Origin of the sequence: Streptomyces sp. NPDC005402, assembly GCF_040606575.1 — a bacterium.
Classification (GTDB): Bacteria; Actinomycetota; Actinomycetes; order Streptomycetales; family Streptomycetaceae; genus Streptomyces.
This window is the reverse complement of sequence record NZ_JBEXFB010000022.1, coordinates 55,574-166,088: the sequence shown is the minus strand read 5'-3', so window position 1 is coordinate 166,088 and position 110,515 is coordinate 55,574. Positions and strand designations below refer to the sequence as shown.

At 69.6% G+C, this 110,515-nt stretch carries 115 protein-coding genes, 1 tRNA gene and 3 pseudogenes (2 of these 119 cut by a window edge); 35 read left to right on the top strand and 84 right to left on the bottom strand.

What is annotated here, in order from left to right; genetic code table 11:
* Together ABZT02_RS34770 and ABZT02_RS34765 are read left to right on the top strand one after the other, a co-directional pair.
* A protein-coding gene (locus ABZT02_RS34770) for a RidA family protein (protein WP_356024818.1) crosses the window boundary here: on the top strand, positions 1–200 show its 3' portion. Its footprint begins 214 nt before the window's first position; the window shows 200 of its 414 coding nt (coding positions 215–414); its start codon lies off the left edge, out of view; its stop codon occupies positions 198–200.
* Positions 197–652: a GNAT family N-acetyltransferase gene (locus ABZT02_RS34765; RefSeq protein ID WP_356024816.1), complete on the top strand. Its 456-nt coding sequence runs from the start codon at positions 197–199 to the stop codon at positions 650–652. The genes ABZT02_RS34770 and ABZT02_RS34765 overlap by 4 nt, the downstream gene beginning before the upstream one ends.
* A gap of 16 nt (positions 653–668) precedes the next feature.
* On the opposite strand, the gene ABZT02_RS34760 is transcribed toward ABZT02_RS34765, so the two are convergent.
* A complete protein-coding gene (locus ABZT02_RS34760) occupies positions 669–1,391 on the bottom strand; it encodes an aspartate/glutamate racemase family protein (protein WP_356024813.1) in 723 nt (240 codons plus the stop codon).
* 2 nt (positions 1,392–1,393) lie between these two features.
* Entirely contained in the window at positions 1,394–2,878 is a 1,485-nt protein-coding gene (locus ABZT02_RS34755) for an NCS1 family nucleobase:cation symporter-1 (RefSeq protein ID WP_356024811.1), read from the bottom strand.
* Between the two features lie 157 nt (positions 2,879–3,035).
* On the opposite strand from ABZT02_RS34755, the gene ABZT02_RS34750 reads away from it, so the two are divergent.
* Positions 3,036–3,704 (top strand): GntR family transcriptional regulator, encoded by a 669-nt coding sequence (locus ABZT02_RS34750; RefSeq protein ID WP_356024809.1) that lies wholly within the window; start codon positions 3,036–3,038, stop codon positions 3,702–3,704.
* 4 nt (positions 3,705–3,708) lie between these two features.
* Here the strand turns inward: ABZT02_RS34750 and pip are convergent, their stop codons facing one another.
* Together pip and ABZT02_RS34740 are read right to left on the bottom strand one after the other, a co-directional pair.
* On the bottom strand, positions 3,709–4,662 hold the full coding sequence (gene pip / locus ABZT02_RS34745; protein WP_356024806.1) for a prolyl aminopeptidase: 954 nt from the start codon (positions 4,660–4,662) through the stop codon (positions 3,709–3,711).
* Positions 4,663–4,671: 9 nt separating this feature from the next.
* The gene (locus tag ABZT02_RS34740) at positions 4,672–5,403 is read right to left on the bottom strand and encodes a uracil-DNA glycosylase (RefSeq protein ID WP_356024804.1); all 732 of its coding nucleotides are present in this window, start codon (positions 5,401–5,403) and stop codon (positions 4,672–4,674) included.
* Positions 5,404–5,532: 129 nt separating this feature from the next.
* Here ABZT02_RS34740 and ABZT02_RS34735 point away from each other — a divergent pair, with 129 nt between their 5' ends.
* Positions 5,533–6,282 carry an RNA-binding S4 domain-containing protein gene (locus tag ABZT02_RS34735; RefSeq protein ID WP_356024802.1) on the top strand — a complete coding sequence of 250 codons (750 nt, stop codon included), beginning with the start codon at positions 5,533–5,535 and terminating at the stop codon, positions 6,280–6,282.
* Positions 6,283–6,383: 101 nt separating this feature from the next.
* Here ABZT02_RS34735 and ABZT02_RS34730 read toward each other — a convergent pair whose 3' ends face one another.
* The gene (locus tag ABZT02_RS34730; protein WP_356024799.1) at positions 6,384–6,848 is read right to left on the bottom strand and encodes a DoxX family protein; all 465 of its coding nucleotides are present in this window, start codon (positions 6,846–6,848) and stop codon (positions 6,384–6,386) included.
* Between the two features lie 216 nt (positions 6,849–7,064).
* Positions 7,065–7,964: an acyltransferase domain-containing protein gene (locus tag ABZT02_RS34725; RefSeq protein ID WP_356024797.1), complete on the bottom strand. Its 900-nt coding sequence runs from the start codon at positions 7,962–7,964 to the stop codon at positions 7,065–7,067.
* Between the two features lie 76 nt (positions 7,965–8,040).
* Between ABZT02_RS34725 and ABZT02_RS34720 the strand changes: the two genes are divergently transcribed.
* Positions 8,041–8,307, top strand: coding sequence for a DUF6343 family protein (locus ABZT02_RS34720; protein WP_356024795.1), 267 nt, complete (start codon positions 8,041–8,043; stop codon positions 8,305–8,307).
* A 13-nt stretch (positions 8,308–8,320) separates the two neighbouring features.
* Here the strand turns inward: ABZT02_RS34720 and ABZT02_RS34715 are convergent, their stop codons facing one another.
* The 4 genes from ABZT02_RS34715 to rpsA form a co-directional block, all read right to left on the bottom strand.
* Complete coding sequence (locus ABZT02_RS34715; protein WP_356024793.1) at positions 8,321–8,701, bottom strand: tetratricopeptide repeat protein; 381 nt, start codon at positions 8,699–8,701, stop codon at positions 8,321–8,323.
* Between the two features lie 50 nt (positions 8,702–8,751).
* Positions 8,752–9,369: a dephospho-CoA kinase gene (gene coaE / locus ABZT02_RS34710; protein WP_356024791.1), complete on the bottom strand. Its 618-nt coding sequence runs from the start codon at positions 9,367–9,369 to the stop codon at positions 8,752–8,754.
* A gap of 28 nt (positions 9,370–9,397) precedes the next feature.
* Positions 9,398–10,336 carry a PAC2 family protein gene (locus ABZT02_RS34705; protein WP_356024789.1) on the bottom strand — a complete coding sequence of 313 codons (939 nt, stop codon included), beginning with the start codon at positions 10,334–10,336 and terminating at the stop codon, positions 9,398–9,400.
* A 257-nt stretch (positions 10,337–10,593) separates the two neighbouring features.
* Positions 10,594–12,102, bottom strand: coding sequence for a 30S ribosomal protein S1 (rpsA, locus tag ABZT02_RS34700; RefSeq protein ID WP_356024786.1), 1,509 nt, complete (start codon positions 12,100–12,102; stop codon positions 10,594–10,596).
* Positions 12,103–12,326: 224 nt separating this feature from the next.
* Between rpsA and ABZT02_RS34695 the strand changes: the two genes are divergently transcribed.
* On the top strand, positions 12,327–13,307 hold the full coding sequence (locus ABZT02_RS34695; RefSeq protein ID WP_356024784.1) for a class I SAM-dependent methyltransferase: 981 nt from the start codon (positions 12,327–12,329) through the stop codon (positions 13,305–13,307).
* 39 nt (positions 13,308–13,346) lie between these two features.
* Positions 13,347–15,821, top strand: coding sequence for an ATP-dependent helicase HrpB (gene hrpB, locus ABZT02_RS34690; RefSeq protein ID WP_356024782.1), 2,475 nt, complete (start codon positions 13,347–13,349; stop codon positions 15,819–15,821).
* Here the strand turns inward: hrpB and ABZT02_RS34685 are convergent.
* The 3 genes from ABZT02_RS34685 to ABZT02_RS34675 form a co-directional block, all read right to left on the bottom strand.
* Positions 15,811–16,794, bottom strand: coding sequence for a DUF3068 domain-containing protein (locus ABZT02_RS34685; protein WP_356024779.1), 984 nt, complete (start codon positions 16,792–16,794; stop codon positions 15,811–15,813). The two genes, hrpB and ABZT02_RS34685, sit on opposite strands and share 11 nt — an antisense overlap.
* A 21-nt stretch (positions 16,795–16,815) precedes the next feature.
* Positions 16,816–16,950 carry an SPW_0924 family protein gene (locus ABZT02_RS34680; RefSeq protein ID WP_107405601.1) on the bottom strand — a complete coding sequence of 45 codons (135 nt, stop codon included), beginning with the start codon at positions 16,948–16,950 and terminating at the stop codon, positions 16,816–16,818.
* A gap of 144 nt (positions 16,951–17,094) precedes the next feature.
* Complete coding sequence (locus ABZT02_RS34675; protein WP_356024777.1) at positions 17,095–18,828, bottom strand: lytic transglycosylase domain-containing protein; 1,734 nt, start codon at positions 18,826–18,828, stop codon at positions 17,095–17,097.
* A gap of 308 nt (positions 18,829–19,136) precedes the next feature.
* Here ABZT02_RS34675 and ABZT02_RS34670 point away from each other — a divergent pair, with 308 nt between their 5' ends.
* A complete protein-coding gene (locus ABZT02_RS34670) occupies positions 19,137–19,982 on the top strand; it encodes a DUF4184 family protein (RefSeq protein ID WP_356024774.1) in 846 nt (281 codons plus the stop codon).
* Here the strand turns inward: ABZT02_RS34670 and ABZT02_RS34665 are convergent.
* Positions 19,915–20,361: a hypothetical protein gene (locus ABZT02_RS34665; RefSeq protein ID WP_356024772.1), complete on the bottom strand. Its 447-nt coding sequence runs from the start codon at positions 20,359–20,361 to the stop codon at positions 19,915–19,917. The two genes, ABZT02_RS34670 and ABZT02_RS34665, sit on opposite strands and share 68 nt — an antisense overlap.
* 595 nt (positions 20,362–20,956) lie before the next feature.
* Here ABZT02_RS34665 and ABZT02_RS34660 point away from each other — a divergent pair.
* From ABZT02_RS34660 to ABZT02_RS34645, 4 genes are all read left to right on the top strand, one after another.
* The gene (locus tag ABZT02_RS34660; protein ID WP_356024841.1) at positions 20,957–21,589 is read left to right on the top strand and encodes an AIM24 family protein; all 633 of its coding nucleotides are present in this window, start codon (positions 20,957–20,959) and stop codon (positions 21,587–21,589) included.
* 1 nt (position 21,590) lies between these two features.
* Positions 21,591–22,241, top strand: a complete 651-nt coding sequence (locus tag ABZT02_RS34655; protein WP_356024769.1) for an AIM24 family protein — start codon at positions 21,591–21,593, stop codon at positions 22,239–22,241.
* Complete coding sequence (locus ABZT02_RS34650) at positions 22,238–23,035, top strand: AIM24 family protein (protein WP_356024766.1); 798 nt, start codon at positions 22,238–22,240, stop codon at positions 23,033–23,035. The genes ABZT02_RS34655 and ABZT02_RS34650 overlap by 4 nt, the downstream gene beginning before the upstream one ends.
* A 92-nt stretch (positions 23,036–23,127) precedes the next feature.
* Positions 23,128–23,604, top strand: coding sequence for a MarR family transcriptional regulator (locus tag ABZT02_RS34645; RefSeq protein WP_356024764.1), 477 nt, complete (start codon positions 23,128–23,130; stop codon positions 23,602–23,604).
* A 13-nt stretch (positions 23,605–23,617) separates the two neighbouring features.
* Here ABZT02_RS34645 and ABZT02_RS34640 read toward each other — a convergent pair whose 3' ends face one another.
* Complete coding sequence (locus tag ABZT02_RS34640; RefSeq protein ID WP_356024761.1) at positions 23,618–25,111, bottom strand: ATP-binding protein; 1,494 nt, start codon at positions 25,109–25,111, stop codon at positions 23,618–23,620.
* Complete coding sequence (locus tag ABZT02_RS34635; RefSeq protein WP_356024759.1) at positions 25,108–25,776, bottom strand: response regulator transcription factor; 669 nt, start codon at positions 25,774–25,776, stop codon at positions 25,108–25,110. The genes ABZT02_RS34640 and ABZT02_RS34635 overlap by 4 nt, the downstream gene beginning before the upstream one ends.
* 135 nt (positions 25,777–25,911) lie before the next feature.
* Between ABZT02_RS34635 and ABZT02_RS34630 the strand changes: the two genes are divergently transcribed.
* Positions 25,912–26,532: a PepSY domain-containing protein gene (locus ABZT02_RS34630; RefSeq protein ID WP_356024757.1), complete on the top strand. Its 621-nt coding sequence runs from the start codon at positions 25,912–25,914 to the stop codon at positions 26,530–26,532.
* A 9-nt stretch (positions 26,533–26,541) separates the two neighbouring features.
* On the opposite strand, the gene meaB is transcribed toward ABZT02_RS34630, so the two are convergent.
* Together meaB and ABZT02_RS34620 are read right to left on the bottom strand one after the other, a co-directional pair.
* Positions 26,542–27,498 carry a methylmalonyl Co-A mutase-associated GTPase MeaB gene (gene meaB, locus ABZT02_RS34625; RefSeq protein ID WP_356024754.1) on the bottom strand — a complete coding sequence of 319 codons (957 nt, stop codon included), beginning with the start codon at positions 27,496–27,498 and terminating at the stop codon, positions 26,542–26,544.
* Between the two features lie 25 nt (positions 27,499–27,523).
* Positions 27,524–28,726, bottom strand: a complete 1,203-nt coding sequence (locus ABZT02_RS34620; protein WP_356024752.1) for an acetyl-CoA C-acetyltransferase — start codon at positions 28,724–28,726, stop codon at positions 27,524–27,526.
* 178 nt (positions 28,727–28,904) lie between these two features.
* Between ABZT02_RS34620 and mce the strand changes: the two genes are divergently transcribed.
* The 7 genes from mce to ABZT02_RS34585 all read left to right on the top strand — a co-directional run bounded on the left by mce (position 28,905) and on the right by ABZT02_RS34585 (position 38,909).
* A complete protein-coding gene (gene mce, locus ABZT02_RS34615) occupies positions 28,905–29,345 on the top strand; it encodes a methylmalonyl-CoA epimerase (protein ID WP_007384751.1) in 441 nt (146 codons plus the stop codon).
* A 233-nt stretch (positions 29,346–29,578) separates the two neighbouring features.
* A complete protein-coding gene (gene scy / locus ABZT02_RS34610; RefSeq protein WP_356024749.1) occupies positions 29,579–33,490 on the top strand; it encodes a polarized growth protein Scy in 3,912 nt (1,303 codons plus the stop codon).
* A gap of 182 nt (positions 33,491–33,672) precedes the next feature.
* On the top strand, positions 33,673–34,608 hold the full coding sequence (locus tag ABZT02_RS34605; protein WP_356024748.1) for a cellulose-binding protein: 936 nt from the start codon (positions 33,673–33,675) through the stop codon (positions 34,606–34,608).
* 321 nt (positions 34,609–34,929) lie between these two features.
* Positions 34,930–35,889: an ABC transporter ATP-binding protein gene (locus tag ABZT02_RS34600; protein ID WP_356024747.1), complete on the top strand. Its 960-nt coding sequence runs from the start codon at positions 34,930–34,932 to the stop codon at positions 35,887–35,889.
* 2 nt (positions 35,890–35,891) lie between these two features.
* The gene (locus tag ABZT02_RS34595) at positions 35,892–36,662 is read left to right on the top strand and encodes an ABC transporter permease (RefSeq protein WP_356024745.1); all 771 of its coding nucleotides are present in this window, start codon (positions 35,892–35,894) and stop codon (positions 36,660–36,662) included.
* Between the two features lie 112 nt (positions 36,663–36,774).
* Complete coding sequence (locus ABZT02_RS34590) at positions 36,775–38,034, top strand: ABC transporter ATP-binding protein (RefSeq protein WP_356024742.1); 1,260 nt, start codon at positions 36,775–36,777, stop codon at positions 38,032–38,034.
* Positions 38,031–38,909 (top strand): ABC transporter permease subunit, encoded by an 879-nt coding sequence (locus ABZT02_RS34585; protein ID WP_356024740.1) that lies wholly within the window; start codon positions 38,031–38,033, stop codon positions 38,907–38,909. Before ABZT02_RS34590 ends, ABZT02_RS34585 begins: the two co-directional genes overlap by 4 nt.
* Before the next feature lie 18 nt (positions 38,910–38,927).
* Here the strand turns inward: ABZT02_RS34585 and ABZT02_RS34580 are convergent, their stop codons facing one another.
* On the bottom strand, positions 38,928–39,269 hold the full coding sequence (locus tag ABZT02_RS34580; RefSeq protein ID WP_007384743.1) for a hypothetical protein: 342 nt from the start codon (positions 39,267–39,269) through the stop codon (positions 38,928–38,930).
* A gap of 222 nt (positions 39,270–39,491) precedes the next feature.
* Between ABZT02_RS34580 and ABZT02_RS34575 the strand changes: the two genes are divergently transcribed.
* Positions 39,492–40,520 carry an LLM class flavin-dependent oxidoreductase gene (locus ABZT02_RS34575; protein WP_356024738.1) on the top strand — a complete coding sequence of 343 codons (1,029 nt, stop codon included), beginning with the start codon at positions 39,492–39,494 and terminating at the stop codon, positions 40,518–40,520.
* 86 nt (positions 40,521–40,606) lie between these two features.
* Here the strand turns inward: ABZT02_RS34575 and ABZT02_RS34570 are convergent, their stop codons facing one another.
* Positions 40,607–40,999 (bottom strand): SCO5389 family protein, encoded by a 393-nt coding sequence (locus ABZT02_RS34570; RefSeq protein ID WP_007384741.1) that lies wholly within the window; start codon positions 40,997–40,999, stop codon positions 40,607–40,609.
* Between the two features lie 255 nt (positions 41,000–41,254).
* Between ABZT02_RS34570 and nucS the strand changes: the two genes are divergently transcribed.
* Positions 41,255–41,926, top strand: coding sequence for an endonuclease NucS (gene nucS, locus ABZT02_RS34565; protein WP_356024734.1), 672 nt, complete (start codon positions 41,255–41,257; stop codon positions 41,924–41,926).
* An 86-nt stretch (positions 41,927–42,012) separates the two neighbouring features.
* On the opposite strand, the gene ABZT02_RS34560 is transcribed toward nucS, so the two are convergent.
* The 4 genes from ABZT02_RS34560 to ABZT02_RS34545 form a co-directional block, all read right to left on the bottom strand.
* On the bottom strand, positions 42,013–44,544 hold the full coding sequence (locus ABZT02_RS34560; protein WP_356024731.1) for an ATP-binding protein: 2,532 nt from the start codon (positions 44,542–44,544) through the stop codon (positions 42,013–42,015).
* Between the two features lie 231 nt (positions 44,545–44,775).
* On the bottom strand, positions 44,776–45,099 hold the full coding sequence (locus tag ABZT02_RS34555; RefSeq protein ID WP_020136551.1) for an STAS domain-containing protein: 324 nt from the start codon (positions 45,097–45,099) through the stop codon (positions 44,776–44,778).
* 169 nt (positions 45,100–45,268) lie between these two features.
* Positions 45,269–46,117 (bottom strand): 3-hydroxyacyl-CoA dehydrogenase family protein, encoded by an 849-nt coding sequence (locus ABZT02_RS34550; RefSeq protein WP_356024729.1) that lies wholly within the window; start codon positions 46,115–46,117, stop codon positions 45,269–45,271.
* A 140-nt stretch (positions 46,118–46,257) separates the two neighbouring features.
* Entirely contained in the window at positions 46,258–46,896 is a 639-nt protein-coding gene (locus ABZT02_RS34545) for a TetR/AcrR family transcriptional regulator (RefSeq protein ID WP_356024726.1), read from the bottom strand.
* Positions 46,897–46,978: 82 nt separating this feature from the next.
* On the opposite strand from ABZT02_RS34545, the gene ABZT02_RS34540 reads away from it, so the two are divergent.
* From ABZT02_RS34540 to ABZT02_RS34515, 6 genes and pseudogenes are all read left to right on the top strand, one after another.
* Positions 46,979–47,764, top strand: coding sequence for an ATP-binding cassette domain-containing protein (locus ABZT02_RS34540; RefSeq protein WP_356024724.1), 786 nt, complete (start codon positions 46,979–46,981; stop codon positions 47,762–47,764).
* Positions 47,765–47,771: 7 nt separating this feature from the next.
* Entirely contained in the window at positions 47,772–48,521 is a 750-nt protein-coding gene (locus tag ABZT02_RS34535; protein ID WP_356024721.1) for an ABC transporter permease, read from the top strand.
* 13 nt (positions 48,522–48,534) lie between these two features.
* Positions 48,535–49,107 (top strand): cob(I)yrinic acid a,c-diamide adenosyltransferase, encoded by a 573-nt coding sequence (locus ABZT02_RS34530; RefSeq protein WP_356024718.1) that lies wholly within the window; start codon positions 48,535–48,537, stop codon positions 49,105–49,107.
* Between the two features lie 53 nt (positions 49,108–49,160).
* A pseudogene (locus tag ABZT02_RS34525) lies at positions 49,161–49,226 on the top strand (cob(I)yrinic acid a c-diamide adenosyltransferase); the annotation flags it as partial.
* Positions 49,227–49,397: 171 nt separating this feature from the next.
* Positions 49,398–49,463, top strand: a pseudogene (locus tag ABZT02_RS34520) (cob(I)yrinic acid a c-diamide adenosyltransferase); the annotation flags it as partial.
* A 53-nt stretch (positions 49,464–49,516) separates the two neighbouring features.
* Positions 49,517–49,582, top strand: a pseudogene (locus tag ABZT02_RS34515) (cob(I)yrinic acid a c-diamide adenosyltransferase); the annotation flags it as partial.
* Here ABZT02_RS34515 and ABZT02_RS34510 read toward each other — a convergent pair.
* Positions 49,579–50,109: a hypothetical protein gene (locus ABZT02_RS34510; RefSeq protein WP_356024716.1), complete on the bottom strand. Its 531-nt coding sequence runs from the start codon at positions 50,107–50,109 to the stop codon at positions 49,579–49,581. The pseudogene ABZT02_RS34515 and the gene ABZT02_RS34510 overlap by 4 nt on opposite strands.
* A gap of 150 nt (positions 50,110–50,259) precedes the next feature.
* Here ABZT02_RS34510 and ABZT02_RS34505 point away from each other — a divergent pair, with 150 nt between their 5' ends.
* The 3 genes from ABZT02_RS34505 (at position 50,260) to ABZT02_RS34495 (ending at position 54,007) form a co-directional block, all read left to right on the top strand.
* A complete protein-coding gene (locus ABZT02_RS34505) occupies positions 50,260–51,423 on the top strand; it encodes a histidine kinase (RefSeq protein WP_356024713.1) in 1,164 nt (387 codons plus the stop codon).
* On the top strand, positions 51,420–52,061 hold the full coding sequence (locus ABZT02_RS34500; protein ID WP_356024711.1) for a response regulator transcription factor: 642 nt from the start codon (positions 51,420–51,422) through the stop codon (positions 52,059–52,061). Before ABZT02_RS34505 ends, ABZT02_RS34500 begins: the two co-directional genes overlap by 4 nt.
* Positions 52,062–52,180: 119 nt before the next feature.
* Positions 52,181–54,007: a glycoside hydrolase family 18 chitinase gene (locus ABZT02_RS34495; protein ID WP_356024707.1), complete on the top strand. Its 1,827-nt coding sequence runs from the start codon at positions 52,181–52,183 to the stop codon at positions 54,005–54,007.
* An 81-nt stretch (positions 54,008–54,088) separates the two neighbouring features.
* Here the strand turns inward: ABZT02_RS34495 and ABZT02_RS34490 are convergent, their stop codons facing one another.
* The 26 genes from ABZT02_RS34490 to ABZT02_RS34365 form a co-directional block, all read right to left on the bottom strand.
* On the bottom strand, positions 54,089–54,535 hold the full coding sequence (locus ABZT02_RS34490; protein ID WP_356024705.1) for a DUF2550 domain-containing protein: 447 nt from the start codon (positions 54,533–54,535) through the stop codon (positions 54,089–54,091).
* Positions 54,536–54,677: 142 nt separating this feature from the next.
* Positions 54,678–55,052 carry a F0F1 ATP synthase subunit epsilon gene (locus tag ABZT02_RS34485; RefSeq protein ID WP_007384727.1) on the bottom strand — a complete coding sequence of 125 codons (375 nt, stop codon included), beginning with the start codon at positions 55,050–55,052 and terminating at the stop codon, positions 54,678–54,680.
* Positions 55,053–55,162: 110 nt separating this feature from the next.
* Positions 55,163–56,599, bottom strand: a complete 1,437-nt coding sequence (gene atpD / locus ABZT02_RS34480) for a F0F1 ATP synthase subunit beta (protein ID WP_356024703.1) — start codon at positions 56,597–56,599, stop codon at positions 55,163–55,165.
* Positions 56,599–57,516, bottom strand: a complete 918-nt coding sequence (locus ABZT02_RS34475; protein ID WP_031040690.1) for a F0F1 ATP synthase subunit gamma — start codon at positions 57,514–57,516, stop codon at positions 56,599–56,601. Before ABZT02_RS34475 ends, atpD begins: the two co-directional genes overlap by 1 nt.
* A 21-nt stretch (positions 57,517–57,537) precedes the next feature.
* The gene (gene atpA, locus ABZT02_RS34470) at positions 57,538–59,127 is read right to left on the bottom strand and encodes a F0F1 ATP synthase subunit alpha (RefSeq protein WP_356024700.1); all 1,590 of its coding nucleotides are present in this window, start codon (positions 59,125–59,127) and stop codon (positions 57,538–57,540) included.
* Positions 59,128–59,252: 125 nt separating this feature from the next.
* A complete protein-coding gene (locus ABZT02_RS34465) occupies positions 59,253–60,068 on the bottom strand; it encodes a F0F1 ATP synthase subunit delta (RefSeq protein WP_356024698.1) in 816 nt (271 codons plus the stop codon).
* A complete protein-coding gene (locus tag ABZT02_RS34460) occupies positions 60,065–60,610 on the bottom strand; it encodes a F0F1 ATP synthase subunit B (RefSeq protein ID WP_356024695.1) in 546 nt (181 codons plus the stop codon). The genes ABZT02_RS34465 and ABZT02_RS34460 overlap by 4 nt, the downstream gene beginning before the upstream one ends.
* 41 nt (positions 60,611–60,651) lie before the next feature.
* Positions 60,652–60,882 carry an ATP synthase F0 subunit C gene (gene atpE, locus ABZT02_RS34455; RefSeq protein WP_009321656.1) on the bottom strand — a complete coding sequence of 77 codons (231 nt, stop codon included), beginning with the start codon at positions 60,880–60,882 and terminating at the stop codon, positions 60,652–60,654.
* Between the two features lie 75 nt (positions 60,883–60,957).
* Positions 60,958–61,779 carry a F0F1 ATP synthase subunit A gene (gene atpB, locus ABZT02_RS34450; protein ID WP_037901436.1) on the bottom strand — a complete coding sequence of 274 codons (822 nt, stop codon included), beginning with the start codon at positions 61,777–61,779 and terminating at the stop codon, positions 60,958–60,960.
* Between the two features lie 225 nt (positions 61,780–62,004).
* Positions 62,005–62,418, bottom strand: coding sequence for a hypothetical protein (locus tag ABZT02_RS34445; RefSeq protein ID WP_356024691.1), 414 nt, complete (start codon positions 62,416–62,418; stop codon positions 62,005–62,007).
* Positions 62,419–62,731: 313 nt separating this feature from the next.
* Positions 62,732–64,039 carry an MraY family glycosyltransferase gene (locus ABZT02_RS34440; protein WP_356024689.1) on the bottom strand — a complete coding sequence of 436 codons (1,308 nt, stop codon included), beginning with the start codon at positions 64,037–64,039 and terminating at the stop codon, positions 62,732–62,734.
* Positions 64,040–64,168: 129 nt separating this feature from the next.
* Complete coding sequence (glyA, locus tag ABZT02_RS34435; RefSeq protein WP_356024687.1) at positions 64,169–65,410, bottom strand: serine hydroxymethyltransferase; 1,242 nt, start codon at positions 65,408–65,410, stop codon at positions 64,169–64,171.
* Positions 65,411–65,479: 69 nt separating this feature from the next.
* Positions 65,480–66,151 (bottom strand): protein-tyrosine-phosphatase, encoded by a 672-nt coding sequence (locus ABZT02_RS34430; RefSeq protein WP_356024685.1) that lies wholly within the window; start codon positions 66,149–66,151, stop codon positions 65,480–65,482.
* Positions 66,148–66,795 carry an L-threonylcarbamoyladenylate synthase gene (locus tag ABZT02_RS34425; protein WP_037721443.1) on the bottom strand — a complete coding sequence of 216 codons (648 nt, stop codon included), beginning with the start codon at positions 66,793–66,795 and terminating at the stop codon, positions 66,148–66,150. The genes ABZT02_RS34430 and ABZT02_RS34425 overlap by 4 nt, the downstream gene beginning before the upstream one ends.
* Before the next feature lie 52 nt (positions 66,796–66,847).
* Positions 66,848–67,693: a peptide chain release factor N(5)-glutamine methyltransferase gene (gene prmC / locus ABZT02_RS34420; protein ID WP_356024682.1), complete on the bottom strand. Its 846-nt coding sequence runs from the start codon at positions 67,691–67,693 to the stop codon at positions 66,848–66,850.
* Between the two features lie 49 nt (positions 67,694–67,742).
* A complete protein-coding gene (gene prfA / locus ABZT02_RS34415) occupies positions 67,743–68,819 on the bottom strand; it encodes a peptide chain release factor 1 (protein WP_355751247.1) in 1,077 nt (358 codons plus the stop codon).
* A 103-nt stretch (positions 68,820–68,922) separates the two neighbouring features.
* Positions 68,923–69,141, bottom strand: coding sequence for a 50S ribosomal protein L31 (rpmE, locus tag ABZT02_RS34410; protein ID WP_020122779.1), 219 nt, complete (start codon positions 69,139–69,141; stop codon positions 68,923–68,925).
* Positions 69,142–69,270: 129 nt separating this feature from the next.
* Positions 69,271–70,377, bottom strand: a complete 1,107-nt coding sequence (locus ABZT02_RS34405; RefSeq protein WP_356024679.1) for an LCP family protein — start codon at positions 70,375–70,377, stop codon at positions 69,271–69,273.
* A gap of 244 nt (positions 70,378–70,621) precedes the next feature.
* A complete protein-coding gene (locus ABZT02_RS34400; protein ID WP_356024839.1) occupies positions 70,622–72,436 on the bottom strand; it encodes a trypsin-like serine protease in 1,815 nt (604 codons plus the stop codon).
* A 133-nt stretch (positions 72,437–72,569) separates the two neighbouring features.
* Positions 72,570–74,624: a transcription termination factor Rho gene (gene rho, locus ABZT02_RS34395; protein WP_356024677.1), complete on the bottom strand. Its 2,055-nt coding sequence runs from the start codon at positions 74,622–74,624 to the stop codon at positions 72,570–72,572.
* 408 nt (positions 74,625–75,032) lie between these two features.
* Positions 75,033–75,962, bottom strand: a complete 930-nt coding sequence (thrB, locus tag ABZT02_RS34390) for a homoserine kinase (RefSeq protein WP_356024675.1) — start codon at positions 75,960–75,962, stop codon at positions 75,033–75,035.
* A gap of 259 nt (positions 75,963–76,221) precedes the next feature.
* Positions 76,222–77,280, bottom strand: a complete 1,059-nt coding sequence (thrC, locus tag ABZT02_RS34385) for a threonine synthase (protein ID WP_356024672.1) — start codon at positions 77,278–77,280, stop codon at positions 76,222–76,224.
* Between the two features lie 6 nt (positions 77,281–77,286).
* The gene (locus ABZT02_RS34380; protein ID WP_356024670.1) at positions 77,287–78,579 is read right to left on the bottom strand and encodes a homoserine dehydrogenase; all 1,293 of its coding nucleotides are present in this window, start codon (positions 78,577–78,579) and stop codon (positions 77,287–77,289) included.
* Positions 78,580–78,734: 155 nt separating this feature from the next.
* On the bottom strand, positions 78,735–80,126 hold the full coding sequence (lysA, locus tag ABZT02_RS34375) for a diaminopimelate decarboxylase (RefSeq protein WP_356024668.1): 1,392 nt from the start codon (positions 80,124–80,126) through the stop codon (positions 78,735–78,737).
* A gap of 28 nt (positions 80,127–80,154) precedes the next feature.
* The gene (nrtL, locus tag ABZT02_RS34370) at positions 80,155–81,303 is read right to left on the bottom strand and encodes an ArgS-related anticodon-binding protein NrtL (RefSeq protein WP_356024665.1); all 1,149 of its coding nucleotides are present in this window, start codon (positions 81,301–81,303) and stop codon (positions 80,155–80,157) included.
* 269 nt (positions 81,304–81,572) lie between these two features.
* On the bottom strand, positions 81,573–82,103 hold the full coding sequence (locus ABZT02_RS34365) for a response regulator (protein WP_356024663.1): 531 nt from the start codon (positions 82,101–82,103) through the stop codon (positions 81,573–81,575).
* Positions 82,104–82,216: 113 nt separating this feature from the next.
* Between ABZT02_RS34365 and ABZT02_RS34360 the strand changes: the two genes are divergently transcribed.
* Together ABZT02_RS34360 and ABZT02_RS34355 are read left to right on the top strand one after the other, a co-directional pair.
* A tRNA-Arg gene (locus ABZT02_RS34360) sits at positions 82,217–82,288 on the top strand.
* Positions 82,289–82,719: 431 nt separating this feature from the next.
* Positions 82,720–83,031, top strand: a complete 312-nt coding sequence (locus tag ABZT02_RS34355; RefSeq protein WP_356024662.1) for a hypothetical protein — start codon at positions 82,720–82,722, stop codon at positions 83,029–83,031.
* 522 nt (positions 83,032–83,553) lie between these two features.
* Here the strand turns inward: ABZT02_RS34355 and ABZT02_RS34350 are convergent.
* From ABZT02_RS34350 to ABZT02_RS34255, 20 genes are all read right to left on the bottom strand, one after another.
* Complete coding sequence (locus tag ABZT02_RS34350; protein ID WP_356024660.1) at positions 83,554–85,017, bottom strand: site-specific integrase; 1,464 nt, start codon at positions 85,015–85,017, stop codon at positions 83,554–83,556.
* The gene (locus ABZT02_RS34345; RefSeq protein WP_356024836.1) at positions 85,014–85,184 is read right to left on the bottom strand and encodes a helix-turn-helix domain-containing protein; all 171 of its coding nucleotides are present in this window, start codon (positions 85,182–85,184) and stop codon (positions 85,014–85,016) included. The genes ABZT02_RS34350 and ABZT02_RS34345 overlap by 4 nt, the downstream gene beginning before the upstream one ends.
* Positions 85,185–85,188: 4 nt before the next feature.
* Positions 85,189–86,364, bottom strand: a complete 1,176-nt coding sequence (locus ABZT02_RS34340; RefSeq protein ID WP_356024658.1) for an AAA family ATPase — start codon at positions 86,362–86,364, stop codon at positions 85,189–85,191.
* On the bottom strand, positions 86,361–87,260 hold the full coding sequence (locus ABZT02_RS34335) for a bifunctional DNA primase/polymerase (protein WP_356024655.1): 900 nt from the start codon (positions 87,258–87,260) through the stop codon (positions 86,361–86,363). Before ABZT02_RS34335 ends, ABZT02_RS34340 begins: the two co-directional genes overlap by 4 nt.
* Before the next feature lie 87 nt (positions 87,261–87,347).
* A complete protein-coding gene (locus ABZT02_RS34330) occupies positions 87,348–87,848 on the bottom strand; it encodes a single-stranded DNA-binding protein (RefSeq protein WP_356024653.1) in 501 nt (166 codons plus the stop codon).
* A 5-nt stretch (positions 87,849–87,853) separates the two neighbouring features.
* Positions 87,854–88,195 carry a MazG-like family protein gene (locus ABZT02_RS34325; protein WP_356024651.1) on the bottom strand — a complete coding sequence of 114 codons (342 nt, stop codon included), beginning with the start codon at positions 88,193–88,195 and terminating at the stop codon, positions 87,854–87,856.
* Complete coding sequence (locus ABZT02_RS34320) at positions 88,192–88,503, bottom strand: hypothetical protein (RefSeq protein ID WP_356024648.1); 312 nt, start codon at positions 88,501–88,503, stop codon at positions 88,192–88,194. Before ABZT02_RS34320 ends, ABZT02_RS34325 begins: the two co-directional genes overlap by 4 nt.
* Positions 88,504–88,515: 12 nt before the next feature.
* A complete protein-coding gene (locus tag ABZT02_RS34315) occupies positions 88,516–89,115 on the bottom strand; it encodes a hypothetical protein (RefSeq protein WP_356024646.1) in 600 nt (199 codons plus the stop codon).
* An 11-nt stretch (positions 89,116–89,126) separates the two neighbouring features.
* Complete coding sequence (locus ABZT02_RS34310) at positions 89,127–89,315, bottom strand: hypothetical protein (RefSeq protein ID WP_018087415.1); 189 nt, start codon at positions 89,313–89,315, stop codon at positions 89,127–89,129.
* A gap of 34 nt (positions 89,316–89,349) precedes the next feature.
* Entirely contained in the window at positions 89,350–89,601 is a 252-nt protein-coding gene (locus tag ABZT02_RS34305) for a hypothetical protein (RefSeq protein ID WP_356024643.1), read from the bottom strand.
* A gap of 141 nt (positions 89,602–89,742) precedes the next feature.
* The gene (locus ABZT02_RS34300; protein WP_356024640.1) at positions 89,743–91,983 is read right to left on the bottom strand and encodes a cell division protein FtsK; all 2,241 of its coding nucleotides are present in this window, start codon (positions 91,981–91,983) and stop codon (positions 89,743–89,745) included.
* A gap of 153 nt (positions 91,984–92,136) precedes the next feature.
* Positions 92,137–92,439 carry a hypothetical protein gene (locus ABZT02_RS34295; RefSeq protein ID WP_356024638.1) on the bottom strand — a complete coding sequence of 101 codons (303 nt, stop codon included), beginning with the start codon at positions 92,437–92,439 and terminating at the stop codon, positions 92,137–92,139.
* Positions 92,440–92,441: 2 nt separating this feature from the next.
* On the bottom strand, positions 92,442–92,609 hold the full coding sequence (locus ABZT02_RS34290) for a pRL2-8 (RefSeq protein WP_356024636.1): 168 nt from the start codon (positions 92,607–92,609) through the stop codon (positions 92,442–92,444).
* A gap of 2 nt (positions 92,610–92,611) precedes the next feature.
* On the bottom strand, positions 92,612–92,929 hold the full coding sequence (locus ABZT02_RS34285; RefSeq protein ID WP_356024634.1) for a hypothetical protein: 318 nt from the start codon (positions 92,927–92,929) through the stop codon (positions 92,612–92,614).
* A gap of 2 nt (positions 92,930–92,931) precedes the next feature.
* On the bottom strand, positions 92,932–93,135 hold the full coding sequence (locus tag ABZT02_RS34280) for a hypothetical protein (RefSeq protein WP_356024631.1): 204 nt from the start codon (positions 93,133–93,135) through the stop codon (positions 92,932–92,934).
* Positions 93,132–93,536: an RRQRL motif-containing zinc-binding protein gene (locus ABZT02_RS34275; RefSeq protein ID WP_356024834.1), complete on the bottom strand. Its 405-nt coding sequence runs from the start codon at positions 93,534–93,536 to the stop codon at positions 93,132–93,134. Before ABZT02_RS34275 ends, ABZT02_RS34280 begins: the two co-directional genes overlap by 4 nt.
* Positions 93,536–94,186: a GGDEF domain-containing protein gene (locus tag ABZT02_RS34270; RefSeq protein ID WP_356024629.1), complete on the bottom strand. Its 651-nt coding sequence runs from the start codon at positions 94,184–94,186 to the stop codon at positions 93,536–93,538. The genes ABZT02_RS34275 and ABZT02_RS34270 overlap by 1 nt, the downstream gene beginning before the upstream one ends.
* Entirely contained in the window at positions 94,183–95,202 is a 1,020-nt protein-coding gene (locus ABZT02_RS34265; protein WP_356024627.1) for a DUF2637 domain-containing protein, read from the bottom strand. Before ABZT02_RS34265 ends, ABZT02_RS34270 begins: the two co-directional genes overlap by 4 nt.
* Entirely contained in the window at positions 95,199–95,387 is a 189-nt protein-coding gene (locus ABZT02_RS34260; RefSeq protein ID WP_356024624.1) for a hypothetical protein, read from the bottom strand. The genes ABZT02_RS34265 and ABZT02_RS34260 overlap by 4 nt, the downstream gene beginning before the upstream one ends.
* Positions 95,384–95,677 (bottom strand): hypothetical protein, encoded by a 294-nt coding sequence (locus tag ABZT02_RS34255; RefSeq protein ID WP_356024622.1) that lies wholly within the window; start codon positions 95,675–95,677, stop codon positions 95,384–95,386. Before ABZT02_RS34255 ends, ABZT02_RS34260 begins: the two co-directional genes overlap by 4 nt.
* 596 nt (positions 95,678–96,273) lie before the next feature.
* Between ABZT02_RS34255 and ABZT02_RS34250 the strand changes: the two genes are divergently transcribed.
* Positions 96,274–97,656 (top strand): hypothetical protein, encoded by a 1,383-nt coding sequence (locus tag ABZT02_RS34250; protein ID WP_356024620.1) that lies wholly within the window; start codon positions 96,274–96,276, stop codon positions 97,654–97,656.
* Here ABZT02_RS34250 and ABZT02_RS34245 read toward each other — a convergent pair.
* The 3 genes from ABZT02_RS34245 to ABZT02_RS34235 all read right to left on the bottom strand — a co-directional run bounded on the left by ABZT02_RS34245 (position 97,653) and on the right by ABZT02_RS34235 (position 100,012).
* Positions 97,653–98,555 (bottom strand): aminoglycoside phosphotransferase family protein, encoded by a 903-nt coding sequence (locus tag ABZT02_RS34245; RefSeq protein ID WP_356024617.1) that lies wholly within the window; start codon positions 98,553–98,555, stop codon positions 97,653–97,655. The genes ABZT02_RS34250 and ABZT02_RS34245 overlap by 4 nt on opposite strands.
* A complete protein-coding gene (locus ABZT02_RS34240; RefSeq protein ID WP_356024615.1) occupies positions 98,552–99,004 on the bottom strand; it encodes a GntR family transcriptional regulator in 453 nt (150 codons plus the stop codon). Before ABZT02_RS34240 ends, ABZT02_RS34245 begins: the two co-directional genes overlap by 4 nt.
* Before the next feature lie 228 nt (positions 99,005–99,232).
* Positions 99,233–100,012 (bottom strand): hypothetical protein, encoded by a 780-nt coding sequence (locus tag ABZT02_RS34235; RefSeq protein WP_356024612.1) that lies wholly within the window; start codon positions 100,010–100,012, stop codon positions 99,233–99,235.
* A gap of 534 nt (positions 100,013–100,546) precedes the next feature.
* Here ABZT02_RS34235 and ABZT02_RS34230 point away from each other — a divergent pair.
* Positions 100,547–101,653: an ATP-binding protein gene (locus tag ABZT02_RS34230; protein WP_356024610.1), complete on the top strand. Its 1,107-nt coding sequence runs from the start codon at positions 100,547–100,549 to the stop codon at positions 101,651–101,653.
* Between the two features lie 4 nt (positions 101,654–101,657).
* Here the strand turns inward: ABZT02_RS34230 and ABZT02_RS34225 are convergent, their stop codons facing one another.
* The 10 genes from ABZT02_RS34225 to ABZT02_RS34180 form a co-directional block, all read right to left on the bottom strand.
* On the bottom strand, positions 101,658–103,100 hold the full coding sequence (locus ABZT02_RS34225) for a tyrosine-type recombinase/integrase (protein ID WP_356024607.1): 1,443 nt from the start codon (positions 103,098–103,100) through the stop codon (positions 101,658–101,660).
* A complete protein-coding gene (locus ABZT02_RS34220; protein WP_101400676.1) occupies positions 103,097–103,288 on the bottom strand; it encodes a helix-turn-helix domain-containing protein in 192 nt (63 codons plus the stop codon). Before ABZT02_RS34220 ends, ABZT02_RS34225 begins: the two co-directional genes overlap by 4 nt.
* 315 nt (positions 103,289–103,603) lie before the next feature.
* Complete coding sequence (locus tag ABZT02_RS34215; RefSeq protein ID WP_356024604.1) at positions 103,604–105,148, bottom strand: YfjI family protein; 1,545 nt, start codon at positions 105,146–105,148, stop codon at positions 103,604–103,606.
* Positions 105,149–105,323: 175 nt separating this feature from the next.
* Positions 105,324–106,202: a bifunctional DNA primase/polymerase gene (locus tag ABZT02_RS34210; protein ID WP_356024602.1), complete on the bottom strand. Its 879-nt coding sequence runs from the start codon at positions 106,200–106,202 to the stop codon at positions 105,324–105,326.
* Positions 106,199–106,927, bottom strand: coding sequence for a DNA methylase (locus ABZT02_RS34205; RefSeq protein WP_356024599.1), 729 nt, complete (start codon positions 106,925–106,927; stop codon positions 106,199–106,201). Before ABZT02_RS34205 ends, ABZT02_RS34210 begins: the two co-directional genes overlap by 4 nt.
* An 84-nt stretch (positions 106,928–107,011) precedes the next feature.
* Positions 107,012–107,491: a hypothetical protein gene (locus ABZT02_RS34200; protein WP_356024597.1), complete on the bottom strand. Its 480-nt coding sequence runs from the start codon at positions 107,489–107,491 to the stop codon at positions 107,012–107,014.
* A gap of 19 nt (positions 107,492–107,510) precedes the next feature.
* Complete coding sequence (locus tag ABZT02_RS34195) at positions 107,511–107,978, bottom strand: hypothetical protein (protein WP_356024595.1); 468 nt, start codon at positions 107,976–107,978, stop codon at positions 107,511–107,513.
* Positions 107,979–107,989: 11 nt separating this feature from the next.
* Complete coding sequence (locus ABZT02_RS34190) at positions 107,990–108,184, bottom strand: hypothetical protein (protein WP_356024593.1); 195 nt, start codon at positions 108,182–108,184, stop codon at positions 107,990–107,992.
* A 152-nt stretch (positions 108,185–108,336) separates the two neighbouring features.
* A complete protein-coding gene (locus tag ABZT02_RS34185) occupies positions 108,337–108,588 on the bottom strand; it encodes a hypothetical protein (RefSeq protein WP_280911340.1) in 252 nt (83 codons plus the stop codon).
* Between the two features lie 141 nt (positions 108,589–108,729).
* A protein-coding gene (locus tag ABZT02_RS34180; RefSeq protein ID WP_356024590.1) for a cell division protein FtsK crosses the window boundary here: on the bottom strand, positions 108,730–110,515 show its 3' portion. The gene runs 440 nt beyond the window's last position; only the last 1,786 of its 2,226 coding nucleotides appear in the window; the start codon falls outside the window, past its right edge; its stop codon occupies positions 108,730–108,732.

Sequence of the window (110,515 nt, the reverse complement as noted above, 5' to 3'; positions counted from 1 at the left end):
AGCACGTCCTGTCGACCGATGTGCATGTCGTGAGCAGCGAGCCCGCGGTGCTGTCCACCGTGTGGGAGGTCGTCGAGGCGTCCGGGCTGAGCACCGGTCCGCATTCGTCGACGCTGATCGGAGTCGCCTGTCTCGGGTACACCGGCCAGTTGGTGGAGATCACTGCGACGGCAGTGGTGCCGGAGGTCGCAGCACCGTGAGCACGGTCGTCATCCGCCGGGCCACCGCCCCCGACGCCTCCGCAGCGGCCGACGTCTATCTGCGCTCCTTCACCGCCGCGTTGCCGACGGTGGTACGGCCCCGGTCCGACGACGAGGTGCGCGCGTACATCCGGGACGTCGTCGTGCCGCAGCGGGAGACCTGGGTCGCCGAGGACTCCGGGACCGGCGCGATCGTCGGGCTGATGGTGCTCGCCGGTGATCTGCTGTCCCAGCTGTATCTCGACCCCGACCGGCGGGGGCGCGGCATCGGCGACCGGTTCGTCGCGCTCGCCAAGGAACGCAGTCCGCGAGGGCTGAGCCTGTGGACCTTCCAGGTCAACAAGCCGGCCCACCGCTTCTACGAACGCCACGGCTTCGTCGAGGCCGAACGCACCGACGGCAGCGGCAACGAGGAGCGGGAGCCGGACGTGCGGTACGTGTGGCGGCCCTGAGCCCTAGCCCCGGAGGTCACGGAGCCACCGGCGATCCCCACACCCGTTTCTTCGGCACCGGCTTCGCATAACCGCCGGCCCGGCTGGTGCTCAGCCCCAATCCCACCAGCGACTCCGCGAGCTTCACCGCCGCGCCCACCCCGTCGACCACCGGAAGCCTCAGCTTCTCCCCCACCGTCCGCTGCAACCCGGTCATCCCCGCGCACCCCAGGACCAGGACCTCGGCGCCCGCCTCCCGCGCCCGCTCGGCTGCCGCCAGGAACGCGGCCTCCGTGCGGTCGGCGTCGCCCAGGTCCAGAACCCCCAGTCCCGTCCCGACGACGGCGGCGCAGTTGCGCCCCACCCCCGCCAGCTCCAGGCTGTCCTCGATCTGCCCGCAGGACCGCTCCAGGGTGGTCACCACGCCGTAGCGCCGGCCGAGCAGACAGGCCAGATGGGCGGCGGCCTCGGTGATGTCGACGACCGGCACGTCCACCAACTCCCGGACGCCCTCCCGTCCGTGCTCGCCGAAGCCCGCCATGACGACGGCGTCGTAGGAAGGACCCTCGTACGTGCGCAGCAGGTCGATGACCGCCGCCGCGGAGAGGTAGCTGTCGAGCCAGCCCTCCGCGGACTCGGGGCCCCACGCGGGGGTGAGCCCGAGCACGGTGGTGCCCGGGCCTGCGGCGGCCCGGGCACCTCGTACGATCTCCTCGGTCATCTCCTGCGTGGTGTTGCAGTTGGTGACGACGATCCGCACGTTTATCGGACCTCCACGGCCTCGGGGACCTCGGGGACCTCGGGAGCGGCCGCTCGCTCGCTCCGGCACAGCAGCGCGTACAGCCCGGCCGCGAGGGCCGTCCCGATGAACCAGGAGTATGGGGCCACGTCACTGAACGTCTTCACCAGGGCGAGGACACCCGCGACGGCCGCCGCCGGCAGGAACGCCCACAGGGCCCTCGGGTTGACGCCCTTGCGGTAGTAGTAGCGGGAGCCGGGCTCGGCCTTGAACAGCTCGTCGACGTCGATGCGGCCCTTCTTGACCCAGTAGTAGTCGAGCATGATCACGCCGAACAGCGGGCCGAGGAAGGCGCCGAGGCCGCCGAGGAAGTAGTTGACGACCGTCGGGTTGGAGAAGAGGTTCCAGGGGGTCACGACCAGTGCGGCGACCGTGCTGATCATGCCGCCGATCTTGAAGGTGATTTTCTGCGGCCAGACGTTGGCGAGGTCGTACGCCGGTGAGACGAAGTTGGCGACGATGTTGACGCCCATGGTGGCGACGGCGAAGGTGAGCGCGCCCAGGACCATCACCCAGGTGTTGCCGACCTTGGCGACGAGTTCCGCCGGGTCGGTGATGGCCTGGCCCCAGACCTCCAGCGAGCCGGCGGTGACGATCACGGAGACGACCACGAAGGCCGTGGAGTTGATGGGCAGGCCCCAGAAGTTGCCGCGGCGGACGGTCTTGTAGTCCGGCGCGAAGCGGGAGAAGTCGCAGAAGTTGAGCATCAGCGTGCCGTACGTGGCGAGAATCAGGCCGATCGCGCCGAACCACTGCCGCCACTGCTCGCCCACGGAGACCGGGTGCGGGGTGCTGGTGAGCGAGATGCTCCAGCCGGCCTTGGCCAGTACCCAGACCGCCAGCGCGATCATGACCAGCCAGATCGCCGGCCCGCAGAAGTCCTGGAACTTCCTGACCGACTCCATCCCCTGGCTGATGATCAGCGCCTGGACCAGCCACAGCGAGAGGAAGGAGACCCAGCCGAGCGCGTCGAGGCCGAGGAAGGAGCTGTGCGTCCAGGACTCCAGGCCCGGCCAGGCGGCCAGCAGCATCACGTTGACCGCGACGGAGGCGAGGTAGGTCTGGATGCCGTACCACATGATGGCGATCACGGCCCGGATCAGGGCCGGGATGTTGGCGCCCCACACACCGAAGCTGATGCGGCTGACCACGGGGAACGGCACGCCGTGGCGCTGGCCGATCCTCCCCATCCAGTTCATGCCGACGTAGATCAGCACGAAGCCGACGAGCAGGGACGTGAAGACCTGCCAGACGTTCATGCCGAGGACCAGCAGACCGGCCGCGAAGGTGTAGTTGCCCAGGTTGTGGACGTCGGACATCCACATGGCGAAGAGGTCGAAGACCTTCCAGTTGCGCTTGTCGGCGGGCGCCAGGTCTTCGTTGGTGAGCCGGGGATCGGGGACGAACGCTGGTGTGCCGGTGGCTTCGACACGATCGGCGAGGGACACAGGGCCTCCAAGGACGGGGGACAGGAGGATGGCGGCCGCCTGGCATCCGGTTTTGGTATACCAAACTGCCGACATGGTCGCGCCGTCAAGAGTCCTGACCGATGTCGCGTTCGTTAACGCTTCGTAAAACAGCTCCGGCGTCGGAGAAGATGACTTCATGAGCTCCACGACGAACATCGAGCCCCTCGGCGCCGTCCGCGAGCGGGTCCTGGCCACCCTGCGGCAGGAGATCATCGCGGGCGGGCTGCGACCGGGCGACCGGCTGGTCGAGCGGGAGCTCGCCGACCGCTTCGGGGTCTCCCGGGTGCCGGTCCGCGAGGCGATCCGCGCGCTGGTCGCCGAGGGCTTCGTCCACTTCGAGACACCCCGCCGCACGGTCGTACGGCGGCTGACCCCGAACGACGTCAAGGAACTCTTCGAGCTGCGCGAGGCGTTGGAGGTGTACGCCGCGGGACTTGCCGCGGCCCGAGCGACCCCGCAGGACCTCGCCGAGGTGGAGCGGCTCCTCGACCTGGCGGCGGCCGCGACCGAGGCGGGCGACGCGGAGACCATCACGGACGTCAACAGCCGTCTGCACGACAGCATCGTGGCCATGGCCCGCAACAGCCTGCTGGTCGAGGCGCTGGAACCGGTTGCCGGACGGCTCCGCTGGATGACCCGGCGCAACGAGGAATGGCCCCAACTCCTCCTCGAACACCGCGACTTGTACGAGGCGATCGCCTCCGGCGACCCGGACCGGGCCCGCGCGCACGCCCTGGCCCACGTGCGGACCAACTACGAGTCGACGGTTCGGCAGTTGTTCGGGGACGCGGGCGAGACGGGCTGACCGGCTAGCGGTGGGCGTACTTGTCCGTGGCCGCCACCATCGCCTCGACCACTCCGGGGGCCCCGGCGCTGTGGCCGACCTCGTCGATCACCGTCAACTCGCTGCCCGGCCAGGCGTGATGGAGCCGCCAGACGGTGCCGAGAAGATTGCCGAAGTCGAGGCTGCCCTGGACGAGGGTGCCGGGGATGTCCTTCAACCGGGGTGCCTCGCGCAGGACGAGGCCGTCCTCACCGAGGAAGTGGCCGTTGCTCCAGTAATGGGTGACGGTACGGGCGAAACCCAGGCGGAACACGGGGTCCTCGAAACGCTCGACCGACCTGGGCGGCGCGGGAATGGTCGCCGTCTCCCAGTCCGTCCAGGCCCGCGCCGCCCGCTCGCGCACCTCGGGGTCGGGTGATTCGAGCAACCGGTTGTAGGCGGCGGCGGGGTTCCCGTCCCGCTCGCCGACGGGCAACTCGCCGACGAACCGCTCGAAGGCTTCGGGGAAGATCTTCCCGACTCCCCTGGTGAGCAGGGCCACTTCGGCATCGGAACCGGTCGCGACACCCGTGAGGACGATCTCCGTCACCACGTCCGGATGCGTCTGCGCGTACCGCAGTCCCAGCACCGACCCGAACGACACGCCCCACACGAGCCACCGTTCGATCCCCAGATGCCGCCGCAGCAGCTCCAGGTCCGCGATGAGACGCGGGGTGGTGTTGACGCTCATGTCGGTGTCGTACGCGCTCGCGTGCGGCGTGGACCGCCCGGCGCCCCGCTGGTCGAGCAGCACGATCCGGTACGCCGCGGGGTCGAACAGCCGCCGCGCCCACGGCGTGCAGCCGGACCCCGGCCCACCGTGCAGCACGACCGCCGGCTTGCCTTCCGGATTCCCGCAGGTCTCCCAGTACACGCGGTTGCCATCGCCGACATCGAGCATGCCGTGGTCGTACGGTTCGATCTCCGGATACAGAGGCATCCGGGGACCCTAACCGTCGTACGGCGGTCTCGTCCCCTCCTTTTCCGCGGTTCGGCCACGCAGTCCCGCCGCCTCGGCCGCCGTGCGCAGTACGTCCCGCAGCATCTCGGGCGTGAGCTTGCCGGTGAAGGTGTTGCGCTGGCTGACGTGGAAGCAGCCGAAGAGTTCGAGTCCGTCGAGCCGGACGCGGGCGCCGTGTCCGAAGACGGGCCGCGGCCGGGGCACGCTCCAGCCCGCCGCGGTGAACGCGGGCAGCGCGGCCTGCCAGCCGAACGCGCCGAGCACGACCACGGTACGGAGCGTGGGCCGCAGCAGGTTCAGCTCCTGAACCAGCCAGGGCCGGCAGGTGTCGCGCTCGCCGGGGGTGGGTTTGTTGGCGGGCGGGGCGCAGTGCACGGGCGAGGTGACCCGCACGCCGGACAGCTCCAGTCCGTCGTCCGCGGTCACGGCGGTCGGCTGCGAGGCGAGCCCGACGTCGTACAGCGCCTGGTACAGCACGTCCCCGGAACGGTCGCCGGTGAACATCCGCCCGGTACGGTTCCCGCCGTGCGCGGCCGGGGCGAGTCCGACGATCAGCATCCGCGCGTCCGGGGGCCCGAAGCCGGGCACGGGGCGCCCCCAGTACGTCCAGTCGGCGAACGCGGCCCGCTTGGTCCGGGCCACCTCCTCCCGCCAGTCGACCAACCGCGGGCAGGCACGACAGCCCGAAATCCGGCGGTCGAGATCGGCCAGGGCGTCCATGGGTCCACCGTACGGGCAGGTCGCCGAGGTGGTGGTTGCAGAGGCGGGGGTGGTCGGGCCGCCGTGACGACGGGCACCGCCCGGAAAACCCGCCCGGGGTGCGCGGCCCCGGGTACTAAGGTCGGAGCCATGGGCGTGGAACGTACGGACGACAACGAGACCGGTGGGACGGGCCGGGCCGGCACGACGGCCGACGGTCCCGGCGCGAAGGTCGCCGACCAGGACCCCACGGCTTCCGAGGCCCTGGCCCCCGATGCCCGGGCCCCCGAGGCACCTGACCCGAAGATCGCCGCCGCCGTCGCCGCCGCGGAGGCCGCCGGGCCGCAGAACGGCGAGACCGTGCGGATCGACAGCTGGATCTGGTCCGTACGGCTGGTCAAGACCCGTTCCGCGGGAGCCACCGCCTGCCGGGGCGGGCATGTGCGTGTGAACGGCGAGCGGGTGAAGCCCGCCCACTCCCTGCGCGTCGGCGACGAGGTCCGCGTCCGTCAGGAAGGCCGGGAGCGGATCGTCGTCGTCAAGCGTCTGATCCGCAAGCGGGTCGGTGCCCCCGTGGCCGCCCAGTGCTACGTCGACAACTCTCCCCCGCCCCCGCCCCGCGCGGCCTTCGCCCCCGCCGGCATCCGCGACCGCGGCACGGGCCGTCCGACCAAGCGCGACCGCCGCGAACTGGAACGCCTCCGCGGCCTCGCGGAAGGCGACCGCCGCGGCCGCTTCGCCGGACCGAGCGGCTTGAGCGGACCCGCCGGCCCGGAGGGCTCAGGCGACGCCGAGACGACAGCCGACTCAGGCGCGACAGCTGGCAAGGCACGCCGCTCGGACCCGCCCCGCCGCTCGGACAGGGGCGGGAACACAGGCAGAAGCGGGCACTCGCGCTGAGCCGAACGCCCGAGCAACAGCCGGTACCCACGCTGAGGCCGGCCCCCTCCCCGAAGGGCAGGGCGCCGGCCTCAGCGCGGTGACCGTGACGGTCGTTCTCCTCACGCCCGTCGTCGTACCAGGCGCAGCAGGTCCGCATTGTGCTGTCGCCGGGCCCAGGCGATCAGGGCGAGCGGGATGATCAGGATGAGCGGAGTCGCCGCGTTCTCGCCGTCGAAGTAGGTGAGCTGGACGACGAATGCCCCGACCATCAGCCCGCTCAGCGCCACGGCCGCCACCGACTGCAGTACCGGGACCAACAGGGCGATCCCACCGGCCAGTTCGAGCACGCCGATGATGTACATCCCCGCGCTGCCCCAGCCCATCTTGTCGAAGCCCTCGGCGGCCGAGGGGTGCGCGATCAGCTTGGGGAGCGCGCTGGCGATCACGTAGAAGAGGGCGAGCACGACCTGCAGGGTGCGCAGGGCGATCCGGGCCCGGCGGCCACGGGCGGTCGAGGACTCGGCGATGACAGGGGAGGCGGCGGAAGCGGCGGTGCTGGTGACGGGGACGGTGGTCTCGGACATCGGGGTCTCCTGCGGTAAGCGGTCCGTGGTGCTGTCACAGAGGTAGACCCGCACCCGCACCCGAACTCATCGCCGCCGCACGACCGTTTTCCTCGTCCCCTGATGTCCCGCTCGCCGCTCAGCTCCATGCCCGTCCAACGGCCCGTATTCGCACGGCCGTTCCCCGAGTCGTACGGGTTCACCCGTCCGAGTTACAGCGGAACATCCTCACGCCGGTCACCAGGGAAACCAGCCGTGCCCGATGTACCAGTGCCCGCCGGCCCGCAGGTGATCCCCGACGGCACGTTCCAGCGCCGTCCGCCGCGGCAGACTCTCCACCGGCAGCTCGGGGTCCCCGAACACGAACTGCACCGGCTCGGTGTCCTCCGGCTCCCGGTCCTCGGGGGCCAGCCGGAAACGCTTCTGGAACCGGATGATGTTGGAGTCCGCGGGCAGGTACTCCTTCAACTGCGGGTCGAGCAGCCAGGAATGACACAGCGCGGCACGATACGGCTCCTCCGCGAAGTGCCGGGCGAAGAACTCGGCGGCCAGGGCCAGCGAGCGATCGCAGGCCTCCGGTGTCAGCGGGCCGAGGAAGTCGGGAATGTGCAGGCTCAGACAGGGCGTGCCGGGAGCGATGTCCGGTCCGGCCCCGGCGAGCGTCCGGCTGTGCCACGGCCCGTACCGCGCCCGCTCGAACTGGAGTCGACCCAGCTGGTACAGCTCGCCCCGCGAGTGCCGGGTCAGCCAGCGCGGTGACTGCACACCCGCCCTGCCGTACCGTCTGCGGTGCACGGCCATGTTCCGCCCGAGGTCGGCGAGGGTGCGCCGGGAGACCTCGGCCGGGATGCCGCGCGAGCGGTGGTACGCGCGCGTGTGGGGCAGCGCCGCCACGAACACGTAGGCGGGGAAGCAGCGTTGGAGGGCGCCGGCCGGCCAGTCGAGCTCGGGCAGGACGACCGGGTCGTCGGCCCTGCCCATGTCCCGGACCAGTTCGTCGACGGAGTGTTCCAGGAACCGCCGCAGCTCCGGGTCGTCCATCACCCGTCGGCCCATCCGTACGAGTTCGTTGACGTCCTCATGCGGTACGGCGAGTTCCACCAGCACCTCGGCCAGTTCGTCGGCATCCGGAAGCACGCGGCGACCCCCTCTTCGACCCTTTGGTCAACGTCCGTTCGAAGAGTACGTTGCAAGGGAGGAGTGGGTGATCCCGATGCGTACAGGCAGTGAGCCGAGGACAGCGCGCAGTGCGCTGCGGGCGCGGTTCTGGCTGAGCGTGTGGGGGCTGGTCTGGGCGATCTTCGGCACGGTCGCGTTCGCGCTGGCGGGCCGCCCCGGGTGGGCCATCGCCTGCGGAGTGCTCTGGCTGGTCATCACCGTCGACACGACGGTGATCCTCCGGCACATCCGTCAGGGCCCGCACTACCAGCCGGGCCCCGACATCCCGCCGTACCGGCCGCCCGAGAAGCGGCCCAGGTAGCGGGACGACGCGCTCAGGTGTCGAACCGCGCAGCCTTCAGGAACTCCGGGTTGGGGTCCAGCGCTGCCGCCAGCCGGAAGTGCCGCCTGGCCTGGTCGGGCCGCCCCTGCCGCTCATAGGTGCGGGCGAGCGCGAAGTGGGCGAAGGCGTTGTCCGGTTCGCGCTCCAGGACGATGGTGAACTCCAGCTCGGCGGGCCGCAGTTGCGCGGCGGCGAAGAAGGCCCGCGCGCGCAGCAGCCGGGCCGCGGTGTTCTCCGGGTGGGCGGCGATGACGGAGTCGAGCAGCTTCACCGCGCCCCGCGGGTCCCGCGCGGAGAGCAACTGCTCGGCTGCGCGGTAGTCGATGACATGCGTCTCCGGAGTACGTCCGGTCGATCCGCTGATCTCGGGCACGGCAGAGTCCTTCCCTCACTGGAAGGGTTCAACGCCCGGACCGGGGGACGCTATTCCGGAGAGGTCCGCGACGCGCGCGCCCGGCGCAGGAGATCGTCCCACACCTCCTGAACGCGTCGGCGCAGCTCGTCCAGGGGTACGTCGTTGTCGATCACGACGTCCGCGATCTCCAGGCGTCGCTCGCGCGTGGCCTGGGCGGCCATACGCGCGCGTGCGTCCTGTTCGGTCATGCCGCGCAGCCGGACGAGCCGGTCGAGCTGGGTGTCGGGGCTCGCGTCGACGACGACGACGAGGTCGTAGAGCGGCGCGAGGGCGTTCTCCGTGAGGAGCGGGACGTCGTGGACGACGACGGCGTCCTCGGCGGCGGCTGATTCGAGCTCGCGGGAGCGGGCGCCCACCAGGGGATGCACGATCGAGTTCAGTACGGCGAGCCGGTCCGGGTCGGCGAAGACGATGGAGCCCAGCTTGGGGCGGTCCAGGCCGCCGTCCTCGGCGAGTACGTCCTCGCCGAAGGCCTCCACGACCGCGGCGAGGCCGGGCGTGCCCGGTGCGACGACCTCGCGCGCGATGCGGTCCGCGTCGATCAGGACGGCTCCGTGCTCCACGAGGAGCCGCGACACCTCACTCTTGCCGGCGCCGATACCGCCGGTCAGGCCCACCTTCAGCATGACCGGAAGCCTAGACGCTCCGCGCGCGTCAGTTGTCGCCTTCCCGTTCCGCCAGGAAGCGCTCGAACTCCATCCCGATCTCGTCCGCCGACGGAATCTCCACGGGCTCGGCGAGCATGTTGCCCCTGGTCTCCGCTCCGGCCGCCGCGTCGTACTGGTGCTCGAGTCCCTGGACGAGGGCCACGAGGTCCTCGTCGCCCTCCTGGATCTGGCGGTCGATCTCGGTCTGGGTGCGGTGGGCGTCGGTGCGCAGGGCGTGGGCGATGCCTGGCAGGACCATGCCGGTGGCGGCCGTGATGGCCTCCAGGACGGTCAGGGCGGCGTCCGGGTAGGGCGAACGCGCGATGTAGTGCGGCACATGCGCCGCGACGCCCAGGACGTCGTGGCCGGCCTCCATGAGCCGGTACTCGACGAGGGCCTCGGCGCTGCCGGGCACCTGCGCCTCCTCGAAGGGGCTGCGGTGGCCGGGGACCAGGTCGTGGCGGTTGCCGTGCGGGGTGAGGCCCACGGGGCGGGTGTGCGGGACGCCCATGGGGATGCCGTGGAAGTTCACGGACAGCCGGACGCCGAGTCGTTCCACGATCTGCTGGACGGCCGCGGCGAAGCGCTCCCACTCGACATCCGGCTCCGGGCCGGACAGCAGCAGGAAGGGCGCCCCGGTGGCGTCCTGGACGAGCCGCACGTCGATCGTGGGCTCCTCGTACTCCGTCCAGCGGTCGCGCTTGAAGGTGAGCAGCGGACGGCGGGCGCGGTAGTCCACGAGCCGGTCGTGGTCGAAACTGGCCACGACCTGGTGGGGCAGCGAGTCGAGCAGCCGGTCGACGATCTGGTCGCCGGTCTCGCCCGCGTCGATGTATCCGTCGAAGTGGTAGAGCATGACCAGGCCGGCCGACTCCTGGGCGAGCGCCATGTCGACGACGGCGAGGCCCTTGGGCTCCCATGCGTACAAACCCTGCGGATCAAGCACAGTGACCGCTCCTCCTCGTGTTCACACAGCACAACACGCCCTGGAACAGCGGCATTCCCATCCACGGCCCTGATCAGCCCATCTCTTACGGCCTTTTCATGACAGGGGATGACGAGAGCGCCCCGTTTTAAGGGGCGCGGGGAACTGCGCGACAGGCCCCCACCGGCCGTCAGCCAAGAACAAGCCCGGACAGCACTGAAGGACCGCACCTCGAAAGGTACGGCCCTTCAGTTCAAGAGCTATTGCTCAGTGAGCGTTCAGCTCTGGCCACCGGCAAGCTTCTCGCGCAGCGCGGCAAGCGCCTCGTCCGACGCCAGCGCGCCGGAGGTGTCCGCACCCTCGGAGGAGTACGAACCGCCACCGCCACCGCCACTCGCGGCCGGAGCCGCACCCGCGGCGTCCCCGCCCTCGGCGGCGGCAGCCGCGTCGGCCTCGCGGGACTTGATGACCTGCTGCTGGTGCTGCTCGAAGCGGGTCTGCGCCTCGGCGTACTGGTTCTCCCACACCTCACGCTGGGATTCGAAGCCCTCGAGCCAGTCGTTGGTCTCGGGGTCGAAGCCCTCGGGGTAGATGTAGTTGCCCTGGTCGTCGTACGACGCGGCCATGCCGTACAGCGTCGGGTCGAACTCGACCGAGGCCGGGTCGGAGCCGAACGCCTCGTTGGCCTGCTTCAGCGAGAGGCTGATGCGACGGCGCTCGAGGTCGATGTCGATGACCTTGACGAAGATCTCGTCGTTGACCTGGACGACCTGCTCCGGGATCTCCACGTGGCGCTCGGCCAGCTCGGAGATGTGGACCAGACCCTCGATGCCCTCGTCCACGCGGACGAACGCACCGAACGGAACCAGCTTCGTGACCTTGCCGGGCACGACCTGGCCGATCTGGTGGGTCCGGGCGAACTGCTGCCACGGGTCTTCCTGGGTCGCCTTCAGCGACAGGGAGACACGCTCGCGGTCCATGTCCACGTCGAGGACCTCGACGGTGACTTCCTGGCCGACCTCGACAACCTCGGAGGGGTGGTCGATGTGCTTCCAGGAGAGCTCGGAGACGTGCACCAGACCGTCGACGCCACCCAGGTCCACGAAGGCACCGAAGTTGACGATCGAGGAGACGACGCCGGAACGGACCTGACCCTTCTGCAGGGTGGTGAGGAACGTCTGGCGGACCTCGGACTGGGTCTGCTCGAGCCAGGCGCGGCGGGACAGGACCACGTTGTTGCGGTTCTTGTCCAGCTCGATGATCTTCGCCTCGAGCTCCTTGCCCACGTAGGGCTGGAGGTCGCGGACACGGCGCATCTCGACGAGGGAGGCCGGCAGGAAGCCACGGAGGCCGATGTCGAGGATGAGACCACCCTTGACGACCTCGATGACGGTACCGGTGACGATGCCGTCCTCTTCCTTGATCTTCTCGATGGTGCCCCAGGCGCGCTCGTACTGGGCGCGCTTCTTCGAGAGGATCAGGCGGCCTTCCTTGTCCTCCTTCTGGAGAACAAGGGCTTCGATCTCGTCACCGACGGCGACGACCTCGTTGGGGTCGACGTCGTGCTTGATCGAGAGCTCGCGGCTCGGGATGACACCTTCGGTCTTGTAACCGATGTCGAGCAGGACCTCGTCCCGGTCGACCTTCACGATGACGCCGTCGACGATGTCGCCGTCGTTGAAGTACTTGATCGTCTCGTCGATCGCGGCGAGGAAGGCTTCCTCGTTACCGATGTCGTTGACCGCTACCTGCGGAGTGGTAGAGGTGGTCTCGGTGCTGCTCGTCATGTGGGAAAGGGCTCCGGTACGGACAGAGAGTCGTAGGTACTGCTTACGCCGGGAGCCCGTTTCGCTCTGAAGAAGCCGGACAGCCAAGGAAGCGCCACACAAACCACTGGTGGCGCCTCGACAACCGAGGGGACATACAACAGATGCGAGCGCGACCTGCTACGTCTGAGGTGCGCAGGCCCGCAGCGCAACTTGTAGCATACGGGGGCAGCCGGGCAGGGTCAATGCGCGAAGGCGCACACCCGGGGCGGATCGCCGCATACCCGGCACAAAACCTGTCTCACGAGGCCACGCGGGCCCGACGCCGTCCCATTCGTGACGTCGCGACGGGTCGGACGGAAGAGCCGCAGACTAGTACGAGGGAGCCGATCATCCAAGAGTCCGCAGCACACCCGCAGGAGTCCGGACCGGACGCGGAGTCGCAGGCCACGCGCCGCGACGCGGACGTCACCGAGAGCGCCCGCGCCAACCGGGGCTGGTGGGACCGCAACGCGGACGAGTACCAGGTCGAGCACGGCACGTTCCTCGGCGACGACCGCTTCGTCTGGTGCCCCGAGGGCCTCGACGAGGTGGAGGCCGAGCTGCTGGGCCCGGCCGAGGACCTCAAGGGCAGGGACGTCCTGGAGATCGGCGCCGGTGCCGCCCAGTGCGCACGCTGGCTGGCCGAGCAGGGTGCCCGTCCGGTCGCCCTCGACATCTCCCACCGCCAGCTCCAGCACGCCCTGCGCATCGGTACGTCCTTCCCCCTGGTGTGCGCCGACGCGGGCGCGCTGCCCTTCGCGGACGGCTCCTTCGACCTGGCGTGCTCGGCCTACGGGGCGCTGCCGTTCGTCGCCGACCCGGTACGGGTCCTCCAGGAGGTGCGCCGCGTCCTGCGCCCGGGCGGCCGCTTCGTCTTCTCGGTGACGCACCCGATCCGCTGGGCCTTCCCGGACGAGCCGGGCCCCGAGGGCCTCTCCGTCTCCGCCTCCTACTTCGACCGCACGCCCTACGTCGAACAGGACGAGGAGGGCCGCGCGGTCTACGTCGAGCACCACCGCACGATCGGCGACCGGGTGCGCGACGTGGTCGCCGGCGGCTTCCGCCTGGTCGACCTGGTCGAGCCGGAGTGGCCGGTCTGGAACACCTCGGAGTGGGGCGGCTGGTCCCCGCTGCGCGGCAACCTGATCCCGGGCACCGCGATCTTCGTGTGCGAACGGGACTGACGTGCGAGGGCGTCCGGGCGGCCGTACGACACTGGTGACGTGATCCGTTACGACGCCCTGGACGCCCTTCCCGTACGCAGTGCCCTGCCCAGGCTGGGCGACGCCCTGGAGGGGCACGGCACGGCGGTCCTCGTGGCACCGCCCGGCACCGGCAAGACGACCCTCGTCCCGCTGGTGCTCGCGGGTCTGCTGGATTCCGGCGCACCCGCGCGGAAGGTCGTGGTCGCCGAACCCCGCCGTATCGCCGCCCGCGCGGCCGCCCGGCGGATGGCGTGGCTGCTGGGCGAGAAGGTCGGCGCGAGCGTCGGCTACACCGTGCGCGGCGAACGGGTGGTCGGACGGCACACACGCGTGGAGGTCGTCACGACGGGCGTGCTGCTCCAGCGGCTCCAGCGCGACCAGGAGCTGACGGGCGTCGACGTGGTGGTGCTCGACGAGTGCCACGAGCGGCATCTGGACGCGGACACGACGGCGGCGTTCCTGTGGGACGTACGGCAGACGCTGCGCCCGGAGCTGCGGCTGGTGGCCGCGTCCGCGACGACCGACGCCCAGGGGTGGGCGCGGCTGCTGGGCGACGCGCCCGTGGTCGAGGCGGAGGGTGTCTCGCATCCGGTGGAGGTCGTGTGGACGCCGCCGACGCGTCCCGTACGGCCGCCGCACGGCATGCGGGTCGATCCCGTGCTGCTCACGCATTTGGCGTCGGTCGTCCGGCGGGCGCTGTCCGAGCGGGACGGGGACGTGCTGTGCTTCCTGCCGGGCGTGGGCGAGATCGCGCGTGTGGCCGGTCAGCTGGGCGGTCTCGGTGACGTGGAGGTGCTCCAGGTGCACGGGCGGGCGCCGGCGGCCGTGCAGGACGCGGTGCTGACGGGTGGGGAGCGGCGCCGGGTGGTGCTGGCGACCGCCGTGGCCGAGTCGTCCCTGACGGTTCCGGGGGTGCGTGTGGTCGTCGACTCGGGGCTCGCGCGGGAGCCGCGCGTCGACCACGCGCGCGGGTTGAGCGCGCTCGCGACCGTGCGGGCCTCGCAGGCTGCCGGGCGGCAGCGGGCGGGGCGGGCCGGGCGGGAGGCGCCGGGTGCGGTGTACCGGTGCTGGGCGGAGGCCGAGGACGCCCGGCTGCCGCGTTTCCCGTCGCCGGAGATCAAGGTGGCCGACCTGACGGCGTTCGCCCTGCAGGTGGCCTGCTGGGGTGATCCGGACGCGTCCGGCCTTGCCCTGCTGGATCCGCCGCCGGGCGGGGCGATGGCGGCCGCGCGGGACGTGCTGAGGGCCGTGGGAGCGGTGGACGCGGAGGGACGGGCGACCGAGCGGGGCGCGCGACTGGCCCGGCTGGGCCTGCATCCCCGGCTGGGGCGAGCGCTGCTGGACACCTTGGGCGCGGGCGCCGAGGCGGTCGCGCTGCTGTCCGAGGAGCCGCCGCGGGAGTACGGCGACGACCTGGCGGCCGCCGTCAGGACCGCGCGGCGAGGCGGTGACGCCTATGCGGCACGGTGGCGGACGGAGGTGCGGCGGCTGCGGTCCGCCTCGACGGAGTTCACCGAGGCGGCTGCCGGAAACGACGGTCTCGTCGCCGCGCTCGCCTTTCCCGAGCGGGTGGCCAGGGCCGACTCGGGCTCCTATCTCATGGCCTCCGGCACCCGCGCCGAACTCTCCGACGGCTCCCCGCTCCGGGGCTCGCCCTGGATCGCCGTGGCGGTGGCGGACCGGCCCGTCGGAAAAGGGCACGCGCGTGTGCAGCTCGCCGCCGTGATCGACGAGGACACGGCCCGGTCGGCGGCCACCTCCCTGTACTCCGAGCGCCAGGAGGTGCACTGGGCCGACGGGGACGTGGTGGCGCGGCGGGTGGAGCGGCTCGGGGCGATCGAGCTCGCGGTACGGCCGCTGCGGGACGCGGACCCCGCCCTCGTACGCGAGGCGCTCCTCGAAGGGCTCCGGCAGGAGGGGCTGCGGCTGCTGCGGTGGACGCCCGACGCCGAAATCCTGCGGCAGCGGCTGGCGTTCCTGCGCCACCACCTCGGCGACCCCTGGCCCGAGGTCTCCGGGGACGCGCTGCACGCGCGCGTGGACGAATGGCTGGAGCCCGAGCTGAGCCGCGCCCGGCGACGGGCCGACCTGGCACGCATCGACGCCGGACAGGCCCTGCAAAGGCTCCTCCCGTGGGCCTCCGGCGAGGCCACGCGGCTCGACGAACTGGCGCCCGAGCGGATCGCCGTACCGAGCGGGTCCAGGATCCGGATCGACTACGGCACCCCTGAACAGCCCGTCCTCGCGGTGAAGTTGCAGGAGATGTTCGGGCTGCAGGACTCGCCCCGGGTCGCCGGTGTGCCCCTCCTCGTCCATCTCCTCTCCCCCGCCGGGCGCCCTGTCGCGGTCACCGCCGACCTCGCCTCGTTCTGGAAGGACGGCTACAAGGGCGTGCGGGCGGAGCTGCGCGGCCGGTATCCGAAGCATCCGTGGCCCGAGGACCCGGCGGGCGCCGAGCCGACGCGGCACACCAACGCGCGGCTCAGGCGGTGACCGGTTCGGGTTCGTCGACCTTCGCCGGGGCCGGACGGCGGCCGCGGGCCTCCAGCAACAGGGCCAGCGCCAGCAGCAGGACGCCCAGGGCCAGGAAGCCCCACGGCAGGTACGAGGTCATGAGGAGGACGAGGGTGCGGTTCGACTTGACCAGGTCGACCGTGTGCCTGATGTAGTCCTCGCGCATCTTCACGTCGCCGGCGAAGACCGTCACCTTGTCGCGGCCGCCGAGCAGGGTGCCGCCGCGCAGTTCCTCCTTGTGGAGTTCCTCGCCGTAGACGGGGGCGCCGGTGAGGGGTTCGACCCAGAACTTTCGGACCGTGGTGTACCAGCGGGTGGTGCCGGTCTTGGCGATGGACTCGGGGGTGATGCCCTGGACCGGCATGGTCTTCGGGAAGGGCACCTTGGTCCAGGGGATGGTCTGCTCGAAGTAGTAGACGTCGACGCCGCGGAAGTTCTGGGTGCCCTTGTAGTGGATGGGCGCCGAGGTGCGGGCCTGGGCGTCGAAGTAGACGTAGTCCCGTTTCTCGGTGAGGAAGGGCCACTTGAACTCGATGCCCGCACGCTTCACGGGGTCGCCGTCGACCATCTCGCCGCTGGCGTGGACGGGGTCCTGGGTGTGGGCGTCGAAGATGTAGCGCTCGGGGATCCTGGAGACCATCTTGCCGTCGGGCCCGACGACGTAGGACAGGCCGTCCCAGACGACGACGTCCTTCCCGGCCGTCTTCTCGATCTTCTCCGAGGCCTCGACGTTGCCCTTGAGGGTCTGCACGATGGTGACCTTGGAGACCTTCTTCGCGGTCATCGAGCCGTAGTCGATGAGGGTCGCGTCCTTGGCCTCCAGGACCATGTCCTGGTACTGGTTCGCGGGGATCTTGGCCAGGCGCGGGAAGGCGTACCAGCGCAGCAGCGGGGACAGCGCCGCGAAGAACACGGCGAGGGCGAGCAGGACCAGGCTGGTCTTGCGGCGCATCTCGGCCTCCCGGGCGGACGGTTACGGGTGTGCCGGCACCGTGGTCAGCAGCGGCTTGGGGGATGTCTTGCCGGTGGGCGTGCCCAGCGCGGTGATCGTGAGGACCAGCGCGAACGCGAGGGCGAGGCCGGTCGCGGCGGCGATCAGGGCGCGCATGTCTGCCTCCCTGCGGACGGGAACTGATGCATCGTCAGGTCCGGCACCGTAGCAACGCCCGGGCGAGATGAGAACAGGTCGGACACGCACGAAGGGCGCCCCGTCCGCCGTAGCGGAAAGGACGCCCTTCGAGGTGCTCGGTGGCTACGAACTCGCGCTGGGGCTCGGCGAGGGGCTCGCGGAGGTGTCCGCGGCGGCCGCCACGGTCAGCGTCACGTCGAGCGTCGCGCCGCCCGCGGTGGTGATGCGGAGCACGAAGGTGCCCGTGGTGTCGTCGGCGTAGAGCTGCGGCAGCTTCAGCAGGCCGTCCGCGTCCGTCGTGAGGCCCGTCAGGGTGCGCACGGTCTTGCCGTCGGCGTCCTTGAAGTAGGGGCCCTTGTCGTTCGCGGTCGCGTCGTCGGCCGACTTGATCAGGGTGGCGGTGGCGGCGACCTTGTCGGCGACGGCGTCCTTGTAGGTGGCCTTCACCTGGACCGGGTCGGCGAACTGGCCCCCCGGCGTGCAGGTCAGCGCGGTGTCGCTGGTGCGGACGAGGGTGTCGGCGACGCGCTGGGTGACGGTGGCCGAGTAGATCGGGCCGGTGACCGTACGCCCGATGAGGGTCGCCCTGACCGCGAAGGTGCCGGTGGTCTCGCCCGCCTGGAGCGCGGGCGCGGTGGCGACGCCGGAACTGTCGGTCAGAGCGGTGGCGACCTTCTCGCCGCCGGTGAAGGTGGCGTCGGTGTCGCCGACGATGGTGTAGCGGATGCGGACCTTGGCGACGCCCTTGCCGGCCGCGTTCTCCGCCTTGGTGCTGATCTGCTCGGTGAACGCGTCGCCCGCCATGGCGGTGAGCTTCGCGGTGTCCGAGTCCTCCAGGTGGTCCACGGACTGGGTGGGGGTGACGGGAGTCGTCGGGGGCGGCGTGGTGGGGGTGCCCGACGGGGGCGGGGTGGTCGACGGCGGGGTCGTGCTCGGCGAACCGGGCGCGCTCGGCTTCGGCGTGCTCGGCGTCGAGGGCGACGACGGCCTGGAGACCGAGCTGCCGCTGCCGCTGCTGCCGCTGCCGTCGCTGCGGTTGTCCGGGATCGTGCCGGTGCCGTCGGGAACCTCGTAGGTGCCCTTGCGGTAGTACTCCAGCCACGACAGGACCGTGTTGACGTAGGCCTGCGAGGGGTTGTAGCTGAGGATCGCGCGTTCCAGGTCGCCCGCGTCCGACAGATCCCAGCCGTTGCGGCACAGGTAGTGCCCGGCGGCGAGGGAGGCGTCGTAGATGTTGTTCGGGTCCTTCACCCCGTCGCCGTTGCCGTCGCGGCCGGCCCACTTCCAGGTGGACGGGATGAACTGCATGGGCCCGACGGCCGAGTCGTACGCGGTGTCGCCGTCGTAGGCACCGCCGTCGGTGTCCTTGATGAGCTCGAAGCCGTTGCCGTCGAGCTGCGGGCCGAGGATCTTGGAGGTCGTGGTGCCGTCCGCGTCGACCCGGCCGCCGCGGGCCTGGCCCGACTCGACCTGGCCGATGGCGGCGAGGAGCTGCCAGGGCAGATTGCAGCCGGGCTTGGACTCCTGGAGTTCGGCCGCGGCCCTCTTGTAGGCGTCGAGGACGGTCGCGGGGATGCCCGCCTCGCTCTCGACCGGAGTGGAGGTGGGGGTGCCGACGGTCGGCGCCGGGCTCGGGGTGTTCAGCGGCGGCAGGTCCGTGTAGTACGGCGACTTGCCGGTCGCGCCGTTCCCGGAGGCCGGGTCGGGGGAGGCCTCGACACCGGCGGCGGTCGATCTGCCGTTGTCGTCGGCCGTGACCCCCGGGGCCTGGGAGGCGGACAGTGCCGCGACCGCGAGTGCTGCCACGGCGGTGGTCGTCGCCCCTTTGGCCAGCCTCCTGCCGAATTGCGCCGCCATAAAGTGAACCCCTCCTGTGGACGCCCGAGCGCCCGTCTCCGTCTGTCGCTCTCGTCCAGTTGTGACAGTCGAACCGTCCTGGAGGTTGCCCCTGTGACGCGCGGCAATTCCTGATTCGCACGCTCGACCGAGCTCCCCAGCGCGGTGACCCGTGTGACCCTACGACAACTTCCTTTTCGCGGACACCGGTTCGTGCCCGATATTCACCGGTTGGCCATGTTCGATCGGTGCGGGCTGGTGTCACTCATACTGGACGCAGTCGACGTCCCGGGCCGCCGCCCGGTCAACACCCGCCGCGAGGAGCCCCGTTGCCGTTCACCCTGAGCCATGCGGCGGCGGTACTGCCCGCGGTGCGCACCGACGGAACGGGCCGGGGCCGACTGGTTCCGGCCGTACTCGTGGCCGGATCCTTCTCGCCCGACATGACCTATTACGCGGCAAGTGTCGTGTCCGGGGCGATGGAGTTCGGCACCGTCACGCACTCCTTCCCGGGCGTCCTCACGATCGACGTGCTCGTCGCCTGGGCCCTGGTGGGCCTGTGGCTCCTGCTGCGCGAACCATTGGTGGCCCTGCTGCCACGCAGGCGACAGAGCAGGCCGGCGACGCTGCTGCGCTGCGGCACGCCACGCGCACGCGTGCGTACGGCACTGGCCGTGCGCTGGTACATCTCCGCGGTCGTCGGAGCGCTGACCCACGTCGTGTGGGACGCGTTCACGCATCACGACCGGTGGGGGGTACGACTGTTCCCGGTCCTGGACCGTGAGGTGGCCGGGTCCCCTCTGTACTGGTACCTCCAGTACGGCGGTTCGGCGCTGGCCGCGGTGGTGATCGCCGTGTTCTGCCTGAACGCGCTGCGCCGGGCACCCGTGGCGGCCGAGCCAAGGGGGGTCGCCGCTCTGTCGGTGCGGGACAGGTGGTGGGCCGTGGCCGTGATCGGCGGGTGCATGACGGTGGGCGCGCTGCAGCGGGCCTCGCGGTGGTGGGCGTACTGGGGTTCCACCGCGAAGCCCTGGGAACTGATCCCCACCCTGTGCTTCGGCGCGGGCGCCGGCCTGGTGCTCGGGGTACTGCTGTATGCCGCTGGGGTCAGGCTGTGGCGCCCGGCCCCGGTGTCCGACGCCCGGGAAGAGGCCGCTCTCCCACTCGCTCGCTGACGGCGTCCGCAGCGGTGGCAGCGATGAACACCGTCATGGTGGGCATCGGACGGGACCGGGGCAGCAGGGTGAGGGCGAGCGCGAGATAACCGAAAGCCAGCTCGGCCCACAGCCGCCGCCTGGACGGCTCCTCGTGTTGTACGACGTCCCGGTCGCGGCGGGTCACACGGTGCCGCAGGGGGATGGTGAGGCGGGCCGGGATGCGCGCGCCTGCCACCCTGGCTCGCGCCCGGCGCAGGAGTGTCGCCAGGTCGAAGGGAAGGCGGGCAGTACTTGCGGCGGCCGCGTGGGCCGGAACGGGACGCTGCACGGAGAACGGGGCCCGGTCGGCGTACGCCTGTGCGGGGGCCGTCCGGCGGTGGAGCATGCGTATACCCATGAGCGCATCCTGGCCGGGGGTGCGGTCAGGGGCGCTGTTGTGGCGTCCACGTGAGTGACGGCGGCGGGGCGCCTATGGATGTGCCGGGTCGGGTTGTCGGGCGGGTGCGGGTGCGTTGTGGCTGGTCGCGCAGTTCCCCGCGCCCCTGGGGGTTGCGCCACGACGGGCCGCAAGCCGCGTACGGCGAGAAGGGGACGGGGTGGGGGGTGTCCGCCCGCAGCGGCCGGCGTCCGTCACCGAGCCCCTCTTGAAGCAACCGAGCCGCCGGACCGAGGACGGACACCCCCCACCCCGGCCCCGACACACAACACACCCGCACGCGCTACACAAGCCCCCACCGGGCCGAAGCAGGCCGCCGCAGGCACCAGGGGCGCGGGGAACGGCGCGACCAACCCCCACCCGCCCGCAGACACCCCACAACCCGGCCCGAAACCCCCGCCCAACCGCCGGAGGCCGCCGCAGGCACCAGGGGCGCGGGGAACTGCGCAAAACGCCCGCCCCCACCACCCCGCAGACACACGACAACCAAACCCCACCCAACCGCCGAATGCACTGTCGGGAAGGGCTTGCCGCCAGCTACCTTCACCTCGTGGCGATGTTTCGACTTCAAGGCAGCAAGGTGCTCGCCGTCGACATGACCGGGGACGCCGTGAAGGCGAAGAACGGCTCGATGGTCGCGTACGACGGGCAGATGGCGTTCAAGAAGATGAGCGGCGGTGGTGAGGGGATCCGGGGCATGGTCACCCGACGCATCACCGGCGAGCAGATGACCGTGATGGAGGTGTCGGGGCACGGGACGTGCTGGTTCGCGGACCGGGCCTCGGAGATCAACCTCGTCAGTCTCCAGGGGGACAAACTGTTCGTGGAGTCGAGCAATCTGCTCGCGACCGACGCGGGGCTGCGGACCGGGACCAGCTTCACCGGCATGCGCGGCGCCTCACAGGGCAACGGGCTGTTCACGACCACCGTCGAGGGACACGGACAGGCGGCGATCATGTCCGACGGCCCCGCGGTGGTGCTGCGCGTCAGCCGCCAGTACCCGCTGACCGTCGACCCCGGCGCGTACATCGCCCACCAAGGCAACCTGAGCCAGTCCTTCCAGTCCGGTGTGACGTTCCGCACGTTCATGGGCGAGGGCGGCGGTGAGGCCTTCCAGATCCGCTTCGAGGGCGACGGTCTGGTGTACGTCCAGCCCAGCGAGCGCAACACGATCGCGGGGGATGTGTGACATGCCCTTCCGTGAGATCAACTCCAAGATGGTCGAGGCGACCGTCATGCCGGGCCAGCGGCTGTTCAGCCAGCGCGGCGCGATGCTGGCGTACAAGGGCGAGGTGTCCTTCACCCCCAACATCCAGGGCGGCCAGGGCGGCGTCATGTCGATGATCGGGCGCCGCGTGGCCAACGAGGACACGCCGCTGATGACCGTCGAGGGCAGCGGCAGCGTCCTGTTCGGGCACGGCGGCCACCACGTGCAGGTCATCAACCTCGCCGGCGACACCCTCTTCGTCGAGGCGGACCGGCTGCTCGCCTTCGAGGGCACCCTCCAGCAGGGAACCATGTTCATGGGCTCGCAGGGCGGCGTCATGGGCATGGTGCGCGGTCAGATCAGCGGCCAGGGCCTCTTCACCACCACGCTCAAGGGCCACGGCTCGGTGGCCGTCATGGCCCACGGCGGGGTCTTCGAGGTCCCGATCAGCCCGCAGCGGCCGGTCCACGTCGACCCGCAGGCCTACGTCGCCCACTACGGCGACGTCCGCAACAAGCTGTCGACGGCGCTCGGCTGGCGCGACATGGTGGGCCGCGGCTCCGGCGAGGCCTTCCAACTGGAGCTCAGCGGGAACGGCGTGGTCTACGTCCAGGCGTCCGAGGAGAAGCTGTGAGCCACTACCCGGGCGCGGGCCCCACCGTGTACGACCCGATGACGCTGTCGTCGGACGACAACGTCAACAACTACACCTTCTGCGTGGAGCTCAAGGGGAGCCAGTGGTTCCTGCAGAAGGGGAAGATGATCGCCTACTACGGGCAGATGGAGTTCAACGGCATCGGACACGGCCGATTCGACGGTCTGATCCGTACGTCCTTCCATTCGCCTCTGCACGCGAGCGACTGGGTCGTGGCGCAGGGCTCGGGCAAGATGCTCCTCGCCGACCGGGCCTTCGACGTGAATTCGTACGACCTCGAAGACGGCAACCTGACCATTCGCTCGGGCAACCTGCTCGCTTTTCAGCCAAGTCTCGCGCTGAAGCAGTCGATCGTGCCCGGCTTCCTGACACTCATCGGAACCGGAAAGTTCGTGGCCGCCTCCAACGGCCCCGTGGTGTTCATGGAGCCCCCGATCCGGGTGGACCCGCAAGCGCTTGTGGGCTGGGCGGACTGCCCCTCGCCGTGCCACCACTACGACCACGGGTACATGACCGGTCTGATGGGCGGTCTACGTGCGATGACGGGCCTCGGCGGGGCCTCCGGGGAGGAGCACCAGTTCGAGTTCGTGGGGGCCGGCACCGTACTGCTCCAGTCGACCGAGGTCCTGATGGCCGAGCAGGCCACGGGGGCGGTTCCGTCCGAGCCCGGAGTGCCCGGCGGGTACGGGGCACCCGCGGGGCAGCCACAGCAGCCGGGGGCACCGCGCCTTCCCGGACAGCTGGGGGACCTCCAGCGCCGCTTCGGGCTGTGAGCGGTAGTCTGCGGAGTGTGACGTCGAACGTGTGCGCGCCGTCACGCCACCCTCATTAGTTCGCCTTTCAACATTTTAGGTAGACTTCATTCATGGAGACCGAGACGGCCACGCGCTGGCTGACCGATGCGGAGCAGTGCGCCTGGCGCACCCACCTGGAGGTCAACAGGCTGTTGACGTATCAGCTCGAGAGGGACCTCCAGCCGTTCGGCCTGACGATGAACGACTACGAGATCCTGGTGAACCTCTCCGAGTCGGAGGGCGTACGGATGCGGATGAGCGACCTCGCGTCCGCCACCCTCCAGTCCAAGAGCCGGCTCTCGCACCAGATCACCCGCATGGAGAACGCGGACCTGGTCCGGCGCGAGAACTGCGAGTCCGACCGCCGCGGCCTGTACGCGGTCCTGACCGAGCACGGCATGGAGACGATGAAGAAGGTCGCGCCCCATCACGTGGCGTCTGTGCGGAGGCACTTCATCGACCTCGTGGCGCCCGAGTCCCTGACGGAGCTGGACAAGGCCCTGAAGCCGATCGCGGAGCACCTGCGAGGGCAGCGAGGGCGTCCCTGACACCGGGACACGGCTAGGCGACCGGCAGGCGGAGTTCGAACAGGGCTCCGCCTGCCGCCGCGTCACGGACCGTCAGCGTGCCGCCGTGCCGAGCGGCGACATCCCGGGCGATGGCGAGTCCCAGCCCGGCGCCACCGTCGTCCCGCGCCCGCGCCTCGTCGAGCCGCACGAACCGCTCGAAGATCCGCTCCCGGTCCCCCGCCGGCACCCCGTCCCCGTCGTCGGCGACCTCGACCACCGCCTGCCGCCCGTCCCGCCGTACGGCCACGGCGACCCGCGAACGGGCGTGCCGCTGGGCGTTGTCGAGGAGATTGGCCAGCAGCCGCTCCACCTGCCCCCGCGATCCGGCCACTTCCACGCCCTCGGCGTCGACGGTCACGTCCGTCCGGCCCGCCGCCTGCTCCTGGACCACTGCGGCGAGGTCGAACCGCGTGTTCTGCGGCCGCTCCCCCGCGTCCAGGCGAGCCAGCAACAGCAGGTCCGCCGCGAGGTGCTGCAGCCGTACTGTGTCCTCGACCGCCCCGTCCAGGTCCAGCAACTCGGGATGTGCGGCGGCCACTTCGAGCTGGGTCCGCAGCGAGGCGATGGGGCTGCGCAGTTCGTGCGAGGCGTCGGCGACGAACCGGCGCTGGCGCTCGACGGAGGTCTCCAGCGCGGCCAGCGTCTCGTTGGTGGTGCGGGCGAGGCGGGCGACCTCGTCGTGGGTGTCCGGCACCGGGACGCGCCGGGCGAGGTCCTGGGAGGCGGTGATCGCGGCCATCTCGGCGCGGATGCCCTCGACCGGGCGCAGCGCACGCCGGGTGACCAGCCAGGTCACGGTGGCGACGACACCGAGCAGCAGCGGGAAGCCGACCAGCATCACGGTCTGGGCGGTATCCACCGCGCTCTGTTCGGGGTCCAGGGAGGCGCCCGCGTACACGGTGAGGGTGCCCTTGTCGGGGACCTCGACCTCCACCGCGGCGAAGCGGTAGTCGGCCGGCTTCCCGTCGATCGTGGCGGAGCCGGCCGTGAGCCGCACGTCGTCCGCGATCTCGCCGGGCTCGAGGGCGGAGCGGTCGTCTCCGGCCGCGTCGTCCCCTGTCGTGTCGTCCCCTGTCGTGTCGTCGTCGGAGTCCCCGGCGTCCCCGGAGTCGCCTGTCGCCCCCGTGCCTTTCGTGGCCCCCGTGCCTCCCGTACCGCCCGCGGGCGACCGCGGCTTCACCTCGGTGACTCCCGTGCCGCTGATGTTCTCCAGGTGTTCGGTGGCCGCGACCAGACGGCCGTGCGCGTCGACGACCTGGACCGGCTCGTCGTCATCGTCCAGCTCCAGGCCTGTGTACGGCGTCCCGCCGGAGAGATCGGCTGCGACGTTCCGCGCGGCCCGCTCGGCCTGGGTACCCGCCTGGTCGATCAGGTTGGAGCGCAGGGAGAGCAGCACGGCGGCCCCGGCGGCGAGCAGGGCCACGGCGACGACCAGGGTCGCGGCCAGCGTGGCCCGCGCCCGGACCGAGCCGAACAGGCGCCTCATCTCGCGGCCTCCAGCCGGTACCCGGCACCGCGGACCGTGTGGATGAGGCCCGCGTCCAGCTTGCGGCGCAAGGTGCTGACGTAGACCTCGACGATGTTGGGGTCGCCGTCGTACGCGAAGTCCCAGACGTGCTCCAGGATCTGCGCCTTGGACACCACCTCGCCGGCCCGCACCGCGAGTTGCTCCAGGACCGAGAACTCCTTGGCGGTGAGGGTGACTTCGGTGCCGTCGAGGAAGACCCGGCGGGCGGCGGTGTCGATCCGCAGCGCCCCCGTCTCGAGCACCGGCGAGGCCCCGGCCCCGTTCCCGCGCCGCCGCAGCAGGGCCTTGATGCGGGCCACGAGGACGACGTAGGAGAAGGGCTTGGTCAGGTAGTCGTCGGCGCCGGTGTCCAGGCCCTCGGCCTCGTCGTACTCGCCGTCCTTCGCGGTGAGCATCAGGATCGGCACCTCGTGGCCGGCGGCGCGCAGGGCGGCGCAGACCCGGTAGCCGTTGAGGCCGGGCAGCATGATGTCGAGGATCACCAGGTCGTACGACCCCTCGGTGGCCCGGTGCAGCCCCTCCCGGCCGTCGTGGACGACGTCGACGGCGTAGCCCTCGGCGGTGAGGCCCTTGGCGAGGGAGAGGGCGAGTCGCTTTTCGTCCTCGACGATCAACAGGCGCATGCGTACAGGGTGGCAAACCGAAGCTGAAGACGCCTTCAGGAGGCTTCAGGTCCGCTTCAGCTCCCCTCAGGCAGCTTGGTCGTCGTCGAAAGCGACCGAAGCAGAACGAAGCAGAACCGCTCTGGAGGAATCCCCATGAAGCGCAACATCGTCATCGCCACCCTCACCGCCGCCGCGCTGGCCACCGGCGGCACGGTCGCGGCCTTCGCGGCGGGGGACGACGACGCGACGGCGACGCAGAGCCAGACGAACACGAGCGCCCAGTCGGCCGCGGACCGCGACGACGACGCCTCGGAGGACCGTACGGCGGTCCGCAGCGGCAGCGTCACCGCCGCCGAGGCGATCGCGGCCGCCCTGAAGCACACCCCGGGCACCGCGCTCTCCGCGGACCTCGACGACGACGGCGCCGACACGTGGGAGGTGACCGTCGTCAAGGGCGACGGCACCGAGTACGACGTGCGGATCGCCCCGGACTCCGGCAAGGTGCTCGGCGCCCAGCGTGACAGTGACGACGACAACGACGCCGACGACCGCGCCGAGCTCGCCGCGGCGAAGGGCGCCGACACCGACGCCCGCGAGGCCGCGCTGGCCGCCGCCGCGAAGGGCACGGTGACCGAGGTCGGCCTCGACGACGACAACGGGGCCGTGGCCTGGAGCGTGGACACCGTGAAGGACGGCAAGCAGGGTGAGTGGAAGGTCGCCCTGGACTCGGGCAAGGTCACCCAGGACCGCGACGACGACGGCGACGACGCCTGAGTCGGCGGCTCAGCCCCGGGTCAGGCCTTCGACCAGCTCGTCCGCCGCGCGGTAGGGGTCCAGTTCACCGGCGACGATCCGCTCCGCGAGCGCGTCCAGGCGCCGGTCCCCCTTGAGGTCGCCGATGCGTTCGCGCAGGGCGGTGACGGCGATGGTCTCGACCTCGTGGGCGGCGCGGGTGCGGCGGCGCTCGGCGAGGACGCCGTGCTCCTCCATCCAGGCGCGGTGCTTCTCCAGGGCTTCCACGACCTCGTCGATGCCCTCGGCGCGGGCGGCGACCGTCTTGACGATCGGCGGGCGCCAGTCGCCGGGGCCGCGGGACTCGCCCAGGCCCAGCATGTGGTTGAGCTCGCGGGCGGTCGCGTCGGCGCCGTCGCGGTCGGCCTTGTTGACGACGTAGATGTCGCCGATCTCCAGGATTCCGGCCTTGGCGGCCTGGATGCCGTCGCCCATGCCCGGGGCGAGCAGCACCACGGAGGTGTCCGCCTGGGAGGCGATCTCCACCTCCGACTGTCCGACGCCGACGGTCTCGACCAGGATCACGTCGCAACCGGCCGCGTCCAGGACCCGGATGGCCTGCGGGGCGGCCCAGGCGAGGCCGCCGAGGTGGCCGCGGGTCGCCATGGAGCGGATGTAGACGCCGGGGTCGGAGGCGTGGTCCGACATCCGCACCCGGTCGCCGAGCAGGGCGCCGCCGGAGAACGGCGAGGACGGGTCGACGGCCAGGACGCCGACCCGCCTGCCCTGCTTGCGGTAGGCGGTCACGAGGGCCGAGGTGGACGTCGACTTGCCCACCCCGGGCGAACCCGTCAGGCCCACCACGTACGCGTTGCCCGTGAGCGGGGCGAGCGTCGCCATGACCTCCCTGAGCTGCGGGGACGCCCCCTCCACGAGGGAGATCAGCCGGGCCACGGCCCGTGGTCGGCCTTCCCTGGCCTGGGCGACCAGCGAGGAGACGTCCTGCATCACAGCTCCGTTCACCGAGAGGGGCTCAGGCCTTGGGTACCCGCACGACCAGCGCGTCACCCTGACCGCCGCCGCCGCACAGGGCGGCCGCGCCGACACCGCCGCCGCGCCGCTTGAGCTCCAGGGCGAGGTGCAGGACGAGCCGGGCCCCGGACATGCCGATGGGGTGGCCGAGGGCGATCGCGCCACCGTTGACGTTCACCCGATCCGTGGAAACGCCGAGGTCCTTCATTGACTGGACGGCGACCGCGGCGAAGGCCTCGTTGATCTCGATGAGGTCGAGGTCGGAGACCTCCAGGCCCTCCTTCTTGAGGGCGTGCAGGATCGCGTTGGACGGCTGGGACTGCAGGGAGTTGTCCGGGCCCGCCACGTTGCCGTGGGCGCCGATCTCGGCGATCCACTCCAGGCCCAGTTCCTGCGCCTTGGCCTTGCTCATCACGACCACGGCCGCCGCGCCGTCGGAGATCTGCGAGGCGCTGCCGGCGGTGATGGTGCCGTCCCGGGTGAACGCGGGGCGCAGCTTGCCGAGGGACTCCGCGGTGGTGTCGCCACGGATGCCCTCGTCCTTGCTGAAGACGACCGGCTCGCCCTTGCGCTGCGGGATCTCGACCGGGGTGATCTCGGCCTCGAAGATGCCGTTCTTCTGCGCGGCGGCGGCCCGCTGGTGGGACAGGGCGGAGAACTCGTCCTGCTCGGGGCGCTGGATGCCGAGGCGGGTGTTGTGCTTCTCCGTGGACTCGCCCATGGCGATGTTCTCGAAGGCGTCGGTGAGACCGTCGTACGCCATGGCGTCGAGCATCTCGATCGCCCCGTACTTGAAGCCCTCGCGGGACTTCGGGAGCAGGTGCGGGGCGTTGGTCATGGACTCCTGGCCGCCCGCGACGATCACGTCGAACTCGCCGGCGCGGATCAACTGGTCGGCCAGCGCGATCGCGTCGAGGCCCGACAGACACACCTTGTTGATGGTGAGCGCCGGGACGTTCATCGGGATGCCGGCCTTGACCGCGGCCTGGCGGGCCGGGATCTGGCCCGCGCCGGCCTGGAGCACCTGGCCCATGATGACGTACTGCACCTGGTCGCCACCGATCCCCGCACGGTCGAGGGCGGCCTTGATCGCGAAGCCGCCGAGGTCGGCTCCGGAGAAGGACTTCAGCGAGCCCAGCAACCGCCCCATGGGCGTACGGGCGCCCGCGACGATCACCGAGGTCGTGCTGTTCGATCCAGACATGAGCTGCGATCCCCTTACCGGCTGCACTGCCGAGGAGTGAACGAGTGGGGGGCCTGGGGGATCCCCCCAGATGAGGGTGTACTTCAAATGTAGTGAGTGGCACTCCGTGCCGTCATCGCCCCGTCGGTGTGATCGCGCGCACGTTGCGTAACCGTTTCGCGAGCGCTGCACTGATTACATGCTGACGCGAATCGACCACATCGGGATCGCCTGTTTCGACCTCGACAAGACCGTCGAGTTCTACCGGGCCACGTACGGCTTCGAGGTGTTCCACTCCGAGGTCAACGAGGAGCAGGGCGTGCGCGAGGCCATGCTCAAGATCAACGAGACATCCGACGGCGGTGCCTCCTACCTGCAGCTTCTGGAGCCGACCCGCCCCGACTCGACCGTCGCCAAGTGGCTGGACAAGAACGGCGAGGGCGTCCACCACATCGCTTTCGGTACGGCGGACGTCGACCAGGACGCCGCGGACATCAAGGACAAGGGCGTACGCGTCCTGTACGAGGAGCCGCGACGCGGCTCCATGGGGTCACGGATCACCTTCCTGCACCCCAAGGATTGCCATGGCGTACTGACAGAACTGGTCACTTCGGCGCCTGTTGAGTCACCTGAGCACTGACCCTCGTACATATGGGCCGGTAGGGTTGGGGGCGGTCGCCGCTCTTCCCAGGGCGACCGGGTCCTGCCCATGGCGGCAGAACCGAGCCGGGGTCCGGGTTTCGGGGGACGAGCGACGGGCGGCAGCCCATGCTCCGTCGTCGATCTGACACCATTCCCCCGGGGGCCCCGTTCGGCGGATGGACGGGGCTCGTTTGGAGAGACTTGCGACCAGGGGACGGATGGGACCGCGCAGTGCGGGGCTACGAACGCCAGGAGCGAGAGCCGGCGGCTGACGTCGACCACCTCTCTCGGTTCGAGGCCGAGATGGAGCGGCTGAAGACCGAGCGGGAAAAGGCGATCCAGCACGCCGAGGACCTCGGCTACCAGGTCGAGGTGCTGCGCGCCAAGTTGCACGAGGCGCGGCGCACCCTCATGTCCCGGCCCGAATTCGGTGGCGGCGACATCGGCTACCAGGCCGAGCAGTTGCTGCGGAACGCGCAGATCCAGGCCGACCAGTTGCGGCAGGACGCCGAGCGCGAACTGAGCCAGGTCCGCGCCCAGACCCAGCGCATCCTCCAGGAGCACGCCGAGCAGGCCGCGCGTCTGCAGGCGGAGCTCCACCAGGAGGCCGTCACCCGACGTCAGCAGCTCGACCAGGAGCTGGCCGAGCGCCGGCAGACCGTCGAGTCGCACGTCAACGAGAACGTGGCGTGGGCCGAGCAGCTGCGCGCCCGCAGCGAGTCGCAGGCCCGACGGCTCCTGGAGGAGTCCCGCGCCGAGGCCGAGCAGGCCATGGCGGCCGCCCGCGCCGAGGCCGAGCGGGTCACCAGCGAGGCCCGTCAGCGCCTGCAGAGCGAGGCCGAGGCGGCCCGCGCGGAGGCCGAGCAGCTGCTGCGCCGTGCCCGCGCGGACGCCGAGCGCCTGCTGGACGCCGCCTCCACGCAGGCCCAGGAGGCCACCGACCACGCCGAGCAGCTGCGCACCTCCACCGCGACCGAGTCCGACAGCGCCCGCCGCCAGGCCACCGAGCTGAGCCGGGCCGCCGAACAGCGGATGGCGGAGGCCGAGGAGGCGCTGCGCAAGGCGCAGGCCGAGGCCGAGAAGGTGCTCACCGAGGCGAAGTCGGCCGCGGAGAAGACGCTCGCGAGCGCGGAGTCGGCCAACGAGCAGCGCACGCGCACGGCCAAGGAGCAGGTCGCCCGGCTGGTCACCGAGGCCAGCCAGGAGGCCGAGGCGACCAAGGAGGCCGCCGAGCAGATCGTCGCGGACGCCCGCGCCGAGGCCGAGAAGATCGTCACCGAGGCCGCCGAGAAGGCCCGCACGCTCACCGCCGAGGAGAGCGCGACCCAGCTGTCCAAGGCGGCCAAGACCGCCGAGGACGTCCTCAACAAGGCGCAGGAGGACGCGCAGAAGACCACCAGGGCCGCCGCCGAGGAGGCCGAGCGGATCCGCCGCGAGGCGGAGGCCGAGGCGGACCGGCTGCGCGCCGAGGCGCACGACATCGCCGAACAGCTCAAGGGCACGGCGAAGGACGACACCAAGGAGTACCGCGCCAAGACGGTCGAGCTGCAGGAGGAGGCCCGCCGGCTGCGCGGCGAGGCCGAGCAGCTGCGCGCCGACGCGGTCGCCGAGGGCGAGAAGATCCGCGCGGAGGCCCGCAAGGAGGCCGTCCAGCAGATCGAGGAGGCGGCCAAGACCGCCGAGGAGCTGCTCTCCAAGGCCAAGGCGGACGCCGACGAGCTGCGCCAGAGCGCCACCACGGACAGCGAGAAGGTCCGCACCGAGGCCATCGAGCGCGCCACCGCGCTGCGCCGGCAGGCCGAGGAGACCCTGGAGCGCACCCGCAACGAGGCCGAGCGGCAGCGCGCCGAGGCCGTCGAACTGTCCGAGGAGATCACAGCCGCCGCCGAGCGGGCCGCGGGCGAGTTGCGCGAGGAGACCGAGCGGGCCATAGAGGCACGCCGTGCCGAGGCCGCCGAGGAGCTGACCCGGCTGCAGACCGAGGCCGAGGAGCGTCTCGTCTCCGCCGAGCAGGCCCTGACCGAGGCCCGTGAGGAGGCCGGGCGGATCCGCCGCGAGGCCGCCGAGGAGGCCGACCGGCTGCGCACCGAGGCCGCCGAGCGGATCCGCACCCTCCAGCAGCAGGCCGAGGCGGAGGCCGACCGGCTGCGCACCGAGGCCGCGTCCGACGCGTCCGCCTCCCGCGCCGAGGGCGAGGCTGTCGCCGTACGGCTGCGTTCCGAGGCCGCTGCCGAGGCGGAGCGCCTCAAGACCGAGGCCCAGGACACCGCGGACCGCGTCCGGGCGGAGGCGCAGGCCGCCGCCGAGCGGCTCGCCACCGAGGCGTCCGAGACGCTGGCCGCCGCCCAGGAGGAGGCCAACCGGCGCCGCCGCGAGGCCGAGGAGTACCTCGGCTCGGCCCGCCAGGAGGCCGACCAGGAGCGCGAGCGGGCCCGCGAGCAGAGCGAGGAGCTGCTGGCCTCGGCGCGCAACCGCGTGGAGGAGGCCCAGGCCGAGGCCGTACGGCTGGTCGAGGAGGCGGACCGGCGGGCCACCGAGATGGTGTCGGCCGCCGAGCAGCACGCCCAGCAGGTGCGGGACTCGGTCGCCGGGCTGCACGAGCAGGCGCAGGAGGAGATCACCGGGCTGCGCTCCGCCGCCGAGCACGTGGCGGACCGCACCCGGCGCGAGGCCCAGGAGGAGGCCGACCGGGTCCGCTCGGACGCCTACTCGGAGCGGGAGCGGGCCAGCGAGGACGCGGCCCGGATCCGGCGCGAGACCGCCGAGGAGACGGACGCCGCCAAGTCCCTTGCCGAGCGCACCGTCTCGGAGGCGATCGCGGAGGCGGAGCGGCTCAGGTCCGAGTCGGCGGAGTACGCCCAGCGGGCGCGCACCGAGGCCTCGGACGCGATCGCCCAGGCCGACCAGGACGCCTCCCGCACCCGGGCGGACGCCCGCGAGGACGCCAACCGCATCCGGTCGGACGCGGCGAGGCAGGCCGACACCCTCATCACCGAGGCACGCAGCGAGGCGGAGCGGCTCACCGAGGAGACCCTCACCGACACCGACCGGCTGCGGACGGAGACGGTCGCCGAGGCGGAGCGGGTACGCGCGGAGTCGGTCGCCGAGGCCGAGCGCGTGCGGGCCGAATCGGTCGCCACGGCCGAGCAGTTGATCGGGGAGGCCGCCGGGGACGCGGAGCGGCTGCGGGCCGAGGCCGCCGAGACGGTCGGGCAGGCGCAGCGGCACGCGGAGCGGATCCGCAGCGAGGCCGAGCGGGTCAGGGCGGACGCGGCGGCCGCGGCCGAGGAGCTGGTCAACTCCGCGCGCGCGGAGGCCGATCGCACCCTGGACGAGGCCCGCAAGGACGCCAACAAGCGGCGTTCCGAGGCGGCCGAGCAGGTCGACACGCTCATCACGGAGACCGCCGCCGAGGCGGACAAGCTGCTCACCGAGGCGCAGCAGCAGGCACTCAAGACCACCGCGGACGCGGAGGCGCAGGCCGACACCATGGTGGGCGCGGCCCGCCAGGAGGCCGACCGGCTGGTGTCCGAGGCGACGGTCGAGGGCAACGCGCGCGTGGAGAAGGCCCGTACGGACGCGGACGAGTTGCTCGTCGGCGCGCGTCGGGACGCCACCGCCATAAGGGAGCGCGCGGAGGAGCTGCGTGACCGGATCACGGGCGAGATCGAGGCGCTGCACGAGCGGGCCCGCCGTGAGGCCGCGGAGACCATGAAGTCGACCGGCGACCGCTGCGACGCGCTCATCAAGGCCTCGGAGGAGCAGCTCGCGAAGGCGCAGGCCAAGGCCAAGGAGCTGGTCTCGGAGGCCAATTCGGAGGCCGGCAAGGTGCGCATCGCCGCGGTCAAGAAGGCCGAGGGGCTCCTCAAGGAGGCCGAGCAGAAGAAGGCCACGCTGGTCCGGGAGGCCGAGGAGCTCAAGGCCGAGGCGATCCGCGAGGCGAAGCGCACGGTCGAGGAGGGCAAGCGCGAGCTCGAGGTCCTCGTCCGCCGCCGCGAGGACATCAACACCGAGATCTCCCGTGTCCAGGACGTTCTGGAGGCGTTGGAATCCTTCGAGGCCCCGTCGGCGGGCAAGGACGGCGGCGTCAAGGCGGGCGCCACGGTCGGCGCCCCTCGTTCGGGTAAGCCGTCGGACAGCTGACCGACTGGTCGGAATCCGGTGCCGTCTGGGGCCTTTGACCAAGTTTTTGGCAAGCCGTCCGAGGGTTAGCCACTCAAAAGGGGTGTCATTCTCCAGATCAAACACGTATCCGCTCGATGACACACCGCTTCGGCCCCTAGGATTCCCCTATCACCTCACCGGTCTCATTTGACAGGAACCCCATGAGCGACACTTCCCCCTACGGCTTCGAGCTTGTGCGGCGTGGGTACGACCGCGCTCAGGTGGACGAACGGATCTCCAAGCTCGTCTCCGACCGTGACAGCGCTCTCTCCCGCATCACCGCCTTGGAAAAGCGCATCGAGGAGCTCCACCTCGAGACGCAGAACGCCCAGGCCCAGATGTCCGACGCCGAGCCGTCGTACGCCGGTCTCGGTGCGCGTGTCGAGAAGATCCTCCGCCTCGCCGAGGAGGAGGCGAAGGACCTGCGCGAGGAGGCCCGTCGCGCGGCCGAGCAGCACCGCGAACTCGCCGAGTCGGCGGCCCAGCAGGTCCGCAACGACGCAGAATCGTTCGCTGCGGAGCGCAAGGCCAAGGCCGAGGACGAGGGCGTCCGGATCGTCGAGAAGGCCAAGAGCGACTCCTCCCAGCTGCGCCAGGAGGCGCAGAAGGACGCGCAGCAGAAGCGTGAGGAGGCGGACGCCCTCTTCGAGGAGACCCGCGCCAAGGCCGCGCAGGCCGCCGCCGACTTCGAGACGAACCTCGCCAAGCGCCGGGAGCAGTCCGAGCGCGACCTGGCGTCCCGTCAGCAGAAGGCGGAGAAGCGTCTCGCGGAGATCGAGCACCGCGCGGAGCAGCTGCGCCTGGAGGCCGAGAAGCTGCGCACCGACGCCGAGCGCCGCGCCCGCCAGACGGTGGAGACCGCGCAGCGCCAGGCCGAGGACATCGTGGCCGACGCCAACGCCAAGGCCGACCGCATCCGTTCGGAATCCGAGCGTGAGCTCGCGGCTCTGACGAACCGTCGCGACTCGATCAACGCCCAGCTGACGAACGTCCGCGAGATGCTCGCCACGCTCACGGGTGCCGCGGTGGCCGCCGCCGGCTCCCCTGCCGACGACGAGCCGATCTCCCGCGGGGTTCCGGCGCAGCAGACCCGGTAACACCCGCCTGACGGCATCAAGGGCCCGCACCTTCTCCCCCGACAGGTGCGGGCCCTTGGCGTGTCCACGGACCGGTGCGATCCCGTGCCGTGCGCCGCGGGGGCCGGCCAGCCCGTCAGCCGGGGTGGCGGGTCCGCCCACCGACCACGCGGGCGGCCGGTCGTGACGGCTGGGACCCCGCTGACCGCCTTGGGCACGCTGCCGCATCCGACCGTCGTGCGCCTTCCACCGGTCGACGGCCGGAAGTTTTTGCCTTTCTCTTCGGTCTCCGTTTGCCCACATGATTGGCATCTGCCGAACCTCCCCCCTAGCGTGGTCCGCATGATCGAGCTGACGGGCCTGACGAAGCGGTACGGCGAGAAGGTGGCGGTCAACAACCTGACCTTCACCGTCAGACCAGGCATCGTCACGGGCTTCCTCGGCCCGAACGGCGCCGGCAAGTCGACCACCATGCGCATGATGCTGGGCCTGGACCGGCCCACCGCCGGAGACGTCCGCATCGACGGCAAGCACTACGACCAGCTCAAGGACCCCTTCACGTACATCGGCGCACTGCTGGACGCCAAGGCCATGCACGGCGGGCGCAGCGCCTTCAACCACCTGCTGTGTCTCGCGCAGAGCAACGGCATCCCGAGGAAGCGGGTGGACGAGGTCCTCGACACGGTCGGTCTCACCGCGGTCGCGAAGAAGAAGGCCAAGGGTTTCTCGCTCGGTATGGGCCAGCGGCTCGGCATCGCGGGCGCGTTGCTCGGCGACCCGCGGATCCTGATGTTCGACGAGCCGGTCAACGGGCTCGATCCCGAGGGCATCCACTGGATCCGCAACCTGATGAAGTCCCTTGCCGCACAGGGCCGTACGGTCTTCGTCTCCTCCCATCTCATGAGCGAGATGGCGCTGACCGCCGACCACCTCGTCGTCATCGGCCAGGGACGGCTGCTCGCCGACACCTCCATGGCCGACTTCATCGCGCAGAACTCCCGGTCGTACGTCCGCATCCGCACTCCGCAGCGCGAGCGGCTGCTCGACGTGCTGCACGCGGCCGGGGTCACCGTCGTGGAGACCGGCAACGGCACGCTGGAGGTCGACGGCAGCAAGTCCGAGTACATCGGCGAGCTGGCCGCACAGCACCAGATCGTGCTGCACGAGCTGAGCCCCCAACAGGCTTCCCTGGAGGAGGCGTTCATGCAGCTGACCGCGGAGTCGGTCGAGTACCACGCCCACACCGACACACCCGCCGACGTGCCACCCCAGCAGTGGGGCGACGGCTGGAAGGGGAACTGACCATGGCGGCGACCCAGGTCATCCGCTCCGAGTGGACCAAGATCCGTTCGGTGGCCTCCACGGTGTGGACGCTCTCCCTCGCCGTCGTTGTCACCATCGGGCTCGGCATCCTGATCTCGGCCCTGTCGAAGAACGAGTTCGACAACATGAGCCGCGAGGACAAGCTCTCCTTCGACCCGACCTTCATCAGCTTCGCCGGGATGAGCCTCGGACAGCTCGCGATGATCGTGTTCGGGGTGCTCGTCGTCTCGAACGAGTACAGCACCGGCATGATCCGCACCTCGCTGGCCGCCGTTCCGCAGCGCGGCACCTTCCTGGCCAGCAAGATCGCGGTCGCCACCGGACTCTCGCTGGCCGTCGGGCTCGTCACCAGCTTCGTCACCTTCTTCCTGGGACAGGCGATGCTCGGCTCGCACCGGGCGGAGATCGGTGACCCGGGTGTCCTGCGCGCGGTCATCGGCGGCGGCGTCTACATGACCCTCATCGCGATGTTCTCGATGGGCGTCGCCGCGATGCTCCGCTCGCCGATGCTGTCGCTGGGCATCCTGATGCCGTTCTTCTTCCTGATCTCCAACATCCTGGGCAATGTCTCGGCGACGAAGAAGATCGGCCGGTTCCTGCCCGACCAGGCCGGCAGCAAGATCATGCAGGTGGTCACCCCGATCGACGACGACACCCCCTACGGCCCCTGGGGTGGCCTCGGGATCATGGCGCTGTGGGTGGCGGCGGCCCTGATCGGCGGTTATGTCCTGTTGAAGAAGCGGGACGCGTGACGTGCAGAGCCTTTGCTTTCATTTGAGCGGAACCGTCAGCGTCCCGATAAGCTCCTAACCCTTACGGGGGGCGTGTGCCCCGCTGTCCTGAACCTTGCGATGGGTGCGGAGCATGATCGAGGCAGTCGGCCTGACCAAGCGCTACGGCGACAAGACCGCTGTGTACAACCTTTCCTTCCAGGTGCGTCCCGGCACCGTCACCGGCTTCCTGGGCCCCAACGGCTCGGGCAAGTCGACGACCATGCGGATGATCCTCGGGCTGGACAACCCCACCTCGGGGCAGGTGACGATCGGCGGCTACCCGTATCGCAGGTTGCCGAACGCGGCCCGGCAGGTCGGTGCGCTGATCGACGCCAAGGCCGTGCACGGCGGCCGGGCGGCCCGTAACCACCTGCTGTGCCTGGCCCAGCTGTCGGGGATCCCGGCCCGCCGGGTGGACGAGGTGCTGGGCGTGGTCGGCCTCCAGGACGTGGCCAGGAAGCGTTCCAAGGGCTTCTCGCTCGGCATGGGCCAGCGGCTCGGCATCGCGGCCGCGCTGCTCGGCGATCCCCAGGTGCTGCTCTTCGACGAGCCGGTCAACGGGCTGGACCCCGAGGGCATCCTGTGGGTGCGCAACCTGATGAAGGCGCTGGCCGCGGAGGGCCGTACGGTCTTCGTCTCCTCCCACCTGATGAGCGAGATGGCGCTGACCGCGGACCATCTCATCGTCATCGGGCGCGGGCAGCTCCTCGCCGACATGAGCATCCAGGACTTCATCGCGGCGAACTCCGCGGGCTTCGCGCGCGTGCGGACGCCCGACACCGAGCCGCAGCTCCGCGAGAAGCTGTCGGCCGCGATCACCGAGGCGGGCGGGCACGTCCTGCCGGAGCAGGACGGCGCGCTGCGGGTGACCGGGCTGCCGCTCCCCCGCATCAGCGACATCGCGCACGACACGGACGTACGGCTGTGGGAGCTGTCGCCGCACCAGGCCTCGCTGGAGGAGGCGTACATGCGGATGACGCAGGGGGCGGTGGACTACCGCTCGACCATCGACCAGAAGGCGGGGCTGATGCAGCCCCTGCCGCCGGGCGCGCAGCCCCCCATGCCCGTTCCGGGCCAGGGCCAGCCGGGCTGGTACGCCCCGCCGCCGCCCCAGCAGGGCGGGCAGCCGTTCGCGGACCCGCAGGCGGCCCCGTACGGCGGTCCCGGCGCCGGCACGCCCAACCCGTACGCCCAGGCGGGCCCGGCGGCTCCCCAGGGCCTGCCTCAGCCCCCGGCGCAGGCCCCCGTACCCACACCGCAGCAGGCACCGCCCGCCGCCGTCCCCGCCTCGGCTCCCGCGCCGCAGGCATCCGCCCCCGCCACCCCGACCCAGCCCGAGGACGCCCGATGAGCACCCCGCAGCCTTCGATGCCGCAGGCCCAGGCCGCCGTGCCGAACCGGCAGCCGACGGGTGGGCCGTCGTACGCCGGCTACACCTCGCCGATCCCCGTCGTGCGCACGCATCTCGGGCACGCCATCGCGTCGGAGTGGACGAAGATCCGGTCGGTGCGGTCGACGATCTGGACGCTGGGCGTGTTCGTGCTGCTCGTGATCGGGATCGGGCTGGGAGCCGCCGCGCTGCTCGCGGCCAACGCCTCGCCGGAGAGCATGCAGGACGAGAACCCGCTGTCGTTCGGCTTCTTCGGGCTGCTGCTCGGCAGCATGTGCGTGATCACGCTCGGCGTGCTGACCACGGCCTCGGAGTACGGCACCGGAATGATCCGTACGACCATGGTCGCCTGCCCCTCCCGCGGCCGGGTCCTCGCGGCGAAGTCGATCGTGTTCTTCGCCGTCGCCTTCGTGGCCACCCTCGTCCCGGTTCTCGTCGTCGCCCTCGTGGACGTGGCCCTGCTGGACGGCACCCGTACCCCGACCGGCCAGGAGTGGCTGAAGGGCACCGTCGGCATCTCGCTCTATATCGCGCTGCTCGGCCTGCTCTCGCTGGTCGTCGGCTCGATCATCCGGCACTCGGCGGGCGCGATCACCCTCATGATCGGTGTCGTGCTGGCCCCGCTGGTCATCGCGCTGTTCATGTTCTCGCAGTCCCTGGAGGACCTGCGCCAGGCGCTGTTCGAGTACTCCATCCCGAACCAGCTCAGCGTGTTCTACTCCAACTCCCTCACCGAGAGCGGCCCTTCGGGCTGGGATCCGCTGTGGATCATCGTCGGCGTGACGGCCGCCGCGTTCGCCGGCGCCTTCGTGCTGCTGGAGAAGCGGGACGTCTGATCCCCGGGAACTGATCCCCTAGAACCTCGGCGCGTTACGGGACCGCTGCACCCGCGTGGTGCGGCGGTCCCGCGCGTTCCAGCAGGCCTTGTGCCAGTGTCTGCGCTCGTCGACGCCGGAGTGGTCCGGCCAGGCCACGACGTGCGGGACGCCGTCCGGGATCATCTGGTCGCAGCCCGGGCAGCGGTACGTCTTGCCCTGCGCGCTCGCCCCCGCCACATGCCGGATGTTCCAGTCCTCGCCCTGCCAGTGCGTCGAGGACTGGAAGCCGCCGTAGCGGCCGGAACGGTCGTCCTCGGCGCTCCGGCCGGCCGAGTCCGACGAACCGGAACCCTTGGGTCGGTTGCGACGCGGGGACACAGGACACCTCACGGGGCTATACAGGAAGCAGGGACGGCGTCCAGCCTACGCGGCACGCGGCGGGGTACGCGTAGGGCACCAACCCCCACAAGTCCCCCTCGGGGGCGCCCATTCTGCAGACAATCGGCAAATCTCTCCGCCAGGCCGTGTCCTCGGCACGTGTCAGACGGTTATGCCGGGTGGGGGAGCTCCGTGTCGGAGCCAAGGAAGCAGGAAAAGCACATGCACGTTGGAAGTTTCGTGTTGGCGGCCCAGTTCCCGGGGCAGGGCCAGGGGGAGGCGCTGCACCGCGCGGTCCGCTCGGCCGAGGTCGCGGAGGAGGCCGGACTCGACGCGGTCTGGCTGGCAGAACACCACTTCGTGCCGTACGGCACCTGCCCGTCGGCGATCACCCTGGCAGCCTTGCTGCTGGGCCGCACCCGCCGTATCCGCGTCGGCACCGCCGTGAGCGTGCTGCCCACGGTGCACCCCGTGGCCCTCGGCGAGCAGGCCGCGCTGCTGCACGTCACGAGCGGCGGGCGCTTCTCGCTGGGCGTGGGGCGCGGCGGACCGTGGGTCGACCTGGAGGTGTTCGGGTCGGGTCTCGAGGCGTACGAGAAGGGGTTCCCGGAATCACTCGATCTGCTGGTGCGCTGGCTGCGCGAACCCCGCGTCGGGGCGTCCGGGGAGCGGTTCCGGTTCCGTGAGGTGCCCGTCGTGCCTCGGCCGTCGGAGTCGTTCACGGAAGGGGAAGGTCCCGAGGTGATCGTCGCCTGCACGTCCCCGGCGAGTGTCCGGCTGGCCGCTGAGCGCGGGCTGCCGATGCTGCTCGGGATGCATGTCGGGGACGAGGAGAAGGCGGAGATGGTCGCCCTGTGGCGCAGGCAGGCGCGCGCGGCCGGGCACGCGCCGGAGAAGGTCCTGGACGCGCCCCATGTCTCGGCCGGTGTCTGCCAGATCGCGGACCGGCGTACGGACGCGGTGGAGGCCCTGGTGAAGGCGATGCCGGGCTGGCTCAGGCAGGGACTCGGTGCCCATGTCACGGTCGACGGCCGCGCACGGCAGATGCGCGATCCGGTGGCCTACACCGAACTGCTCTGCGGACTGCACCCGGTGGGCACGCCTCGGCTCTGCGCCGACCGCCTCGCAGCGACCAGCGAACGGACGGGCGTCTCCCGTTTCGCCCTGCTCGTCGAGGGCTCGGGAGACCTGGCAGCCACCGAGGAGAACGTACGGCGGCTGGGTGCGGAAGTGCTGCCGCATCTGACCTGAAACGGAACAATCCTGTCCGGCGGGAGCTTGCCGCCCCGGTACTGATGCACCTCCCGCGTACGGAGCGGCAAGCGAGCGGCGCCGCGTCAGCAGTCCCGGAACTCCGGAGACTGGTTCAGCAGCTGACTGCGCACCGAGGTGAAGCGGACCAGCGTCTCGTCGACAGAGGAGTCCAACGGGAACACCGCCACCCGGTGGCAGTTCTGGAAGGCCAGCCGCACACCGAAGTGCCGCTGCAGCGCGCCGCGTATCGCGTCACTCGCAAGCGCACGCAGCAGCTGACCGCGTGCCTGCTCGTCCGGCGGGGGCGTCTGGTTGTCGGCGAAGTTGCCGCCGTCGACCTTCAGCTGGGCCACCAGGGAGCTGATCATCTCCCATGCGTAGGGCAGGGAGGTCCGGACGCAGTCGACGAATTCGGCTTCGTCGACCTCGCCTCGCTCGGCCTTCTCGAGTAGGGCCGGTGAGACGTCGAGCGACATGGGTTCTCCTCTCGCACCCCCGATTCCTCAGGGGTTGCCGGACAGATGAGGGAGTTCGCGGTGCCGGACACGCTGGGTACACGCTTCGCGACCTCCCGTTTACTACGGTAGGCAACGGGCGGTGACGGCACCAGGAGAATGCGAACAAAGGGCGCTCCCAACAGGCCCACAATCGGCCACAAGTGAACAGGGTTTCTCCACAGCCTTACGGGCCGAATCGCGTGGACATGCGCCCGTCGAGTAGCGTTGCCGACCATGCGTCTCGTCATTGCCCGGTGTTCCGTCGACTACGCGGGCCGGCTCACCGCCCACCTGCCCTCGGCCCCCCGTCTGATCCTGGTGAAGGCCGACGGAAGCGTCTCCATCCACGCCGACGACCGGGCCTACAAGCCCCTGAACTGGATGTCACCGCCCTGCACGTTGAAGGAGGGGACCGGCGACGACGAAGGCGTCTGGACCGTCATCAACAAGGCGGGCGAGAAGCTCATCATCACGATGGAGGAAGTTCTCCACGACTCCTCGCACGAACTCGGCGTGGATCCCGGCCTGATCAAGGACGGCGTGGAAGCACACCTTCAGGAACTGCTCGCCGACCGCATCGAAACGCTCGGAGACGGCTACACCCTGATCCGCCGCGAGTACATGACGGCCATCGGCCCGGTCGACATCCTGTGCCGGGACGCCGAAGGACAGACGGTCGCGGTGGAGATCAAGCGGCGCGGCGAGATCGACGGCGTCGAGCAACTCACCCGCTACCTCGACCTGTTGAACCGCGACCCCCATCTCGCCCCGGTCCGCGGCATCTTCGCCGCCCAGGAGATCAAGCCCCAGGCCCGCGTGCTGGCCACCGACCGCGGCATCAGCTGCCACGTCATGGACTACAACGCGCTGCGGGGCATCGAGGACGACAAGCTGCGGCTGTTCTGACAGCGCGTCTTCTTCTTCGGCGAGTACTCCTACGGCGAGGGCCGGGTCCGTTTCCTGGACCCGGCCCTCTTGCTGTCGCGCTGTCTCTAGATGACCGCACCACTCGGCGAGCTCACGGTGCTGCTCTCCGGTGCACTGGCCGAGCTGCTGGTCTCCACCGGGGCGCTGGAGGCGGGGCCGCTGGCCGAATCGGAAGTGGAGGGCTCGGTCGTGGCCGGCTGGCTGGTCGACGGCGGGGGCGTGGTCGGCTCACTGGTCGAGGGAGCGGGTGTAGTCGGCTGGCTGGTCGACGGCGCAGGCGTAGTCGGTTTCGACGTCGAAGGGTTGGGCGAAGTCGGCTTCGGGGAACTCGGCGTGCTGCTGCCGCCCGTCCCCTTCGTCCCGCTCGGATCATCGGACGGCTCCGCCCCGCCCGTAGGCGTCGGATCGTCCGCGGTCCCGTACGTCCCGTCGGGCCCCGGGTCGGTCGGACGGGACGTGGCCGTACCCGTGTCGTCCTTGCCGTCGTCGTTCTTCGGGACGTCCGCGCCGAGGTTGCCGTCGTCGATGCCGACGCTGGCCGACGGGTTGACGCCGACCTCGTTGGACGGGGAGTTCGGGTCGTTGTCGGAGGTGGCGCCCAGCGTCACGACCGTGCCGAGCACCGCGACCAGCAGCGCACCCGCGCCGGCCGCGACGAGGTTGCGCTTGGCGAGGCCCTTGAGTCCGCCCCGGGCCTTGCGCGAGGGCGCGGGCGTGGCCGGGCTGCGGTGGACGACGAACGTCTGCGCGTCGTCCGGCGGCTGGAGCGTCGGGAAGGCCGCCGGGACTCCCCCGGGCGGTGAGGCGGACTCGTCGTACCGGGCGTCGGGCACCTCCTCGCCCGCCGTCGCGCCGAGGCCGGCGGCGGCGAGGCCGGACGCGCTGCCGTCCCGGTCGGAGACCAGGGTAAGGGCGCGGCGGCCCGCGACGGTACCGCGCTTGTCGGCGAGGGCGCCGCGCAGGCCGATGGAGGCCTCCAGCTCGGCGCGGGCCCGGTCGAGCTGTCCGCCGCAGAGCGCGAGGATGCCGAGCTCGTGGTGGAAGTAGGCCTGTTCGGACACCTCACCGGCGAGCCGGGAGGCCTCGGAACCGGCCCGCAGAGAACGCTCCCAGGCGCCCCAGTGGCCGCCGGCGGCGAACGCGGGCGCCGCCGTGCGGGCCAGCTGGACGGTGACGGCCTCCTCGCCCTCGTCGGGCGCGGTGGTGGCCGGGGCCAGGACGGTGAGCGCGGCGAGCAGGGCGTCGGCCTCCGCGCACACCCGCTCGGGGGTGACCGAAGGGTGTCCTGCCCACCAGCTGTAGTGCTGGGCGGCGGTGCGGGCGCGGGTCTCGGTGTCGTCGCCGTATCCCGCGGCCTCCAGCTGGGTGAGGACACCGGCGGCGAGCCGGTAGCGGGAGCCGACCGGGGAGACCAGACCGCAGTCCGCGAGCTCACCGAGGGCGGCGTCCGCGTGGGTGTCACCGATCAGTGCGGGCAGGTGCGCCTGGTGGGGCACCTCGCCGCCGAGCGCGACGGCGAACCGCAGGGTGGCGCGCGCGGACTCACTCAGCCGGGAGGCGAGCAGCGGAGCCGGTGCCGCGGCCTCGCCGAGCGCGGGCAGGGATATCTCCTCGCCCTCGTCGGAAGCGAACGGGGCGTCGACCGGGGCCGCGTCCGCGAAGACACCGAACTCGTCGACGGCGTTCGCCCCGGCCCGCAGCCGGTCGCGCTGCCTGAGCAGGGCGCCGGCCTGGACGAAGCGCAGGGGCAGGCCCTCGGACTCGAACCAGAGGTCGCCCGCCCAGTTCGACTCCTCCTCGGTCAGCACCCGGCCGACGGAACGCTCCAGGAGCTCCACACCGTCGGCCCGCTCCAGACCGGTGAGGAAAACCTCCTCGACGGCGGAGTCGGCCGAGGGCGCGGGCACGTCGGGCGTCGCACCGATCACGAACGCGCACTCGGGGGTGGCGTCGAGCAGTTCGTCGAGGGCCGCGCCGCCGAACTCGATGTCGTCGAGGACGACGACCGCGCCGATGTCCCGGACACCGGAGAGCAGCTCGTCCCGGTCGGGCCGGTGCAGGGGCGAGTCGTAGACGGCGTGGTAGAGGTCGTACAGCAGCTCGCTCGCCGTGCGGTTGAAGCCGGTGAGGCGGACCACGCCGTCGGGGGCGAGGTCCCCGCAGTCCTCGGCGACGACGTCGAGGAGGCTGGTGCAGCCGGAGCCGGCGGGGCCGGTCAGGCGTACCGAGCGGCCGCGCGCGAGCAGTCGTACGAGTCGCTCGCGTTCGTCCTGGCGGGCCAGGAGCGGCAGCGCGGAGCGGGTCGGTCCGGCCGGGACCGGCGGGCGGGCCGCGCGGTCCACCTCGGCGCGTTCGGCGGCACCGAACTTCTCGGGCCGTCCGGGCCGCTCGCCGGGCGGGCAGGCCTCTATCTCGCTGCCGTCGACGGGGTTGACGGTGAGCAGGAAGTCACCCGCGACGAGCTGCACGGTGCGGGCGAGCGCGGGCGAGTGCTGTGCGAAGTCGGATGTGAGGGAGTCCCTGGGAGGCCGCTGACGCGGCGAGCCGCCGTCGTCGTCATGGCCGTACTCCTCGGGTCCCCGGTGGTTCGGGTCCATAGGTTCAAGCCCCCCAAAAGCGTCTCGTGTGCCGTCAGTGGCCCCTCCCGGCCTTGCAGCACACTGCGCTGTCGCTTCTGGTCCGGGCCCGCTGGAAGGGATGCAGACAGCGGGCGACCGAACCCTAAACCTTCGCACAGTATCTACGACAGCCCGGGGTACCGCGCCGTCCGAGACGTCACAGTCTCGTGAGGATTGCGCGGGACATACGTTTCGCCACGGCGGCCCGGGTCAGACGCGGGGCAAGGACTCCACCCCGATGCCGCCCTCGATCGCCAGGATCCGGTGCAGCCGGGTGGCCACCAGGAGGCGCTGCATCTGCGGCGGTACGTCGCGCAGCACCAGTCGGCGGCCGCAGCGGCCGGCCCTGCGGTGGGCCCCCATGATCACCCCGAGGCCGGTGGCGTCCCAGGAATCCAGCTCGGACAGGTCGAGCACCAGGTCGCCGGCTCCGTCGTCGACGGCCGAGTGCAGGACCGTACGGGCGTCCGCCGCGCTGCGGACGTCGAGGCGGCCCCCGACGACCAGCTCGGCGTGGTCGCCCCTGATGTACATATGCGCTCCCCGAGAGTGCGTGTAGTACTCCACGAATCTGATGTCCAGTGATGACACCTCTGACTGCGTTGAGCGGTCGGAGGTTGCCGTCTGTAAGCGAACCGATACCGAATTCACCCCCGTGGGTGAAACCAGAGGGGCTTGTGCGGTTACGGTGACGGAAAAGCCGTCAGTGCTTGTAGAAGCCCTGCCCGCTCTTGCGTCCGATGTCACCGGCGTCCACCATCCGGCGCATCAGCTCCGGCGGGGCGAACTTCTCGTCCTGGGACTCGGTGTAGATGTTGCTGGTGGCGTGCAGCAGGATGTCGACGCCGGTCAGGTCCGCCGTGGCGAGCGGGCCCATGGCGTGGCCGAAGCCCAGCTTGCAGGCGAGGTCGATGTCCTCGGCCGTCGCGACGCCCGACTCGTAGAGCTTGGTCGCCTCGACGACGAGGGCGGAGATGAGACGGGTGGTCACGAACCCCGCCACGTCCCGGTTGACGACGATGCAGGTCTTGCCGACGGACTCGGCGAACTCCCGCGCGGTGGCGAGGGTTTCGTCGCTGGTCTTGTAACCGCGGACCAGCTCGACGAGCTGCATCATCGGGACCGGCGAGAAGAAGTGCACCCCGACGACCCGTTCCGGGCGCTCGGTGGCCGCCGCGATCTTGGTGATCGGGATCGCGGAGGTGTTGGAGGCCAGTACGGTGTCCTCGCGGACGATCTTGTCCAGCGTGCGGAAGATCTCGTGCTTGACTTCGAGCTTCTCGAACACGGCCTCGACGACGATGTCGGCGTCGGCGGCCGCGTCCAGGTCGGTGGTCGCGGTGATCCGGGCGAGGGCCGCGTCGGCGTCGTGCGCCTCCAGCTTGCCCTTGCTCACGAACTTGTCGTACGAAGCCTTGATGCCGTCGGTGCCGCGCCTCAGCGCTTCGTCGGTGACGTCCCTCAGGACCACGTCCCAGCCCGCCTGGGCCGAGACCTGGGCAATGCCGGAACCCATCAAGCCGGCGCCGATGACGGCAAGCTTCCGTGCCACTGTTGCGACTCCCCTTTGAAACGCCTTACGCCCTGTTTGAGTTGCCTCTTCGGCGGACCCTAGCGCTCGTGAAGGGCTGTGTGACCGGTTAGTAATGCGCGTCACGTCTCATCTGACGGACATCACACCGGCGGGCGTCACTAGTGGTCTCGTACGGCGTAGTTGAGCACCTTATCGCTCAACAAGTGCTCCATGTCGTCGAGAAGCACAAGCACCTCTCGTGATACTTCGTCCGGCTTGCGCCCCTTGACCATCTCACGGCCGATGACCGCCATGACGGTGCTGTGGACCCAGTTGATCTGACCGGCGATCAGGCCCGGCATCGGGTCGCCGTCGGCGGCGCCGGTCTCCTTCCGCAGAGCCGCCTCCAGGCTCGCCTCCGCCTCCTGGCCGATCGCCCACAGCCGGGAGCGCAGCGCGGGCGCGTTCTCGATGACCCGCATGAAGGCGGCGTACCCGGACATCAGTCCGACCCGGGGTGAGACCGCCTCGACCTCCTCGCGCAGCTCGCGCAGCACCGCGGCGGCGGCCGACTCCCCCTCGCCGCGACCGCGCACCCACCGGGCGAGCCGGTCGACCACACCGGCGGAGCGGTCGAGGAAGAGGTCCTCCTTGGCCGGGAAGTAGTTGTAGACCGTGTTGACGGAGACGTCGGCCGCCTCGGCGACCTCGGCGACGGTCACGGCGTCGAAGCCCCGCTCGACGAACAGCGCGGTGGCGACGTCCGAGATGTACTGCCGGGTCTGCCGCTTCTTCCGCTCCCTGAGTCCCTCTGCCATGGCCGCATCGTAACCCGGTTCTGGGCACACTTGATTTTTGGGGTCATTGCAAAATTTCAGGGACTCTGTTTTTCTGTATCCCATGACAGCAGTCATCAGCGCGGCCGGACTGGCCCGCACCTTCCAGACCAAGCACGGCCCCGTCGAGGCCGTCCGCGGCATCGACCTCACCGTCCACGAGGGCGAGATCCTCGGCTTCCTGGGCCCGAACGGCGCCGGGAAGACCACCACCCTCCGGATGCTCACGACCCTCCTGTCCCCCACCGGCGGCACGGCCACCGTCGCCGGACACGACCTCGCGACCGACGCCACGGGGGTGCGCCGGGCGTGCGGATACGTGGCCCAGTCGGGCGGGGTGGATCCGCAGATCTCGGTGCGGGAGGAACTCGTCACCCAGGGCCGCCTGTACCGCCTGCCCCGACCCGAGGCCGTCGCGCGCGCCGAGGAGTTGGCCCGCGACCTCGGCCTCACCGGCCTGCTCGACCGCAGGTGCGGCACGCTCTCCGGCGGTCAGCGCCGCCGCCTCGACATCGCCATGGCACTCACGCACCGCCCGAAGGTGCTGTTCCTGGACGAGCCGACGACCGGGCTCGACCCCGGCAGCCGCGCCGATCTCTGGGACCTGGTCCGCCGCCTGCGCGACGGGCACGGCACGACCGTCTTCCTGACCACCCACTACCTCGACGAGGCCGACGCCCTCTCCGACCGTCTCGTGATCGTCGACAAGGGCGTGGTCGTGGCCGAGGGCACACCGAGCGCCCTGAAGCTGGAGTACGGCGGCTCGATCGACGCCCCGCTTCAGGACACGTTCCTCGCGATCACCGGCCGCGGTCCCTCCCCGGCCGACGCCGCCCCCGTAGCCGTATAGGACAGCCATGCTTCTTCACGACACCGCGATCGTCTACGGCCGTTATCTGCGCCAGTCCCTGCGTTCCCGCTTCGCGCTGCTGTTCGGCCTTCTGATGCCGTTGCTCTATCTGGTGTTCTTCGGGCCGCTGCTCACCGGTCTCCCGCTCGGCGGGCGGGGCAGTTCGTGGCAGGTCCTCGTACCGGGGCTGCTGCTCCAACTCGGCCTGTTCGGAGCACTGTTCTCCGGCTTCATGATCATCCTGGAGAACGGTCAGGGCGTGGTCGAGCGCATGCGGGTCACCCCCGTCAGCCGGCTCGCCCTGCTGCTGGGCAGGGTGCTGCGCGAGGCGACGGTCTTCGTCCTCCAGGCGGTGCTGCTGGTCCTCGCCGCGGTGGTGATGGGACTGCGGGCACCGCTGGCCGGGGTCCTGATCGGCTTCGCGTTCGTCGGTCTGCTGACCGCCTCGCTCTCCTCGCTGTCGTACGCGCTGGCGATGAAGGTGCGCACCCCGCAGGAGTTCGGGCCGCTGATCAACGCGGTGTCGATGCCGTCCATGCTGCTGTCCGGCCTGATGCTCCCGATGACGCTGGGCCCGGCCTGGCTGGACGTCCTCTCGCACTTCATGCCGTTCCGCTATCTGGTGGACGCGATGCGGGACGCGTACGTCGGCTCGTACCTGACCGCTCACATGCTGTACGGCGTCCTGGTCTCCGTCGCGCTCACGCTGGTGGCCGTGACGGTGGGCACACGGGTCTTCCGGACGGCCGGGGCGTAATTACCCTGGCCCCATGGTCAATCTGACGCGCATCTACACCAGGACCGGCGACCAGGGCACCACCGCCCTCGGCGACATGAGCCGGGTCGCCAAGACCGATCTGCGGATCTCCGCGTACGCGGACGCCAACGAGGCGAACGCGGTGATCGGCACGGCGATCGCGCTGGGGGGTCTGGAGGAGGAGGTCGTCAAAGTTCTCACCCGGGTGCAGAACGACCTCTTCGACGTCGGAGCCGACCTGTCCACGCCGGTGGTCGAGAATCCCGAGTTCCCGCCCCTGCGCGTCGAGCAGTTCTACGTCGACAAGCTGGAGGCGGACTGCGACCGCTTCAACGAGCGGCTGGACAAGCTGCGCTCCTTCATCCTCCCCGGCGGCACCCCGGGCGCGGCCCTGCTCCACCAGGCCTGCACGGTCGTACGCCGGGCCGAGCGCTCGACGTGGGCGGCACTGGAGGCCCACGGCGACCACATGAACCCGCTCACGGCGACCTACCTGAACCGGCTCTCGGACCTGCTGTTCATCCTGGCGCGCACGGCCAACAAGGACATCGGCGACGTGCTCTGGGTGCCAGGCGGCGAACGCTAGCGAACACTCCGCCCCGGCCGGGGGCCCGGGGGTTGTCCCCCAGAAGATGCAGCATCCTGGCGCGCACGGCCAACAAGCACGTCGGCGACGTGCTCTGGGTGCCAGGCGGCGAACGCTAGCGAACACTCCGCCCCGGCCGGGGGCCCGGGGGTTGCCCCCGGAAGATGCAGCATCCTGGCGCGCACGGCCAACAAGCACGTCGGCGACGTGCTCTGGGTGCCAGGCGGCCAACGCTAGCGACCACTCCGCCCCGGCCGGGGGCCCGGGGGTTGTCCCCCGGAAGATGCAGCATCCTGGCGCGCACGGCCAACAAGGACATCGGCGACGTGCTCTGGGTGCCAGGCGGCGAACGCTAGCGAACACTCCGCCCCGGCCGGGGGCCCGGGGGTTGTCCCCCAGAAGATGCAGCATCCTGGCGCGCACGGCCAACAAGCACGTCGGCGACGTGCTCTGGGTGCCAGGCGGCGAACGCTAGCGCTCGCGTTTGGGGAAGAGTGTGTAGCTGCCGGCGATGACCAGGTTGATGCCGATCAGCCACAGCATGCGCTGCTGCCAGGCGCGCAGCGAGTCGGTCTGTCCGTCGCCGACGTACCAGACCGCGGCCTGAAGCAGAGCCACGGCGACCACCGCGGCGAGGATCCAGCGGCCCGCGACCCTCCACTCGTGGACGGCGCGGGCCGTGCCGTACTTCGGCGGCTTCACCGGCGGCGGACCGCCGGCGAAGCGGTGGGCGACCCAGGCGTCCGCCCACCTGATCGTCGAGTGACCGAGGCCCACGGTGAACCCGATGTAGACGGCGGCCAGGCCGTGCTTCCAGTCGGGCTCGGCGCCGTTCTTCAGGTCGATCGCGGTGACCGTGAACAGCACGAGCTCCAGCAACGGCTCGCACAGCAGCAGGGCCAGCCCGACGCGCGGCATGCGCAGCCCGTAGCGGAAGGTCAGCCCGGCTGCCAGCAGCACCCAGAAGGCCACCTCGCATGCGACGATCAGTCCGACGATCACGACCGCTCCCTTCGTCTCCCTTCAAGACTCCCGACGCGTGCGGCCGCTTTCGTCGTCGGCGGTGACGAAACCGCCGTACATCGAAAGATGCAGTCCAGGACCGTCCCCCGGGATCAGGCGGGGCGCGCGGCCACCGTGTTGGATGGAGTCATGGCCCTCCCCCGTCCGCACCGCTTCGACGTGTACATCGCGGTGGGCGGGCTGCTCGGGGGGCTGCTGCTGGTCGGGATCGGCCTCGGCACCCGCCCGTCCAGCGACCCGATGACGCTCCTCGACGGTCCCTGGCCGGTCCTCGTCCCGCTCACCGTGCTGGCCGGCTGCGAGCTGCTGCGCCGCACCGCCCCCCGCGCGGCCCTGCTCACCGGCACCGTCGCGATCTGCGCCGACCTCGTGACCCAGGGCAACCTCGCCACGATCCTGATGTTCACCGACGTCGTCTACGCGGCCGTGCTGTACGGACCGCTCGCGTCGGCCCGCCGTATCCAGTGGATCACCGGGCTGCTCACGGTGGCCGGGACGCTGGTGCCGTTCGCGGTGTGGCGGGTGCCGGAGGCACTGCTGATCGGCGTGGTCGTCGGAGTCGTGGCGTACGCGCCCGCCGCCACCGGGTGGATCGTGCGCAACCACCGTGACGCCGCCGAGGCCGCCCGGCTGCGTGCCGAACAGACCGCGCTGCTCGCCGAGATGGATCGCGCCCAGGCCGTCACCGCCGAACGCGCGCGAATGGCACGGGAGTTGCACGACATGGTCGCCAACCACCTGTCGGCGATCGCCATCCACTCGACGGCCGCGCTGTCCATCGACGACCCCGCGACCTCCCGGGAGGCCCTTACGGTGATCCGGGAGAACAGTGTCGACGGGCTCGCCGAGATGCGCCGGCTGATCGGCATCCTGCGCGACGGCGACCACGAGCCCTCGGCCGTCCCCACCCTCGACGGACTCGCCGCCCTCGTCGACGGCGCCCGCGCCAACGGCCTCGACGTCACCCTGGACGCCTGCCACCCCGGCACCGTGCCCGCTCCCGTCGAACTCGCCGCCTACCGGATCGTCCAGGAGTCGCTGACCAACGCCCTCAAGCACGCGTGCCCCGGCCCGGTCACGGTGACGCTCGCCCAGCACGACGGTGACCTGACCGTCGCGGTGAGCAGTCCGTACGGCGACCGGGACGGGCCCCGCGCCCCCGGCTCGGGTGCCGGGCTGGTCGGGATGCGGGAGCGGGCCGCGCTGCTCGGCGGCACGTTCGACGCGGGCCCCGACGGGGCGCACTGGACCGTACGCGCCACCCTGCCCCTGGATGAAGGAGTTCCCGAATGATCCGCGTCCTCGTCGCCGAGGACCAGTCCGCCGTCCGCGCCGGGCTCGTCCTCATCCTGCGCAGCGCCCCCGGCATCGAGGTGGTCGGCGAGGCGGCGGACGGTGAGCAGGCGGTGGCGCTGGCCCGGGAGCTGCGGCCGGACCTGGTGCTGATGGACATTCAGATGCCGCGCCTGGACGGAGTGTCGGCGACGCGGGAGGTCGTCGGGGAAGGGCTCGCGGATGTCCTCGTGCTGACCACCTTCGACCTGGACGAGTACGTGTTCGGGGCGCTGCGGGCCGGTGCCGCCGGTTTCCTGCTGAAGAACACGGAGGCGAGGGACCTCATCACGGCCGTGCGCACGGTGGCGCGGGGAGAGGGGATCGTCGCCCCGGCCGTCACCCGGCGCCTCATCGCCGAGTTCGCCGCCGGGCCGGTCCGCGGCACGAACACCGACCCGGCCGTCCTCGGCTCGCTCACCCGCCGGGAACGCGAGGTGCTCTCCTGTCTCGGGGAGGGTCTGTCCAACGCCGAGATCGCCGGCCGCCTCGACATGGCGGAGGCCACGGTGAAGACGCACGTCAGCCGTCTGCTGGGGAAGCTGGAGCTGCGCAGCCGGGTGCAAGCGGCCGTACTTGCGCAGGAGTTGGGCGTCTAGTTGCGCCTTGCACGAGAGTGGTCCAGACCTATTGACCCGTGGTCCAGACCTTTCTATTCTCGCGGCACCGTGGGTGTGAGGCTCAGTCACGCCCCAACTCCTCCCCTAGGAGGCGCACGATGCGCTTCAGACACAGAGCCGCGGCCGGGTTCGCGACCCTGCTGCTCCCCTTCGCCGGCCTGGTCGGCCTCGCGAGCCCCGCCCAGGCCGCGACCTCCGCCACGGCGACCTACGCCAAGACCCAGGACTGGGGCACCGGCTTCGAGGGCAAGTGGACGGTGAAGAACACCGGTACCACCAGCCTCAGTTCCTGGACCGTCGAGTGGGACTTCCCCTCCGGCACCTCCGTGACCTCCGCGTGGGACGCCGACGTCACCTCCTCCGGCACCCACTGGACCGCCAAGAACAAGTCCTGGAACGGCACCCTCGCCCCCGGCGCCTCCGTCTCCTTCGGCTTCAACGGCAGCGGCGCCGGCTCCCCGGCCAACTGCAAGCTCAACGGCGGCAGTTGTGACGGCGGCTCCACCCCGGGAGACGCGGCACCCTCCGCCCCCGGCACGCCCACCGCCTCCGGCATCACCAACACCTCGGTGAAGCTGGCCTGGAGCGCCGCCACCGACGACAAGGGCGTCAAGAACTACGACGTGCTGCGCGACGGTGCCAAGGTGGCGACCGTGACGACGACCTCGTACACGGACACCGGTCTCACCGCCGGCACCGACTACTCGTACACCGTGCGGGCCCGTGACACCGCTGACCAGACCGGACCGGCCAGCGGCGCCGTCGCCGTGCACACCACCGGCGGCACCACCGACCCGCCGCCCACCACCGGTGACAAGGTCAAGCTGGGCTACTTCACCGAGTGGGGCGTCTACGGCCGCAACTACCACGTCAAGAACCTGGTGACCTCGGGCTCCGCCTCGAAGATCACCCACATCAACTACGCCTTCGGCAACGTCAAGGACGGCAAGTGCGTCGTCGACGACACCTACGCGGCCTACGACAAGGCGTACACCGCCGACCAGTCCGTCAGCGGGGTCGCCGACACCTGGGACCAGCCGCTGCGCGGCAACTTCAACCAACTGCGTGAGCTCAAGGCCAAGTACCCGAACATCAAGGTGCTCTACTCCTTCGGCGGCTGGACCTACTCCGGCGGCTTCGCCCAGGCCGCGGCCAACCCCGCCGCCTTCGCCGCCTCCTGCAAGTCGGTCATCGAGGACCCGCGCTGGGCGGACGTCTTCGACGGCATCGACATCGACTGGGAGTACCCGAACGCCTGCGGTCTGACCTGCGACACCAGCGGGGCGGCCGCCTTCAAGAACCTGATGTCGGCGCTGCGTTCGGAGTTCGGCTCCACCTACCTGGTCACCGCGGCCATCACCGCCGACGGCTCCTCCGGCGGCAAGATCGACGCTGCCGACTACGGCGGCGCCTCCCAGTACCTCAACTGGTACAACGTGATGACGTACGACTACTTCGGCGCCTTCGACGCGGACGGCCCCACCGCCCCGCACTCCCCGCTCACCTCGTACGCCGGCATCCCGGCCGCCGGCTTCAACTCCGCCGACGCCATCGCCAAGCTGAAGTCGAAGGGCGTGCCCTCGAACAAGCTGCTGCTCGGCATCGGCTTCTACGGTCGCGGCTGGACCGGCGTCACCCAGGCCGCCCCCGGCGGCTCGGCCACCGGCGCGGCACCCGGCACCTACGAGGCGGGCATCGAGGACTACAAGGTCCTCAAGACGTCCTGCCCGGCCACCGGCACCATCGCGGGCACGGCGTACGCCTACTGCGGCAACAACTGGTGGTCCTACGACACCCCCGCGACGATCGCCGGCAAGATGACCTGGGCCAAGAACCAGGGCTTGGGCGGCGCGTTCTTCTGGGAGTTCAGCGGCGACACGACGAACGGCGAGCTGGTGAGCGCCATCAACAGCGGACTGTCGTAGCGGATGACCCGAAAGAGCTAGGCGACATTGACGCTCCCCCAGACTTCGTCCGGGGGGACCCCACCCAGCGAGTGAACGTGGCTACGCCACGTTCACTCGCTGACCGGGCGGGGCTGCCTCCAGCCACGCGAGGAAACCGGTCAGCGCGTCTTCGCTCATCGCCAGTTCGAGACGCGTTCCGCGGTGGAGGCAGGTGAGGATCACGGCGTCGGAGAGGAGGGCCATCTCCTCCTCCCCGTCGGGAAGACGACGGCCGGCGACCTCGATCGCGGCCCGCTCCAGGACCCGGCGCGGGCGGTAGGCGTAGGAGAAGACGCGGTACCACTCGACGCGGTCGCCGTTGTAGCGGGCGACGCCGTAGCTCCAGCCCTTGCCGCTGGTGTCGGTCTTCTCCGGCACGTCCCAGCGCAGGGAACAGTCGAAGGTGCCGCCGGAGCGCTGGATGAGTCTGCGCCGCAGGCCGAAGACGAACAGCCCCAGCGCCACCAGGGCCACGACGATTCCGCACACAGTCAGAGCGAGGACCATCGACACCGACCTCCTCGTCTCCTAGGTACCTTCAATAGGTAACGGAACGGAAAAAACATCCAGATCTGCCTCAGCCGCGACCGGCTCCGGATCACTCCGGTGCCGGCCGCGGCTGAGGAACGTCATACGGCTCCGCGCTGGTTCAGCGCGCAGTCGCCGCGCGCAGTCGTACGTCCGCGCGACGCTCGGCGGCGGCGTCGCCCTCCGCCTTCGCGCGTTCCAGCTCCCGCTCCGCGCGCTGGACGTCGATCTCGTCCGACAGCTCGGCGATCTCGGCCAGCAGCGACAGCTTGTTGTCGGCGAACGAGATGAAACCGCCGTGCACCGCGGCGACGACCGTCCCGCCATCGCTCGTACGGATGGTCACCGGGCCCGACTCCAGCACACCGAGCAGCGGCTGGTGACCGGGCATGACGCCGATGTCGCCGGACGTGGTGCGCGCGACGACCAGGGTGGCCTCGCCGGACCAGACCTCTCGGTCGGCCGCGACCAGCGCGACGTGCAGCTCAGCAGCCAAGGTGGCTCCTCGGGTCACCACCCGGCGGGTCTGCCGGGTGTTGGTTACAAGTCTAGTGGGCGTGAATGAGGGGGCGGGACGTGCCCCGCCCCCTCAGACGAGCGGAATGCTCAGGAGACGCCGAGCTCCTTGGCGTTGGCCTTGAGGTCCTCCAGGCCACCGCACATGAAGAACGCCTGCTCCGGGAAGTGGTCGAACTCGCCGTCACAGATCGCGTTGAACGCGGTGATCGACTCGTCCAGCGGCACGTCCGAGCCGTCCACGCCGGTGAACTGCTTGGCGACGTGGGTGTTCTGCGACAGGAAGCGCTCGACGCGGCGGGCACGCTGGACGACCAGCTTGTCCTCCTCGCTGAGCTCGTCGATGCCGAGGATCGCGATGATGTCCTGGAGGTCCTTGTACTTCTGGAGGATCCCCTTGACGCGCATGGCGGTCTCGTAGTGGTCCTGCGCGATGTAGCGCGGGTCCAGGATCCGGGACGTGGAGTCCAGCGGGTCCACGGCCGGGTAGATGCCCTTCTCGGAGATCGGACGGGAGAGAACCGTCGTCGCGTCGAGGTGGGCGAAGGTGGTGGCCGGGGCCGGGTCGGTCAGGTCGTCCGCGGGGACGTAGATCGCCTGCATCGAGGTGATCGAGTGACCACGGGTCGAGGTGATGCGCTCCTGGAGGAGACCCATCTCGTCGGCCAGGTTCGGCTGGTAACCCACCGCGGAGGGCATCCGGCCGAGCAGGGTCGAGACCTCGGAGCCGGCCTGCGTGAAGCGGAAGATGTTGTCGATGAAGAACAGCACGTCCTGCTTCTGCACATCGCGGAAGTACTCCGCCATGGTCAGACCCGCGAGGGCCACGCGCAGACGGGTGCCCGGGGGCTCGTCCATCTGGCCGAAGACCAGCGCGGTCTTGTCGATGACGCCCGACTCGGACATCTCCTCGATGAGGTCGTTGCCCTCACGGGTGCGCTCACCGACACCGGCGAACACGGAGACACCGTCGTGGTTGTTGGCGACGCGGTAGATCATCTCCTGGATGAGCACCGTCTTGCCGACGCCGGCACCGCCGAACAGACCGATCTTTCCACCCTTGACGTACGGGGTGAGAAGGTCGATGACCTTGACGCCGGTCTCGAACATCTCGGTCTTCGACTCGAGCTCGTCGAAGCGCGGGGCCTTGCGGTGGATGGACCAGCGCTCGCCGTCGTAGGTCTCGTCGACGTTCAGCACCTCACCGAGGGTGTTGAACACCTTGCCCTTGGTGAAGTCGCCGACCGGGACGGTGATACCCGTGCCGGTGTCGGTGACGGTGGCCTGGCGGACCAGACCGTCGGTGGGCTGCATCGAGATGGTGCGGACCAGGCCGTCACCCAGGTGCTGGGCGACCTCCAGGGTCAGCGTCTTCTTCGCGCCGTCCTGGGCCGGGTCGGCCACCTCGACGTGAAGGGCGTTGTAGATCTCCGGCATCGCGTCGACGGGGAACTCCACGTCGACGACCGGGCCGATGACCCGGGCGACGCGGCCCGTGGCAACGGCCGTCTCAACTGTCGTCGTCATTACCTGTCACTCCCCGCGGACGCGTCGGCCAGGGCTGCGGAGCCACCGACGATCTCGCTGATTTCCTGGGTGATTTCGGCCTGGCGGGCCGCGTTGGCAAGTCGGGAGAGCGTGGTGATGAGCTCTCCCGCGTTGTCGGTGGCCGACTTCATGGCGCGCCGCGTGGCGGCGTGCTTGGAGGCGGCCGACTGGAGCAGCGCGTTGTAGATGCGGCTCTCCACGTAGCGCGGCAGCAGGGCGTCGAGGACGTCCTCCGCCGAGGGCTCGAAGTCGTAGAGCGGGAGGATCTCGCCCTGCGGCTTGGCCTCCTTCGCCACTTCCTCGAGGCTGAGCGGCAGCAGACGGTCGTCGAGCGCCGTCTGCGTCATCATCGAGACGAACTCGGTGAAGACGATGTGGAGCTCGTCCACGCCGCCCTCGGCCGTGTCCTTCTCGATGGCCTCGATCAGCGGGGCCGCGACCTTCTTGGCGTCCGCGTACGTGGGCTCGTCGGTGAAGCCGCTCCACGACTCCGCGATCTTGCGCTCACGGAAGTTGAAGTGCGCGACACCACGACGGCCGACGATGTAGATCTCGACCTCCTGGCCCTCGCGCTCCAGCCGCTCGGTGAGCCGCTCCGCCTGCTTGATGGCGTTGGAGTTGAAGGCGCCCGCGAGACCGCGGTCGCTCGTCAGGAGCAGCACCGCGGACCGCGTGACCGTCTCGGCCTTCGTGGTCAGCGGGTGCCTGGTGTTCGAGCCGGTGCCGACCGCCGTGACCGCGCGGGTGAGCTCGGTCGCGTAGGGCGCGGAGGCCGCCACCTTGCGCTGCGCCTTGATGACGCGCGAGGCGGCGATCATCTCCATCGCCTTGGTGATCTTCTTGGTCGCGGTGACGGATCGGATGCGACGCTTGTAGACCCGGAGCTGGGCTCCCATGAGTCAGGTCCCTTCCTTACGTCACTTGGCCGCGGCCGGGGCGTCCTCGCCGAGAAGCCTGCCGTCCGAGGTCTCGAACTGCTTCTTGAAGTCGGCGATCGCGTCGGCAACAGCGGTGAGGGTGTCGTCCGACATCTTGCCGCCCTCCTTGATGGAGGTCATGAGGCCCTGCTCCTTGCGGTGCAGGTACTCCAGCAGCTCCTTCTCGAAGCGGCGGATGTCGTTGACCGGGACGTCGTCCATCCTGCCGGTGGTGCCGGCCCAGACGGAGACGACCTGGTCCTCGGTCGCCATCGGCTGGTACTGGGCCTGCTTCAGCAGCTCGACCATGCGCTGGCCGCGCTCCAGCTGCGCCTTCGACGCGGCGTCCAGGTCGGAACCGAAGGCGGCGAACGCCTCCAGCTCACGGAACTGGGCGAGGTCCACGCGCAGACGACCGGAGACCTGCTTCATCGCCTTGTGCTGCGCGGAACCACCGACTCGGGAGACGGAGATACCGACGTTCAGCGCGGGGCGCTGACCGGCGTTGAACAGGTCCGACTCCAGGAAGCACTGGCCGTCGGTGATGGAGATGACGTTGGTCGGGATGAACGCCGAGACGTCGTTGGCCTTGGTCTCGACGATCGGCAGACCGGTCATCGAGCCGGCGCCCATCTCGTCGGAGAGCTTCGCGCAGCGCTCCAGCAGACGGGAGTGCAGGTAGAAGACGTCACCCGGGTAGGCCTCACGCCCCGGCGGGCGGCGCAGCAGCAGGGACACGGCGCGGTAGGCGTCGGCCTGCTTCGAGAGGTCGTCGAAGATGATGAGGACGTGCTTGCCCTCGTACATCCACTGCTGGCCGATGGCCGAACCGGTGTACGGCGCCAGGTACTTGAAGCCGGCCGGGTCGGACGCCGGGGCGGCGACGATGGTGGTGTACTCCAGCGCGCCGGCCTCTTCGAGGGCGCCACGCACGGAGGCGATGGTCGAGCCCTTCTGACCGATGGCGACGTAGACGCAGCGGACCTGCTTCTTCGGGTCGCCGGAGCGCCAGTTGTCACGCTGGTTGATGATCGTGTCGACGGCCAGGGCGGTCTTGCCGGTCTGACGGTCACCGATGATCAGCTGACGCTGGCCACGGCCGATCGGGGTCATCGCGTCGACGGCCTTGTAGCCGGTCTCCATCGGCTCGTGCACCGACTTACGGGCCATGACGCCCGGAGCCTGCAGCTCGAGGGCACGACGACCGCTGGTCTCGATCTCGCCGAGGCCGTCGATCGGGGCACCGAGCGGGTCGACGACGCGGCCGAGGTAGCCCTCGCCGACGGCCACGGAGAGGACCTCGCCGGTACGGGTGACCGGCTGACCCTCCTCGATGCCGCTGAACTCACCGAGGATGACGCAACCGATCTCGCGCTCTTCCAGGTTGAGTGCGAGGCCGAGGGTGCCGTCCTCGAACTTCAGCAGTTCGTTGGCCATGGCCGAGGGCAGACCCTCGACCTTCGCGATGCCGTCGCCGGCAAGGGTGACCGTACCGACCTCCTCGCGCGAGGCCGCGTCCGGCTTGTACGACTGGACGAAGTTCTCCAGCGCGTCCCGGATCTCCTCCGGCCGGATCGTGAGCTCCGCCATCTGGGTTCCCTGCTCTCCTTGTTGGGCCCGAAGTTTCACTTTGGGGGTCTGGGGGCGACCCCCAGGATTCTTCATGTACGGCCCAACCAGGGCCGTCGTCCGTACGTAAAGCTATGAAGTTGCTGCTAGCCCGCCAGGCGGCGGCCGGCGTCCTCGATGCGGTCCGCGATCGAGCCGTTGATGACCTCGTCGCCGACCTGCACCCGGATGCCGCCGACGACCTCGGGGTCCACGTCGAGGTTGAGGTGCATCGGACGGCCGTAGAGCTTCGCCAGGGCACCGCCCAGACGCTGCTTCTGCTGGTCGCTCAGCGGAACCGCCGAGGTGACGACGGCCACCATGCGGTCCCGGCGCTCGGCGGCGAGCTTGGACAGGGACTCCAGTCCCGCCTCCAGGCTACGTCCCCGGGGCGCGGCCACAAGGCGCGTCACCAGACGTCCGGTCGTCGCATCGGCGCGGCCGCCGAGCAGGCTGGCGAGCAGCTCACGCTTGGCCGGGGCCGTTGCGGCGCGGTCGGTCAGCGCGGCGCGCAGCTCGGTGTTCGAGGCGACGATCCGGCCGAACCGGAACAGCTCGTCCTCGACGTTGTCGAGCTTGCCCCGCTGCTGCGCGGCGGTGAGGTCGGCGATGTCGGCCAGTTCCTCCAGCGCGTCCACCAGGTCGCGCGACCGCGACCAGCGGGAACGCACCATGCCGGACACCAGGTCGGTGGCGGGGCCGCCGACCTGCGTGCCGATCAGGCGCTGGGCCAGTTCGGCCTTGGCCTCGCCGGCCTGCGCCGGGTCGGTCAGGACCCGACGCAGCGACACCTCGCGGTCGAGCAGCGCGGTGACGGCGGCCAGCTCGTCGGCGAGCGAGCCGGCGTCCACGGACGTGTTGTCCGTCAGCGCGTCGAGACGCTCGCGTGCGGCTGCCAGGGCCTCGCGGCTCGCTCCGTTCATCGCGCGGCCTCGGCCTTCTCCTCGAGGTCGTCGAGGAAGCGGTCGATCACGCGGCTCTGCCGGGCGTGGTCCTCGAGGGACTCGCCGACAAGCCGGCCGGCCAGGTCGGTGGCGAGCTTGCCGACGTCCTGGCGCAGCGCGGACGCGGCCGCCTTGCGGTCGGCCTCGATCTGCGCGTGACCGGCGGCGACGATCTCCTCGCGCTGCCGCTGGCCTTCCGCGCGCATCTCGGCGATGAGCGTGGCGCCCTGCTCCTGAGCCTCCTGGCGCAGGCGCGCGGCCTCGTGGCGGGCCTCGGCGAGCTGTGCCTTGTACTGCTCGAGGACGCTCTGGGCCTCGGTCTGCGCGGCCTCGGCCTTCTCGATACCGCCCTCGATGGCCTCGCGACGCTCTTCCAGAACCTTGTTGATGTTCGGGAGGAGCTTCTTGGCGAGGAAGCCGAAGACGATGACGAAGGCGATCAGGCCGATGACAAGCTCGGGGATCGGCGGGACGAGGGGATTCTCCATCTCCTCGGCCGCGATCGTGAGCAGCGGGCTCATGTGTATGCCTTTCGTCTAGTCGGCTGGTCTGTGATCAGCGATCAGTAGCCGTAGACGAACGGCATGACGAGACCGATCAGGGCCAGCGCCTCACAGAAGGCGAAGCCGAGGATCTGGTTGGCGCGGATCAGGCCGGCCGCCTCGGGCTGACGGGCCAGGGCCTGGGTGCCATTACCGAAGATGATGCCGACGCCGACGCCGGGGCCGATCGCGGCGAGGCCGTAACCGATGGAGCCGAGGGAGCCTTCGACAGCAGCAAGGGTCTGGGACATGCCAGTTCTTCCTTTTCTTTACGGACCGGTGGGGGTTGGCCACCGGACGATTCGTGGAGGTCGGGTGCGGGTGGCTCAGTGGTGCTCGGCCAGGGCGCCCTGGATGTAGGTGCAGGTCAGCAGGACGAACACGTACGCCTGCAGGGCCTGGATGAACAGCTCGAAGGCGGTCATCACCACGGTCATGATGAACGAGACACCCGCGTAGGCGATGCCGATGCCGTTCAGCAGGTACCAGCTGGCGATCGTGAAGAGCAGCAGCAGGGTGTGACCGGCGAACATGTTGGCGAAGAGTCGCACGGCGTGGGTGAACGGGCGGATCAGGATGTTCGAGAAGAACTCGATCAGCATCGCCAGCGGAAGCACCGGGCCGAGCGACTTGTCGTAGCCCGTCACGTTCTTGAAGAAGCCGACGAAACCGTGCCGCTTGAAGGTCAGCGACACCCACAGGACGTAGACGATCAGAGCCAGTACCAGCGGGTACGAGATGATCGACGTGACCGGGAACTGAGCGATCGGAACGATGGACCAGAGGTTCATCATCCAGACGAAGAAGAAGAGCGAGACGACGAGCGGTACGTACTTCTCGCCCTCCTTCTTACCGATGGTCTCGTAGACGACTCCACGGCGGATGAAGTCGTAGCCCGCCTCGGCCACCATCTGGAGCTTGCCGGGAACGACCTGCGGCTTGCGGAAGGCGGCCCAGAAGAACCCGACGATGATGATCGACCCGAGGAGCGCCAGGAGCATCGTCTTGTTGAAGTACACGTTGCTGTCCCCGTCGCCCCAGATGGGCTCGAACAGGAACGAGTGCAGGCCGGGAGAGGGGAAGCCACAGCCGTCAAAGATGTGGCAATCGGTCTCGAAGGCGAGCACCTGCGTCGGGTCAGCACTCACCGCGGGCTCCTTCAGCGTGACGCATGGGTACGGCAACCTCGTTGTGTCGGCGCGGCATACTGTCGCGGTTCGGCACGGGACTGGTGTAACGGATGTGAGGGCGGCTGGTGGGCATCTCGCCTCGCGATTGAGCAGGCGTCAGCTCGGATGCCCGCGCCCGCGATGCCGCAGTTGGCACCGGACGATAGCAGGAGATCTCAGACGTCTTTATCCCGGCCCTACCCCTCACGACGAGTGCCCCGATTTATCGGGCTCGACGTAGAGGATCTTGGACTTCATGTGCGCACGGGTCTGCGCGGCGATCCACGCGAGAGTGCCGGCGACCAGCGTGAACGCGAAGGCCTTGGGGTGGAAGAGCGTGGTGTTCTTGAACGCGGCCATGAAGACGAAAAGCAGCAGGATCTGCGTCGCGTACAGCATCAGACCCATCGCCTGGAACAGGTGCGGAAGCGACTTGGCAGTGCGCTGCAGGATGTACAGACCGAGACCCATGAACAGGATCACGATCACCGTCGCGACAGCTGACCCGATCGCACCCTTGCCACCGACGACCAAGCCGCTCACGACGGCGGCGATCGCGCCGACGGCAGCCGTGGGCACGGCGGCCTGAGCCAGGATCCGGACGTCGTTGGACGGCATGGCGGCAACTCCGCTTTCAAACAAAGGGGGGCAAGGTGTCGTCATGGACGAGCGTAGTCCCGGGCTGAGAGTGGCCCTCACGCCAAGGGACCGTCACACTGCGGTCCTTCGGCTCTGTCCCGGGTTCTCGTGAACCGTATCACAAACTATTTGATGCGGTCTTTACCTAGATGGTGTGCCTGCTGTCACACATGAGAGTGAAGCTGCGCGTCTGTGCGGAAACACGGTCGAGTTGTCTGGTATAAGGGCGTTTTGTCGCCCCGCCGAAGTCCCACGCGTTGGCAATGCTTTAGTCAGATTCTTACCTTGGGCGTCAGCGCGACGTCTCGGCCTGACGCCTCTCGGGGACGTGCGAACGGGCGCTCAGCGCGGTCGCGCCGTTGACACCCGCCACCCCCGCGGCGACGGGAGTGCGCTCTTCCACCTCCACGGGCTCCGCCACCACGGCCCGCCGACGGCGGCGGTAGCGCGGCGGCACGACGTGCTGGGCCCACATCGGGACGCGCGGCGTGAAGCGCGGCAGCAGGAGCAGCACCAGGCCGAACGCACTGAGGAACACGACGCCGAGCACGATCCACATGGACGCGGAGTTCACCGAGTAGGCGAGCGAGCCGAACGCGATCAGCGCCGACCAGAAGTACATGATCCACACCGCGCGGCTGTGCGAGTGCCCGATCTCCAGGAGCCGGTGGTGCAGATGCCCGCGGTCGGCGGCGAACGGCGACTGACCACGCCAGGTGCGGCGCACAATGGCCGAGATCAGGTCCGCGGCCGGCACCGCGATGATCGTCAGCGGCAGCAGCAGCGGGATGTACACGGGGACCGTCTGGTGCACGGCCGCCTTCTCGGACCCGGCGAACAGCTTCAGCGCGTCCGGGTCGATCTGCCCGGTGATGGAGATCGCGCCCGCGGCGAGCACCAGGCCGATGAGCATCGAGCCGGAGTCGCCCATGAAGATCCGCGCGGGGTGCATGTTGTGCGGCAGGAAGCCCAGGCACATGCCCATCAGGATCGCTGAGAACAGCGTGGCCGGGGCGGCCGCCTCGATGCCGTACGAGTACCAGATCCGGTAGGCGTACAGGAAGAACGCCGCCGCCGCGATGCAGACCATGCCGGCCGCGAGACCGTCCAGGCCGTCGACGAAGTTCACCGCGTTGATGGTGATGACGACCAACGCGACCGTGAGCAGGGTGCCCTGCCACTGCGTCAGCGCGACCGAGCCGACACTGGGGATCGGCAGCCACAGGATCGTCAGACCCTGCATGACCATCACGCCCGCGGCGATCATCTGGCCGCCCAGCTTGATCAGGGCGTCGATCTCGAACTTGTCGTCCAGGACGCCGATCAGCCAGATCAGGGCCGCGCCGGAGAGCAATGCGCGCGGTTCGTTCGACTTCTCGAAGACCTCGCTGAGGTTGGTCAGATGGTCGGCGACCAGCAGGCCCGCGCACAGTCCGAAGAACATGGCGATACCGCCGAGCCGCGGAGTCGGTTCCCGGTGCACGTCACGGGCCCGGATCTCCGGCATCGCTCCGGCCACGATCGCGAACTTCCGTACCGGCCCTGTCAGCAGATACGTCACCGCGGCCGTGATGCAGAGCGTCAGCAGGTATTCACGCACAGGCTTCCCCACAGGTCTCGCTGGCCATCTCAGCCACACACCCTAGCGACGGACGCATATGGTTGTGGACTTCCGGGTAGAGCCGATGGTTGCACGTGCGGCTGTGCACCAAGGTGCGGATACCCTCGCTCAGGCCGGATACGGCGGAAATCCGCCGACCAGATCCCGCACTTCTTCACGTGCCTGGGCGCTCTCGACCTTTCCGCGCACCACCCCCGCGAGCAGGGCGGCGATCCTCGCCATCTCCTTCTCGGCCATGCCCTGGGTGCTGACGGCGGCGGTGCCGAGGCGCAGTCCGCGGGAGTCCGCGTGAGGCAGCGCACAGCAGTCGAGCACCAGCCCCGCGGCCGCGAGACGTCCCCGCGCCGTCCGGCCGTCGACGCCGAGCGGTGCCGGATCGGCCGTCACGAGATGGGTGTCGGTCCCCCCGGTGGTGACGACGAGTCCCTCGTCGGCCAGGGCGGCCGCCAGGACCCGCGCGTTGGCGACCACCTGATGGGCGTACGCGCTGAACGCCGGGGTCGCCGCCTCGCCGAACGCGACCGCCTTCGCGGCGATGGTGTGCATCTGCGCGCCGCCCTGTGTGAACGGGAAGACGGCCCGGTCGACCCGCTCGGCCAGTTCGCCGCCGCACAGGATCATTCCGCCGCGGGGGCCGCGCAGCACCTTGTGCGTGGTGGCGCAGACGACATCGGCGTACGGCACCGGACTGGGTGCCGCTCCCCCGGCTACGAGCCCGATGGGGTGGGCCGCGTCGGCGATGAGATACGCGCCGACCTCGTCGGCGACCTCGCGGAAGAAGGCGTAGTCGATGTGCCGGGGGTAGGCGATGGAACCGCACACGATCGCCTTGGGCCGGTGACCGCGGGCCAGCGTCCGCACCTGGTCGTGGTCGATGAGTCCGGTCTCGGCGTCGACGCCGTAGGGGACGAAGTCGAACCAGCGGCCGGAGAAGTTGGCGGGCGAGCCGTGGGTGAGGTGGCCACCGTAGGGCAGGCCGAGGGCGAGGACGGTGTCACCGGGGCGCAGCAGGGCGGCGTAGGCGGCGAGGACCGCCGAAGAGCCGGAGTGGGACTGCACGTTGGCGTGTTCGGCGCCGAACAGCGCCCTCGCCCGGTCCACGGCGAGCCGCTCGGCGACGTCGACGATCTCGCAGCCGCCGTGGTGACGGGCGCCCGGGTAGCCCTCGGCGTACTTGTTGGCCAGCGGTGAGCCGAGCGCGGCGAGCACGGCGGGCGAGCAGAAGTTCTCGGCGGCGATGAGCTGGAGCGTCGACGACTGCCGGTCGAGCTCCCCGAGCAGGATCTCGGCCAGCTCGGGGTCCTGCCGCGTGAGGAGGTCGGCGGTGGGGGGCGCATGGGTGACCGACATGGTGAACTCCGGGGCGTCGACGATGACGTACGTCCAATGTAGGCCCGGGGCCGACGGGGTGCCCGGTCGTTACGCCCTTGCGGGTACACCCGTCAGCGCCGTCACCACCGGATCCAGCGCCTCGTTTATCTCGTCCCCGATCGAGCGGAAGAAGGGCAGGGGTGCTCCGTACGGGTCGAAGACCTCGTCGGCCTCGGCGGTCGGGGCCAGGAGCCACCCGCGTAGAGCCGCCGCCGCGCGGACCAGGGCGCGTGCGCGGGTGACCAGGCCCTCCTCCAGCGGCGGCAGGGTGGCGGGGTCTATCGCCTTCACCAGACGGGTGAACTCCTTGAGGGTGAAGGTGCGCAGGCCCGCCGAGTGGCCCATCGAGATCACCTGCTGGCGGTGGTCGCGGGTGGCGGTCAGGACCAGGTCCGCCATGATCACGTGTTCGTCCAGCAGCTCCCGCCCCGTGAAGCCGGAGGCGTCCGCGCCGAACTCGGCCAGCACGGTCTCCGCGTTGGCCTCCATGGGCGCGCCCTCGTGACCCCAGGTCCCCGCGCTCTCCACGACGACTCCGCCCCACAGCGGGTCGCCGAGCCGGTCCGCCAGGGCATGCCGGGTCAGCCGCTCGGTGATCGGCGAGCGGCAGACGTTGCCGGTGCTGACATGGAGGATGCGGAAGCTGTTACGCGGGAGCCCTGTGAAGGTCCGCGTCTCTTCCCCGTCCCATATGCCACGCCCCGCGTCAGGGGCCGTCAATTCGCCACCTCGAGGTCGGGTACGACCTTCCTGAGCTCGTCCGCGGAGATCGCGCCCGCGCGCAGCAGCAGGGGCACCTCACGGGTGACGTCGACGATCGAGGAGGGGACGTTGCCGGGGGTCGGGCCGCCGTCGAGGTAGACGGAGACGGAGTCGCCGAGCATCTCCTGCGCGGCGTCGCAGTTCTCCGGCGACGGGTGGCCGGTCAGGTTGGCGGAGGAGACCGCCATGGGGCCGACCTCGGTCAGCAGCTCGATGGCGACCGGGTGCAGCGGCATCCGGACGGCCACCGTGCCCCTGGTGTCGCCCAGGTCCCACTGGAGGGACGGCTGGTGCTTGGCGACGAGCGTGAGCGCGCCCGGCCAGAAGGCGTCGACGAGTTCCCAGGCCAGCTCGGAGAAGTCGGTGACGAGACCGTGGAGGGTGTTCGGGGAGCCGATCAGCACGGGGGTGGGCATGTTGCGGCCCCGGCCCTTGGCCTCGAGGAGGTCATGGACGGCCTCCGAGGAGAACGCGTCGGCGCCGATGCCGTACACCGTGTCGGTCGGGAGGACCACGAGCTCGCCACGGCGGACGGCGGACGCGGCTTCGCGCAGACCGGTCGTGCGGTCGGTCGCGTCGTTGGTGTCGTATCGCCGTGCCATATCTAGCGGGCCTCCTCGTACACGTCATGCTGGATTGAAGTCCCGGGCGTGCTCACGGCATCGCCCTGCGGGCCGTGGCGAACCGGGGTCGGTTGTTGAGGTCGGGGTGGTCGGCCGCGTCGGCCCAGCCCCGCTCCTCGGTGAAGATCCACGGCACCTGGCCGCCCTGGGTGTCGGCGTGCTCGATGACGACGACGCCGCCGGGGCGCAGGAGCCGGTGCGCGGTCCGTTCCAGACCGCGGATGAGGTCGAGGCCGTCCTCGCCGGAGAACAGGGCGAGTTCGGGGTCGTAGTCCCGCGCCTCGGGAGCGACGTACTCCCACTCGGTGAGCGGGATGTAGGGCGGGTTGGAGATGACCAGGTCGACATGGCCGTCGAGGTCGGGGAAGGCGTCCAGGGCGTTGCCCTGCCGCAGGTCGACCCTGGAGCCCTCGACGTTCTTACGGGTCCACCGCAGCGCTTCCTCGGACAGCTCCACGGCGTGCACGCGGGAACGCGGGACCTCCTGGGCGAGGGCGAGCGCGATGGCGCCGGAGCCGGTGCACAGGTCGACGATGCACGGCTCGACGACGTCCATCGCGCGGACGGCGTCTATGGCCCAGCCGACCACCGACTCGGTCTCGGGGCGCGGCACGAACACACCGGGCCCCACCTGGAGTTCGAGGTAGCGGAAGTAGGCGAGGCCGGTGATGTGCTGGAGCGGCTCGCGCTGCTCACGGCGCGCGATGGTCTCCCAGTAGCGGGCGTCGAAGTCCGTGTCCTTCACGGAGTGCAGCTCGCCCCGCTTCACGCCGTGCACGAACGCGGCGAGCTCCTCCGCGTCGTTGCGCGGCGAGGGCACGCCGGCGTCGGCCAGCCGCTGGGTGGCCTGGGCCACCTCTGCGAGCAGCAGGTTCACGCAAGTCCTCCGTGTCGTACTCGGTACTCGGTCGTGCGTAGGTACCTCTTTACGCGGCCGCCAGCTTCGCCGCCGAGTCCGCGTCGACGCAGGCCTGGATCACCGCGTCGAGGTCGCCGTCCAGGACCTGGTCCAGGTTGTACGACTTGAAGCCGACACGGTGGTCCGAGATGCGGTTCTCCGGGAAGTTGTACGTGCGGATCTTCTCGGAGCGGTCGACGGTGCGGACCTGGCTGCGCCGGGCGTCGGCGGCGTTCCGCTCCGCCTCCTCCTGCGCCGCCGCGAGCAGCCTGGAGCGCAGGATACGCAAGGCCTGCTCCTTGTTCTGCAGCTGGCTCTTCTCGTTCTGGCAGGAGGCGACGACTCCGGTGGGAATGTGCGTGATGCGCACGGCGGAGTCGGTCGTGTTGACGGACTGCCCGCCCGGTCCGGAGGAGCGGTAGACGTCGATGCGGAGGTCGTTGGGGTTGATCTCGACGTCGACCTCCTCCGCCTCGGGGGTGACGAGGACACCGGCCGCGGAGGTGTGGATGCGGCCCTGGGACTCGGTCGCCGGGACGCGCTGCACGCGGTGCACGCCGCCCTCGTACTTCAGGCGGGCCCAGACACCCTGGCCGGGCTCGGTGGCGCCGTTTCCGCCCTTGGTCTTCACGGCGACCTGGACGTCCTTGTAGCCGCCCAGTTCTGACTCGGTGGCGTCGATGATCTCGGTCTTCCAGCCGACGCGCTCGGCGTAGCGCAGGTACATGCGCAGCAGGTCGCCGGCGAACAGCGCGGACTCGTCGCCGCCGGCGCCCGCCTTGATCTCGAGGATGACGTCCTTGTCGTCGCTGGGGTCGCGCGGGACGAGGAGAAGGCGCAGCTTCTCCGTCAGCTCCTCGCGCTGCTTCTCCAGCTCCTTGACCTCGGCGGCGAAGTCGGGGTCGGCGGCGGCGTACTCGCGCCCGGTCTCGATGTCGTCGCCGGTCTGCTTCCAGGAGCGGTACGTGGCGACGATCGGGGTGAGCTCGGCGTAGCGCTTGTTCAGCTTGCGCGCGTTGGCCTGGTCGGAGTGGACCGACGGGTCGGCGAGCTTCTTCTCCAGGTCGGCGTGCTCACCGACGAGTTCCTCGACGGCCTCGAACATCTCAGGGCTCCTGTACTGCGGACGAAAGGGGAAGGCGGGCGACCAAAAACGCCGGTCCCGGCGCACTCCGAGGAGTACGGCGTGGACCGGCGCTGGTGGCTCGCTACTTCTTGGCAGCAGCCTTGCCGAAGCGGGCCTCGAAGCGGGCCACACGGCCACCGGTGTCGAGGATCTTCTGCTTGCCCGTGTAGAACGGGTGGCACTCGGAGCAGACCTCGGCGCGGACGGTGCCGCTGGAGATCGTGCTGCGGGTGGTGAACGACGCGCCACAGGTGCAGCTGACCTGCGTCTCGACGTACTCGGGGTGGATGTCGCGCTTCAAGGTGTCTCCTAGTTTCGGGAGGGCGCCGGGTCGCCACCGCGGGCTGCGGGAGCGTGAACCGGGGCCGACGTACCAGTCTGCCAGCACTGGCCGCATCCCCCAAAACGAGGGGGCACCGCGATCTATTCCTCAGGAGGTCACGACGCCCTTGGCCTGGCCCGTCGCGTTGCCTTCCGTGGCCGACCTCGGGATCGTCCGGTCGTTCTCCAGAGCCGTCCAGATCTGTTTGGCCTTGGTCTCCTGGACGATCACGCGGTTCGGGTTCGCCGGGTCGTACTGGACCGGCATCGTGACCATGGTCATGTTCTCGGGGCTGATGCCCTTGAGGCCGCTCGCGAAGGAGACCAGGGAGTTGACCGAGCCGAGGTCGGAGTCGGTGGTGACGGCCTTGGTGGCGGTGTCGGCGAGGTCGTACAGCTTCTTGGGGCTGGTCAGCACGCCGACGCTCTTGACCTGCTTGACCAGCGCCTTGATGAAGGCCTGCTGGAGCTGGATACGGCCGAGGTCGCTGCCGTCGCCGACGCCGTGCCGGGTGCGGACGAGGCCGAGGGCCTGGGCGCCGGTGAGTTCGTGCGTGCCGGCCTTGAGGTCCAGATGGCTGTCGGTGTCCTTGATGGCCCTGGTAGTGGTGACCGTGACCCCGCCGAGCTCGTCGACGAGCTTCTCGAAGCCGCTGAAGTCGACTTCCAGGTAGTGGTCCATGCGGATGCCGGTCATGGACTCGACGGTCTTGACGGCACAGGCCGCGCCGCCGGTCGTGTACGCGGTGTTGAACATGACGTCCGACGCGGCGTCGTGGTCCTTGCCGTCGGTGTCGGTGCACTCCGGGCGGTCGATCAGGGTGTCGCGCGGGATGGAGACCACGGTGGCCTTCTTGTGGCCCTTGTACACGTGGATGATCATCGCGGTGTCGGAGCGGGCGCTGCCGTCGTCGGTGCCGCCGCCGAGCTCCTTGTTGGAGCCGGAGCGGCTGTCCGAGCCGAGGACGAGGATGTTCTCGGAGCCGTTGTCGACCTTCGCGGGCCGCTCGCTGCCGAGGACCTGGTCGATGTCGACGCTCTTGAGGTTGCCGTTGAGCTTGAAGTACACGTAGCCGGCCCCGGTGCCGCCCACCACGACGATCCCCGCGGCGACCCACGCCGTGATCAGCAGGCCCTTGCGGTCCCTGCCACGGGGCTTTCGGCGGCGTCCCTTGCCCCCCGGTCCACCGGGTATGGGCGTGCTCTCGGCTGACATGTGCTCCTCGTATCCCGTCCGGTCGGTTACCCCCTGCTTTCAGGGTCAGACGTGGTCATCGAAGACCCTTCCCCGGTTCTCGGCTCCGCTCGAACCGGGCGGTGCCCCATCGCACCATCGTCGCTCCGCCTGGTCAGATGGCGAAACTCGAGAAAGGGTTGCACAACGTGCTGTGACCGCCACGTGAAGCAGCGGTCACAGCACGTCACTGGAGAAGCAGAGCAGGCCCTGCTCACCAGCGGTTTCAGCCGAAGATGTCGTACTGCTGGAAACCGGTACCGACACTGACTCTTGTGGCAAAGATCTCGCTGGTCGCCTTGCCGGTGCCCTTGTACAGGTAGAGCGTGCCGCCCGGGGTGCGGGCCAGCAGGTCGGCCCTACCGTCGCCAGTGATGTCGCCGACGGCGTCGAAGGCGTTGTAGCCGCTCCAGTTCGTGCGCACCTTGACCCGGGCGGCGAAGACGCCCGTGCCGGACTTGCCGGTGCCCTTGTACAGGTAGAGGTCGCCGGTGCTCTTGTTGCGGGCGAGCACGTCCGCCTTGCCGTCACCGGTGAAGTCGCCGTGGCCGAGCAGCTGGTTGTACTGGCTCCAGCCGCCGCCGACCCTGACCCGGGTAGCGAAGCTGCCGTCGCCCTTGCCCGGGTAGATCCACAGGACGCCCGCCGAGTCCACCGAGAGCAGGTCGGGCTTGTAGTCGCCGGTCACGTCGCCGGGGGTGAGGATCCGGGTGCGGGTCTTCCAGTTCGTGAAGACCTTCTTCGGGTCGGCCCAGGCGCCGGTGGTCCCGTCGGGCGACGGGACGAACCGCAGCCAGTAGACGTCACCAGTGGCGGAGACGCGGTACACGAGGTCCTGGTAGCCGTCCCGGTTGAGGTCGGTCTGCCGGACCAGGTTCACCCCGTTCCAGTCGCCCCAGGACTTTTGGGCGGCGAGGGTGGTGCCCTTGGAGTCGAGCTCGTAGCCGACCTTGGTGGAGGACGCGCGCACCCACAGGTCGGCCTTGTGGTCGAAGCTGAGGTTGGTGTCGTCCACGCGCGGGTAGGCGGCGCCCACGTACTTACTGACCTTGGTGAAGACGCTGTAGGCGCCCTTCGCCACACAGTCCGTGACGTTCCAGGAGACGACGCCGACGATCCGGCCGTTCACGACGAGGGGGCCGCCGGAGTCACCGCTGCAAATGGCGGTCGTACCGGAGTCGCGGCCACTGGCGGGCGGGCCGGCGCAGACCATGTGCCCCTTGATGAACCAGGAGCCGTAGGCCGCGGCGCAGGTCGCGTCCGACTTGATGGGCAGCGTGGCCGTCTTCAGCATCTGGGAGATGTCGTCGTCGGTGGAGCTGGTGCGGCCCCAGCCGTAGACCTTGGCGCTCTTGGCGCCGGTCGAGGCGGGGTCGTAGGAGGCGGTGTCCGTGGACGTCGTCATGCGGATCGGGGTGGCCTTGACGGGCTTCGCCAGGGTCAGGACCGCGATGTCGTTGTCGATGGTGTCCGCGTTGTACGACGGGTGGTACCACTGCCGCAGTACGGCCGTCGCGGTGCCACCGTGCAGGTCGCCGTCGTCCGAGAGCAGCTGCGTGGCCCCGGTCACCACCACGCCGCCCTTGGCCCAGTCGGCGCCCTTGACGCAGTGCGCGGCGGTGAGGATCTTCGTGGGCGCGACGACGGCGCCGCCGCAGAAGAAGCCGGTGTCGTCGCTGGTGTCCGTGGTGCCCCGGTCGTCCACGTACCAGAGCTGGGCCATCCACGGGGCCGAGGTGACGGTGGTCGTCGTACCGCCGATGATCATCGGCGAGACGGTGCCGTCGACGGTTCCGCTGCCCGCCGTCTTCCTCGACGGCCGGGTCACCGTCCCGGAGCCGTCGTCGGCCGCCACGGCGGCGGCGACCCGCTTCTCCAGCTCGGCCTGCGACGGCGTGGACGCGGCGGCGGCCTTGACCGGTGCCTGCGGTTCGGGCACGACGGTGGCGGCGTTCGCGGACGTGGCCAGCAGCGCGGCGGCCACGGCGACGGGCAGAGCGATCCGGAGCCGCCGTCTGTGGCGCCCGGCGACTCCGGACATGGGTATGCCCATGCAAGTCCCCCCTGATGATCAGAAGTTCGGAGATCGAGAATTCGACCGAAGAGCGTGATCGTAAACCAAAGAGGACCGCCCCCTGACGACAGGGGGCGGTCCTCTTCGCGAACGTTCGACGTCAGTCGCCGTTGCCCGGCATCGGCGTCGTCTTCTGGATCTGGAGCAGGAACTCGCCGTTCGACTTCGTCTGCTTCATCTTGTCGAGCAGCAGCTCGATCGCCTGCTGGGAGTCGAGCGCGTGCAGCACCCGGCGCAGCTTCCAGGTGATGGCGAGCTCGTCGCTGCCGAGCAGGATCTCTTCCTTACGGGTGCCGGACGCGTCGACGTCCACCGCGGGGAAGATCCGCTTGTCGGCGAGCTTGCGGTCGAGCTTGAGCTCGGCGTTGCCCGTGCCCTTGAACTCCTCGAAGATGACCTCGTCCATGCGGGACCCGGTGTCCACCAGCGCGGTGGCGAGGATGGTCAGCGAGCCGCCGTCCTCGATGTTGCGGGCCGCACCGAAGAAGCGCTTCGGCGGGTACAGGGCGGTCGAGTCGACACCACCGGACAGGATGCGGCCGGAGGCGGGCGCGGCGAGGTTGTACGCACGGCCCAGACGCGTGATCGAGTCGAGCAGCACGACGACGTCGTGACCCAGCTCCACCAGCCGCTTGGCGCGCTCGATGGCGAGCTCGGCGACCGTGGTGTGGTCCTCGGCCGGTCGGTCGAAGGTCGAGGAGATGACCTCGCCCTTGACCGACCGCTGCATGTCGGTGACCTCTTCCGGACGCTCGTCGACCAGGACGACCATCAGGTGGCACTCGGGGTTGTTGTGCGTGATCGCGTTGGCGATCGCCTGCATGATCATGGTCTTGCCGGTCTTCGGCGGGGCCACGATCAGACCGCGCTGGCCCTTACCGATCGGCGCGACGAGGTCGATGATGCGGGTGGTGAGGATGCCGGGGTCCGTCTCCAGGCGGAGGCGGTCCTGCGGGTACAGCGGCGTCAGCTTGTTGAACTCCGGGCGGCCACGGCCGTGTTCGGGCGCCATGCCGTTGACGGAGTCGAGCCGCACCAGCGCGTTGAACTTCTCGCGCCGCTCGCCTTCCTTGGGCTGACGGACCGCACCGGTGATGTGGTCACCCTTGCGCAGGCCGTTCTTGCGGACCTGGGCGAGGGAGACGTACACGTCGTTGGGACCTGGCAGGTAGCCGGAGGTGCGGATGAAGGCGTAGTTGTCGAGGATGTCCAGGATGCCCGCGACGGGGATCAGGACGTCGTCCTCGTTGATCTGCGGCTCGGGGCCGCCCATCTCGTCACGGCCGCGACGGCCACGGCGGTCCCGGTAACGGCCCCGGCGACCGCGGCGGCCACCCTCGAAGTCGTCGTCGTCCTGCGGGCCGTTGTCGCGCTGCTGGCGGTCCTGACGGTCCGGACGGTCCTGGCGGTCCTGACGGCCACCGCCCTGCTGCTGGCTCTGCTGCTGACGCTGACCGCCCGGGCCCTGCTGGTCGTCGCTCTTGCGACGCTCCCCGCGGTCCCCGCGCTCGCCACGCTCCCCGCGGTCACGGCCGCGGTCACGGCGGTCACGGCGGCCACGGCCCTCGCCGTCACCGGCGTCGCCCTGCGGCTGCTGTGCGGGCGCCTCGGCCTTGGGCTCGCTCTTCGCCTCGGCCACGACCGTCTCGGGGCTGCCCGTGGGGGCGCCCGCCTCGGCGGTGGCGCGGCGACGACGGCGCTCGGTGGGAGCGTCGTCTCCCCCGCGCTCGGCGGCGGGCTGGCCGGGAATCTCGATCTGCTGCTGGGCCACGGCCTTCTCGGCGGGGGCCTCGGCCTTCGCCTCCGCCTTCTTCTCGGCGGCGTCACCCGTACGAGCCTTGGAGGTGGCGCGGCGCTTCGGCTTGGTCTCGGTGGCGTCCCCGGCGGGGGAAGACGCGGCCTTGGGAGCCGCGGCACCTCCTCCGGCCTGCGCCTCCTTGATGACCTCGATCAACTGGCTCTTGCGCATACGCGCGGTGCCCCTGATGCCGAGGCCGGATGCGACCTGCTGCAGCTCGGCCAGCACCATGCCGTCGAGGCCGGTACCGCGGCGCCGCCGGGAGCCGGCACCGGTGGCAGGCGCGGAGGCGTCCGTGGAGGGCGCGGCAGCGGTCTCCTCGACACGTGCGCCCATCAGATCGGTGGTGTCGCTCACGAAGGGTCCTTCCCTGGAGCGGACGTCGGCCTGTCTGGCTCGGCGACCGTTTGTGCTGTCCGACGTCGGTCCCATCCTTGTGGACCGTGCCGGGGCGGTGGTCCGCCTGAACGGCGGAGGAATGTGGTGACGGCGCTTCCGAGAGCCGTGGCACTGAGTGTCCGTGTCACGTGGCTTGGTCACACCGGTTCCGGAGCGTGCCCGGCAAGTCGCTCAGTGCTCGCGTACGAGGTACTGCCCATGTACGTCGTACGGAACGCAGTGCGGCTTGGGAGGCTCCCGGAAGAATGTCTGTCCCGGACGGGGACGTGAAGCACCTCGCCATGGTGGGGTCGGGTGCAGACTTGAGATTAACACTACCGGATCCAACAAACATTCCCCCTCTCGAAATCCGGCACACGCCGGATCTCAGATGTCACTGGCGGCCGCGAGCGGGAGCACGCAGGCCCCCTGGGCGTCGAGTTCCAGCCGGTTGGCGGCCCAGCCCCCGCCCGCCAGATGGGCCACCTTGTCGGCGCTGTCCGCGTCGGCCAGCGCGAGCACGGTGGGCCCTGCCCCTGAGATGACTGCCGGGACTCCGTCGGCCCGCAGCCGCTCCACCAGTGCGGCGCTCTCCGGCATGGCGGGAGCGCGGTACTCCTGGTGGAGACGGTCCTCGGTGGCCGGCAGCAGCAGCTCGGGGCGCCTGGTGAGGGCCTCGACGAGCAGCGCGGCACGGCCCGCGTTGGCGGCGGCGTCGACGTGCGGCACAGTGCGCGGGAGCAGTCCGCGCGCGGTCTCGGTCAGGACGGGCTTTCCGGGCACGAAAACCACCGGAACGATGGAATGGGCGGGCTCCATCCTGATCGCCCGGGCGGCGCCGGCCTCCATCCAGGAGAGCGTGAAACCGCCGAGCAGACAGGCCGCCACGTTGTCGGGGTGGCCCTCGATCTCGGTGGCGAGCTCCAGGAGCGCGGTGTCGTCGAGCCGGGCCTCGCCGCCTATGGTCACGGCGCGCGCGGCGACGATTCCGGCGCAGATGGCGGCGGAGGAGGAGCCGAGACCCCGGCCGTGCGGGATGCGGTTGGCGCAGACGATCTCCAGGCCGCGCGGCTGGCCGCCCAGCAGATCGAAGGCGGTGCGCAGGGAGCGTACGAGAAGGTGGCTCTCGTCACGCGGGAGCGTCTCGTTCCCCTCCCCGGCGATGTCGATGTGCAGCCCGGAGTCGGCCACCCGGACCACGACGTCGTCGTAGAGCCCCAGCGACAGGCCCAGGGCGTCGAAGCCCGGACCGAGGTTGGCGCTGGTGGCGGGGACGCGCACCCGGACGGCGGCGGCACGGAAGGCGGGACCGGCCATCTCTCGATGACTCTCCTTGAGCTGCGTGATTGTCGAATGACATTCGATGACGTACGAAGACCCTGCCGGCCGCGGAGACGACGCGGCACCCCGCTGTACGCGAGGGCATATGCAGCGGGCGGGTTCGGTACAGCCTATCGAAGGAAGGTTCTGTGGCGACATAGGGCGCACAGGAGGCGCACGATGCGTGTCGTAAGCCCCCTGTGCACCCCCGGTAGGGAAGGCCCTGCCGTACGCCGGTCAGGGATGCCGCGCGCTGTCAGGCGAGCCCGAGGCGCTCGGCCGCCGTCGCCGCGTCGACCGGGACGGTGACCGGCTGCGGGGCACCCGCGACGGCCCAGTCGGGGTCCTTGAGGCCGTTGCCGGTGACGGTGCAGACGATGCGCTGCCCCGGGTCGACCTTGCCCTGCTCGGCGGCCTTCAGCAGACCGGCCACCGACGCGGCGGAGGCGGGCTCCACGAAGACACCCTCCTGAGCGGCCAACAGCCGGTAGGCGCGCAGGATCTCACGGTCCGTCACCTCGTCGATGAACCCGCCGGACTCCTCCTTCGCCGCGAGGGCGTACTGCCAGGAGGCGGGGTTGCCGATACGGATGGCGGTGGCGATGGTCGACGGGTCCTTGACGACCTCGCCGCGCACGATCGGGGCACTGCCGGAGGCCTGGAAGCCCCACATCCGGGGGGTCTTGGCGGCCACACCGTCGGCGGCGTACTCCTTGTAGCCCTTCCAGTACGCCGTGATGTTGCCGGCGTTGCCGACCGGCAGGACGTGGATGTCGGGCGCGTCGCCGAGCATGTCGACGATCTCGAAGGCGGCCGTCTTCTGGCCCTCGATACGCACCGGGTTGACCGAATTGACCAGCGCCACCGGGTAGTTGTCGCTCAGCGCGCGGGCCAGGGTGAGGCAGTCGTCGAAGTTTCCGTCGACCTGGAGGATCTTCGCGCCGTGGATGAGCGCCTGGCCCATCTTGCCGAGCGCGATCTTGCCCTGCGGGACGAGCACGGCGGAGACCATGCCCGCGCGTACGGCGTAGGCGGCCGCGCTCGCCGACGTGTTGCCGGTGGAGGCGCAGATGACCGCCTTCGCGCCCTCCTCCTTGGCCCGCGTGATGGCCATGGTCATACCGCGGTCCTTGAAGGACCCGGTGGGGTTGGCGCCCTCCACCTTGAGGTGGACCTCGCACCCGGTGCGCTCGGAGAGCACCTGCGCGGGCACGAGGGGCGTGCCGCCCTCGCGGAGCGTCACGACCGGCGTGGTGTCGGAGACGGGCAGCCGGTCCCGGTACTCCTCGATGATTCCGCGCCACTGGTGGGTCATTGCTCGTTACTCTCCTTCAACCCGCATGATGCTGGCGACACCCCGCACGGTGTCGAGCTTGCGCAACGCCTCGACGGTCCCGCCCAGGGCGGCGTCCGACGCGCGGTGCGTGACGACGACGAGAGAGGCCTCGCCGTCCTTCCCCTGCTGCCGAACGGTATCGATGGACACCCCGTGCTCGGCGAACACGGTCGCGACCTGGGCGAGAACACCCGGTTTGTCGGCCACGTCCAGACTGATGTGGTAGCGCGTGACGACCTCGCCCATGCCCGAGACGGGGAGGGCGGCGTACGCGGACTCGCCGGGCCCGGTCGTGCCGCTCAGCCGGTTGCGGCAGACGGCGACGAGGTCACCGAGGACGGCGGAGGCGGTGGGGGCGCCGCCCGCACCGGGGCCGTAGAACATCAGCTGACCGGAGGCGTCGGACTCGACGAACACGGCGTTGTAGGCGCCGCGGACGGAGGCGAGTGGATGCGTGAGCGGGATCATCGCGGGGTGCACGCGCGCGGTGACGGACTGCCCGTCCTCGGCCCGCTCACAGATGGCGAGCAGCTTGATGGTGCAGCCCATGTTCTTCGCTGAGGCGAAGTCGGAGGCGGTGACCTCGGTCATGCCCTCGCGGTAGACGTCGTCGAGACGCACGCGCGTGTGGAAGGCGATCCCGGCGAGGATGGCGGCCTTGGCGGCGGCGTCGAACCCCTCGACGTCGGCGGTCGGGTCGGCTTCCGCGTATCCGAGGGCGGTGGCCTCGTCGAGGGCCTCCTGATAGCCGGCCCCCGTGGAGTCCATCGCGTCGAGAATGAAGTTCGTCGTCCCGTTGACGATGCCGAGCACCCGGTTCACCTTGTCACCGGCGAGGGACTCGCGCAGCGGGCGGATCAGCGGGATGGCACCGGCGACGGCGGCCTCGTAGTAGAGGTCCTTGTCGGCCTTCTGGGCGGCCGCGTGGAGGGCGGCACCGTCCTGGGCGAGGAGCGCCTTGTTGGCGGAGACGACGGAGGCGCCGTGCTCGAAGGCGGTGGTGATGAGGGACCGGGCGGGCTCGATCCCCCCGATGACCTCCACGACCACGTCGATGTCCCCGCGTTTGACGAGGGCGGTGGCGTCGGTGGTGACGAGTTCCTGCGGGATGCCCTCACGGACCTTGGAGGGCCGCCGTACCGCGACGCCCGCGAGTTCGACGGGGGCCCCGATCCGGGCGGCGAGGTCGTCGGCGTGCGTCGTCATGATGCGCGCCACCTCTGAGCCGACCACTCCGCAGCCCAGCAGCGCCACCTTCAGCGGACGCGTACGCATCATCCGACCTCGTTTCCTCATACCGTCTAGGTGGAACCAGTCTCACTCACCGGACGGGAGTTTCTGCCCCTCGTCCGGATTATGAGACATCTATTTCATTTGTCCGGGGGTGGAAGACCGTAGATCTTCCTTTCCCGACAGGTGGCCTGACGGGTGGGTCATCCGACGTCGAGCCGCAGCAGGTCCTCCTCCGTCTCGCGGCGGACGATGACCCGGGACTCGCCGTCGCTGACGGCCACGACCGGCGGGCGCAGCACGTGGTTGTAGTTGCTCGCCATGGAACGGCAGTAGGCGCCCGTCGCCGGTACGGCGATGAGGTCACCCGGTGCCAGGTCGGCCGGCAGGAACGCGTCCTTGACCACGATGTCCCCGCTCTCGCAGTGCTTGCCGACGACCCGGGCGAGCATGGGTTCGGCGTCACTGGTCCTGGACACGAGGGCGACGGTGTACTCGGCGTCGTACAGCGCGGTGCGGATGTTGTCCGACATCCCGCCGTCGACGGAGACGTAGGTGCGCAGCCCGTCGAGGGGCTTGATGGTGCCGACCTCGTAGAGCGTGAAGGCGGTCGGCCCGACGATGGCGCGCCCGGGCTCGACGGAGATCCTCGGGGTCCGCAGCTTGGCGGCCTCGCACTCCCTCGTCACGATCTCCGTCAGCGCCTTGGCGATCTCGTGCGGCTCGCGGGGGTCGTCGTCGCTGGTGTACGCGATCCCGAGGCCACCGCCGAGGTCGATCTCGGGAAGCTCGACACCGTGCTCGTCACGGACCTCCTTGAGCAGCCCGACCACGCGGTGTGCCGCGACCTCGAAGCCGGACATGTCGAAGATCTGCGAACCGATGTGGGAGTGGATGCCGATGAGCTCGATCCCGTCGAGCTTCAGCGCCCGCCGCACGGCCTCGGCGGCCTGACCGCCGGCGAGCGGGATGCCGAACTTCTGGTCCTCGTGGGCGGTGGCGATGAACTCATGGGTGTGCGCCTCGACGCCGACGGTGATCCGGATCTGGACGCGCTGCCGCTTCCCGAGTTCCTGGGCGATGTGCGCGACGCGGACGATCTCCTGGAAGGAGTCGAGGACGATACGTCCGACGCCCTCGGTGATCGCGCGGCGGATCTCCTCGGTGGACTTGTTGTTGCCGTGGAAGGCGATGCGGTCGGCGGGCATGCCGGCGGAGAGGGCGGTGGCGAGCTCGCCGCCGGAGCAGACGTCGAGGTTGAGCCCCTCCTCGTGCAGCCAGCGCACGACGGCCCGGGAGAGGAACGCCTTGCCGGCGTAGAAGACGTCGGCGTCGGACCCGAAGGCGCTGCGCCACGCCCGCGCCCGGGCCCGGAAGTCGGTCTCGTCGACGACGTAGGCGGGGGTGCCGTGCTGTTCGGCGAGTTGCGTCGCGGTGATACCGCCCACGGTGAGGACGCCGTCCCCGTTGCGGGTGACCGTCTGGGCCCAGACCTTGGGGTCGAGGGTGTTGAGGTCGGCGGGCGGGGCGGAGTAATGGCCCTCGGGAAGGACGTCGGCGTGACGGGGCCCGGCGGGATGTGCGGAACGGCTCATCTTCTTGACTGGCTCTCTGTTCGCTGTCTCAGAGGTGTTCGGGTGCGTCGATGCCGAGCAGGGACAGGCCGCCGGCCAGCACCGCCCCGGCGGCTTCGGCGAGCGCGAGCCGGGCACGGTGGGCGGCCGAGGGTTTCTCCGCGCCCCGCGGAAGGACGGCTGCGAGAAAGGGGAGAACGGCATCGGCGACGATGACGAGATGCCGGGCCAAGCGGTCGGGTGCGTTGTGCGCGGCGGCGGCCTGGAGGACACGGGGGTGATCGGCGAGGGCGTTCCGCAGGGCCGTCGTGTCTTGTACGGCGGTTTCCGGTACGGAGGTTTCCGGTACGGCGGTTTCGTGTACAGCGGTTTCCTGTACGCCTGCCTGTGTGCCGCCCCGTGGGTTCACGTCCCCGGGATCGGCGTGAAAGCCCAGGTCGGCGGCGTTACGGGTGACGGCCCGGGTGCGGGCGTGGGCGTAACGGACCCGGAAGAGAGGGTTGCTCTCACGCTGGACCAGGTGGTCAGCGGTGATGCGGGGCCGGTCGTGGGGAGCGGGGTGGAGGAGCGCCCAGCGGGCGGCGTCCCGGCCGAGGGGGGTGGGGTCGGCGGGGGGTGCCGGTACGGGTCGTACGTGGACGTCGAGTGGGGCGTCGAGAGGGGCGGGGGCCTCGGGGGTGCCGTACGCGTCGACCTCGACGCCGAGGATGTCCGTCCAGGCAGACTCCGGGCGGGAGACGCAGCTGGTGCGGACGAGGGCGCCCTGGGAGCGGAGGATGCGGGCGACGGCGTCCATCACGACGACGGCGCGGATCTCGTGGGGTGCGTGCAGCCGCACGAGCTGCCCGGTGGGCCGTTCGGCATGGCCGTACCGGTGTCCGAGTCGCAGGATCTCCCGCACAAGGGCGTCTCCGCTCCCCCGCAGGCTGATGTTGAGGAACCCGGGCCCGGTGACGACGACGTCGCTGATGCCGTCGCTCTGCGCGAGGCGCTGCCGGAGGATCTCGGCGACCCGAAGCGGCGGCTGCCCGGCGGGCCGGGCGAGCTGGAGCGCGACGTTGCTGGCGTAGTCCCCACAGCCGCCGGGCCCCGGGGGCGCGACGCCAATCCGCCCCGGCACGACCACGTCCAGCTCCCCGTCATCGACAGCACGACGCACCGCGCGCAGCACGGTACGGGAGAGCTCGACGGGGGTCACGGGACAAGCGTATGGGAGGAGGGGGGTGGGTGGGCGAGCGGGTTTCGGCGGGGGTCCGGGATGTGGACGGCCGGGGGGTGGAGGCGGGCGGGTGTGGGGGCCTGAGCTCTGGGACGCCGGGTGCGGCCGCAGGCGGGGAGGTGAGGTGCGGATGCGAGATGTGGGGGGGGAGCGGGGTGCGGTCCTGGGGACGCCGACGTCGATGTCGATGTCGATGTCATGCCGAGGTCATTGCGAGCCGGTGCGCGGGTATCAACGGTCGGCGCGGATCAGCCGCCGGCCCGACCGGCCCGCTCGGTCTCCCCGCCCCCGGGTACACCCCCGAGGACGCCCCCGACGAGTGGGGTGCCCCCCTCCCCCGGACCCCGCCCCACCCGGCTCGCCTCCACCAACTGCCGTACGAGTCGTACGAGTTCGGCGGGCTCGAAGGGCTTGGCGAGGAAGGCGTCGACGCCGGCGTCGAGACCGCTGTCGACCTCGTGCTGCGTACAGGCACTGACGATGGCGAGGGGAAGGTGAGCCGTCCGGGGGTCGGAACGCAGTTGTGCGGCGGTCCGCAGTCCATCCAGGCGGGGCATCACCACATCGAGGGTCACGACATCGGGCCGCACCTGATGAACGACATCCAGACACTCGACACCATCGGCCGCGGTCACGACCTCGAGACCCTCCAGCTCGAGATTGACCCTGATCAACTGCCGGATGACCTTGTTGTCGTCCACAACAAGCACCCGACCCGACGCGCCTGGCACAACTCGAGAGTAGGTGCGGACCGGCCACCGCGTCCGGGTTTTCCCCACTTCCACCCCACGCGAGGGGCCCACGCCGCCCCCTGCGAAACCCGTTCCTGATCACCCCGAGGGAGCTGGTAGTGTTCTACCCGTCGCCACGAGCCACCAGCTCACACCGACACGCCCCCGTAGCTCAGGGGATAGAGCAACGGCCTCCGGAGCCGTGTGCGCAGGTTCGAATCCTGCCGGGGGCACTCGCCAGTCAGCCAGCAGAAACCATGCTCTGACCAGTGCGGATGCCGACATGAGAGAGCGGGAGTCAGTCTCACTGACTCCCGCTCTTTCTCGTTGCTGCGCACTGTTTGTGTGTGAGGGGTGTGTGGGCCATTGGGCTGGGCCAGCCGGTCCCACAACTCAGCTTGTAGCTGCCCATTCACCCCGTCCGCTGCCCACTCTCTCGGGGAGCGACCACCCCTGAACCAGGGCATGCGCGGCACGGTCCGAACCCCCGTGCCGAGTCAACGGGAGACCCATTCGCCCGGCCACGAAGGCCGCAAACCTTACCCATGCGAAGGTTCCACCACTGATAGAGCAGGGAACGCATATTTCAATCGGAAGATCAGACTCCGGATTGGGGCACCTGCAAGTCGTTCCGCCAACCAACCCGCATAGCTAGTCTGTGACCATGAAGCCCGATTCATGGATCTTCACAATCGCCACAGTATCGATGGCTGTTGCGGTCCACTCTGTCGCAAGATTGTTCGTGCTGGACAAGTTAAGCAGGTGGCTTGAAGATCGCGAATATCGCAAGATTCGAAAGAATCTGACTAAACTCATTGAGCATCCCGGCCTATCGGACGAGGCCAGAGCAGAAATTAAACTAGTTCTGGCGGAAGCTGACCTGCTGAGAGCAACGGGACTCAAAGAGGAAGCGAACGAGCGCGAAAGTGAAGGCGCCGCAAAGCTCTCTCCCGAGGTAGGGGAGATGTTGCAGTGACCGAAAACTCCTCGCCCGCAACTGGACCAGCTATGGCGCCAGATCCGACCATAGCGCGCACGATCGAGAAGAACGCCAGTAAGGGACACTCGGTCGCGGCTCTAGGAGGCGCGTTAGCCACTATGCTGGCTACCGGCGGACAGTTTGTTGATGGCACGGGCGGCGCCCTAATGTCCTTGGCTGCGCCAACTGTTGCTCTTTTAATCCCACCTGCATGGCTGTGGGCCATGGAGAGGGCATCGGAGAAACGGCAGGATAAGAACTACGGAAAGACCTTGGCGCATCTCGACGCGTGCTTGGCAGATCCAGCGGCCTCACCGCAACAAAAGAAGAAAGCACAGAAGTCTCGGGAAGTGGCCATGGATGCACACACTAAGAGCCTAATGGAGCGCCAAAATAGAAGATCACGCTGGCTGGACACCTAGTGCGGACACCCATGAACGGTCGATGAGCCGTGGATTCCCCTGAGGGGGGGTGTACGACCTAATACTATCGGTCACACACCCGCCCTTCAGGCCATATCTAACCCCACCCCATGGTCTTTTCGATCTTTTTGTTGTTCTCCTCCTCGCTGTCGTCAATGACGCCCGCGTAGCGGCGGTGGATGACCTCCGGGGAGTTGCCCGCGCGGCGGGCCACCTCAGCTACGGGGAGGCCGGCGCGGAGCCAGTTCGTGATGCACGTAGCCCGCAGGTGGTAAGGCTTGCGAGCCAAGGGCGAGTCCACCTTGTCCGGCGGGAGCGCCAGCAGTCGGGCTTCCTGCCACACCCGCCAGTAGCTGGACGTGCCGAGCAGGTCCCCTCGCTCATTCGGAAAGAGCCGCCCGTCCTTGGCGGTGCCGAATTCCTTCAGGTGCGACCGCAGCATCGCTACGAGCACAGGCGGAATCGGTACCGGCCGATCCGTTCCGGGCGCTCGCGATTTCAGTCCCCGTCTATCGTGGCGATCTCCTGAGTCGGTCCAAATCTTGCCCGAGATCGGCCGCGTCTCACGGAGAGTCAGAGTCCCCCATCCCTTCTCGGGGAGACGACAGTCAGCCAGCTTGAGCCCGACTACTTCCGCCGGACGCATTGCGGCGTACAGGATGCAGCCGAAGAACGCGACCAGACGCCTCCCTCGGTTGCGGTGAACGGAGCCGACATACGAAACAGCCGTGAGGAGTTGCCTCCCCTGTGCCTCGTTGACCAGGATCCTGCGGTCTACTCGGTCGCTTCCCTGGGAGGTAGGCCGCTTCACTCCCGCAAGAGGGTTCTCATCCAGGTACCCCTCCTGAATCGCGTACTCCATTGCCGTGTTGAAACCGCGACGGCGGCGCCTGTACGTATCAGTTGCCGCCGGTACGTCGTCCAGCCTGAACGACAGGCGATAGTGGACGTCACGAACGACCTTGGAGTCCCCGAGAGCCGACACTGGGAGGGTATGCGCTGCGAGCCACGCACAGGCCTTCTCCAGCTCCGGCGGGGGCTCTTCGTACTTGTGGTTGGGTACGACCGCCCAGCGCAGAGCACGCCGTGCATCTTCCGGATCCGGCGCCCCCGGGCTCTCCCCCATCATGCCGAGCCCTACTGTGGCAAGACTGTCCGCCAGTCCCTCACGGGTCTTCGCGGCAGCGGTACGCCATCGAACGCCCATGTACTCGCGAGCGAAATCCCACCACGAAGGGTCTGGCCGGGTGTTCGCCTTCGCTTTCTCCGCCGCTGCCCGGAGTTCGGATTCAGGAAGCCCTGTTTCTTTGTCGAAAGCCTCGCCCTTACGCATGGCTTGCCACAGCTCAGATCGGCGGCTCTCGGCAAGGGCCGACGTCGTAAAAGTCGCGTGCCGCACCTTCCCGGCAACCTTCCAACGGAGTTGGTAGGGCGCCGTTTTGCTGGAAATCTTGCTGACTTTCCAGACCCGGACGTCGGTAGAGAGCGTGGGTTCTTCGGGAGCGGCCGGGCGCTCGCCATCTCGAGCGCCCGGAGTCACATTGGTCTTGCGATGGTTCACGCGGCTTCCTCCAGAGCTGCAATCCAGCGCTCCAATTCCGAGCGACGGATGCGCACAGCGCCGTTCGGGAGTTTGATTGCTTTCGGACCTTTCCTCAGCTGTCGCCAGCGGTAGAAGGTCGAGAGGGGCACGCCGATTTCCTCGACAACTTCAGAGATCGTGAGCATTTCGTCACGCGCCACGGTTGGCCTCCCCCGGGTTCTCGTCAGCAGGGTGGGAGTCGGACAGGTGGGACAGTCCTGATTCCGGCTGTCCCACCTGTTTGCGCAGGTCAGGTGACGAACTGGGACAGTCGGACAGCTGGGACGCTCCCGGCGTGCCCTGGGTCCGGGTCTCCGTGTCCGGGTAGTACCGACCCCCGGCGTCCTTGGTGAGCTGTCCGTCTGCGGCCATGCGCGAGCAGGTGCGGCGGACGTTCTCGGCATCGAACTGCGGCAGCGCAGCCACGATGTCCCGGGGGCGTGCGCCGGGGTTCTCCCGGACGTGCCGCAGGATGGCCGCTCGGGTGTCGCCGATGGTGTGGTCCGTGACCGGGCCGTCGAGCATCTGCCAGGCGCCGGAGGCGGCTTGGAACTGAAGCGCGTATTCGGCTTCGTCGACGTCGCGTCCGGTGACGTGCAGGATGCCGTCCGCCTGCCCGCGTGCCCGCTTCAGTACGAGGGTGGCGTCGGCGGCTCCGGCGATCCCGTTGGTGCCGGACACCTCGGTCAGAAAGTCGTCCGAGCCTGCCTTGCGGACGTGATGGACGAGCACCACGGCGATGCCGTAGTGGTCGGCGATCCGCTTGGCGTAGCCGACGGCGACATAGTCCGCGTCGTAGGCGGACACGCCCTGCGGGGCGGGGCCGCGCATCTTGGCGAACACGTCGATGACGACCATGCGGGCTTCCGGGTTGCGCTCCAACCAGTTGGCGATCGCGTCGCTGCCCCCCTGGGGGAAGGGCGGGCACTCGGTGACCAACGTCAGTCCGGCCGGGGCCGGTTGGCCCCCGAGCATCTTGCCCATGCGGGTCTGGAGACGGCGCGGGGTGTCCTCCAAGGCGAGGTAGAGCACCGGACCGCCGTCGACCGGCAGCGTGTCGAAGGCATGCCCTCCGGAGGCGACCGCGAGGGCGAGTCCGAGGGACAACCAGGACTTGCCCACCTTCGGGGGTCCGGCGAGCAGGTTGACGCCCTCGGCGAGAATGCCGGGCACCGCCCACTTCGGCTCCGGGAAGTCGGCAGCCATGAGCTGGTCCGCTGTCCATGCGGTGCGTGGGCGCTCCCGCTTGGGCAGCTCCCGCGGGGCGGCCTGGGGGTCGCTGGGCACGGAGTACAGGTGGAGCGGGGGAATCGGGTTGGTGCTCATGCCGCGACCCTTCGGGGGCGGTTGGCTCCGGCCCGCAGGCCGGAGGCGATGGTGCGGCGTGCCTCGCGCTCGCCCTGGCCGACGCTGAGTCCGGCCGCAACGAGCTGCTCGGTCACGTCGTGCTCATCCAGCTCGCCCCCGGCGACCAGTTGCCCCAGGGCGACGGACGCGATGTAGAGGGCGGTGTTGTGCTCGTGCTCGCCGGAGCCGGTGACGCGGGCCAACTCGCCGCTGAGGGCGGCGGCCAGGAACCTGCCGCGCCGGTCGAGGGCGGTCAGCGGCACCGTGACCGGGCGCTGCGGGGGCAGCGGGGCGGGGCGCAGCAGGTCGGTCAGCCAGCCGGGCAGCGGAGCCACCGGAGCATCACGCGCGATTGTGTAGGGGTGCCCGGCGAAGGTGCTGCCCGCGCCGACCACGAGTCCGCCGACGGCGCGGGTGTCGACCTTCCAGCCGAGCCCGCGGGCGCTGTCCCCGGCCGTGTTGCGCAGCGGCTCGCCCTCGGGTGCGGCGAAGTACAGGTGCGTGCCGCCGCTCCAGGTGCGCACCGTGTACGTGTCGGCGGGGAACGGCTGGCCGTGGCGCTCGCAGAGCACGGCGAACACGTCGGCGCCGTCCGTGACCCCGTGCTGCGCCCAATCGGCCGGCGGGGTGTCCTGCGGGTGCTTGGGCCGGTCCAGGTCGACGATGACCAGCCCGGAGGGACCAGCCGCGATGCCGACGTTGTACCGGGCGTGCGTCCAGCACCGGCTGATGCGCTCACGGTCGGTGGTGGCGCGGGTCTCCCAGTCGCGGACGGCGGGGCGCTTGTCGTTGGGGATGAGGGGGAAGACGTGCCAGTCGCGCGACGCTGCGTCAAGCGCTGAGGCGAGCTGGGCAGAGCCGTCCAGTTCGGGCATGCTGGAGGTCTCCTGTTCTGTCGAAGGGACAAGGGGAAACCGGGGCGGCCGTGGTCTTGTGGTGAGAGACGGCCGCCCCGGGCGCATCTAGAACGGGGGCTCGTCGCCGTAGCTGGCGCTGCCGGAAGCGGCCGGAGCGGGCGTGCCCCATCCGCCCGCGGCAGGGGCCGCGGTGTTCCACGCATCGGCGGCCGGGCCAGACCCGTTGCCGTTGGCGTTGCGCTGGACGCGTTCGACCTTGGCCGTGGCGAAGCGCAGCGAGGGGCCGATGTCGTCGACTTCCAGACCGAGCATCGAGCGCTTCTCGCCCTCCGGGGTATCCCAGTTGTGCTGACGCAGGCGGCCGGTGACGACCACCCGCATGCCCTTGGTCAGGCTCTCGGCGACGTGCTGAGCAAGGTCGCGCCATGCGGTGCAGCGCAGGAACATCGCGGTGCCGTCCTGCCACTGGCCGGAGGTCTTGTCGTAGGAGCGCGGGGTGGAGGCGACGGAGAACTTGACCAGCGCGGCCCCCGACGGCGTAAAGCGCAGTTCGGGGTCACCCGCGAGGTTGCCGACGATGGTGATGGTGGTCTCGCCTACGGACATGAGGATCACTCGCTTTCGGTGCGGCTGGGCTGGGCAGTGGCGTTGAGCCGCCGGGCGGCGGCGTCCAACTTGGCGGTCAGGGCGGCGGGCGGGGCGGCGCTGAAGGCGTGCAGGGCGACGGCGGCGGCGATGATGACGTCGCACAGTTCGTCCGTCACGTCCGCCGCGGTGTGGGTGATGCCCTTGCGCGGGTTCTGGCCGGTCATGCCGATGTAGGCGGCGGACGCCTCGCCCGCCTCCTCAACGACCTTGATCAGGCGCATCGCCCTCTCGTGCTCGCCCTCGCCGTTGGCGGCATCCAGGGCGGTGACGATGCGACCGACGACCGGCCACAGGATCGCGCTCATGCGGACTTCCTCTCTGTGCTGGGCAGTTGCAGAGTCATGAGCTCGGGTGCGGTTCGCTTGGACAGCTGCCGCACGGTGGTCTGCTTGCTGGTGGGTGCGTCGTCGTGGAAGCGCTGCGTGCCCAGATCGCGGATCCCTGCCCGGTAGCGGGGAGCCTCGGGGTGGGCGTCGTTCCACTGCTCCGCACACACCTTGTGGACCGGCTCTTGGGTGTGCGAGCGCATCGGCGTGCGCGTGCCGCACAGGACACAGGGCAGGTCCTCGAACCGGTCGAAGTGCGACGCGTCACGCCAGATCAGGAGTCGCACACCGGCCCCTTGTCACGTGTCCCGGTGGCGCGCGGGCAGCTCCGGCAGGCCCGCGCGCTCAAGGGCTGCGGCATCGAAGCCGGGCAGCGCGGCGCGGGTGACGAGGGCGGCGGCGAGCTGTTCGACGTAGGCGGCGCCGGTACGGGCCACCTCTACCTGCGTGGTGGCGCGCAGGGTCTCGATCCGCTCGATGTGGGCGCGTTCCTCGCGCCGGTCGGTGATGTCCCGCTCGTGAGCGACCGTCTCGCGGCGGTCCGTGCGCCAGTAGCGGGCGGCGAGGGCGTAGGCGCCAGTGGTGGCCAGAGACCACAGCAGCAGAGGGAGCGGCATGCCGTCGGCGTATCCGGCCACGCCCGCGAACGCGAGCGCGCCGGAGGCGGCGAACGCGGTGCCCACGAGGACGGAGTCGCCGGTGCTGTTGCCCGCGGCCACGCCCGCGGCGGCGGCTCCCAGCGACAGGGCGCCCATCAGGACGGCGCTGCCGACGGAGTGTTCGGCGCCGTTGGCGTTCCAGATCCGGGCCAGCGCGAGCACGGTTGTGGTGGCGATGGCCGGCGCGGCCTTGGGCGCGGCGATGGCGAGCCAGTGGCGGGCGATGATGGGTTCGTTCACGGCCGTACTCCTCACAGGTCCGGGAGCGCGTTGACGATGGCGCTCATGAGCTGGTTGACGGTGTCGGCGGCGCCGGTGGAGGCGAGGTAGAAGCCGAACATCACGGCCACGAACGCGCTGCCGGGGCCGAGGGTCTTGGAGCGCAGCAGCATGAAGAGCACGAAGCCGAAGAGCAGGGCGAGGGAGATGGTCACGGCCATGCCGCAACTTCCTTTCCGTGGGGCGGTGTTGGGGTCAGCGGGTGCCTGCGCGGTAGGTGCGGGCGGCGCGGTTGTAGAGCCAGCGGCCGACGCGTATCCGCTTGCCGTGGCCCTTGCAGCGGCGGCACGTCTTGCCGCGCTTGGGCTTGCCCTTGCGGTCGGTGCGCATGGCGAAGCCAAAGCCGCGGCACTTGCGGCAGTCGCCGAACGGGCTCGCCGCACAGACAGAGGCGTAACCGAACGTGACGAACAGCAGGCAGGCGATAGCGAGCAGGATCGGGGTCACGAGAGCCCTCCCAGGGCGGGTTTTGAGGGTTTCCGCAGGTGGGGCCCTATCGGCTAGCTCGCTGATCAGGGCCCATATGGGGCGCTAGCGGGGTCTCTAGCGCTAGAGGGTTGGACCCCTAGCGCTAGAGACCCCTCGCGGTCAGCCCGCGTCCCGCTTCCGGTCACGCTCCGCAATCGCCGTGATGATGTGGGCGCGCTCGAACCCGGTCCGGTTGACGGTCTTGCCGGAGATGCGCCGCGCCACCTGCCCGGTGGTCACGCCGTAGGGCTTGAGCGCGGTGGTGAGCTGGCGTGCCTTGTCGGCGGGTGCCATCTCGCCCCACGCGCCGTACTTCTCCGGCCGCAGCTCGGCGAGCCGGTCGACGGTGGCGTCGTTCCACGGCTTGGCCTCATCCGCCGCGACGACGGCGAGGATGTCCTCAAGCAGCGGGTCGACCGCCTCGCGCCGCTCCGGTGCGGCTCCGGCGGCCATGCCGCGCAGCGTGCCCGCCTCGATGCGGGCCCTGCGGGCGCGCTCGCAGATGGCGTCCGCGGCTGGGTTGTCCATGTAGTAGCCGCGCACGATCTGCGGGTCGTCGGCGGCACCGACCAGGTAGCCGATGCCCTTGTCGGACTTGGTGAACGAGGTGGCGCGGATGCCGTTCTTGTAGTTCGACGTGCCAAGGATCATGTCGTTCTCGATCTGGCCCATCACTCGCAGGCAGAACCGGGTGCCCACGTTCGCGCTGATGGCGGGCGGGAGCGAGTCCTTGTCCGGGCGCTGCGTGGCCAGCAGCAGGATCACCCCGAGCGCCCGGCCGCGCTTGATGATGGCCGTGCACAGCGATCCGGCTTCCTTGCCGAACTTCTCGTGACTGAACAGTTCCTGGCACTCATCGATCGCCAGGACCAGCGGGTGCAGTCCCAGCGAGCGGTTCGCGGCCAGCTGCGGGGTGACCTTGTTCTCCGGGCACTTGTCCTTGGGCAGGGAGCTGATGACCTTGGCGCGGCGTTCCAGGTCCTTGTAGACGTAGCGGATCGAATCGAGTGCCGCCGCAGCCGTCTCATCGTCCGGGCCCGAACCGTAGTCCTCGGCGACCTTCTTCAGCGGGTCCAGGTCACCGGTTCCCTTCAGCTCCCACACCAGCAGCTCGGCGAGCACGTCGAGCGCGGCGGCGAGCAGCGGCGTACGCAGGCTGAAGGTCTTGCCCATGCCGGGCATGGCGCCGATGAGGATGTTGTCGTACATCAGCGTCAGGTCGACGTTGCGGCCGCGCTGGTCGGTGCCGAACGGCAGCGGCTTGAACAGCGACGCCGTGCCCGACTTGGCCAGCGGCCAAGTCGGCGAGGGCACCTTGTTCAGGGCCCGGTCCCCCACCCACAGCACCATCCGGCCGGCGTGCTCGTCGGTGACCGGCTCCGGCCACACGCAGCCCAGCGGGCGCCGCAGGCCGGAGGCGAGCTTCTCGCGCCGGTCCAGGATGTCCGGCACGGTCACGCCGTAGGGCAGGTCGACGTCCGCGCGCCAGCCGGGACCGTCGCGGGTGATCGGGGCGGGGAACTTGATGCCCTCCCCGCCCTTGCCGAGCGCCTTATTGATCTCGGCAATGCCGAGCGCTCCCAGGGCGCGTTCGACGATGCCGGAGGTCAGCCGCTCGACTTCGGTCGTGACGACCGCGCGGGAGATGACGGGCTTGTCGGACGGTGCCCCGAGGAAGCCGAATCCGGCCGTCAGCACGGCCAGCGCCAGCACTTCCAGCCAGGTCGGGGCGAGCACGAACAGCACGATGGCGAGCACCGGACCGAGCACCAGGCCGAACAGCAGCAGGATGCTGCGCAGCTTGACGCGGTTGTCGCGCTGCCGGGACAGCTTCAGGTACTCCTCAATGTTCTCGCGCCGGGCGGCAACCTGCCGCAGCGGGTCGCCCTCCGTGTCCGCGACCCACCGCATCGTGCCGCCGATGAACTTCGCGATCCCGGCCGGAGCCTGGAAGGCCAGGCGCAACGAGTACCAGGGCAGACGCACCGCGTGGAAGGCGGTGGTGTGCCAGACATAGCCACCCAGCCAGCCCAGCGCGGTGACGAACTCCGGCTTGGACCGCGCCCACGCCGGGATCACCTCGCGCCGCTGACCCGACCGCAGTCGGTCCATCAGACGCGGACCGGCCGGGGCCGGACCGTCGACCATCACCGTCGGCCGGTCGTCCGGGTCGTCGACCGAGTCTGCCGACCGGTCGACAGTCGGGTCGGCCGACTCGGTCGGCCGGGAGTCGGGGGCGGGGTCGGCCGACTCGCCGCGCGCCGATCGGGCCTTGTTCAGGTCGACTACCTCGGCGCCGGAGTCGGCGGCCAACTCGGCTTCGAGTCGGTTGAACAGTTCGTTGTCGTCGGGGTGGTTCACTGAGGTTCCTTCCACTTTCGGGTGTGAGGGAGAGCGGGCCCGGCCGACGCTGTAGGAGGTGGGCGGTCGGGCCCGTGATGCGATGGTGCGTGCCGTTCAGAGCAGGCGAGGACCGGAATCCGGTCCCCACAACGTGCGTTCGCGGATAGCGGGTCAGCGGTGGTGCTGCTCGCGGTTCTCCGCGTAGCTGAGCTGAGACGGCTTGGTACGCGGGCCGTCGACCCAGCAGAACGGGCGGATGCCGTCGGCGGCCTTGAAGACCCGGACGGCGGTCCCGCGCGGGGTGGCGGGCAGGCTGTAGACCCATCCGCCGTCGATGGAGGCCAGCAGTCGGGCGCCGTGGTGCTCGCACCCGTCAGCCCCCGCCCCCGTGCTGTCGAGCACGGTCACCACGGCCGGACCGACACACTCGGTCGGGTCCTCAAGATGAGCGGCGGGGCAACGGTCCTGGTCCATGCTCACCACCAACTCGACTTCCTCTTGGGCACGAGGGACGGGCAGCCGTTGACCATGTGATCCACGCACTGCGGGCAGTCCTCGCGCGGCCGGAGGCGGCGGTGGACACGCCGGTTGTGGGCGTGCTCCCAACACTGGGGGCACTCACCCGGACGCGTTTCGCGGGCCACGGTCACCACCACCCCGACGACTTCTTGGAAGCCTTCGCGGCGGCAGCCTCGTTCACGATGCGCTGCCGCTCGCTCTGCAACGCGGTGATCTCAGCGGACAATCGGGTCTCGGCGGCACCCCACTCGCTCTCCAGCTTCCGGTCGGCGCGCGTGGTGCTCTTGCCTCGCACGACCCGGACGGAGCCACCGGCCAGGCTGCGCAGGACCGCGCGCCGCTCGCGACCGGACAGCGGCCACATCTCGCGTTCCTGGACGGCCTTGAGCTTGCGTTCCGTCTGCCGGATCTCGCGGTCCAGACGGCTCGTGTTGGGCTTGGCCATGGTCAGCCCCTCCTCGGGTAGGTGTGGCCGACGGGCGGATAGACCTCGACGGCGGTGTCGGTGAGGAGGCCCTCCATGACGACGGCCTCGAAGTCGGCGGCTATCTCGTTGATGGGTTCGTACTCGAACGCGATGTCGGCGAGGTCCAGCAGGTGCCCGGTACGTTCGGAGTCCTCGCGGCGCGTCTCGCGGGTGGAGTTCTTCACGGCTGACCTCCTTGGTCAGACACGGGAACAGGGGTGATGGGGTAGGCGCACAGCACGCACATGCCGAGCGAGGTCGGCAGGCAGTAGCCGTAGACCACCCGGCACTTGGGGCAGGTGCGGCGGGCGAGCATCGCCAGCGCGAGCGCCCCGCAGCGGCGCGAGGTCATCGGCCGTACGGGCTTGGCCAGGTCGACGCGGTAGAGGTAGGCGACCTGCACCCCGCCCTTGCGGCCCCGGTGCTGGCGCATCACCTGTGCGGCGACCGGCTGACCGCCCGGCCGCAAGCCGCGAGCGCGCAACTGGCGGCGGGTGGCGTAGCCGTCCGGGGCGAACCGCCACGGGAACGTGGGCACCCCGAACCGGGCGCCGGACGGGTCAAAGCACTTGCCGTACGCCGCCATCACGCGGCCACCGTGACGATCGGGGCGTCCGTGCGGGCACCGGTGCGTCCGGACCGGCGGCCGGTGACGGTGGCGAACAGCCTGCCGAGCCCAGCACGGCGCATGCCGGCACGGCCCTGCTTGGCCGCGTACATCGCCTCATCCGCCCGCCGCAGCAGACCTGACAGGTCATCGGCGGGGAAGTCCGCGGCGCGCACCCAGCCGAGTGAGACCGTGGTGGAAACGGCCGGGTCCTGGCCGTCGACGGGCCGGGCGAGCACACCGTGCAGCACGGCGAGCAGGTCCCCGGCGGTGCCGTGGTCGTCGATGAGGACGGCGGCGAACTCGTCTCCCCCGAGCCGTCCGGCGACCCCGGACCGACCGACGTGGCGGGCGAGGCGGTCGGCGGTCGCCTTCAACAGCGCATCCCCAGCCGCGTGCCCGAAGGTGTCGTTGATGTGCTTGAACTTGTCGACGTCAGCCAGCACGACCACCGCGCGCGGGTCCTTCAGCAGGGCCGTGGCGCGGCGGGTGAAGCCGTCCCGGGTGCGCAGCCCAGTGAGCGGGTCACGCCGGGCCGTGTTCAGGCAGCCTCGCAGCCACCACACATGCACCGCCCACCCCGCGGCCAGGGGCAGCGCGGACAGCAGGACCATGGCCACGGTGTTCATGCGGCCACCCCCTCGGCTCCGTCGCCGGACGCGTCGTCGTCGGGAGCGTCCACGGGGCGAAGGGAGCGCCCGTCGGACCGTTCGGCGAGCAATGCGTCACGCACCTGCCGGGCCGGGGCGGAGCCGCAGTGCAGTTCCTTGCGCAGCGCCTCGGCGTTGATCTGGCTGTCCGTCCAGTCGGCCGTGATCGTGCGCGCCTCGGCGAGCAGTTCGGCCGTCCTGCGCTGCGCCGTCTTGCCCTTGCCCGTCGTCGGCCGCTTGCGCGGCGGCTTCGGCGCCTCGCCCTTCGGCTTCTCGGCTGATCGCTCCGGCTTCGGCTCCGGGTTGGCCGGTGCGCCGTTGTCGGCGGGGGCCAGCTCGCCCGTGCGCAGCATCACACGCTCACGCCGCGGGGTCTTCCAACGCCACTTCCAGCCGTAGCGCTCGTGCAGGTCCGCGCGGGCCAGCAGCCGCTCCCGCTCGCAGACAAGCGCCCGGCTGTAGGAGGTGACCTCCCATAGCGTCATGCGCCGCCACAGCGCGAACGTGGAAAGCGGCGCCAGGAACCAGCGAGAGAACCGGATCTTTTCCATGCGTCGGCCGGTGGCGGCACCAATCCGGACGGCGTAGACGTGCGCGCCGATCTCGGAGAACACCACCCACAGCAGCGGCATCGTGCCGTGGGCGACCTTGGCCCACACGTCGTGTCCGGCGGCGATGTTGAGCCCGCAGGTGACCAGGGTGAGCACCCAGGGCACGAACCGCACCCACGCCAACGCCATATCCATCCGGATCAGCAGCAGGTTGGCGACGGTGAACACCGGAATAGCCACGTCGATACCGACCGGCAGCATCCACGGCTCACTGAAGCCCCACCGCAGCGCAGCGGCCGACACGGCGTCGAAGGAAGAGATGAGACCGAGCGCGCCGACTCCGGCCGCGGCCAGCGCGCCGACTCCGGCAAGGCCCATCTCCGGCTTGGTCAGCGGCGGTACGGCCGAACGTTCGGCCGCCTCTGTCGTGTCCGTGGTGGTCATCGCGCACCGCCGTTCCGGCGCCCGTTGCGCACCCATCCGGCGAACTGCATGGCGAACCCGACAGCGGCGATGCCCATCAGCTGCCGATCCCCGGTCACCAGAGCGGCGATGGAACCGGTAAGCGCAATGGCCACGCCCGCGAGGACCAGGGCGAAGCCCTTCGGGGTCGGGGTCTGGGAGGTCATGCCGCCGCTCCCTTCCGGGACGGCCGGCGGCGCGCGGCCGGGCGAGTCAGCGGGATGACGTTGAACAGCTCCGGGGCGTGCGCCTCGATCACCTCGGCGGCGATGCGGGCCACGTCGTCCGGGAGCTCCGGGTTGTCGGCGAGGATGTCGCGCGCAGCGTCCTTGCGGGCGGCGCGCTCTTCCTCGGTCTCGCCCTCCTCCCCCAGCCACAGTTCCGGCGGGGTCCCCAGGGCCAGTTCGATGAAGTCGTTGGCGGAGACGGCCTGATGGCCGCCGATGTAGGCACGCATGTAGCGCTCCTGATGTCGAAGGGTTGGGGAGTTCCGGGCGGTCGTGGCCTGGTGGTGAGAGGCGACCGTCCGGGATGTGCAACCCCATGCCGCGGGTGCGGCAGGGGCAGTGCCCCGGCCGGGAGTCGAACCCGGCCTGCGACCATCAGGGCGATTTGCGCTGTTCAGCACACGGACCGAAGCCCGCGTGCGCCGCCTACTTGGCCGAGGAGAGGCGGCATGATCCCCATTCAGTTGTCAAAGGTCAGACGCTCCCGGCAGGTGCGGTAGCCCCTGGAAGGGACTCCCGTAGCCGCAAAGCCACAGGACCCGCCGGACGTACATCGGTGCTGCACACCCGCTCAATGCGTGGTGTGTATTACCTACCACTCACGCTGACAGATCGATTCCGGGTCGTCAAGCGCTCTGACTTTTCGATCTCGGAACCGCCTGCCTCGCGGCGGTGACTCAACTGTCGCCAAGTGAAGGGAACTTCGGGAGCGTGTACTTGGGGGTGCACTCGTGCACTCCGACGTGCAAACCCCCTGCACCCCCGAACTGACCTGCGTAGAGTGACGTTGAGTCAAGCTGGGACTTCGGCCGCTCATGGGGGTTCGATGGCAGACCGGAACGCCAGGCTGGCCGCGCTGATGGTTGAAGGCGACTTCTCGAACAAGTCGCTGGCCCGTGCGGTAGTCGTCACCGGTACGCGCGCAGGTCAGGACACCACCTGTGATCACACCTACGTCAGTCGGTGGCTCAAAGGGGCCATCCCGCGAGGCGACATGCCGCGCTTCATTGCAGACGCCATCGGGCGCAAGCTGGGACGTCAACTCACGATTGACGACATCGGGATGGGTGACGCGTCGGTCTCAGCCATACAGCCCAACCTCGGTCTCGACTTCGCGGACCATCCCGAGACTGCGACCACCACCGTGGCCGACCTCTGGCGCGCCGACCTTGCCGACGCTGAGCCGCTGGTTCGCGCGCTGCCGGACTCCGCAGCTTGGAACGAGGCTTCCGTGAGGTGGCTCGTATCCCCGCCCGACGATGAACTCACGCGGTCCGGAAACCGGTCCGTCGGCGCCGTAGACGTGGAGATGATTCGCTCGACTGCCGACGCGTTCAGCATGCTTGACGGCAAGTTCGGTGGTGGCCACGCCCGGCGGGCGCTGATTCAGTACCTGCACACCGACGTTCGGCCCATGCTCGATGGCAAGTACTCCGACGCGGTCGGGAGGGAGCTCTACTCAGCGGTTGCCGAAGCACTCTTGCTCGCGGGGTGGATGTCGTACGACAGCGGCTTGCATGGCATCGCACAGCGGTATTTCATCCAAGCCCTTCGCATGACGCAGGCAGCCGGTGACCGGCTACTCGGCGGCAGCATCCTTTCCGCGATGAGCCATCAGGCCACCTTCGTAGGCCGATACCGCGAAGCCGCGACCTTGGCCCGTGCTGCATTCACGGGCCCGGCCGGCAGCCTCACGCCGACGCTGGCCGCACAGTTCCGCGCGATGGAAGCGCGGGCGCTAGCCCGCTTGGGAGACGAACGGGGGTGTGATCTCGCGCTGTCCGAGGCGGAACGGCAGCTGAGTCAACGCACGGCCGACAGTGATCCGGCGTACATCGCGTACTTCGATGAGGTGGAGTTGGCAGCCGAGTTCGGGCATTGCTTCCGTGACTTGGGGCGCTCTGTGCAGGCGACGGAGCGGGGCGCGGGCTCTATCTTTGGGGACGGCCTTAACAACCGGAGCGACTTCTTCGCAACCATGGTGCTGGCTGAGTCATACCTCGGTCAGGGCGAGATCGGCCGCGGCTTCGAAATCGCCCTCAATGCACTGCAACTCGGCCAGGGCTTGAAGTCTGCGCGCTGCGTGCAGTATGTACGGGAGTTTCACGGGCGCATCACAGACGACGTGAAGCGAGCAGCGGAATTCCGGGTATTCGCGGAACAGGCCCGCGGCTTCCGCCTCTGGCTAGAGATCGGCGCACAGTCCTAGAAAGGCGCCCAGTCGCGGCGCGAGCCTCCCGAGCGTAGCGTCTCGACACGCTTCTCAACTTCCTCAGCAGCGCGCGGATTGGTAGCAGCATTCTGGGAAAGCCAGGTGACCATCAGCAGTTCGCGCACGCTGCGCAGGACGGTGTACCCGGACCATTCCCGTACATCGAAGCCGTAGCTGTCCACAAAGTCGGCGTATTCGGCTGCTGTGTGCCACCCGAAGCTGTCGTAGTACATGGCCGTCTGCATAAGGTCCCACTCACGCGGACCGATCACGAAGCCGTCCAGGTCGATGACCTTCGGACGTCCCGCATCATCGCGCAGGACGTTGCCAACATTGAAATCTCCATGCAGGTGACCGGTCGGCAGGGCGAACGTTAGTCGCGCGTACTCGCTCTCCAGCTCTTCTGCCAGAGAGGCGAGAAAGGATGAGGTGCGCGACGGGATCGCGGCGCGCTGCAATCGCTGGGTCACCTTGTCGAAGGGTTGGAGTTCGGGGAGCGAAAAAGTCGGCGGCTCCAATTCATGGAGCCGCCGCAGCAATTCACCCATCTCTAGCGTACTCGCGTACGTGTCACCGTCGGCCAATCCCTCCCAGAAGGTCACCGGATGGCCGTCGACGACGACGGGTTGTTCGGCTTCCGTGACAAGCCTCGCAGCCGGGTATCCCTCGGCTGCGAGCCACTGAGCTACGGCCACTTCACGGCGGACGGACGGTAGTCGGTCAGGATTCCGACCGACGCGCGAAATGATCCGACCACAATCGATGCGAAAGACAGCATGGTCGCCAAACCTCTGCATCTCGATACCGTCCGGATCCACGTGGGCAACATCGCACGCCTTCCGCAAAATACTCTCGGCCGACACTGCGTCGAACTCAGTGCGCTCACCCGTGGTCATGCCTTGCGGTCCCCCTGCCCGATGGGAAGCGCGCGGACTTCCCGCCCGCGCGTCGCTCCTTTGCCGATGAGCCCTTGCCCTTCCATCTGCGCAATGGCAGAGCGGACCGCCGTCCGCGAAGCCTCGAACCGCTCGCACAGCTCCTTCTCGGTGGGGAAGGGGTCCCCCACCTTGACCCCGTCAGTCCGCAAGAGGTCCGTCACCTTCTCGACGAGCGGGCGCCTGTCGCCCGTCCCCACCACGTACCAGCCAGCCCCCTGCACGGACTCGATCACGCGTTTGCTCTTCAGGTCACCCAACGCACGCTCGATGGTGCTGCGGCTCACGCCGTAGCTCTCCATCAGCTTGGCTTGAGACGGCAGCTTCTCAGGGATTTTGCCCTTCTCGATCTGCTGACGTAGAGAATCCGAGACCTCTAGGTACGTGTCTCGCGGACTGGCCGGCGGCACCTAGCCTCCCCTTCGATGATCTCGCTTGGCAGCGGCTCACTGCTTCCAGCTTCCCACGATGGCCCACGGTCCACGTAGGGCGCCACAGGGAGTGTCCCACGTGTCCGACTGTCCGGTTAGAGCTCTGACCTGCACAAACAGATGGGACAGCGAGATTCGTCTGTGTCCCACCTGTCCGACCTGAGTACAGGGCTGCAACCCCCGCGGGGGTTGCAGCCCCTCCCGTCGCTATGGAGTAGGGGGAGTTACTGAAGCGAGCGTGTGACGTGCAGCCGCTGTGAACCGCTCGCGAGTACGCTCGCGGGCGTCCTGGTTGTGCTTCAGTTCATTGACGATGGCAGTTGCTTGGTCAAGGAACTCGGAAAACCCGTCGGTGTCCTCATACGCGCGGGAGATGGCAGCGTTGGCGAGTTCCTGGGCTCGATCGATACTCGCGAAAAACGCCGCCGCCCCTTGGGGAACTCCAGTGCTGCCATTTACCTCCGCCGTAATCTCTTGCGCCTGCCTTGCGACTTCGTCCAGTGCCTCCCTAGCGGCCGTCATGGCTGGCGCCGTGTCTGTCGTTATACGGTCATTGGTCGGAATGTATTCCTCTGTGAGTTTCAGCAGTTTGGTGGCTATATCCACGTCACGCCGCATGCTGTCGGCGAGTTCCTCCGCTGCACTCGCCACCTCGGCCGGTCCCAGGATTTCGATCCTCCGGGCACGCTCTGTCATGCGGTCGGCTGCTTCTTTCAGCGGGTTGAGCCTCGACGATTCCGAGTCTCCCGGCAAACCCACGGAGTTAACAATGCGAAGACACTCGTCCCAGGCTGCAAGGTAACTTTCGTACGCCTGAAGCCGCTGTTGCCGAAGCCAGTGGGCTTGATCGACGTCGGCTTGATCGCGAACTTGCTGCAAGGTGACCTGCGCACTGATCAAGGCCCCCTTCTTTGCCGCCCGCGCACCAACAACTGTGCCCACCAGTCCGAACACCGCAGCCACAAGAGCGAGAGCAAGTTCCTTCATGACCAGACATCATCGCTGCGACGGCCGTCAGGCGGAACAGGGCGCAGCGCCTCGCAGGGCGCCAAAGGTGGTGTCCCACCTGTCCGACCTGAGTACAGGGCTGCAACACCCCGGGGGTGTTGCAGCGCCTCATCTTGTCGCCTCCCGTCCGACCAAAGCAGCCGGAAGTGACCTCCCGCCCCTTGCTGGCGTGCGTGTGAGAGGCGTGTGAGCGAGGCGAAACCACGCACCCCGCGCGTCTCCCGTGCAGGTCAGGGCCATAACCAAGCATGTCATGCGCATGCTCTCCGGAGCCGTGTGCGCAGGTTCGAATCCTGCCGGGGGCACTCGCCTAGGAACAGCAGAAATCAAGCGCTGACCAGGGCGGATGCCGACATGAGAGAGCGGGACCCAGTCTCACTGGGTCCCGCTCTTTGTCGTTCATGCGCACTGGTCGCGATAGACCTGCGATAGGGACCCCGCCATAGCCCCAAAGACACCGCGACTGCTACAGGTGGTTGCTGCCAGCTCACTACGGCTCTACGAGGGGTTTCGTTGCAGAGGACTGTCCGCTTCGACAGGCAGGGCTACAGACTCATCTTCGGCGACACGAAGAGGCTGTACCGCGATGACGGCTTCACTCTCCACGCGTCAGAGTTGGCGTCCATTAAAGCCACGGATTTCAAAGCCGCAATGGCCAGCTACCTGAGCGATTGGGATGACGCGGTTGTCCAGACGTTGGTGGTAGATGGTGACTACGGCGAATTCGATGACGAATACAGCACTCCCGGCCCGGTGATGTTTGTCCAACAGCAAAACACTCTCCTGGTCCGCGTCGCCGTAGTCACGAGTGCCCACGAGGATGACGAAAAGGGTTCGCCCGAGCCGCTCTACAGATCGGCACTGCGCCCCTACCTTGCCCGCCACAAGGCTGCGCTGCACAACATCGAAATGGTAACCAACCGGGCTACCTCGCCGTGGATATGGGACATCGACATCGAATGCAGTATTCGCATGAGAAACCTAGAAGATCTGTATGAGATCGGCTACGGAGCTCTTGCCCTCGTTGATGCCTTCGAAAGCGGCCACCTCACACGAGAGACCACGTTGGACCTCCTCAGGGCCGGACATGCCGAAGTATTGGTGGGGCAGCCGGAGGGGCCTTGGCTCGATGTGAAAAGTAGCCACTATGACCTTGACTCGACGCAAGGGAAGATTTCCATTGCGCAGTCCGTCTCAAGGTTTGCCAACGCCGAGCTCGGCGGAATCGTGGTCGTCGGCATGAAGGGGAAGAAGGTCCCAGGCGGAGAACTGATACACAGCATTCATCCCGTCCCTGTCGACGGTAGAACGCTCCGCCGGTACCAGAGCGCCTTGGAGCACCACCTTTACCCACCACCGGACCTCTTGGATATTGAATGCCATGAAACCGATGGAAAGGGAATCGTGTTCCTTCACGTCCCCCCGCAGCCTGAAGAGCTGAAGCCCTTCCTAGTGCACGGTGCTGTAGTGGACGGCCAAGTGGAGGGAGCTTTCATCAGCATCGTGCGCCGCCGCGGTGAAGGATCCATCCCTATTACCGCTCCCGCCATCCACTCGACACTATCCGCCGGCCGCGCCCTCCTGAGGCGCGGCCAGATACCGGATCAACCAACCGATTAGCCACTCAGTCCGGCCAGTCGAGCTCGCGTTCAATCTTGTTGTTCATAACATCTTCCTGGCCGTAAATGCATCCCTCGTAGACGCGGTGGATCACCTCGGGTGAGTTGCCGACCCTGCGCGCCACCTCGGCGACTGGTACTCCGGCGTTCAGCCACGTTGTGATGCAGGTGTGCCGAAGGTCGTACGGTCGGCCCCCAAGGATGGATGCCTGAAGGTCCGGAGGGAGGGCGTACTCCCGAGCGTCCCGCCACACCCGCCAATAGGTACTGCTGCCGACGAGACCTCCCCGCTCATTCGTGAAGAGCCGCCCGTCCTTGGCCGTGCCGAACTCCTTCAGGTGGGTACGGAGCATGGCCACGAGCGGCGGGGGGATCGGGACCGGCCGGTCTTCCTTGGCCTCCCTCGACTTCAGGCCACGCTTGTCGTGGCGCTCTCCGCTGTCTGTCCATTGCTTGCCCGAAACGGGGTGCGTGTCGTGGAGCGTCAGAACGCCCCACCCCTTCTCTGGGAGGAAGCAATCAGCCTTCCTGAGACCCACAGCCTCACTCGGGCGGAGCCCCGCGAAGTACATGACCGCGTAGAAACCCACCAGACGTCGGCCCTTCTTGCGGTCCCAGGTCCCAACGTACGAGACCGACGCGAGGAGTTGGGCAGCCTGCGTCTTGTTCACGAGAACACGAGGGTCCACACGGTCCGATGAGGAACTCTTCACCCTCTTGAGGGCTGTGAGTGGGTTCTCCGTCAGAAGCCGGCGCTCGATGGCGTATTCAACCGCCGTGTTGAGCGCGCGCCGGCGACGACGGGAGGTCTCCCCCGCCGCTGGGGCGCCATCCAGTTTGAAGGAGATCCGATATTGAACATCACGGAGAATCTTCGGGTCTTCCAGCGAGGAGACGAGAAGCGATTTCTTGGAGATCCAACCGTAGGCGTCTTCAAGTTCCTCCGGCGGGTCAAGTTCGGCGTTCTTGGGAATGACCGCCCATCGGAAGGCGAGGCGCAGCTCTTCCGGTGACGGCATCTTCTGTTCTTGCTCCACCAGGGCCAGCGTTACCGCGGCGAGCCCGTCAGCGATTCCCTCGCGGGTCTTGGCCGCAGCGGTCGGCCAGCGCATCGCCATGTACTCGCGACAGAAGGCGAACCAGGGAAGTTCCTCACGGGCTTGCTCGGCACTGGCTTCAGCCCGTACCTCGGATTCAGGCAGACCGTCCGTGATGCGGAATGCCTCGCCACGGCGCATTGCCTGCCACAGTTCAGATCTGCGGCTCTCTGCGAGCGCCACCGTGGCGAAGGTGGCGCTACTGACCTTTCCTCCGACTTTCCAACGGAGCTGGTAGGGACGGGTCTTGCTCTGCGCCTTGGAAACCTTCCAAAGGCGAACGTCGAGCGAAAACCCGTCCGCGGCCGAGCGGTTGTTCTGCTCTGCCCCACTGTCGGTGTCCTTCGTCACGCGCTCTCCTCCAGCGTCTGGAGCCACCGACTCAGTTCGGACCGGCGGATGCGCACGGCGCCATTCGGGAGCTTGATGGACTTCGGGCCCTTCTTGTACTGCCGCCAGCGGTAGAACGTGGCTCGCGGTACGCCTATCTCTTCGATCACTTCGGGGATGGTCAGCATCTCGTCGCGGGGCTTGGCCACGACTCCTCCTCAGGCGAGAGAGTCAAGGGAAGGTGGTGGGACCAGCCGAGAGCCGCCACAGAAACCACGAAATACACAGAAACCCGGGATCGGTGGGTTGACCTGCGGCGATGCCGCGCGGTGAGTGCTGCCACAGAAATCGCCGGAGGTTCCACAGAAATAGGCGGCCGGACCAGCGGAGCCGGGGCTGGTCTATTTCTGTGGCTTCTCGGCAAGTTTCTGTGGCAGTGCTCCGGGAGCCCCTGACGTGGCGGTCTGCGCAGGTCAGGGGCTCACCCGGTTATTTCTGTGGTTCTGTGGTTTCTGTGGCTGGTCTCAGGCGGCCGGGTCGGTCAGACGGGGGTGGACCAGGTAGCGGGGCGAAGGCGGCCGGCCGCGTCCTCCGGTGCGCTGGACGGCTTGGGCGCGCACGTATCCGTGGTCTTCCAACAGGGCCAACACGGGGTCCAAGTCGTTGGCCGTGCGGAACTCGGAGCGGGAGAGCTTGACCATCAGGTCCCGCTTGCTGACCTCCCGCCACCCATGGGTGCGCAAGGCTTCCAGCACAGTGCGGGCCCGCTCGACGATCCGGTCGGCGCCCATCGAGTCGAACGCGGCGAGGCTGTGACTGATGAAGTACTCAGCCAGCGCGATCGCGTCGCGCATGGTCTCTTCCGCCACGGGCACGGTGTGCCCCTTGGTGAGGTGTTCGGCGAGGTGGAGCAGGGCGGCCATGCGGGCGGTGGCGCCAACCAGCTTGCCGCCCCAGTCGCCGATCTGCCCCATGATGCCGCCGCGGGCCTCCAGCATCGGTTCCACCCTCGCCTGGAAGGCGGTGAGGGTCGCGACCGCCTCGGGGCTGAGCTGGATGACGGCGGGGTCGGTCCACTCGGCGAGGAACAGCGTCAGGTCGAGAATGTGGCGCCGGTAGGTCTCCATCACCTGCTCGGGGATGGGGTCGGGCTCGATCTTGCGGCGGCCGACCAGCGACTCAGGAACCGAGTAGAGGAACCTGCCGAGCAGGCCGCGGCCCTTGAACCCGTCCTGGCGTCCGATGTCGTCCAAGACCTGTGGCTGGACGCACAGGCCCATGGTGAGGGCGGGGTGTTCGATGTATTCCTCGCGGGTCTGCCGGTCGACCTTGAGGCGGTCGCCGGCGTGGCCTTTGAGGAAGACGCCCATGTTGGGCTTGCCGGAGTAGCGGCCGGCGATGATGTCGAAGATGTCACCCTCAGCGGACATGACGGCGATCCTTCCGCCCTGCTCCGCCATGCGGGAGGTGACGGTCTCGGCGGTGGTGTCGTCGGCGAGCAACTGCGGTTTGACCGGCACGGTGACACTGTCCGCGGTCTGCGCCAGCGCGATCGCGGTGGCCACCAATTGATCCCGCTCGTCCGTGCTCGCGGATGCCGCCTTGGCGGTGGCTTTGTCGGCCGCTTCCTTGGCGAGGCGGGCAGTCATCTCGGCTTCCACGATGGCGGGTTGGATCAGTGTGCGCAGTTGCTGTTCCGCCTCGTACAGAGGATCGGTGAGCAGGCCGAACACGGCGGACTTCCGGTTGGCGGGCGGGAGCGAGACCACGACGTAAAGGTTGGTGGGCTCGCGCCAGTGCCCGCGCACCTGCACCACCGACCGGCCGCCGGCCGCCGTGGCGAGCACCGACAGGGCGATGCAGCCGGCGAGGTCGACGGGGGTCTGTGTCTCCTCGGCGACCGCGGCCACGAACTCCCGCAGCCAACCCGGCAGCGAGCCCACGGGGAACGCGGTGAGCTTGCGCGATCCGGCGAGGGGAACGGGGTCCTCCCACACGGGCGCGGGGGGCTCTTCCAGGGCGGACAGTCCGGCCCACAGGTCGGGGCTGTCCACAGGCTGTGTGGTCATGAGGCTGCCCTCCCTTCGAGGGGGTTCAGCGGGCGGCGGCCGTCGTCCCTGTGCGGGTCAGGACCAACGGCAGTGCGGACGCCTTCGGCGACGCTCTTTCGGTCGCCTACGGCCGCCCGCGATGGGCGCTGTACGGCGTTCTGAGGATCTTTGGGGGGAGTTCGGGGCTTGATGGTCACGCCGCACCCCTCTCGGCCGTCTGTTGGCCGTTGGTTACCGCGCGGTGGGCGTAGTCCTCGGGCACACCGACAGAGGCGGCCGCGGCGACGATCTGCCAGGCGATGGCGTCCAGCCCGCACGGTCCGGGGCACGCGGTGTGCTGCGCTGCCAGGAACCGGGCGACACCGAACGCCTGCGAGGCGGCCCCGGATTCGGTGCGGGCGCGCACCAAAGCGAGGCCGCGTTCGAGACCGGTGCGGATGTACTGCTCGGTGTGGCGGCATCCGGCGGCCACCGTCCGGTCCCACGTGGCGCGCTCGGGAAGGGAAGAGACCACCTCGCCGTGGGCGGGGGTGGTTTCTTCCTTCACCACCAGGGCGCGGACGGCCGCTGGCAGATCGGCCATGCGGCCGGTGCCGGGACCCAGCCAACGGGCGTAGGACATGTAGGACTTGATGTCGATGCCCGCCCGGACCGCGTTGTGCGAGCCCATGACACCCCGGTAGATCCAGTGCTCACCGCGCGTCGTCGCCACGGTCCGGGTGGCGGGCAGGCTCTCGTGGGCCCATGCGACGGCCGCCGCGTTGTCGAGGTCAACCACGGTCAGCCGCGCCCCTCCGGGGTGGTAGCTGACGCACGCGGCGCGCTCCCATGCTGCCACCCACAGAGGGGAGGTGATGACGTTCCGGTCGGTGGTGGCGGCGGCCCATGCATGGCACGGGGCGGGGCAGTGGCAGGTGCCCGCGCGCTTCATGTTCGGCCGACCGCCGCACACGTTCTTGGCGCATGCGCGGCAGTTGCCGAACGGCACCTTCCCGTCCCGAAGCGGCAGCACCGGCACACCGGCGTCCGCGAGGTGCAGCGCGGTGCGTAGATGCGTGTTCGCGGCGCTCATGCGACCGCCCCCAGCATTCCCGCGCCGGTGAGGTAGACGCGGCCGATGAACTCGGTGTAGGCGGGCGGGATCGCCTCGGTCAGTTCCTCGCGCACGTCGGTCCACGTGATGCCCATCGCAGCCTGAAGCTCCGGGACGGACGGCTTGCCGCCGCCGCTGCCGTACGCGGCGACGTAGGGACCGTGGAAGTACTCGCCATGCCGCCACCCGCGCACCCGCCCGCGGTGGGCAACGTGGGCTGGCTGCACGGCCGTCCAGCCGCCCAACTCGAAGTTGCGGTGCCGGATGACTCCGAGCCGGAACATCTCGCCGCACAGGGTGAGGTCTTTGCGGATCTCGGCGCGGCCGTTGGGTTGTTCGATCACGTACGGCAGGCCGGTCCTGTCGAGCAGGGCGCGGGTGGGCGCCACCAGGTCGACGTGGGCGCGGCCCCATCCCTGGGAGGCGTTCGTACCGACGGTCAGAGCGCATCCGTGCTGGCACGGCGGGGAGGCGTGGACGAACACGTACTGCTCGATCTCTCCGGAAGAGATGAGGGCGGCGAGGTAGTCGAGTGCGTCGCCCTGGTGGCACGGGAAGGGGTAGTTCGGTCGGTGGGCGATGTCGCATCCGTCCACGGCGAATCCGGCGCGGGCGTAGCCCACGGCCGCCCCGCCGGCGCACGAGAAGAGGTCCAGCAGGCGCGGCCGGAGACGGTCTCGCCTGATGGGGGTGGGTTGGGTCATGCTGGGGGTCTCCTGTTTCTGTCGAAGGGACGGAGAACCGGGGCGGTCGCGGTCTTTGGCGAGAGGCGACCGCCCCAGCCACAGCTACTGCTCGGCGGCGAGTGAGTGCGCGTACTGCTGGCGGACGTAGGTGCGGGGTTCGTAGAACGGGCCCGGCTGGTCCATGTCCAGCAGGAACACGGCCGCCGCGTCGGCGGCCGCGGTGGCATCGCCGGACGGGGTGTCGGGCTCGTCCAGGAGTGCGATGCGGTCCAGCAGGGCTGCCTTGCGCAGGTAGAAGTCACGCCCCAGCTCGGTGAAGCACTCGGTGGCGGCGAGGGTGCGTGCCGCCCAGCCGATCTCGCTGTTGATGCTGGGGGCGTTGGCGTACGCCTGCTCTGCGGTGAGCGAGGACTCGGTCTGCGCGGCGTCGGTGGGCTTGGACTCGGCGCGGGCGTAGAGGCGGTTCCGCTTGCGGTCGCGGGTGGGGTAGACGCTCACGGTGCCGACCGTGAAGGTGCGGTCCAGTGCGGCGACGATCGGTTCGGTTTCGGCGGGGTCGCAGATGACGCGGATCTCGAACATGGTTCTCCCATCGGGGTGTTCAGCCGTTGAAGTGGTTGCGCTTGAAGATGGCTTTGCGGATGTGGAAGGTGTTGCCGCCGCGGTGGCCCCTCGCGCTGAAGACCTGCACGGCGATCCAGCCGCCGAAGATGACGGCGGCGAGGATGATGAGCTGGTGGATGAGCGCGGCGAGGGCGGCGATGAACGTGGTGAGCAGGACCAGACCGCCGCACACGGCGCCGAACCCGACGCCTCCGAGGGCGATGTTCACCGCCGTACGCGAGACGGCCGGCTTGGTCGCGACCGGTTCGGGCTTGGCGGGCTCGATGGCGTAGCCGGTGACGACGCGGCCGTCCGGCAGGACGACGCTCGCCACGGCCGCGATGCTGCCGGACTGCACGACCGCGAGCGGCGCCGTGGGGGCGACGGGGGTGATCGGGGTGGGGACGTGGACTTCCACGGCCGCCGGCGTGTGCCTGTTGCGGCTGTAGGTGGTGGGTTCGTTCACGGGCTGTCTCCCTAGTTCCCGAGGGCGGACAGGGCGTCGGCGGACGCCTGCACGAGGTTGTGGATGGGCTCGTACGCGCCGGTGCCGGCGGCGAAGAACCCAAAGAGGAACAGCACGATGGCCGCGCCCCCTCCGGCGGACTTGGTCTTGACGGCGAGGGCGGACGCGGCGCCGAACAGCAGGACGGCGGAGATGCTGAGGATCACGGGGAAACTCGCTTTCGGGCGAGGTGGATGGGTGGATACGCTCCGCAGGCCCCGGGTGCTGGCAAGTTCGGGGCATTGACCGGCGACCGCGCCCACCTAGCTCCTGCTCGGAGCGGGGTCCGTCTCATGGCGGGCGGTCGTCCGTCTTCTCCTCAGCCGGTGCCGGAGCGGTAGATGCGGGCCCACCGGTTGTAGAGCCAGCGGCCGACGCGGATGCGCTTGCCGGTGGCCTTGCAGCGGCGGCAGTCCTTGCCGCGCTTCTGGCGGCCCTTGCGGTCGGTCTTCATCTGGAAGCCCCAGCCGTTGCACTTGCGGCAGTTGCCGAACGGCGAGGCAGCACACACAGCGACGTAACACAGAGTTACGCCGAGCAGGAGTGTGATAGCGAGCAGGGCAGGGGTCATGACGGGCCCTCCGGGGCGGTTTTCAGGGGTTTCCGCAGGTGGGCCGCTATGCGCTAGCGACCTGATCAGGGCTGGTTTGGGGCGCTAAGCGAGCCGCTAACGCTAGCGGGGTGTGCCGCTAGCGCTAGCGGCCCGCAGCGGTCAGCCCGCGTCCCGCTTTCCGTCACGCTCCGCAATCGCCGCGGTGATGTGGGAGCGGTCGACACCGCGCCGGTTGACGACCTTGCCGTCCACCCGGCGGCCCACCTGGATCGTGGACAGACCCCGCGGCTTCAGCGCGGCGGCGAGGGTCTCGGGCTCCCATCCGTCGTAGACCTCGGGGCGCAGTTCGGCGAGCCGCGCGACGACAGTCTCGGACCACACCTTGCTCTCCTTGACCGGGATCACTGCGAGGATGTCGGCGAGCAGGTCGTACGCGCTCGCCACGGTCTCCGGCTCTTCCCCGAGCGCGTGCCCGGACAGCAGTCCGGCCTTCTCGCGCGCCGTGCGGGCACGGGCGGCGATGCTGTCGGCGCCGGGGCCGTCGACGTAGACCGAGCCGACGATCCGGGCATCGGAGCCTTCACCGATGAAGTAGTGAATGCCCTTGTCACCCCAGCTGAACATGGTCGCCCGCACGCCCCGCTTGTAGGCGGACGTGCCTAGCACCATGTCGTTCTCCAGCTGGCCCATGACCTTCAGGCACCAGCGGGCCGACGCGTTGGCGGAAATCCCGGTGGGCAGTGCCTTGGCGTCGGGGCGCTGGGTGGCGAGCAGGAGCACGATGCCGGTGGCCGGACCGCGCTTGACCAGGTCGGTTGCGATCTCCTCGAACTCGTCCTTGTGCTTGGGGTGCTCGAAGAGCACCTGGCACTCGTCCACCCCGATCACGATGGGGTGCAGGCCAAGGGAGCGCTTGTCGGCGAGTTCGCTGGTCACCTTCGACTCCGGGCAGATGTCCCGCGGAAGCGAGCGGATCACCTTGGTACGCCGGCGCAGTTCCTCGCGCAGCGCCCGGAAGTCGTTCAGTGCGTACTCGATGGCGTCGTCATCGTCGCCCGCGGCGTGCCGGTGCGAGACGGCGTTGCCGACCGGGTCCAGGTCGCCGGTGCCCTTCATGTCGTAGGTGTGCAGTTCCGCCCGCGGGTCCAGCGCGGCGATGAGCAGGAGCAGGCGGAGCAGGAAGGTCTTGCCCATGCGCGGGATGGCGCCGATGATGCCCGCGATGTACATCAGGGTGACTTCGACCCAGCGTCCGCGCTGGTCGGTGCCGTAGGCGACGGGCTTGAACAGGTTCACCGAACCGCTGGTCAGCAGCGGCCACTTGGGCTTACGGGAGGTCGACATGTCCTGGTCGCCGACCCACAGCACGAGGTGTCCGGTGTGCTCGCTCGGCACCGCCTCGGGCCACACGCAGCCGAGCGGCCGGCGCAGACCGGAGGCGAGCCGGTCGCGCCGCTCGATGACGTCCGTGACCGTGACGCCGTAGGGGAGGTTGCCCTCCGCACGCCATCCGGGACCGTCGCGGGTGATGGGGGCGGTGAACTCGAACCCGTCCCGGCCCTTACCCTGTGCCTGGTTGATGGCAGGGATACCGAGCGAGCCGAGCGCACGCAGCACGATGTCACTGGTGAGCTTGACGGCCTTGGGGAGCTCCACCGCACGGTGGATGACCGGGTCGTCTGCCTTGCGGCCGGCGGCTCCGAGCGCCATGACGACCGCGCCAACCGACAGGGCCTGAAGCCAGTCGGGGGCCAGGACGTAGATGGCGAGCGCGGAGCCGAGCCCGATGAACATCGCGAGCACGGCGACCAGCGTCCGCAGTCGGACCCGTCCGTCACGCTGGCGCGACAACTTCAGGTACTCGGCAGCGTCCTCACGCCGGACTGCGGCGAGTCGGACCGGCTCGCCCTCGCGGTCGGCCACCCAACGCATGGTGGCACCCACG

What these genes read in the sequence shown, in the direction of transcription:
- ABZT02_RS34750 (WP_356024809.1), top strand. Translation starts at nt 3,036, where the DNA reads ATGAGCTCCACGACGAACATCGAGCCCCTCGGCGCCGTCCGCGAGCGG.
- pip (WP_356024806.1), bottom strand. Translation starts at nt 4,662, where the DNA reads ATGCCTCTGTATCCGGAGATCGAACCGTACGACCACGGCATGCTCGAT.
- ABZT02_RS34740 (WP_356024804.1), bottom strand. Translation starts at nt 5,403, where the DNA reads ATGGACGCCCTGGCCGATCTCGACCGCCGGATTTCGGGCTGTCGTGCC.
- ABZT02_RS34735 (WP_356024802.1), top strand. Translation starts at nt 5,533, where the DNA reads ATGGGCGTGGAACGTACGGACGACAACGAGACCGGTGGGACGGGCCGG.
- ABZT02_RS34730 (WP_356024799.1), bottom strand. Translation starts at nt 6,848, where the DNA reads ATGTCCGAGACCACCGTCCCCGTCACCAGCACCGCCGCTTCCGCCGCC.
- ABZT02_RS34720 (WP_356024795.1), top strand. Translation starts at nt 8,041, where the DNA reads ATGCGTACAGGCAGTGAGCCGAGGACAGCGCGCAGTGCGCTGCGGGCG.
- coaE (WP_356024791.1), bottom strand. Translation starts at nt 9,369, where the DNA reads ATGCTGAAGGTGGGCCTGACCGGCGGTATCGGCGCCGGCAAGAGTGAG.
- rpsA (WP_356024786.1), bottom strand. Translation starts at nt 12,102, where the DNA reads ATGACGAGCAGCACCGAGACCACCTCTACCACTCCGCAGGTAGCGGTC.
- ABZT02_RS34695 (WP_356024784.1), top strand. Translation starts at nt 12,327, where the DNA reads ATGCGCGAAGGCGCACACCCGGGGCGGATCGCCGCATACCCGGCACAA.
- ABZT02_RS34685 (WP_356024779.1), bottom strand. Translation starts at nt 16,794, where the DNA reads ATGCGCCGCAAGACCAGCCTGGTCCTGCTCGCCCTCGCCGTGTTCTTC.
- ABZT02_RS34680 (WP_107405601.1), bottom strand. Translation starts at nt 16,950, where the DNA reads ATGCGCGCCCTGATCGCCGCCGCGACCGGCCTCGCCCTCGCGTTCGCG.
- ABZT02_RS34675 (WP_356024777.1), bottom strand. Translation starts at nt 18,828, where the DNA reads ATGGCGGCGCAATTCGGCAGGAGGCTGGCCAAAGGGGCGACGACCACC.
- ABZT02_RS34665 (WP_356024772.1), bottom strand. Translation starts at nt 20,361, where the DNA reads ATGGGTATACGCATGCTCCACCGCCGGACGGCCCCCGCACAGGCGTAC.
- ABZT02_RS34660 (WP_356024841.1), top strand. Translation starts at nt 20,957, where the DNA reads ATGTTTCGACTTCAAGGCAGCAAGGTGCTCGCCGTCGACATGACCGGG.
- ABZT02_RS34655 (WP_356024769.1), top strand. Translation starts at nt 21,591, where the DNA reads ATGCCCTTCCGTGAGATCAACTCCAAGATGGTCGAGGCGACCGTCATG.
- ABZT02_RS34645 (WP_356024764.1), top strand. Translation starts at nt 23,128, where the DNA reads ATGGAGACCGAGACGGCCACGCGCTGGCTGACCGATGCGGAGCAGTGC.
- ABZT02_RS34640 (WP_356024761.1), bottom strand. Translation starts at nt 25,111, where the DNA reads ATGAGGCGCCTGTTCGGCTCGGTCCGGGCGCGGGCCACGCTGGCCGCG.
- ABZT02_RS34635 (WP_356024759.1), bottom strand. Translation starts at nt 25,776, where the DNA reads ATGCGCCTGTTGATCGTCGAGGACGAAAAGCGACTCGCCCTCTCCCTC.
- ABZT02_RS34630 (WP_356024757.1), top strand. Translation starts at nt 25,912, where the DNA reads ATGAAGCGCAACATCGTCATCGCCACCCTCACCGCCGCCGCGCTGGCC.
- meaB (WP_356024754.1), bottom strand. Translation starts at nt 27,498, where the DNA reads ATGCAGGACGTCTCCTCGCTGGTCGCCCAGGCCAGGGAAGGCCGACCA.
- ABZT02_RS34620 (WP_356024752.1), bottom strand. Translation starts at nt 28,726, where the DNA reads ATGTCTGGATCGAACAGCACGACCTCGGTGATCGTCGCGGGCGCCCGT.
- mce (WP_007384751.1), top strand. Translation starts at nt 28,905, where the DNA reads ATGCTGACGCGAATCGACCACATCGGGATCGCCTGTTTCGACCTCGAC.
- ABZT02_RS34605 (WP_356024748.1), top strand. Translation starts at nt 33,673, where the DNA reads ATGAGCGACACTTCCCCCTACGGCTTCGAGCTTGTGCGGCGTGGGTAC.
- ABZT02_RS34600 (WP_356024747.1), top strand. Translation starts at nt 34,930, where the DNA reads ATGATCGAGCTGACGGGCCTGACGAAGCGGTACGGCGAGAAGGTGGCG.
- ABZT02_RS34595 (WP_356024745.1), top strand. Translation starts at nt 35,892, where the DNA reads ATGGCGGCGACCCAGGTCATCCGCTCCGAGTGGACCAAGATCCGTTCG.
- ABZT02_RS34590 (WP_356024742.1), top strand. Translation starts at nt 36,775, where the DNA reads ATGATCGAGGCAGTCGGCCTGACCAAGCGCTACGGCGACAAGACCGCT.
- ABZT02_RS34585 (WP_356024740.1), top strand. Translation starts at nt 38,031, where the DNA reads ATGAGCACCCCGCAGCCTTCGATGCCGCAGGCCCAGGCCGCCGTGCCG.
- ABZT02_RS34575 (WP_356024738.1), top strand. Translation starts at nt 39,492, where the DNA reads ATGCACGTTGGAAGTTTCGTGTTGGCGGCCCAGTTCCCGGGGCAGGGC.
- ABZT02_RS34570 (WP_007384741.1), bottom strand. Translation starts at nt 40,999, where the DNA reads ATGTCGCTCGACGTCTCACCGGCCCTACTCGAGAAGGCCGAGCGAGGC.
- nucS (WP_356024734.1), top strand. Translation starts at nt 41,255, where the DNA reads ATGCGTCTCGTCATTGCCCGGTGTTCCGTCGACTACGCGGGCCGGCTC.
- ABZT02_RS34560 (WP_356024731.1), bottom strand. Translation starts at nt 44,544, where the DNA reads ATGGACCCGAACCACCGGGGACCCGAGGAGTACGGCCATGACGACGAC.
- ABZT02_RS34555 (WP_020136551.1), bottom strand. Translation starts at nt 45,099, where the DNA reads ATGTACATCAGGGGCGACCACGCCGAGCTGGTCGTCGGGGGCCGCCTC.
- ABZT02_RS34545 (WP_356024726.1), bottom strand. Translation starts at nt 46,896, where the DNA reads ATGGCAGAGGGACTCAGGGAGCGGAAGAAGCGGCAGACCCGGCAGTAC.
- ABZT02_RS34540 (WP_356024724.1), top strand. Translation starts at nt 46,979, where the DNA reads ATGACAGCAGTCATCAGCGCGGCCGGACTGGCCCGCACCTTCCAGACC.
- ABZT02_RS34535 (WP_356024721.1), top strand. Translation starts at nt 47,772, where the DNA reads ATGCTTCTTCACGACACCGCGATCGTCTACGGCCGTTATCTGCGCCAG.
- ABZT02_RS34530 (WP_356024718.1), top strand. Translation starts at nt 48,535, where the DNA reads ATGGTCAATCTGACGCGCATCTACACCAGGACCGGCGACCAGGGCACC.
- ABZT02_RS34505 (WP_356024713.1), top strand. Translation starts at nt 50,260, where the DNA reads ATGGCCCTCCCCCGTCCGCACCGCTTCGACGTGTACATCGCGGTGGGC.
- ABZT02_RS34500 (WP_356024711.1), top strand. Translation starts at nt 51,420, where the DNA reads ATGATCCGCGTCCTCGTCGCCGAGGACCAGTCCGCCGTCCGCGCCGGG.
- ABZT02_RS34495 (WP_356024707.1), top strand. Translation starts at nt 52,181, where the DNA reads ATGCGCTTCAGACACAGAGCCGCGGCCGGGTTCGCGACCCTGCTGCTC.
- ABZT02_RS34490 (WP_356024705.1), bottom strand. Translation starts at nt 54,535, where the DNA reads ATGGTCCTCGCTCTGACTGTGTGCGGAATCGTCGTGGCCCTGGTGGCG.
- atpD (WP_356024703.1), bottom strand. Translation starts at nt 56,599, where the DNA reads ATGACGACGACAGTTGAGACGGCCGTTGCCACGGGCCGCGTCGCCCGG.
- ABZT02_RS34475 (WP_031040690.1), bottom strand. Translation starts at nt 57,516, where the DNA reads ATGGGAGCCCAGCTCCGGGTCTACAAGCGTCGCATCCGATCCGTCACC.
- atpA (WP_356024700.1), bottom strand. Translation starts at nt 59,127, where the DNA reads ATGGCGGAGCTCACGATCCGGCCGGAGGAGATCCGGGACGCGCTGGAG.
- ABZT02_RS34465 (WP_356024698.1), bottom strand. Translation starts at nt 60,068, where the DNA reads ATGAACGGAGCGAGCCGCGAGGCCCTGGCAGCCGCACGCGAGCGTCTC.
- ABZT02_RS34460 (WP_356024695.1), bottom strand. Translation starts at nt 60,610, where the DNA reads ATGAGCCCGCTGCTCACGATCGCGGCCGAGGAGATGGAGAATCCCCTC.
- atpE (WP_009321656.1), bottom strand. Translation starts at nt 60,882, where the DNA reads ATGTCCCAGACCCTTGCTGCTGTCGAAGGCTCCCTCGGCTCCATCGGT.
- ABZT02_RS34445 (WP_356024691.1), bottom strand. Translation starts at nt 62,418, where the DNA reads ATGCCGTCCAACGACGTCCGGATCCTGGCTCAGGCCGCCGTGCCCACG.
- glyA (WP_356024687.1), bottom strand. Translation starts at nt 65,410, where the DNA reads ATGTCGGTCACCCATGCGCCCCCCACCGCCGACCTCCTCACGCGGCAG.
- ABZT02_RS34425 (WP_037721443.1), bottom strand. Translation starts at nt 66,795, where the DNA reads ATGGCACGGCGATACGACACCAACGACGCGACCGACCGCACGACCGGT.
- prfA (WP_355751247.1), bottom strand. Translation starts at nt 68,819, where the DNA reads ATGTTCGAGGCCGTCGAGGAACTCGTCGGTGAGCACGCCGACCTGGAG.
- ABZT02_RS34405 (WP_356024679.1), bottom strand. Translation starts at nt 70,377, where the DNA reads ATGTCAGCCGAGAGCACGCCCATACCCGGTGGACCGGGGGGCAAGGGA.
- ABZT02_RS34400 (WP_356024839.1), bottom strand. Translation starts at nt 72,436, where the DNA reads ATGTCCGGAGTCGCCGGGCGCCACAGACGGCGGCTCCGGATCGCTCTG.
- thrB (WP_356024675.1), bottom strand. Translation starts at nt 75,962, where the DNA reads ATGGCCGGTCCCGCCTTCCGTGCCGCCGCCGTCCGGGTGCGCGTCCCC.
- thrC (WP_356024672.1), bottom strand. Translation starts at nt 77,280, where the DNA reads ATGACCCACCAGTGGCGCGGAATCATCGAGGAGTACCGGGACCGGCTG.
- ABZT02_RS34380 (WP_356024670.1), bottom strand. Translation starts at nt 78,579, where the DNA reads ATGATGCGTACGCGTCCGCTGAAGGTGGCGCTGCTGGGCTGCGGAGTG.
- lysA (WP_356024668.1), bottom strand. Translation starts at nt 80,126, where the DNA reads ATGAGCCGTTCCGCACATCCCGCCGGGCCCCGTCACGCCGACGTCCTT.
- ABZT02_RS34355 (WP_356024662.1), top strand. Translation starts at nt 82,720, where the DNA reads ATGAAGCCCGATTCATGGATCTTCACAATCGCCACAGTATCGATGGCT.
- ABZT02_RS34345 (WP_356024836.1), bottom strand. Translation starts at nt 85,184, where the DNA reads ATGCTCACGATCTCTGAAGTTGTCGAGGAAATCGGCGTGCCCCTCTCG.
- ABZT02_RS34340 (WP_356024658.1), bottom strand. Translation starts at nt 86,364, where the DNA reads ATGAGCACCAACCCGATTCCCCCGCTCCACCTGTACTCCGTGCCCAGC.
- ABZT02_RS34335 (WP_356024655.1), bottom strand. Translation starts at nt 87,260, where the DNA reads ATGCCCGAACTGGACGGCTCTGCCCAGCTCGCCTCAGCGCTTGACGCA.
- ABZT02_RS34330 (WP_356024653.1), bottom strand. Translation starts at nt 87,848, where the DNA reads ATGTCCGTAGGCGAGACCACCATCACCATCGTCGGCAACCTCGCGGGT.
- ABZT02_RS34325 (WP_356024651.1), bottom strand. Translation starts at nt 88,195, where the DNA reads ATGAGCGCGATCCTGTGGCCGGTCGTCGGTCGCATCGTCACCGCCCTG.
- ABZT02_RS34310 (WP_018087415.1), bottom strand. Translation starts at nt 89,315, where the DNA reads ATGGCCGTGACCATCTCCCTCGCCCTGCTCTTCGGCTTCGTGCTCTTC.
- ABZT02_RS34295 (WP_356024638.1), bottom strand. Translation starts at nt 92,439, where the DNA reads ATGGACCAGGACCGTTGCCCCGCCGCTCATCTTGAGGACCCGACCGAG.
- ABZT02_RS34285 (WP_356024634.1), bottom strand. Translation starts at nt 92,929, where the DNA reads ATGGCCAAGCCCAACACGAGCCGTCTGGACCGCGAGATCCGGCAGACG.
- ABZT02_RS34275 (WP_356024834.1), bottom strand. Translation starts at nt 93,536, where the DNA reads ATGGCGGCGTACGGCAAGTGCTTTGACCCGTCCGGCGCCCGGTTCGGG.
- ABZT02_RS34270 (WP_356024629.1), bottom strand. Translation starts at nt 94,186, where the DNA reads ATGAACACCGTGGCCATGGTCCTGCTGTCCGCGCTGCCCCTGGCCGCG.
- ABZT02_RS34265 (WP_356024627.1), bottom strand. Translation starts at nt 95,202, where the DNA reads ATGACCACCACGGACACGACAGAGGCGGCCGAACGTTCGGCCGTACCG.
- ABZT02_RS34260 (WP_356024624.1), bottom strand. Translation starts at nt 95,387, where the DNA reads ATGACCTCCCAGACCCCGACCCCGAAGGGCTTCGCCCTGGTCCTCGCG.
- ABZT02_RS34255 (WP_356024622.1), bottom strand. Translation starts at nt 95,677, where the DNA reads ATGCGTGCCTACATCGGCGGCCATCAGGCCGTCTCCGCCAACGACTTC.
- ABZT02_RS34250 (WP_356024620.1), top strand. Translation starts at nt 96,274, where the DNA reads ATGGCAGACCGGAACGCCAGGCTGGCCGCGCTGATGGTTGAAGGCGAC.
- ABZT02_RS34245 (WP_356024617.1), bottom strand. Translation starts at nt 98,555, where the DNA reads ATGACCACGGGTGAGCGCACTGAGTTCGACGCAGTGTCGGCCGAGAGT.
- ABZT02_RS34235 (WP_356024612.1), bottom strand. Translation starts at nt 100,012, where the DNA reads ATGAAGGAACTTGCTCTCGCTCTTGTGGCTGCGGTGTTCGGACTGGTG.
- ABZT02_RS34215 (WP_356024604.1), bottom strand. Translation starts at nt 105,148, where the DNA reads ATGACCACACAGCCTGTGGACAGCCCCGACCTGTGGGCCGGACTGTCC.
- ABZT02_RS34210 (WP_356024602.1), bottom strand. Translation starts at nt 106,202, where the DNA reads ATGAGCGCCGCGAACACGCATCTACGCACCGCGCTGCACCTCGCGGAC.
- ABZT02_RS34205 (WP_356024599.1), bottom strand. Translation starts at nt 106,927, where the DNA reads ATGACCCAACCCACCCCCATCAGGCGAGACCGTCTCCGGCCGCGCCTG.
- ABZT02_RS34200 (WP_356024597.1), bottom strand. Translation starts at nt 107,491, where the DNA reads ATGTTCGAGATCCGCGTCATCTGCGACCCCGCCGAAACCGAACCGATC.
- ABZT02_RS34185 (WP_280911340.1), bottom strand. Translation starts at nt 108,588, where the DNA reads ATGACCCCTGCCCTGCTCGCTATCACACTCCTGCTCGGCGTAACTCTG.